96 protein-coding genes, 2 tRNA genes and 3 pseudogenes (2 of these 101 only partly in view) are annotated in these 114,007 nt (G+C 72.6%); 47 read left to right on the top strand and 54 right to left on the bottom strand.

Annotated features, from left to right (window positions below; genetic code table 11):
* Positions 1-725 carry the 3' portion of a hypothetical protein gene (locus ACQPXB_RS26455; RefSeq protein ID WP_432844808.1) on the top strand. The gene continues 145 nt to the left of window position 1, outside the view, so the window shows 725 of its 870 coding nt (coding positions 146-870); its start codon lies beyond the left edge, outside the window; its stop codon occupies positions 723-725.
* Positions 726-913: 188 nt separating this feature from the next.
* Here the strand turns inward: ACQPXB_RS26455 and ACQPXB_RS26450 are convergent, their stop codons facing one another.
* Both ACQPXB_RS26450 and ACQPXB_RS26445 read right to left on the bottom strand, forming a co-directional pair.
* Positions 914-1,501 carry a TIGR03086 family metal-binding protein gene (locus ACQPXB_RS26450; RefSeq protein WP_432844807.1) on the bottom strand — a complete coding sequence of 196 codons (588 nt, stop codon included), beginning with the start codon at positions 1,499-1,501 and terminating at the stop codon, positions 914-916.
* Positions 1,502-1,568: 67 nt separating this feature from the next.
* Positions 1,569-2,669, bottom strand: coding sequence for a calcium:proton antiporter (locus ACQPXB_RS26445; RefSeq protein WP_432844806.1), 1,101 nt, complete (start codon positions 2,667-2,669; stop codon positions 1,569-1,571).
* Between the two features lie 201 nt (positions 2,670-2,870).
* On the opposite strand from ACQPXB_RS26445, the gene ACQPXB_RS26440 reads away from it, so the two are divergent.
* On the top strand, positions 2,871-3,833 hold the full coding sequence (locus ACQPXB_RS26440; protein WP_432844805.1) for a TIGR03557 family F420-dependent LLM class oxidoreductase: 963 nt from the start codon (positions 2,871-2,873) through the stop codon (positions 3,831-3,833).
* Positions 3,834-3,888: 55 nt separating this feature from the next.
* Positions 3,889-5,010: an NAD(P)-dependent malic enzyme gene (locus tag ACQPXB_RS26435; RefSeq protein WP_432844804.1), complete on the top strand. Its 1,122-nt coding sequence runs from the start codon at positions 3,889-3,891 to the stop codon at positions 5,008-5,010.
* 108 nt (positions 5,011-5,118) lie between these two features.
* Here the strand turns inward: ACQPXB_RS26435 and ACQPXB_RS26430 are convergent, their stop codons facing one another.
* The 5 genes from ACQPXB_RS26430 to selD all read right to left on the bottom strand — a co-directional run bounded on the left by ACQPXB_RS26430 (position 5,119) and on the right by selD (position 9,970).
* Positions 5,119-6,213, bottom strand: a complete 1,095-nt coding sequence (locus ACQPXB_RS26430; protein ID WP_432844803.1) for a Vms1/Ankzf1 family peptidyl-tRNA hydrolase — start codon at positions 6,211-6,213, stop codon at positions 5,119-5,121.
* 26 nt (positions 6,214-6,239) lie between these two features.
* Complete coding sequence (locus ACQPXB_RS26425) at positions 6,240-8,030, bottom strand: thiamine pyrophosphate-requiring protein (protein ID WP_432844802.1); 1,791 nt, start codon at positions 8,028-8,030, stop codon at positions 6,240-6,242.
* Between the two features lie 67 nt (positions 8,031-8,097).
* Positions 8,098-8,412 carry a DUF3618 domain-containing protein gene (locus tag ACQPXB_RS26420; RefSeq protein ID WP_366576467.1) on the bottom strand — a complete coding sequence of 105 codons (315 nt, stop codon included), beginning with the start codon at positions 8,410-8,412 and terminating at the stop codon, positions 8,098-8,100.
* Positions 8,409-8,822, bottom strand: a complete 414-nt coding sequence (locus ACQPXB_RS26415; protein WP_366576465.1) for a phage holin family protein — start codon at positions 8,820-8,822, stop codon at positions 8,409-8,411. Before ACQPXB_RS26415 ends, ACQPXB_RS26420 begins: the two co-directional genes overlap by 4 nt.
* Positions 8,823-8,968: 146 nt before the next feature.
* Entirely contained in the window at positions 8,969-9,970 is a 1,002-nt protein-coding gene (gene selD, locus ACQPXB_RS26410; protein WP_432844801.1) for a selenide, water dikinase SelD, read from the bottom strand.
* Positions 9,971-10,024: 54 nt separating this feature from the next.
* Here selD and ACQPXB_RS26405 point away from each other — a divergent pair.
* The 7 genes from ACQPXB_RS26405 to ACQPXB_RS26375 all read left to right on the top strand — a co-directional run bounded on the left by ACQPXB_RS26405 (position 10,025) and on the right by ACQPXB_RS26375 (position 18,666).
* Positions 10,025-10,116 (top strand) — tRNA-Sec (locus ACQPXB_RS26405).
* Between the two features lie 15 nt (positions 10,117-10,131).
* Positions 10,132-11,421 (top strand): L-seryl-tRNA(Sec) selenium transferase, encoded by a 1,290-nt coding sequence (gene selA, locus ACQPXB_RS26400; RefSeq protein WP_386945245.1) that lies wholly within the window; start codon positions 10,132-10,134, stop codon positions 11,419-11,421.
* A gap of 4 nt (positions 11,422-11,425) precedes the next feature.
* Positions 11,426-13,147 (top strand): selenocysteine-specific translation elongation factor, encoded by a 1,722-nt coding sequence (gene selB, locus ACQPXB_RS26395; RefSeq protein ID WP_432844800.1) that lies wholly within the window; start codon positions 11,426-11,428, stop codon positions 13,145-13,147.
* 81 nt (positions 13,148-13,228) lie between these two features.
* Entirely contained in the window at positions 13,229-16,450 is a 3,222-nt protein-coding gene (gene fdh / locus ACQPXB_RS26390) for a formate dehydrogenase (protein WP_432844799.1), read from the top strand.
* On the top strand, positions 16,443-17,285 hold the full coding sequence (locus ACQPXB_RS26385) for a 4Fe-4S dicluster domain-containing protein (protein WP_432844798.1): 843 nt from the start codon (positions 16,443-16,445) through the stop codon (positions 17,283-17,285). The genes fdh and ACQPXB_RS26385 overlap by 8 nt, the downstream gene beginning before the upstream one ends.
* The gene (nrfD, locus tag ACQPXB_RS26380; protein ID WP_366576454.1) at positions 17,282-18,205 is read left to right on the top strand and encodes an NrfD/PsrC family molybdoenzyme membrane anchor subunit; all 924 of its coding nucleotides are present in this window, start codon (positions 17,282-17,284) and stop codon (positions 18,203-18,205) included. Before ACQPXB_RS26385 ends, nrfD begins: the two co-directional genes overlap by 4 nt.
* Before the next feature lie 53 nt (positions 18,206-18,258).
* Positions 18,259-18,666 (top strand): SRPBCC family protein, encoded by a 408-nt coding sequence (locus ACQPXB_RS26375; protein WP_432844797.1) that lies wholly within the window; start codon positions 18,259-18,261, stop codon positions 18,664-18,666.
* A 7-nt stretch (positions 18,667-18,673) separates the two neighbouring features.
* Here the strand turns inward: ACQPXB_RS26375 and ACQPXB_RS26370 are convergent, their stop codons facing one another.
* From ACQPXB_RS26370 to ACQPXB_RS26335, 8 genes are all read right to left on the bottom strand, one after another.
* Entirely contained in the window at positions 18,674-19,282 is a 609-nt protein-coding gene (locus ACQPXB_RS26370) for an endonuclease (protein WP_432844796.1), read from the bottom strand.
* A gap of 24 nt (positions 19,283-19,306) precedes the next feature.
* Complete coding sequence (locus ACQPXB_RS26365) at positions 19,307-19,801, bottom strand: hemerythrin domain-containing protein (RefSeq protein ID WP_432844795.1); 495 nt, start codon at positions 19,799-19,801, stop codon at positions 19,307-19,309.
* A gap of 75 nt (positions 19,802-19,876) precedes the next feature.
* Positions 19,877-20,350, bottom strand: coding sequence for a hypothetical protein (locus ACQPXB_RS26360; RefSeq protein WP_432844794.1), 474 nt, complete (start codon positions 20,348-20,350; stop codon positions 19,877-19,879).
* Between the two features lie 32 nt (positions 20,351-20,382).
* The gene (locus tag ACQPXB_RS26355) at positions 20,383-20,742 is read right to left on the bottom strand and encodes a VOC family protein (RefSeq protein ID WP_432844793.1); all 360 of its coding nucleotides are present in this window, start codon (positions 20,740-20,742) and stop codon (positions 20,383-20,385) included.
* Positions 20,743-20,834: 92 nt separating this feature from the next.
* Positions 20,835-21,167, bottom strand: a complete 333-nt coding sequence (locus ACQPXB_RS26350; protein WP_432844792.1) for a plasmid stabilization protein — start codon at positions 21,165-21,167, stop codon at positions 20,835-20,837.
* 58 nt (positions 21,168-21,225) lie between these two features.
* Positions 21,226-21,363, bottom strand: coding sequence for a hypothetical protein (locus tag ACQPXB_RS26345; protein ID WP_366576440.1), 138 nt, complete (start codon positions 21,361-21,363; stop codon positions 21,226-21,228).
* The gene (locus tag ACQPXB_RS26340) at positions 21,360-21,518 is read right to left on the bottom strand and encodes a hypothetical protein (protein WP_366576438.1); all 159 of its coding nucleotides are present in this window, start codon (positions 21,516-21,518) and stop codon (positions 21,360-21,362) included. Before ACQPXB_RS26340 ends, ACQPXB_RS26345 begins: the two co-directional genes overlap by 4 nt.
* A 55-nt stretch (positions 21,519-21,573) precedes the next feature.
* The gene (locus ACQPXB_RS26335) at positions 21,574-22,041 is read right to left on the bottom strand and encodes an SRPBCC family protein (RefSeq protein ID WP_366576436.1); all 468 of its coding nucleotides are present in this window, start codon (positions 22,039-22,041) and stop codon (positions 21,574-21,576) included.
* A 41-nt stretch (positions 22,042-22,082) separates the two neighbouring features.
* On the opposite strand from ACQPXB_RS26335, the gene ACQPXB_RS26330 reads away from it, so the two are divergent.
* Both ACQPXB_RS26330 and ACQPXB_RS26325 read left to right on the top strand, forming a co-directional pair.
* Positions 22,083-22,412 (top strand): RidA family protein, encoded by a 330-nt coding sequence (locus ACQPXB_RS26330; protein ID WP_432844791.1) that lies wholly within the window; start codon positions 22,083-22,085, stop codon positions 22,410-22,412.
* 148 nt (positions 22,413-22,560) lie between these two features.
* Positions 22,561-23,091, top strand: coding sequence for a hypothetical protein (locus ACQPXB_RS26325; protein WP_432844790.1), 531 nt, complete (start codon positions 22,561-22,563; stop codon positions 23,089-23,091).
* A gap of 4 nt (positions 23,092-23,095) precedes the next feature.
* On the opposite strand, the gene ACQPXB_RS26320 is transcribed toward ACQPXB_RS26325, so the two are convergent.
* From ACQPXB_RS26320 to ACQPXB_RS26310, 3 genes are read right to left on the bottom strand one after another with little or no spacing between them, the layout of a single operon-like run.
* On the bottom strand, positions 23,096-23,242 hold the full coding sequence (locus ACQPXB_RS26320) for an alpha/beta fold hydrolase (RefSeq protein WP_432844789.1): 147 nt from the start codon (positions 23,240-23,242) through the stop codon (positions 23,096-23,098).
* Positions 23,242-23,877 (bottom strand): alpha/beta fold hydrolase, encoded by a 636-nt coding sequence (locus tag ACQPXB_RS26315; protein ID WP_432844788.1) that lies wholly within the window; start codon positions 23,875-23,877, stop codon positions 23,242-23,244. Before ACQPXB_RS26315 ends, ACQPXB_RS26320 begins: the two co-directional genes overlap by 1 nt.
* Positions 23,878-23,911: 34 nt before the next feature.
* On the bottom strand, positions 23,912-24,268 hold the full coding sequence (locus ACQPXB_RS26310; protein WP_386945266.1) for an ArsR/SmtB family transcription factor: 357 nt from the start codon (positions 24,266-24,268) through the stop codon (positions 23,912-23,914).
* A gap of 100 nt (positions 24,269-24,368) precedes the next feature.
* On the opposite strand from ACQPXB_RS26310, the gene ACQPXB_RS26305 reads away from it, so the two are divergent.
* The gene (locus ACQPXB_RS26305; protein WP_432844787.1) at positions 24,369-25,133 is read left to right on the top strand and encodes an SDR family NAD(P)-dependent oxidoreductase; all 765 of its coding nucleotides are present in this window, start codon (positions 24,369-24,371) and stop codon (positions 25,131-25,133) included.
* 95 nt (positions 25,134-25,228) lie between these two features.
* Here the strand turns inward: ACQPXB_RS26305 and ACQPXB_RS26300 are convergent, their stop codons facing one another.
* From ACQPXB_RS26300 to ACQPXB_RS26270, 7 genes are all read right to left on the bottom strand, one after another.
* Positions 25,229-26,194 (bottom strand): IS481 family transposase, encoded by a 966-nt coding sequence (locus ACQPXB_RS26300; protein WP_432844786.1) that lies wholly within the window; start codon positions 26,192-26,194, stop codon positions 25,229-25,231.
* A gap of 104 nt (positions 26,195-26,298) precedes the next feature.
* Complete coding sequence (locus ACQPXB_RS26295; protein WP_432844785.1) at positions 26,299-27,459, bottom strand: serine hydrolase domain-containing protein; 1,161 nt, start codon at positions 27,457-27,459, stop codon at positions 26,299-26,301.
* Positions 27,456-28,673: a 2Fe-2S iron-sulfur cluster-binding protein gene (locus ACQPXB_RS26290; RefSeq protein ID WP_432844784.1), complete on the bottom strand. Its 1,218-nt coding sequence runs from the start codon at positions 28,671-28,673 to the stop codon at positions 27,456-27,458. The genes ACQPXB_RS26295 and ACQPXB_RS26290 overlap by 4 nt, the downstream gene beginning before the upstream one ends.
* Positions 28,670-29,503 carry an FAD binding domain-containing protein gene (locus ACQPXB_RS26285; RefSeq protein WP_432844783.1) on the bottom strand — a complete coding sequence of 278 codons (834 nt, stop codon included), beginning with the start codon at positions 29,501-29,503 and terminating at the stop codon, positions 28,670-28,672. Before ACQPXB_RS26285 ends, ACQPXB_RS26290 begins: the two co-directional genes overlap by 4 nt.
* Before the next feature lie 3 nt (positions 29,504-29,506).
* On the bottom strand, positions 29,507-30,286 hold the full coding sequence (locus tag ACQPXB_RS26280) for an enoyl-CoA hydratase/isomerase family protein (protein ID WP_432844782.1): 780 nt from the start codon (positions 30,284-30,286) through the stop codon (positions 29,507-29,509).
* A complete protein-coding gene (locus ACQPXB_RS26275) occupies positions 30,286-32,670 on the bottom strand; it encodes a xanthine dehydrogenase family protein molybdopterin-binding subunit (RefSeq protein WP_432844781.1) in 2,385 nt (794 codons plus the stop codon). Before ACQPXB_RS26275 ends, ACQPXB_RS26280 begins: the two co-directional genes overlap by 1 nt.
* Complete coding sequence (locus ACQPXB_RS26270) at positions 32,667-34,220, bottom strand: AMP-binding protein (RefSeq protein WP_432844780.1); 1,554 nt, start codon at positions 34,218-34,220, stop codon at positions 32,667-32,669. The genes ACQPXB_RS26275 and ACQPXB_RS26270 overlap by 4 nt, the downstream gene beginning before the upstream one ends.
* A gap of 80 nt (positions 34,221-34,300) precedes the next feature.
* Here ACQPXB_RS26270 and ACQPXB_RS26265 point away from each other — a divergent pair, with 80 nt between their 5' ends.
* The 3 genes from ACQPXB_RS26265 (at position 34,301) to ACQPXB_RS26255 (ending at position 38,071) form a co-directional block, all read left to right on the top strand.
* Positions 34,301-34,831, top strand: coding sequence for a PadR family transcriptional regulator (locus ACQPXB_RS26265; protein WP_366576414.1), 531 nt, complete (start codon positions 34,301-34,303; stop codon positions 34,829-34,831).
* A 54-nt stretch (positions 34,832-34,885) separates the two neighbouring features.
* Complete coding sequence (locus ACQPXB_RS26260) at positions 34,886-35,635, top strand: flavin reductase family protein (RefSeq protein ID WP_432844779.1); 750 nt, start codon at positions 34,886-34,888, stop codon at positions 35,633-35,635.
* A 738-nt stretch (positions 35,636-36,373) separates the two neighbouring features.
* Positions 36,374-38,071: an AMP-binding protein gene (locus ACQPXB_RS26255; RefSeq protein ID WP_432844778.1), complete on the top strand. Its 1,698-nt coding sequence runs from the start codon at positions 36,374-36,376 to the stop codon at positions 38,069-38,071.
* Here the strand turns inward: ACQPXB_RS26255 and ACQPXB_RS26250 are convergent.
* On the bottom strand, positions 38,061-38,444 hold the full coding sequence (locus tag ACQPXB_RS26250; RefSeq protein ID WP_432844777.1) for a DUF2255 family protein: 384 nt from the start codon (positions 38,442-38,444) through the stop codon (positions 38,061-38,063). The genes ACQPXB_RS26255 and ACQPXB_RS26250 overlap by 11 nt on opposite strands.
* Positions 38,441-39,301, bottom strand: coding sequence for a helix-turn-helix domain-containing protein (locus ACQPXB_RS26245; protein ID WP_432844776.1), 861 nt, complete (start codon positions 39,299-39,301; stop codon positions 38,441-38,443). Before ACQPXB_RS26245 ends, ACQPXB_RS26250 begins: the two co-directional genes overlap by 4 nt.
* A gap of 149 nt (positions 39,302-39,450) precedes the next feature.
* On the opposite strand from ACQPXB_RS26245, the gene ACQPXB_RS26240 reads away from it, so the two are divergent.
* The 3 genes from ACQPXB_RS26240 (at position 39,451) to ACQPXB_RS26230 (ending at position 41,208) form a co-directional block, all read left to right on the top strand.
* The gene (locus tag ACQPXB_RS26240; RefSeq protein WP_432844775.1) at positions 39,451-40,362 is read left to right on the top strand and encodes an alpha/beta hydrolase; all 912 of its coding nucleotides are present in this window, start codon (positions 39,451-39,453) and stop codon (positions 40,360-40,362) included.
* 205 nt (positions 40,363-40,567) lie between these two features.
* Entirely contained in the window at positions 40,568-40,945 is a 378-nt protein-coding gene (locus tag ACQPXB_RS26235) for a hypothetical protein (protein WP_432844774.1), read from the top strand.
* Entirely contained in the window at positions 40,942-41,208 is a 267-nt protein-coding gene (locus ACQPXB_RS26230) for a hypothetical protein (protein ID WP_432844773.1), read from the top strand. Before ACQPXB_RS26235 ends, ACQPXB_RS26230 begins: the two co-directional genes overlap by 4 nt.
* On the opposite strand, the gene ACQPXB_RS26225 is transcribed toward ACQPXB_RS26230, so the two are convergent.
* Genes ACQPXB_RS26225 through ACQPXB_RS26215 form a run of 3 tightly spaced genes read right to left on the bottom strand, consistent with a single transcriptional unit; the run spans position 41,186 to position 43,176 of the window.
* Positions 41,186-42,196, bottom strand: a complete 1,011-nt coding sequence (locus ACQPXB_RS26225; RefSeq protein ID WP_432844772.1) for an adenosine deaminase — start codon at positions 42,194-42,196, stop codon at positions 41,186-41,188. The two genes, ACQPXB_RS26230 and ACQPXB_RS26225, sit on opposite strands and share 23 nt — an antisense overlap.
* Before the next feature lie 59 nt (positions 42,197-42,255).
* Positions 42,256-42,819, bottom strand: coding sequence for a TetR/AcrR family transcriptional regulator (locus ACQPXB_RS26220; protein WP_432844771.1), 564 nt, complete (start codon positions 42,817-42,819; stop codon positions 42,256-42,258).
* A gap of 57 nt (positions 42,820-42,876) precedes the next feature.
* Positions 42,877-43,176 (bottom strand): hypothetical protein, encoded by a 300-nt coding sequence (locus ACQPXB_RS26215; protein ID WP_432844770.1) that lies wholly within the window; start codon positions 43,174-43,176, stop codon positions 42,877-42,879.
* A 411-nt stretch (positions 43,177-43,587) separates the two neighbouring features.
* On the opposite strand from ACQPXB_RS26215, the gene ACQPXB_RS26210 reads away from it, so the two are divergent.
* The 4 genes from ACQPXB_RS26210 to ACQPXB_RS26195 all read left to right on the top strand — a co-directional run bounded on the left by ACQPXB_RS26210 (position 43,588) and on the right by ACQPXB_RS26195 (position 45,988).
* A tRNA-Pro gene (locus tag ACQPXB_RS26210) sits at positions 43,588-43,661 on the top strand.
* Positions 43,662-43,972: 311 nt separating this feature from the next.
* Positions 43,973-44,491, top strand: coding sequence for an ATP-binding protein (locus ACQPXB_RS26205; RefSeq protein WP_432844769.1), 519 nt, complete (start codon positions 43,973-43,975; stop codon positions 44,489-44,491).
* A gap of 71 nt (positions 44,492-44,562) precedes the next feature.
* Complete coding sequence (locus ACQPXB_RS26200) at positions 44,563-45,135, top strand: RNA polymerase sigma factor (protein ID WP_432844768.1); 573 nt, start codon at positions 44,563-44,565, stop codon at positions 45,133-45,135.
* Positions 45,128-45,988 (top strand): CU044_5270 family protein, encoded by an 861-nt coding sequence (locus tag ACQPXB_RS26195; protein WP_432844767.1) that lies wholly within the window; start codon positions 45,128-45,130, stop codon positions 45,986-45,988. Before ACQPXB_RS26200 ends, ACQPXB_RS26195 begins: the two co-directional genes overlap by 8 nt.
* Before the next feature lie 4 nt (positions 45,989-45,992).
* On the opposite strand, the gene ACQPXB_RS26190 is transcribed toward ACQPXB_RS26195, so the two are convergent.
* The gene (locus ACQPXB_RS26190) at positions 45,993-46,763 is read right to left on the bottom strand and encodes an enoyl-CoA hydratase/isomerase family protein (RefSeq protein ID WP_432844766.1); all 771 of its coding nucleotides are present in this window, start codon (positions 46,761-46,763) and stop codon (positions 45,993-45,995) included.
* Entirely contained in the window at positions 46,760-47,671 is a 912-nt protein-coding gene (locus ACQPXB_RS26185; protein WP_432844765.1) for a PaaX family transcriptional regulator, read from the bottom strand. Before ACQPXB_RS26185 ends, ACQPXB_RS26190 begins: the two co-directional genes overlap by 4 nt.
* A 132-nt stretch (positions 47,672-47,803) precedes the next feature.
* On the opposite strand from ACQPXB_RS26185, the gene ACQPXB_RS26180 reads away from it, so the two are divergent.
* Positions 47,804-49,441 carry an ABC-F family ATP-binding cassette domain-containing protein gene (locus ACQPXB_RS26180; protein ID WP_432844764.1) on the top strand — a complete coding sequence of 546 codons (1,638 nt, stop codon included), beginning with the start codon at positions 47,804-47,806 and terminating at the stop codon, positions 49,439-49,441.
* A 427-nt stretch (positions 49,442-49,868) separates the two neighbouring features.
* On the opposite strand, the gene ACQPXB_RS26175 is transcribed toward ACQPXB_RS26180, so the two are convergent.
* Together ACQPXB_RS26175 and ACQPXB_RS26170 are read right to left on the bottom strand one after the other, a co-directional pair.
* Complete coding sequence (locus ACQPXB_RS26175) at positions 49,869-50,297, bottom strand: PPOX class F420-dependent oxidoreductase (protein WP_432844763.1); 429 nt, start codon at positions 50,295-50,297, stop codon at positions 49,869-49,871.
* Between the two features lie 125 nt (positions 50,298-50,422).
* Positions 50,423-51,370, bottom strand: a complete 948-nt coding sequence (locus ACQPXB_RS26170) for a methionyl-tRNA formyltransferase (protein ID WP_432844762.1) — start codon at positions 51,368-51,370, stop codon at positions 50,423-50,425.
* A 147-nt stretch (positions 51,371-51,517) separates the two neighbouring features.
* Here ACQPXB_RS26170 and ACQPXB_RS26165 point away from each other — a divergent pair, with 147 nt between their 5' ends.
* From ACQPXB_RS26165 to ACQPXB_RS26155, 3 genes are read left to right on the top strand one after another with little or no spacing between them, the layout of a single operon-like run.
* Positions 51,518-52,858, top strand: coding sequence for a lysine N(6)-hydroxylase/L-ornithine N(5)-oxygenase family protein (locus ACQPXB_RS26165; RefSeq protein ID WP_432844761.1), 1,341 nt, complete (start codon positions 51,518-51,520; stop codon positions 52,856-52,858).
* Between the two features lie 50 nt (positions 52,859-52,908).
* Positions 52,909-79,485, top strand: coding sequence for a non-ribosomal peptide synthase/polyketide synthase (locus ACQPXB_RS26160; protein ID WP_432844760.1), 26,577 nt, complete (start codon positions 52,909-52,911; stop codon positions 79,483-79,485).
* A gap of 14 nt (positions 79,486-79,499) precedes the next feature.
* Positions 79,500-79,709 carry an MbtH family protein gene (locus tag ACQPXB_RS26155; RefSeq protein WP_386945346.1) on the top strand — a complete coding sequence of 70 codons (210 nt, stop codon included), beginning with the start codon at positions 79,500-79,502 and terminating at the stop codon, positions 79,707-79,709.
* 250 nt (positions 79,710-79,959) lie between these two features.
* Here ACQPXB_RS26155 and ACQPXB_RS26150 read toward each other — a convergent pair whose 3' ends face one another.
* The 3 genes from ACQPXB_RS26150 to ACQPXB_RS26140 all read right to left on the bottom strand — a co-directional run bounded on the left by ACQPXB_RS26150 (position 79,960) and on the right by ACQPXB_RS26140 (position 84,695).
* Positions 79,960-81,036 carry an iron-siderophore ABC transporter substrate-binding protein gene (locus ACQPXB_RS26150; RefSeq protein WP_432844759.1) on the bottom strand — a complete coding sequence of 359 codons (1,077 nt, stop codon included), beginning with the start codon at positions 81,034-81,036 and terminating at the stop codon, positions 79,960-79,962.
* Positions 81,037-81,231: 195 nt separating this feature from the next.
* On the bottom strand, positions 81,232-83,007 hold the full coding sequence (locus ACQPXB_RS26145; protein WP_432844758.1) for an ABC transporter ATP-binding protein: 1,776 nt from the start codon (positions 83,005-83,007) through the stop codon (positions 81,232-81,234).
* Entirely contained in the window at positions 83,004-84,695 is a 1,692-nt protein-coding gene (locus ACQPXB_RS26140) for an ABC transporter ATP-binding protein (RefSeq protein ID WP_366576357.1), read from the bottom strand. The genes ACQPXB_RS26145 and ACQPXB_RS26140 overlap by 4 nt, the downstream gene beginning before the upstream one ends.
* A gap of 138 nt (positions 84,696-84,833) precedes the next feature.
* Here ACQPXB_RS26140 and ACQPXB_RS26135 point away from each other — a divergent pair, with 138 nt between their 5' ends.
* Positions 84,834-85,862 (top strand): FecCD family ABC transporter permease, encoded by a 1,029-nt coding sequence (locus ACQPXB_RS26135; RefSeq protein WP_432856790.1) that lies wholly within the window; start codon positions 84,834-84,836, stop codon positions 85,860-85,862.
* Complete coding sequence (locus tag ACQPXB_RS26130) at positions 85,859-86,899, top strand: FecCD family ABC transporter permease (protein WP_366576353.1); 1,041 nt, start codon at positions 85,859-85,861, stop codon at positions 86,897-86,899. Before ACQPXB_RS26135 ends, ACQPXB_RS26130 begins: the two co-directional genes overlap by 4 nt.
* Before the next feature lie 3 nt (positions 86,900-86,902).
* On the opposite strand, the gene ACQPXB_RS26125 is transcribed toward ACQPXB_RS26130, so the two are convergent.
* Positions 86,903-87,742, bottom strand: a complete 840-nt coding sequence (locus ACQPXB_RS26125) for a DMT family transporter (protein ID WP_366576351.1) — start codon at positions 87,740-87,742, stop codon at positions 86,903-86,905.
* A gap of 62 nt (positions 87,743-87,804) precedes the next feature.
* Positions 87,805-88,221: a barnase inhibitor gene (locus tag ACQPXB_RS26120; protein WP_432844757.1), complete on the bottom strand. Its 417-nt coding sequence runs from the start codon at positions 88,219-88,221 to the stop codon at positions 87,805-87,807.
* A 40-nt stretch (positions 88,222-88,261) separates the two neighbouring features.
* Between ACQPXB_RS26120 and ACQPXB_RS26115 the strand changes: the two genes are divergently transcribed.
* The 6 genes from ACQPXB_RS26115 (at position 88,262) to ACQPXB_RS26090 (ending at position 93,484) form a co-directional block, all read left to right on the top strand.
* Positions 88,262-88,774 carry a DinB family protein gene (locus tag ACQPXB_RS26115; RefSeq protein WP_432844756.1) on the top strand — a complete coding sequence of 171 codons (513 nt, stop codon included), beginning with the start codon at positions 88,262-88,264 and terminating at the stop codon, positions 88,772-88,774.
* 17 nt (positions 88,775-88,791) lie between these two features.
* Positions 88,792-89,502, top strand: coding sequence for an MBL fold metallo-hydrolase (locus tag ACQPXB_RS26110; protein ID WP_432844755.1), 711 nt, complete (start codon positions 88,792-88,794; stop codon positions 89,500-89,502).
* Positions 89,503-89,765: 263 nt separating this feature from the next.
* Positions 89,766-90,599: an ABC transporter permease gene (locus tag ACQPXB_RS26105; protein ID WP_432844754.1), complete on the top strand. Its 834-nt coding sequence runs from the start codon at positions 89,766-89,768 to the stop codon at positions 90,597-90,599.
* Entirely contained in the window at positions 90,584-91,312 is a 729-nt protein-coding gene (locus ACQPXB_RS26100; protein ID WP_432844753.1) for an ABC transporter ATP-binding protein, read from the top strand. Before ACQPXB_RS26105 ends, ACQPXB_RS26100 begins: the two co-directional genes overlap by 16 nt.
* Positions 91,299-92,324 (top strand): ABC transporter substrate-binding protein, encoded by a 1,026-nt coding sequence (locus tag ACQPXB_RS26095; RefSeq protein ID WP_432844752.1) that lies wholly within the window; start codon positions 91,299-91,301, stop codon positions 92,322-92,324. Before ACQPXB_RS26100 ends, ACQPXB_RS26095 begins: the two co-directional genes overlap by 14 nt.
* A complete protein-coding gene (locus ACQPXB_RS26090; protein WP_366576340.1) occupies positions 92,321-93,484 on the top strand; it encodes an LLM class flavin-dependent oxidoreductase in 1,164 nt (387 codons plus the stop codon). The genes ACQPXB_RS26095 and ACQPXB_RS26090 overlap by 4 nt, the downstream gene beginning before the upstream one ends.
* Position 93,485: 1 nt before the next feature.
* Here ACQPXB_RS26090 and ACQPXB_RS26085 read toward each other — a convergent pair whose 3' ends face one another.
* The 6 genes and pseudogenes from ACQPXB_RS26085 to ACQPXB_RS26060 form a co-directional block, all read right to left on the bottom strand.
* The gene (locus tag ACQPXB_RS26085; RefSeq protein WP_366576338.1) at positions 93,486-94,112 is read right to left on the bottom strand and encodes a class F sortase; all 627 of its coding nucleotides are present in this window, start codon (positions 94,110-94,112) and stop codon (positions 93,486-93,488) included.
* Positions 94,102-94,962, bottom strand: a complete 861-nt coding sequence (locus tag ACQPXB_RS26080; RefSeq protein WP_432844751.1) for a DUF4397 domain-containing protein — start codon at positions 94,960-94,962, stop codon at positions 94,102-94,104. Before ACQPXB_RS26080 ends, ACQPXB_RS26085 begins: the two co-directional genes overlap by 11 nt.
* 20 nt (positions 94,963-94,982) lie before the next feature.
* A complete protein-coding gene (locus ACQPXB_RS26075; protein ID WP_432844750.1) occupies positions 94,983-96,827 on the bottom strand; it encodes a glycosyl transferase in 1,845 nt (614 codons plus the stop codon).
* A 120-nt stretch (positions 96,828-96,947) separates the two neighbouring features.
* Positions 96,948-97,130 (bottom strand): annotated as a pseudogene (locus ACQPXB_RS26070) (IclR family transcriptional regulator domain-containing protein); the annotation flags it as partial.
* Positions 97,131-97,202: 72 nt separating this feature from the next.
* Positions 97,203-97,324, bottom strand: a pseudogene (locus ACQPXB_RS26065) (IclR family transcriptional regulator domain-containing protein); the annotation flags it as partial.
* 19 nt (positions 97,325-97,343) lie between these two features.
* Positions 97,344-97,706: pseudogene (locus ACQPXB_RS26060) on the bottom strand (helix-turn-helix domain-containing protein); the annotation flags it as partial.
* 41 nt (positions 97,707-97,747) lie between these two features.
* Between ACQPXB_RS26060 and ACQPXB_RS26055 the strand changes: the two are divergent.
* Together ACQPXB_RS26055 and dmpG are read left to right on the top strand one after the other, a co-directional pair.
* Positions 97,748-98,650, top strand: a complete 903-nt coding sequence (locus tag ACQPXB_RS26055; protein WP_432844749.1) for an acetaldehyde dehydrogenase (acetylating) — start codon at positions 97,748-97,750, stop codon at positions 98,648-98,650.
* The gene (dmpG, locus tag ACQPXB_RS26050; protein ID WP_432844748.1) at positions 98,647-99,693 is read left to right on the top strand and encodes a 4-hydroxy-2-oxovalerate aldolase; all 1,047 of its coding nucleotides are present in this window, start codon (positions 98,647-98,649) and stop codon (positions 99,691-99,693) included. The genes ACQPXB_RS26055 and dmpG overlap by 4 nt, the downstream gene beginning before the upstream one ends.
* A gap of 2 nt (positions 99,694-99,695) precedes the next feature.
* On the opposite strand, the gene ACQPXB_RS26045 is transcribed toward dmpG, so the two are convergent.
* Positions 99,696-100,292, bottom strand: coding sequence for a TetR/AcrR family transcriptional regulator (locus ACQPXB_RS26045; RefSeq protein WP_432844747.1), 597 nt, complete (start codon positions 100,290-100,292; stop codon positions 99,696-99,698).
* A 90-nt stretch (positions 100,293-100,382) separates the two neighbouring features.
* Between ACQPXB_RS26045 and ACQPXB_RS26040 the strand changes: the two genes are divergently transcribed.
* From ACQPXB_RS26040 to ACQPXB_RS26025, 4 genes are all read left to right on the top strand, one after another.
* Positions 100,383-101,309 (top strand): oxygenase MpaB family protein, encoded by a 927-nt coding sequence (locus ACQPXB_RS26040; RefSeq protein WP_432844746.1) that lies wholly within the window; start codon positions 100,383-100,385, stop codon positions 101,307-101,309.
* A 15-nt stretch (positions 101,310-101,324) separates the two neighbouring features.
* The gene (locus ACQPXB_RS26035) at positions 101,325-102,350 is read left to right on the top strand and encodes an LLM class F420-dependent oxidoreductase (protein WP_432844745.1); all 1,026 of its coding nucleotides are present in this window, start codon (positions 101,325-101,327) and stop codon (positions 102,348-102,350) included.
* Between the two features lie 134 nt (positions 102,351-102,484).
* On the top strand, positions 102,485-103,804 hold the full coding sequence (locus ACQPXB_RS26030; protein WP_432844744.1) for an MFS transporter: 1,320 nt from the start codon (positions 102,485-102,487) through the stop codon (positions 103,802-103,804).
* The gene (locus ACQPXB_RS26025; RefSeq protein WP_432844743.1) at positions 103,801-105,210 is read left to right on the top strand and encodes a pyridoxal phosphate-dependent decarboxylase family protein; all 1,410 of its coding nucleotides are present in this window, start codon (positions 103,801-103,803) and stop codon (positions 105,208-105,210) included. The genes ACQPXB_RS26030 and ACQPXB_RS26025 overlap by 4 nt, the downstream gene beginning before the upstream one ends.
* 40 nt (positions 105,211-105,250) lie before the next feature.
* Here the strand turns inward: ACQPXB_RS26025 and ACQPXB_RS26020 are convergent, their stop codons facing one another.
* From ACQPXB_RS26020 to mrf, 8 genes are all read right to left on the bottom strand, one after another.
* On the bottom strand, positions 105,251-105,523 hold the full coding sequence (locus tag ACQPXB_RS26020; protein ID WP_220240918.1) for a DUF6295 family protein: 273 nt from the start codon (positions 105,521-105,523) through the stop codon (positions 105,251-105,253).
* Positions 105,524-105,550: 27 nt separating this feature from the next.
* Positions 105,551-106,294: a dienelactone hydrolase family protein gene (locus tag ACQPXB_RS26015; protein WP_366576318.1), complete on the bottom strand. Its 744-nt coding sequence runs from the start codon at positions 106,292-106,294 to the stop codon at positions 105,551-105,553.
* Positions 106,291-108,018: an MFS transporter gene (locus tag ACQPXB_RS26010; protein WP_366576316.1), complete on the bottom strand. Its 1,728-nt coding sequence runs from the start codon at positions 108,016-108,018 to the stop codon at positions 106,291-106,293. Before ACQPXB_RS26010 ends, ACQPXB_RS26015 begins: the two co-directional genes overlap by 4 nt.
* The gene (locus ACQPXB_RS26005) at positions 108,015-108,458 is read right to left on the bottom strand and encodes a MarR family winged helix-turn-helix transcriptional regulator (protein WP_366576314.1); all 444 of its coding nucleotides are present in this window, start codon (positions 108,456-108,458) and stop codon (positions 108,015-108,017) included. Before ACQPXB_RS26005 ends, ACQPXB_RS26010 begins: the two co-directional genes overlap by 4 nt.
* 215 nt (positions 108,459-108,673) lie before the next feature.
* Entirely contained in the window at positions 108,674-109,768 is a 1,095-nt protein-coding gene (locus ACQPXB_RS26000; RefSeq protein WP_432844742.1) for a GTP-binding protein, read from the bottom strand.
* Positions 109,765-109,923: a 50S ribosomal protein L32 gene (rpmF, locus tag ACQPXB_RS25995; protein WP_220240910.1), complete on the bottom strand. Its 159-nt coding sequence runs from the start codon at positions 109,921-109,923 to the stop codon at positions 109,765-109,767. Before rpmF ends, ACQPXB_RS26000 begins: the two co-directional genes overlap by 4 nt.
* On the bottom strand, positions 109,923-110,186 hold the full coding sequence (locus ACQPXB_RS25990; RefSeq protein ID WP_366576310.1) for a type B 50S ribosomal protein L31: 264 nt from the start codon (positions 110,184-110,186) through the stop codon (positions 109,923-109,925). The genes rpmF and ACQPXB_RS25990 overlap by 1 nt, the downstream gene beginning before the upstream one ends.
* The gene (mrf, locus tag ACQPXB_RS25985) at positions 110,183-111,442 is read right to left on the bottom strand and encodes a ribosome hibernation factor-recruiting GTPase MRF (protein WP_432844741.1); all 1,260 of its coding nucleotides are present in this window, start codon (positions 111,440-111,442) and stop codon (positions 110,183-110,185) included. Before mrf ends, ACQPXB_RS25990 begins: the two co-directional genes overlap by 4 nt.
* Before the next feature lie 78 nt (positions 111,443-111,520).
* On the opposite strand from mrf, the gene rpmB reads away from it, so the two are divergent.
* The 6 genes in view from rpmB to cobA are tightly spaced (at most 40 nt apart) and all read left to right on the top strand, a layout consistent with a single transcriptional unit that may run on beyond the window.
* On the top strand, positions 111,521-111,757 hold the full coding sequence (rpmB, locus tag ACQPXB_RS25980) for a 50S ribosomal protein L28 (protein WP_432844740.1): 237 nt from the start codon (positions 111,521-111,523) through the stop codon (positions 111,755-111,757).
* Positions 111,758-111,925 (top strand): 50S ribosomal protein L33, encoded by a 168-nt coding sequence (gene rpmG / locus ACQPXB_RS25975; RefSeq protein ID WP_003091682.1) that lies wholly within the window; start codon positions 111,758-111,760, stop codon positions 111,923-111,925.
* A complete protein-coding gene (gene rpsN / locus ACQPXB_RS25970; protein WP_432844739.1) occupies positions 111,925-112,230 on the top strand; it encodes a 30S ribosomal protein S14 in 306 nt (101 codons plus the stop codon). Before rpmG ends, rpsN begins: the two co-directional genes overlap by 1 nt.
* Positions 112,231-112,235: 5 nt before the next feature.
* A complete protein-coding gene (gene rpsR / locus ACQPXB_RS25965; protein WP_364048880.1) occupies positions 112,236-112,472 on the top strand; it encodes a 30S ribosomal protein S18 in 237 nt (78 codons plus the stop codon).
* Positions 112,473-112,512: 40 nt separating this feature from the next.
* The gene (locus ACQPXB_RS25960; RefSeq protein ID WP_432844738.1) at positions 112,513-112,905 is read left to right on the top strand and encodes an ankyrin repeat domain-containing protein; all 393 of its coding nucleotides are present in this window, start codon (positions 112,513-112,515) and stop codon (positions 112,903-112,905) included.
* 28 nt (positions 112,906-112,933) lie between these two features.
* Positions 112,934-114,007, top strand: the 5' portion of a protein-coding gene (gene cobA, locus ACQPXB_RS25955; RefSeq protein WP_432844737.1) for a uroporphyrinogen-III C-methyltransferase. The gene runs 144 nt beyond the window's last position; only the first 1,074 of its 1,218 coding nucleotides appear in the window; its start codon is at positions 112,934-112,936; its stop codon lies off the right edge, out of view.

Below are 114,007 nucleotides of genomic sequence, written 5' to 3'. Positions count from 1 at the left end.
ACCACACGGCGCCGGCCATGCGCGGCCCGTCGTCGTGGACGGCCGGCGAGCGCGAGTACCTGGCGATGGGCACGGCGAAGCTGCACGAGTGCCCGTTCTGCATCGTCACCCACGCGGAGCTCACGCGCATCGCCGGCGACGGTGAGGTGGACCCGGACGAACCGGCGTCCGCCCGCCCGGAACTGCGGGCGGTGCGCGCCTTTCTCGACACCGTTTCGCGGCCGGGCGGCGAGCCCGACGCGTCGCTGGTAGCCGACGTGCCCGCGCCGGAGGTGCTGGAGGCGCTGCGCGTGAACCTCGTGTGGGACGTGGTCAACCGCCTGGCCAACGCGTTCGGCTTCGAGCTGCGCGACGGCCAATTGGAGAGCGGCACCCAGGCGCTGCACCGCTTCGGCTACCGCTTCCCCGGTTTCCTGCTCTCCGGCGGTCCGAAGACCGACCACGGCGACGTCGTCGAAAACCTCCGCCACGTGGTGGTCGAAGCGCGCGGTGTCACCGACCGGGCTCTGCGCGCGACGCTCGTCGCCGGCGACCCGGTGGCCGAGCCGTGGCAGACCTACGCCGACACCGTCCGCGCCGCGTCCTACCGCGTGACCGATGCCGACGTCGCCGCCCTGCTGGCCGCGGGCCACAGCGAGGACGAGGTCTTCGAGGTCACGGTCGCGGCCGCGGTCGGGGCCGCACTGGCGGCGTTCGACCGGGGCCGCAAGGCGCTCGGGACATGACCCCGGCACGACCTCGAGGACCGGGGTCGGGCCCGCCGCGTCAGGAGAGGGGAACCCAGAGCGCGGTGATCGGCGCGCTCGGTCCGGTCGTGCCCGCTTGCCGGCCGTTCCTGCCGGGTTACTGCCACCCGCCGGAATCGGACGAAGCCGGTGGGTGTGTCCACACCGGACACACCCACCGGCGCACGTCACGCGGCGACCGGCTCCCAGGCCGCCCGGCCGAGGAAGGCCAGCAGCCGCGTCTGGTCGTCCGAGCCGGCCGGCGGGGTGAGCTCCGGGCCGAAGAAGCCGGGGGCGCGCACGGCGTGCGCGCGGGCCCAGTCGAAGGCGACCGCGACCGTGGCCGGGTCGAGGTGCACGGCGGCGCCCAGGGCGTGGCCGATGTCCCACGTGTGGGCGACCAGGTCGGTGGTCAGCAGGCTCACCACCGCGGCGACCGGCACGTCGCCGAGGCCCGGGATCGTGGTGGTCCGCGTGAGCGCTTCGGGGGTCAGCGCGGCGAGGCAGGCCGTGCGGGCGGTCCGCCAGGTCGTGAGCGGGTCGTCGCCCGCGACCGGCGCGGGGTGGGGCGAACCCGGTGCACCCGAGCGGTCGGCGTAGTCCTCGCCGGCGGCCCAGGCGCGCAGCTGGTGCTGGCCCCAGACCGCGTGGCCCGCGAGGTCGCGCACCGACCACCCGGGGCACGTCGAGCGCGCGTCCCAGCGCTCGGCCGGCACCGCGGCGAGCACCGCGTCGAACCCGTCCTGCGCCTGCCGGTACAACGCCAAAGTGTCCATCGTCCGTCCTTTCCACGAGGTCCTTGCACCCCGAGGACGAACGGGCCTGGCCCGGCTCGACAGCGGTCTACGGACTGGCGGCGAGGAACACGAAAGCCGCGAGCAGCACGAGGTGGACGCCGCCCTGCAGGCGCGTCGCGCGGCCCGGCACCACGGTGAGGCCGCCGACCACGACGGTGATCACCAGCAGCACGATCTGCGTGGCGTCCAGGCCCAGCAGCAGCGGCCCGCTGAGCCAGATCGACGCGAGCGCGATCGCCGGGATCGTGAGGCCGATGCTGGCCATCGCCGAACCCAGCGCGAGGTTCAGGCTCACCTGCACGCGGTTGCGCCGCGCGGCGTTGGTGGCGGCAAGCGTCTCGGGCAGGAGCACGAGCAGCGCGATCACCACGCCGACGAACGGCTGCGGGAACCCCAGCGCCGCCACACCGGCCTCGATCGCCGGGGACTCCACTTTGGCCAGCCCGACCACCGCCACGAGCGCCACCAGCAGCAGCCCGAGACTGAACAACGCGGTGCGCGTGGTCGTCGGCTTCGCGTGCGAATCCTCCTCGACCACCGCGCCGGCGTCGTCGATCGGCAGGAAGAAGTCGCGGTGGCGCACGGTCTGCGTGACCACGAAAAGCCCGTAGAGGATCAGCGACGCGATCGCGGCGAACCCCAGCTGCGCGGGGGAGAACTCGGGGCCGCGGCGGGAAGTGGTGAACGTGGGCAGGACGAGGCTGAGGGTGGCGAGCGTCGCGACGGTGGCCAGCGCGGAGCCGGTGCCCTCGGCGTTGAACACCGTCGTCTTGCGCCGCCACGCGCCCACCAGCAGCGAGAGGCCGAGGATGCCGTTGCACGTGATCATCACGGCCGCGAACACCGTGTCCCGCGCGAGCGAAGCCGTTTTCGGGCCGCCCGAGACCATGAGCGTGACGATGAGCGCCACCTCGATCACCGTGACGGCCACCGCGAGCACGAGCGATCCGAACGGCTCGCCGACGCGGTGCGCCACCACTTCCGCGTGGTGCACCGCCGCCAGCACCGCGGCCGCCAGCACCACCGCGACGAGGATCACCGGCACCGTCCCGAGCACCCGCCCCCACGTCACCGCCAGCACCACCACCGCGACCGCCGGGGCGATCGTCGTCCAGCGCAACCAGGGAGAACCCGTCCGGGAAGCCATGCCCCGCAGCTTCGCAGATCAGACCGCCAAGCGCCCCCGGACCGCGCCGCGCCGGGTGACGGCGAACCGGGAGATCCGCTCCTGGCTGGAGCTGCCGAAGCCGTGACGGCCGGTTTCGCGCGGCGCGGGGTGGGCAACCCCGGCGGCGGAAGGGCGGACCGGCGGCGGTTCGCCACGACGCGACCGAGCGGGGGACACCGCATGCGCATCGGCTACACGTTGATGACCGAGCAGGCCGGGCCGAAGGAACTGGTCGCCCACGCGGCCGGGGCGGAGCGGGCGGGCTTCGACTTCGAGGTCTGCAGCGACCACTACTCGCCCTGGCTCGCGGAGCAGGGACACGCGCCGTATGCGTGGAGCGTGCTCGGCGCGGTGAGCCAGGTGACCGAACGGGTGGACCTGATGACGTTCGTGACCTGCCCGACGATGCGGTACCACCCGGCCGTCGTCGCGCAGAAGGCGGCGACGATCCAGCTGCTGTCCGACGACCGGTTCACCCTCGGCCTCGGCGCGGGGGAGAATCTCAACGAGCACGTCGCCGGGCAGGGCTGGCCGCCGGTGAACGTGCGCCACGACCTGCTCGCCGAGGCCGTGCAGATCATCGGCGGCCTGTTCGACGGCGGGTCGTTCAGCTACGAGGGCAAGCACTTCCGGGTGGACTCCGCGAAGCTCTGGGACCTCTCGCCGACGCGCGTGCCGATCGGGATCGCCGTGTCCGGCAAGCAGTCCGTGCACCGGTTCGCGCCGCAGGCGGACGTCATGATCGCGGTCGAGCCCGACCCGGCACTGTGCGGCGAGTGGGACGCCACCCACCTCGGCCCGCCGACGCGCAAGGTCGCCCAGCTGCCCGTGTGCTGGGATCCGGATCGCGGCGCGGCCGTGCGGCGGGCACACGACCAGTTCCGCTGGTTCAGCGGCGGGTGGAAGGTCAACTCGGAGCTGCCGGGGCCGGCCGGGTTCGCCGGTGCGACGCAGTTCGTGCGTCAGGACGACGTCGCCGCGGGGATCCCGTGCGGTCCGGAGGTGGGGCCGATCCGGGAAGCGGTGCGGCAGTTCGCGGATTCGGGGTTTACGGATCTGGCGCTGATCCAGATCGGGGGCGACCGGCAGGAGGAGTTCCTGGCGTTCTCGGAGAAGGAGCTGTTGCCGGCTCTGCGCGAGTAGGCGGCGGTGAAAAACCGGCCGATTTCCCGGTGGCCGCACGGGGTATCCGGCGCGCATGAGCCATAGCCGTGGAAAAGTGGAGGTCTCGGCCCGGGTCCGCCTCGACGGACCCGAGGACCTGGCGAAGGAGTACACGCCCGGGGTCGCCGAGGTGGCCGAGCGGGTGGCCGACGACCCGTCCGCGCTGATGCGCGAGACGGTGAAGGCCAACGCGGTCGCGATCGTGTCCGACGGCTCGGCGCTGCTCGGCCTCGGCGACCGCGGGCCGGCCGCCGCGCTGCCGGTGATGGAGGGCAAAGCGGCGCTGCTGAAGCGGTTCGCCGACGTCGACGCCTGGCCGATCTGCCCGGTCAGCCGGGACCCGGACGACCTGGTGCGCACCGTGAAGGACCTCGCGACCTCGTTCGGCGCGATCAACCTCGAGGACATCGCCGCGCCGAGGTGCTTCACCGTCGAGCGCCGCCTGCACGACGAGCTCGACATCCCCGTCTTCCACGACGACCAGCACGGCACCGCGGTCGTCGTGCTCGCGGCGCTGCACAACGCGATGAAGCTGACCGACCGCGAGGCCGCCGGCACGTCCGTGGTGATCTCCGGAGCGGGCGCGGCGGGCAGCGCCACGGCGCGGCTGCTGCGCGAGGCCGGCTACGAGCGCATCGTGGTGTGCGACAGCCAAGGCGTGCTGCACCCCGGCCGTGACCTCGTCGGCGAGAAACGCTGGCTCGCCGAGAACACCAACCGCGACGGGACCGTCGAAGGCAGCCTGCGCGACGCGCTCTCGGGCGCCGACGTCTTCATCGGCGTCAGCGCGGGCGGTCTGCTCGGCGAAGACGGCATAGCCGCGATGGCCGACCGCGCGATCGTGTTCGCGCTGGCCAACCCGGACCCCGAGATCGATCCGGACCTCGCGGGCAAACACGCGGAGATCGTCGCGACCGGGCGCAGCGACCACCCGAACCAGATCAACAACGTGCTGGTGTTCCCGGGCGTCTTCCGCGGCCTGCTGGACTCCGGCGCGCCCCGCGTCACGAGCCGCATGCTGCTCGCCGCGGCCCGCGCCCTCGCCGATGTCGTCGCCGACGACCTCACCCCGCAGCGGATCGTGCCCACGGTTTTCGACGACGGTGTGGTGGACGCCGTGGCGGGCGCGGTGATGGAGGCCGCGAAGGAGGATTGAGAGGAGGCCGGCCGGCACGTGGTGTCCGGCCGGCCCGTTGTGCTGCCCGGTGTCCGGGCGGTGCGGGCACACCCCGCCGCCTGCCCGCACCGCCCGGAGGTCAGGGGGTCACGGGTGCCGCAGCAGGGCGGCGAACCCGCCCGGCAGGTCGAGTCGTTCGTCCATCACCACGACGTCGGCGCCGACGGCTACAGCGGCGTACGGGAGGGCCTCGTCGGCGCGGTGTGGTGCGGGTTCGGTCGCGCCGAGAGCGGCCAGCCGCGGCGCGGCGACGCCGACCTGGGTGGGCTCGGGGCCGGTCAGGACCTCGGCGTCGCCGGGGTCGCCGACGAGCAGGGTGGCGACGTTGGACTCGGACAGCGCCGCGGTGACGGCCTCCAGGCCGCTGACGGCGAGGCCGGATCCGCGGCCGGTCTCGGCGCGGAAGCGGTCGGCGAGGTCGTCCAGCTCGCGAAGGTGGCGGCCGGCCAGCAGTTCGTGGACGTGCTCGTCCAGCTCGGCGCGGTCGGCGCCGGCCGCGCGGCCCCCGGCGTCGGTCTCCTCGGCGATCGCGCGCACGGGCTCCGGCAGCAGGCCCAGCAGCTCGGCGCGGGCCTGCACCTCGCCGGCCAGCACGACCAGGCGGGCATCGGTGCGTTCGACCGTCTTGGCCACGGCCGTCGCGACGTCCTCGAGGTTGTGCCGCACGGCTTCCTCCGTGCGGTGCTGCAGGTCCCGGTGCGCCGAGCCGCCGGTGCGGGCCTTGTGCACGTCGTCCTCGGCGCCCTGCACGGTGTCGTCGCGCACCGTGCCGCCGCGGTGGTGCACCTCGACGTCCGCGCCGTGGCGGTCGACGAGCACCACCACGTACTCGGGCGCGTCGTCGGCGTGGGTCACCACCGGCAGGAAGTACGGCAGGTCCGAATACCGCGCCTCCTGCGCGGTGGGCGGCGCGGCGAGCCGGCGGTCGGCCACGATCTCGCCGTGCGCGGCGATCAGGCTCCGGCCGGCCGGCCCGACGGGCGGGGGAGTGGCTTCGACCGCGGCGACGATCGCGTCGACCGTCTCCGGATCGGCGTCCTGTTCGGACAGCGCCGCCTTGATCTCCCTGAGCCGCAGCTCGAGCTGTTTCGCGGCGTCCTCCGTGTCGTGTGACTGGTCGAAGTGGACCGAGGCGAACGGTCCGGTCGTGGTCGTCAGGGGACGCAGGTCGTGGGTGTCCACAAGGGACTCCTTTCTGGTGCGCGGAATCAGGTGCGCGTCGGCAGGAGCTCCTGGACCTTCGTCTTGAGGCCCTGGGCGACGAGGTGCCACGCGTCCGGGTCACCCCTGAGCACCGCTTCGGTCATGGACTTGATCTGCTCGAACGTGGCGTGCGGCGGGATCGGCGGGACCTCCGGATCGCACCGCACGTCGAGCACGGTGGGGACGTCGGCGTCGAGCGCCGTCGTCCAGGCGTCGCCGAGCCGCTCGGGGTCGTCGACCGCGATGCCGCCCAGCCCGATGCCGCGGGCGAAGTCCGCATAGGACACTTCGGGCAGCGACTGCGAGGGCTCGAACTTGGGCGCGCCGCCCATCGCCCGCAGCTCCCAGGTGACCTGGTTGAGGTCACCGTTGTGGAAGACGCAGATCACGCAGCGCTGGTCGGGCCAGAGCTCGCGGTAGCGCGCGAGGGTGAGCAGCTCGGCCATGCCGTTCATCTGCATGGCCCCGTCGCCCACGAGCGCGACGACCGGGCGGTCGGGGTGTGCGAACTTGGCGCCGATCGCGTACGGCACGCTCGGGCCCATCGTCGCCAGCGTCCCCGAGAGCGAGCCGCGCATCCGGCCGCGCATGCGCAGGTTGCGGGCGTACCAGTTGGCGGTCGAGCCGGCGTCGGCGGTGACGATGGCGTCTTCCGGGATCCGCTCGGACAGCTCGTGGACGATCCGCATCGGGTTGATCGGGTCCGCCGCCAGCATGGCCTGGCGGGTGACGGTGTCCGTCCAGTCGGCCACGTTCTTCTCGATCCGCTCCCGCCACCCGCGTTCGGTCTTGCGTTCCAGCAACGGGATGAGCTGTGCCAACGTGGACTTGGCGTCGCCGAGGAGGGTGACCTCGGTGGGGTAGCGCAGGCCAAGGAACCGCGCGTCGAGGTCGATCTGCACGGCACGCGCCTGCTCGAACGGCGGCAGGAACTGGCTGTACGGGAAGCCGGAGCCGATGATCAGCAGCGTGTCGCAGTCGTTCATGAGCTCGTAGCTCGGACGCGTGCCCAAAAGGCCGATCGCGCCGGTGACGTACGGCAGGTCGTCGGGCAGCACGTCCTTGCCCAGCAATGCTTTCGCCACTCCGGCGCCCGTCAGCTCGGCGACCTCGCGGACCTCGGTCACGGCGTTGCGCGCACCCTGGCCGACCAGGATCGCGACCTTCTCACCGGCGTTGAGCACCTCCGCCGCCCGCGTCAGCTCCTCGGCCGGCGGCACGACCTTCGCGCGCGGGTGGCCGGGCGGGCTGGAGGGCACGTGCTTGAACGCGTGCTCGGGCGGCGAGTACGGCAGCTCCTGGACGTCCGCCGGGATGATCAGGGCCGTGGGGGCGCGCTGCGCGAGCGCGGTGCGGATGGCGCGGTCGAGCGCGTTGGGCAGCTGCTCGGGCACGTTGACCTCGACGAGGTACTCGCTCGCGACGTCCTTGAACAGCGACTGCAGGTCGACTTCCTGCTGGTAGCTGCCGCCCATCGCGCTGCGCGCGGTCTGGCCGACGATCGCCACCACGGGCACGTGGTCGAGCTTGGCGTCGTAGAGGCCGTTGAGCAGGTGGATCGCGCCGGGCCCGGAGGTCGCCGCGCACACGCCGACTCGTTCGCTGAACTTCGCGTAGCCGACGGCCTCGAACGCCGCCATCTCCTCGTGTCGTGCCTGCACGAACCGCGGCTCGTTCCCGGCGGTGCCGAACGCGGTGACGAGGCCGTTGATGCCGTCCCCGGGATAGCCGAACACCTGCTCGACGTCCCATTCGCGCAGCCTCTGCACCACGTAGTCCGCAACGGTTGTGGTCATGCCGCCCGGGTACCGCCGGGCGGCGGCGGGCAAACATCCGTGGCGCGCCTGAACGACAACGCGCCGGTCAGTGTTCGTCGTGCGAGCGCCGGCGCAGGATGAGCCGCAGCACGACGATCAGGCCGAGCACGCTCGCGAACACCGGCACCGGGTTGGCGCGCACGGTTTCGGCGCCCTGGCGGAACTTCTTGGCCGTCGGTTCGCCGACGACCGTGCCGACCTTCGCCTCGGCCTGGTCGAGCCGGTCGTCGAGGCCCTGCTTGATCTTCGGGCGCACGTCGAGCTTCTGCTCGAGGGTCTCCAGCGTCTGCGCCAGCTCGGCGCGCGTGGCGTCGCGGTCGATGCGGACCTCGTCCGGGGTCTCGGGGAACTCGCGGTTCACGAGCGCACCTCCTGCCGCACGACCTCGACGTCCTCGCGGACGCCTTCGATGGCTTCCCGCGGCACCGGCGGTGTCGCGTTCTTGATCTGCGTGCGCCCGACCAGCGCCGAAATGCCGGCGACCACGAACAACACACCCGCGACGACCAGCGCCGACGCCCATCCCGGCAGCACCAGCGCGAGCGCCATGATCGCGGCGGCCACCAGCGCCCCCGCACCGAACAACGCGACGAGCCCCGCGGCGCCGAACAACCCGGCACCCACACCCATCCTCGTGCTCTTCTGCTTCAGCTCCAGAACCCCGAGCCGGACCTCGTCGCGCACCAGCCGTTTCACCTGGTCGCCGAGGTCGGCGACGAGCTCGCCGAACGAGCGTTCCTTCGGTGGAATCGGCTGCACCTCTTCGGTCACCACCGCACCTCCATCGTCACGTCACGGTCCGGCGCGGGCCGCCGGGTGGTCCCCGGGTTCCCGCTCCCGCGTCCGCTCAACCTTCGGCGGGCGCGGTTCGCTTCGGCCACTGTCCACTTCGGCCGGTCGGCGGGGCGAGCGCCGGATCAGCCGACGACGACGGTGTGCTCGCCGGCCGCCACGAGCTCGCCGATCACCGGGTAGCCCGGGACCTCGCCGGCGATCAGGAGGCCGCCCGAGGTCTGGGCGTCGGCCAGGAGCAAGGCCTCGTCCTCGGGGATACGGGAAAGGTCGGTGTGGGGGCGGACCCAGTCGAGGTTGCGGCGCGTCCCGCCGCTGACGTGGCCGGCGGCGAGGGCCTCGCGGGCGCCGTCGAGGTACGGGACGGCGGCCGGGTCGAGGCGGGCGGTGACGTGGCTGGCGCGGGCGAGCTTGTGCAGGTGGCCGAGCAGTCCGAAGCCGGTGACGTCGGTCGCGCAGGTGACACCGGCGGCCAGGGCGGCGCGGGAGGCGTCGGCGTTGAGCGTGGTCATGGTGGCGATGGCGTGGTCGAAGCGTTCACCGGTGGCCTTGTGGCGCGAGTTGAGCACGCCGATGCCGAGCGGTTTCGTGAGGGTGAGGGGCACGCCCGGACGGCCGGAGTCGTTGCGCAGCAGGCGGTCCGGGTCGGCGATGCCGGTCACGGCGAGGCCGTACTTCGGCTCGGGGTCATCGACGCTGTGCCCGCCCGCGAGGTGGCAGCCGGCCGGTCCGCAGACGTCGAGGCCGCCGCGCAGGACCTCCGTGGCGAGCTCGAACGGCAGCACCCCGCGCGGCCAGCAGAGCAGGTTCACGGCGACCACGGGGGTGCCGCCCATCGCGTACACGTCGGACAGGGCGTTGGCGGCGGCGATGCGGCCCCAGTCGTACGGGTCGTCGACGACGGGGGTGAAAAAGTCGGTCGTGGCGATGAGGGCCGTGCCGCCGGAGATGCGCACGGCGGCCGCGTCGTCGCCGTCGTCGAGGCCGACCAGCAGCTCGCCGGGCGGGTCGGCGGGCGACTTGCCGGTCAGGCCGCGGACCACGTCCTCGAGCTCGCCGGGCGGGATCTTGCACGCACAACCGCCGCCGTGCGCGTACTGCGTCAGCCGGTGTTCCACGCGCCCCATCGTGCCCGGGCTGCGGACGCGGCGCGACCTTGGCAGGATGGCGGGATGCTCCAGGGAGGCGTCTCCGGCCTGGTGGCCGGCGCGGTCTTCAAAACCGTCGGGCGGCAGACGCTGTCGCCGGCGGGTTCGATTCCCGTCCGCCTCCGCCGGGAGCGCCGCGGGTGACCGATCCGCGCCGGGCCGTGCCCCGCACCGACGCGCTGCTCGCCGACCCCCGCATCGCGAAGGCCGCCGAGCCGCTCGGTCGTGAGCTGGTGAAGTCCGTCGTGACCGCCGCGCAACAACGGATCCGCGAAGGCCTGATCCCGCCCGAGACGATCGTGGACGACGTCCTCGCCCACTTGCCCGGGCACGCCACTTCGCTGCGGCCCGTCGTCAACGCCACCGGCGTTGTCGTGCACACCAACCTCGGCCGGGCGCCGTTGTCACCGGCGGCGGTGGACGCGGTCGCCGCGGCCGCGGGAGCCACGGACGTCGAGTTCGACCTCGCCACGGGCCGGCGCGCCCGCCGGGGCCGCGGTGCGCTCGCGGCCCTGGCCGACGCCGTCCCGGCCGCCGGCGGCGTGCACGTGGTGAACAACAACGCCGCCGCGCTGCTGCTGTGCGCCCTCGCGCTCGCGCCGGGCCGCGAGATCGTGGTCAGCCGCGGTGAGCTGGTCGAGATCGGCGACGGCTTCCGGATCCCCGACCTGCTGGCCTCGACCGGCTCGCGGCTGCGCGAGGTCGGGACGACGAACCGCACGCACCTCGCCGACTACGCCGCCGCGCTCGGCCCCGGAACCGGATTCGTGCTCAAGGTCCACCCGTCCAACTACCGCGTCACCGGCTTCACGGCGGAAGCCTCCGTGGCGGACCTGGCCGGGCTCGGGGTGCCGCTGGTCGTGGACATCGGCTCGGGGCTGCTCGCGCCGCACCCGCTGCTGCCGGACGAACCCGACGCGGCCACGGTCCTGGCCCAGGGCGCGCACCTGGTGACCGCGAGTGGCGACAAGCTCCTCGGCGGCCCGCAGGCCGGCCTCCTGCTCGGCGACGCGGCGCTGGTGGAGCGGCTGCGCCGGCACCCGGCGGCGCGGGCGCTGCGCGTGGACAAGCTGACGCTGGCGGCACTCGAGGCGACCTTGCGCGGCCCGCTGCCCCCGGTGCGGGAAGCGCTGCGGATCCCGCTGCCGGAGTTGCGCGGCCGTGCGGAGGAGCTGTGCGCGACGCTGCGTGCGGCCGGAGTCGACGCCGAGGTCGTCGAGTCGACCGTTGCCGTCGGGGGCGGGGGCGCGCCCGGGGTCGAGCTGCCGAGCGTGGCCGTCGCGTTGCCCGCGCCCTACGCCGAGGCGCTGCGGGCCGGGCAGCCACCCGTCGTCGGCCGCGTGGTCCGCGACCGCTGCCTGCTGGACCTGCGGACCGTCCCGCCCGGCGACGACGCCACGATCGCGGCCGCGGTGCTGGGGTCCGGGTGATCCGGTGCGGGTGATCGCCACCGCCGGCCACGTGGACCACGGCAAGTCCACGCTGGTGCGGCGGCTCACCGGGATGGAACCCGACCGCTGGGCCGAGGAACGCCGCCGCGGCCTCACGATCGACCTCGGCTTCGCGTGGACGCGCCTCGGCGAGGAGGACGTGGCGTTCGTCGACGTGCCCGGCCACGAGCGGTTCGTGCCCACCATGCTCGCGGGCGCCGGGCCGGCGCCCGCCGTGGCGTTCGTGGTCGCGGCCGACGAGGGCTGGAAACCGCAGTCGGCCGAGCACCTGGCCGCGCTCGACGCGTTCGGCGTGGACCGCGGGCTGCTCGTGGTGACCAAGGCGGACCGCGCCGACCCCGGGCCCGCCACGGCGTCCGCGCTGCACGAGATCTCCGCGACGTCGCTGGGTGCGGTGCCCTCGGTCGCGGTCAGCGGCACGACCGGCGCCGGGTTCGCCGAGCTGAGGGCCGCGCTGGGTGCGCTCGTCGCCGGGTTGCCCGCCCCGGACACCGGCGCGGACGTGCGCCTGTGGCTCGACCGGGCGTTCACGATCCGCGGCGCGGGCACCGTCGTGACCGGGACCCTCGCGGCGGGCACCATCACGACCGGTGACGAGCTGGACCTCGGAGGTGCCACCGTCACGATCAGGGGGATCGAAGCGCTGGGGGAGCCCCGCGACCGGGTCACCGGCGTCGCGCGGGTGGCGCTGAACCTCCGCGGGGTCGCCCGCGAACAGACCCGGCGCGGCCACCCCCTGCTCACCCCCGGGGCGTGGCTGACGACGAGCGAGGTGGACGTCCGCCTGCGCGGCACCCGGTCCGCGGACCTGCACCAGTCGCTGGTGCTGCACCTGGGCACCGCCGCCGTCGCGGCCCGGGTCCGTCCACTCGGGACGGACACCGCACGGCTGACGCTGCGGACTCCGCTGCCCCTGCGCGTCGGCGACCGGGGCCTGGTCCGCGACCCGGGCGCCCACCTCATCCCGGCCGGGGTCGAGGTGCTCGACGTCCGGCCGCCCGAGCTGAGGCGCCGGGGCGCCGCCCGCGCGCGAGGAGACGAGCTGACGCGCGAGCCGGCGCCGGCCCACCTGGCACGGCGCGGTTTCGTCAAGGCGGCGGAGTTCCGCGCGATGGGCTTCGCGCCGACCGGCGAGCACGTGGGCGAGTGGCTGGTGGATCTCGGCCGGTTCGCCCACCTCAAAGCGCTGGCCCGGGAGGAGGTCGCCGCCTGGACCCACGACCACCCCGTCGCCGCGGGTATGCCCGAAGAGACGCTCCGGCAAAGGCTGGAGCTGCCCGCGCCCGAGCTCCTGCCGCCACTGCTCACCGGTCTGGAAACCCGCGCCGGGCTGGTGCGGCTGCCCGGCACCGGCCTCGAACCGCGCGTCGCCGAGGCCGTCGCCGAACTGGACAAGGAGTTCGCCGAACACCCCTTCCGCGCCCCTGAGACCGATCACCTTCGTGAGCTGGGGCTGGGCCGGCGAGAACTGGCCGCCGCCGTCCGCCACGGCCGCCTCACGGTGCTGGCCGAGGGCGTCTACGTCGCCCCGGGCACCGAGGAACGGGCGGCGGAGGTCCTGGCCGGCGTCGCGCGGCCGTTCACGGTCGCCGACGCCCGCCGCGCCCTCGACACGACCCGCCGCGTGATGGTGCCGTTGCTCGAACACCTCGACGCGGCGGGCGTCACCGAGCCCCTCGGCGACGGCACCCGCCGGCTGCGGTGACCGGTCCGGCCGCCGGGAGCAGCGGCCCCCGCACGGGTGAGTGACCTGCGCCGGGCGCGCGAAGGCATTAGGTTGGCGGGCATGGGTGTCCGGCGGTGGATCGAGGGCTGGCCCGTGTACCGGCAGCTGACCGGTCCCGACCGGCTGGCTCGTGGTGCCGCGGCGAAGTCGAGCGGCTCCGAGGCCTGGCACGCGCGCACCCAGGACGCGGACCGCGTCGTGAAGTCGGTGTGCCCGTACTGCGCGGTCGGCTGCGGGCAGAAGGTCTACGTCAAGGACGAGCGCGTCACCCAGATCGAGGGCGACCCCGACTCACCCATCTCGCGGGGCCGGCTGTGCCCCAAGGGCTCGGCCAGCAAACAGCTCGTGACGAGCCCCAGCCGGGTCACCGAAGTGCTCTACCGGCGCCCGTACGGCACCGGCTGGGAGCGCCTGCCGCTCGACGAGGCGATGGAGATGATCGCCGAGCGGGTCCTGCGCACGCGCGCCGAGACGTGGGAGGAATCCGACGCAAAGGGGGTGCCGCTCAAGCGCACCCTCGGGTTGGCCAGCCTCGGCGGCGCGACGCTGGACAACGAAGAGAACTACCTGATGAAGAAGCTCTACACCGCGCTCGGCGCGATCCAGATCGAGAACCAGGCCCGTATTTGACACTCCGCCACGGTTCCCGGTCTGGGGACCTCCTTCGGTCGTGGAGGCGCCACGACGTTCCAGCAGGACCTGGTCAACGCCGACTGCATCGTGATCCAGGGCTCCAACATGGCGGAGGCCCACCCCGTGGGGTTCCAGTGGGTGATGGAGGCGAAGGCCCGCGGGGCGAAGATCATCCACGTCGACCCGCGCTTCACGCGCACTAGCGCGGTCGCGCACACCCACGCGGCGCTGCGCGCGGGCTCGGACATCGCGTTCCTCGGCGGCCTGATCAAGTACGTCCTGGACCACGAGCTCGACTTCCGCGAGTACGTGCTGGCGTACACCAACGCCGCCGCGATCCTGCGTGAGGACTTCCGCGACACCGAGGACCTCGATGGGGTCTTCTCCGGCTATGACCCCGAGGGCAAGCAGTACGACGTGTCCACCTGGGCCTACGAGGGTGTCGACACCCTCCCGGCTGCCGGCAGCGGCGAGGCCGAGCTGCCGGGCGAGCAGCACCACGGCGGGGAGGGCCACCAGAAGGCCGCGCGGGCCGAGTCCTACGGCAGCGGTGGCGCCGCGGTGGGCGGGAAACCGCACCTGGACGAGACACTGCAGCACCCGCGGTGCGTCTACCAGGTCCTCAAGCGCCACTTCTCGCGGTACACACCGGAGGTCGTGGCGGACATCTGCGGCATCCCGGTGCGGCAGTTCCTGGAGATCGCCGAAGCGGTCACGGAGAACTCCGGCCGCGAGCGCACCACGGCGTGGGTCTACTCGGTGGGCTGGACGCAGCACACGGTCGGCGCGCAGTACATCCGCACCGCGTCGATCCTGCAGACGCTGCTGGGCAACATCGGCCGACCCGGCGGCGGCATCCTGGCGCTGCGCGGGCACGCGAGCATCCAGGGCTCCACCGACATCCCGACGCTGTACAACATCCTGCCCGGCTACCTGCCGATGCCCCACGCGCACCAGCACTTCAGCCTCGACGACTACGTGGCCACCGACGCGGGCGCCACCGGCTTCTGGGGCAACATGGACGCCTACATGGTGAGCCTGCTCAAGGCGTACTGGGGCGACGCCGCCCAGCCGCACAACGACTTCCGCTTCGCCCACCTGCCGCGCCTGACCGGCGACCACGGCACGTACGCCACGGTGCGCAACCAGATCGAGGGCACGTGCAAGGGCTACTTCCTCGTCGGCGAGAACCCCGCCGTCGGTTCGGCCAACGGGAAGATGCAGCGCTTGGGGCTGGCGAACCTCGACTGGCTCGTGGTGCGCGACCTGCAGATGATCGAGTCGGCGACGTTCTGGAAGGACGGGCCGGAGATCGAGACGGGGGAGCTGGCGAGCACGGAGATCGGCACCGAGGTGTTCTTCCTGCCCGCCGCCGCCCACACCGAGAAGGACGGCAGCTTCACCAACACGCAGCGGCTGCTGCAGTGGCACCACAAAGCCGTGGAACCGCCGGGAGAAGCGCGCAGCGACCTGTGGTTCTACTACCACCTGGGCCGGCTCATCCGGGAGAAGCTGGCCGGCAGCACGGATCCGCGGGACCTGCCGGTGCAGGAGCTGACCTGGAGCTACCCGACCGAAGGGCCGCTCGACGACCCGTCGGCCGAGTCGGTGCTGGCCGAGATCAACGGCCACGGCCCCGAAGGCCCGCTGTCGGCGTACACGCAGCTCAAGGACGACGGGTCCACCTCCTGCGGCTGCTGGATCTACTGCGGCGTGCGCGCCGGCGGCCACAACCACGCCGCGAACCGGAAACCCGGGTCCGAACAGGACTGGGTGGCCGCCGAATGGGCGTGGGCGTGGCCGGCGAACCGGCGCATCCTCTACAACCGCGCGTCGGCCGATCCGGCCGGGAAACCGTGGAGCGAGCGCAAGAAGTACCTCTACTGGGACGAGGACCAGGGCCGCTGGGCCGGACCCGACGTCGCCGACTTCGAGCCGACGAAACGCCCGGACTACGTGCCGCCCGAGGGCGCCAAGAGGCAGGACGCCATCGGCGGTGCCGACCCGTTCATCATGCAGACCGACGGGCGCGCCTGGCTCTACGTGCCCGCCGGGCTCGCCGACGGTCCGCTGCCCACGCACTACGAGCCATTCGAGTCCCCTGTGGACAATCCGCTGTACGCCCAGCAGGACAACCCGGCGCGCCAGACGCTGGTCACGCCGTCGAACCCGTACAACCCCGCCCGCAGCACGGTGTTCCCCTACGTGTTCACGACCTACCGGCTCACCGAGCACCACACCGCGGGCGGGATGAGCCGCACGCTGCCGTACCTGGCGGAGCTGCAGCCGGAGTTCTTCTGCGAGGTCTCGCCGGAGCTCGCGGCCGAGCGCGGGCTGGAGAACGGGGGCTGGGCGACGATCGTCTCGGCCCGCACGGCGATCGAGGCGCGGGTGCTGGTCACGGCGCGGATGAAACCGCTCAAGGTGCGCGGCCGCACGATCCACCAGGTCGGACTGCCCTACCACTGGGGCCCGAACGGGCTTTCCCGTGGTGACGCGGCCAACGACCTGCTCAGCGTGGTGATGGACCCGAACGTGCACATCCAGGAGGCGAAGGCGGCCACGTGCGACATCGTGCCCGGCCGGCGCCCGCGAGGCCCGGCGTTGCCGGCCTTCGTGCAGGAATACCGCAGGAGGGCGGATGGCTGAGTACGGCACGCAACCGCGGATGGGATTTTTCACCGACACGTCGGTGTGCATCGGCTGCAAGGCGTGCGAGGTGGCGTGCAAGGAGTGGAACGACGTGCCCGGCCGGGACCTCGATCTGCTCGGCACGTCGTACGACAACACCGGCGATCTCGGGGCGAACGCGTGGCGGCACGTCGCTTTCGTGGAGCAGGTGGTGCCGGCGGCGCCGCCCGCGGTGGATCTCGGGATGCCGGCGGTGGGCGCGCCGGTGCAGGACGGCGAAGAACCCGGCGTGCGCTGGCTGATGTCGAGCGACGTGTGCAAGCACTGCACCCACGCCGGTTGCCTCGACGTCTGCCCTACCGGGGCGTTGTTCCGCACCGAGTTCGACACCGTCGTGGTGCAGCAGGACATCTGCAACGGCTGCGGCTACTGCGTGCCCGCCTGCCCGTACGGCGTGATCGAGCGGCGCGAGAGCGACGGCCGCGCGTTCAAGTGCACCCTCTGCTACGACCGTCTCGGCGCCGGCCTGGAGCCGGCGTGCGCCAAGGCGTGTCCCACGGACTCCATCCAGTTCGGCGTGCTCGACGAGCTGCGCGAACGCGCCGACGAGCGGGTGCGGGACCTGCACGGCTCCGGCGTGCCCGAGGCCCGGCTCTACGGCCGCGACCCGGACGACGGCGTCGGCGGCGACGGCGCGTTTTTCCTGCTGCTGGACGAACCGGAGGTCTACGGCTTCCCGCCCGACCCCGTCGTGCCGACGAAACACCTGCCGCAGATGTGGAAACGCACGGCGGCCGCGGCGCTCGGCGTGGCGGGCACGCTCGTCGTCTCGTTCCTGGGGCGGCGCCGATGAGCCCGCGCCGCGAACCGACGATGGTCGACCCGGTCGAGTTCACCTCGTACTACGGGCGGCCGATCCTCAAGGAACCGGCGTGGAAGCAGCCGGACGTGCCGCTGTACCTGTTCCTGGGCGGGGCCGCGGGCTCGTCCGCGACGATGGCGAGCCTGGCGACGCTCACCGGGCGGCCGGGCCTCGCGCGCGTCGGCCGCCTGGTCGCGGCGGCCGGCGCGAGCGCGAGTGTCGTCGCGCTGGTCCACGACCTCGGCCGGCCGGCGCGGTTCCTGCACATGCTCAGGGTGCTCAAGCCGACGTCGCCGCTTTCGGTGGGTTCGTGGATCCTGGCGCCGTTCTCGGGGCTGGCCGCGGTGTCGGCCGGCTCGGCGGAGACCGGCCTGCTGCGTCCGGTCGGCAAGCTCGCCGGCGCCGCGGCGGGTGTGCTGGGGCCGGCGATGTGCACCTACACCGCGGTGCTGCTCGCCGACACCGCCACGCCGTCGTGGCACGAGGCGCGGCGGCACCTGCCGGTGCTGTTCGCGGGCAGCGCGATGACGAGCGGCGCGGGGGCCGCGTTGCTGGCGGCACCCCGGGACGAGCTCGGGCCGGTGGTGCGCGCGGGTCTCGTCGGCGCGGCGGCCGAGCTCGCGGTGGCGCGGCACCTGGAACACGGCCTCGGGATCGTGTCGGAGCCGTACCGGACCGGCCGGGCGGGCAAGCTGATGAAGGCGGCCCGTGGCCTGACGGCCGCGGGTGCCGCGTTGTCCCTCGCGGCCCGGCGCAGCCGAGCGGCGGCGGTGGCGAGCGGTGCGGCCTACCTCGCGGCCGGCCTGTGCACGCGGTTCGGCGTCTACCAGGCCGGGGTCGCGTCGGCGCAGGACCCGAAGTACGTCGTGATCCCGCAACGCGAACGGCTGGCGGAGACGCGCGGCGACTGACCGGTGATTGGCACGCGGGCGCGCGGGTACCCGGCGGGCCAGGAGGTGTTCCCATGACCGACTACCGGCACAGCGCCACGGTGGAACTGCCCGCGGACGAGCTGTTCGCGTACCTGCGCGAACCACGCAACCTGCCGCACTACTTCTCGCAGATGCAGACGGCGCGCCCCGAAGGGGGCGACACCGTCCACGTCGAGGCCGAGGTCCACGGCGAGCACGTCGAAGGCGATGCCTGGCTCAAGGTAGACGAACGCACCCGCACCTTGTCCTGGGGCGCCGAAGGCCCCGACGACTACCACGGCACCCTCTCGATCGGCGAGGCCGGGCCCGCGGCCAGCCGCGTCGAAGTGACCTTGAGCAGCGTCCGCGAGGGCTCCGGCGACGAGATCCAGCGCGGCCTCGAGGAAACGGTCGCGGCCCTGGCCCACACCGCCGTCTCCGACTCCACTGTGGACCCGTGAGGTAGTCTCAGCTCTTCGTGTGGATGTTCACCTGCACGAGGGCGGCGGCGAGGCGGGCCACGTCGGCGCCGGCCACCAAGCCGGCGAGCTCTTCGGGATCGGCCGGCAGCCCGGCCTTCTTCGCGCCGGCCAGTGCTCGTTTGTCGAAGTACGGGCGTACCCACGGCCACACGGCCTGGACTTCCTCGCAGAAGATCTGTGCGCCGGTCGGGCCGATGCGGGGGAACTCCGTGAGGAGCTTCTCCAGGCGTTCCGGCGAACCGTCGGCGGCTTCGGCGAGGTGACGCAGGTCGTCGCGGTAGCGCTCGTGCAGGAAGTTCGCGCTGTCCACGAGGTAGCGGGCGGTGCTCTCGTCGTAGCGCACGTAGCGGCCGCGTCCCAGCGCGTGGACCCGGTCGAGCCACTCGGAGGCGCGCATGGCCTTCGGGGTCCGCCAGCCCGCCCGCCACAGTTCTTTCGCCGCGGCCACGGCGATGTCGGAGCCGATGCGAGCCGACATCAGCGTGGTGAGGACGAGCAGCTGGTAGAGCGGCTGCGGCCGGTCGGCGAGCTTGATGCCGGCCTGCTCGGCGTGGGTGGTGCCGTACTCGGCCAGGACGTCGTCCACAGTGGTCATTCGCGGGTCCCTCCGATGGTCGGCTCAGCGGACGGCGGTCAGCGCCCGCCCGGACGCGGTCGACGAACCCCGGTCCGGTCCGCACCAGCGCGTCCGGCGGTCGGCGATCGCCGGGTGCGGCAGTGAGTCCGCGGCCTTGCGAGCTTCGAGGAGCTCCCGGCCGAGCTGCGGCAACCGGTCGGCTGGGTAGCGGGTGCGCAGCCCGGTGACCACGGGCCCGGCCTCGCGCAAGTGCCGCCGGACGGTGTGGGTCAACGTCGCCGGCAAGCGCTCGAACCGCGCGTCCTGCGGGCCCAGGCCTTCCATCCGGCGCATCAGGTCGTCGGCACCTTGCAGGGCGGGACCGGGCGGCAGGTACGGCTCCTCGGCCACCTGGTGCCGCACGAGCTGCGCGATGAGGTGATCGGCCAGTTCCCGGCGGTTCTCCGGGCTGCGGTGGTCGGTTTCCAGTTCGGTGCAGATCCGGCTCAACACCACGTGGTCCTCGTCGAGGCCGGCGGTGAGGTCAGCGGTGCTCATGGTGGTGCTCCCAGCATGGTCGTCCCGTCGGGTACCCGCTCCGGGCCGGGTCAACCGCCCGGGTGAAGCGTTCCTTCACGTGGTGACGCTGCTTCCGTGGCCGGCGATGCGGTTGACCACCTCGGCGACGAGCTCCGGCTCGTCGACCGTCACGGTCAGGCCGGGGTGGCGGACCAGGCCCCACGGGTCGAGCCCGCGGACCGGCCCGCGGAAACTCAGGCAGACGCCGCGTTCCGTGGTCGTGCCGAGCGTGAGGCCGCGGTCGGCGAGGGACAGGTGCGGGCCGAGCGCGCGCCACGGGCGGTAGGGCCCGGTGACGGCCGCGCCGGCGAGGTTGTCCAGCGGCGTGGTGACGAGCCAGGGGCCGAGGCGCACGGACAGGCCGCCGGCGTCGAGGCGGAGCCCGTTGCGGTCGCCGAGGAGGCGGCGCAGCCACGCGGGGCCGGCGAAGCGGGCCCACATCCGGTAGTGCACCTCGGTGAGCCGCAGGGGTTCGCCGGACCGCCTCGGCCCGGTCGGTTCCCGGACCGGCTGTCGCTCGCGCTGCATGGACTCTCCTCGGTGCTCGGGTGGGGGACGGGTCAGCGCCGGGGCAGGACGCAGAACTCGTTGCCCTCGGGGTCGGCCAGGACGATCCAGTGCTCGTCGTCCGGGTCGTCGAGGATCTTCGCGCCGAGGGTGACGAGGCGTTCGACCTCGTCGCGCTGCTCGACGGTGCCGGGCGCGAGGTCGAGGTGCAGCCGGTTCTTGCCGGTCTTGCCCTCGGGCACGGGCTGGAACAGCAGCGACGCCCGGCCGGGCGCCTTGAGCTCGACGTAGGTGAGCCCGTGGTGGTCGGTCCAGCGTTCGGTGGCCGGGTAGTCCAGGGCCTCGCGCCAGAACTCGGCGAGTGCCTCGGCGTTGCGGCAGTCGATGGCGACGGCGATCAGCCGGCTGCTCACGGGTGGCCTCCCTCGTCAGGAGAACGGTCCACAGTGGACGCGCCGATCCCGTCGGCAGGGGGCTGCCGACGGGATCGGGCCCGGGCCGACAGTCAGCGGCCCAGCGCTTTCTGAAGTTCCTTCTTCGTCATGTTCGAGCGGCCCTTGATGTTGCGCTGCTTGGCCTCGTTGTAGAGCTGGTCCTTGGTCGGCCCGCCCGGCCCGAGGCCGCGGCCGCTGCGTTCCCCGCCGCGCTGCTGCGGGCTCTTGTCCCGGAGCGACGTCTTGCTGGCGGAGCGGGACTCGCCGGAACGGGCGCGGTTCTTGTTCACGGTGCGGGCGGCGATCTCCTGCGCCCGGGAGGTACTGGCGCCGCGGTCCTGCTGCGCCGACTTGATGTGCTCGTACTGACGCTCGCGTTTGTCGCTCCAGGTTTCCTGAGGCACGGCTCCTCCTCCTTCGCTCGTGAGCGGCGGATACCCGTTGCGGTGCGGGCCCAACCCGTCAGGAACCCGACTGCGGGTCGGTGTCGTCGTGCGGGTCCCCCGAGGTGCCCTGTTCGCCGCGGACGGTCTCGCGCTGCTCCTCGGCGGACTCGCCGTAGGGGTCGTCGCGTCCTTCGGGCTTGTCGGGGTCGCTCATGGTGAATCCTCCTCGCGCTCGCCGGAATCCGCCGCTCCGGAACCGCCGCCTCCCGGACGCGAGTCGCGGGCTTCCTGGGCGGCGTCCTTGGCCTCGCTGATCGCGTGGCGCACTTCTTCGAGCTGCTCGTCCATCTGCTTCTCGTCGGCAGTCATGGGTGACTCCCTTCCTGGGCGCCGGTTACCACCGCGGGCGGGTGGCGAAACCGGGTCAGCCCTGCGGCGGGGGAGCGACGTCACCGCGCCACGTGCCGGTTTCGCGGCCGTCGCGGTGCTCGATGAACGTCTTGAACCGCTGCATGTCCTCCTTGACCCGCCGGTCGAGGATGCCGAGCTTGTCGGCCGCGGTCTCGGCGAAACCGTCGGGGTCGAGCTCCATCTGGGCGGTCACCCGGGTGGTCCGGTCGTCGAGCCGGTGGAACGTGATCACGCCCGCGTGCGTCGGCCCGGAGTCCGACGCCCACGCCACGCGCTCGTCGGGGTGCTGCTCGGTGATCGTCGCGTCGAACTCCCGCGTGACCCCGCCCAGCGCGATCTTCCAGTGCGTGTGCGTGTCGTCGAGCTGGCGCACTTCCTCCACGCCGTCCATGAAGCGCGGGAACGACTCGAACTGCGTCCACTGGTTGTACGCCGCGGAAACCGGCGCGTGCACGTCGACGAACTCGGTGATGGTGCTCATGGGACTCCCTTCGTCTTGTTCGGTCCTTCGCGGCCTACCCGGTGCGCGAGGATCGAAACGAACGCGCGGGGCTGCTCCCGGACGGCACCCTCGCCGGCACCGACGCGGAAGCACAAGCGCGGCAGATCTTCGCGAACATCGAGGCGCTGCTCGCCGCGCACGGGGCGCGCCCCGAGCACCTGGTGAAGCTCCTGACGTTCGTCGCGGGCACCGAACACGTCGCCGGCTACCGGGCGGCCCAGGCAGAGGCCTTCGCGCACTGGTTCCCGGCGGGCGACTTCCCGGCCCAATCCCTGGTGGTCGTGGCGGCACTGGCCGGCCCGAACTACGCAGCCGAAGTGGAGGCGATCGCCGCTGTGCCCGTGGCCTAGGGCCGTGTCGTCGGAGTCGTTCAGGTGGGGGCCCGCCGGCTTCGTTGTTGGTTCACTCTTTCGAGTGTTACGTCGGAAGCCTGTGCGTCACAGTTCGATTTGTGGTCTGATGTGCCTCGCTATCCGGTATGACGCAGTGGGGGGACGGATGAAAAGCGTGGTTTGGTGGTCGATCGGGCTGCTGTTCGGGCTGGGGCTGGTGGCGCTCGGCCTGTTCGGCAGCGGGGAGCCGAGCACCAAGGTGGTGTGCGGCGGCGAGGAGATGCGGCCGGGGGAGACCTGTGAAACGACCCAGTACGGCCTGAAGTCCAGCAAGACCTACGAAGAGAAGCTGCAGGAGTCGGTCGACAGCGCGAAGTCCTTCGAGGGCGGTGGCCGGTGGGTCACGTTCGGGATCGGCGCGGGGATCGCGGCCTTGTGCGGCTGGCGGCTGGTGGTCGCGGTGCGGCGACGGGCCGGCCAGGGATCCGGCCCGGTTTCCGAGCCCGGGCACCAGCCGGGCTTCGCGCCGCCGCCGGGATTCCCTCCGGCGCCGGTGTTCCCGCGGGGATACCAGCAGCAGCCTGGATTCCACCAGCAGTCCGAGTACCACCAGCAGCCGGGATTCGAGTCACCGCAAGGGTTTCAGCAACCTCCGCCGCCGGGATATCAGCAGCCGCGTCCGCCGTATCAGCGGTAGCGGGTCAGGCCGTCGCGGGCAGGAAGTCCCGCAGGGCTTCGGCCAGGCGGTCCGGCTGGTCTTCCGGGACGAGGGTCCACGAGTCGGCGATTTCGACGAGCCGCCCGGCCGGGAAGAGTTCCGCCAGGCGGCGGCCGTGGGAGGTGGGCATCATGCGGTCCTCCGGGGCCCACACGACGAGGACCGGCCGGTGGAGACGGCGAACTTGGCGAGGTCGCGGCGGATGCCGCGGTCGCGGGTGGCCGGGGCGAACCAGTCGTCGAGCACGATGTCGGGGATGCCGTGCTTGGCGAGGCCGCCATACGTTTTTTCGTTGTGGCGGAAGAACTTCGTGCGCAGCAGGCGCATGAGGAGCCAGACGCCGCCGGGCAGTTTGGCCAGCCGGGCCAGTGGCCGGGCGGGTGGTGGCGGGAAGTTGTCGAACGCCTCGCACGCGACGAGCACCAGCCGGCCGACGCGGCCGGCGCGGCCTTCGGACACGAGGAACTGCGGGCCGCCCCAGTCGTTGAGGACGAGGGTGACGTCGGTGAGGCCGAGGCGCTCCAGGAACTCGCCGAGCAGCAGCGCCTGGCCGCGCTGCGAGAGGTCCGCGTCGCGGTGCATCGGAGTGCGGTGGGCGCCCAGGGGGAGCGTCGGCAGCACGCAGCGATAGCCGGTCAACCGGGGCATGACCTTGCGCCACTGCGTTTCGTTCATCGGAAAGCCGTGCGTGAACACGACCACCGGCCCGGGGCCGCCGGTGTCGACGTAGTCGATCGGCCCGGCGGACAGTTCGAGCGTCGGCATGGCACCTCCCGCTAGAGCGATCGCTCTAGTCAGGCTAGGGGCGCGCCGCGGTCCTGTCGAGCGCGGGCGCCTCGCCGATCTGCTCCTCGTCGGCCGCCTTCAGCACCGCGTCCAGGAGGCCGGGAAACCGCTGGTCCAGGGCCCCGCGACGGAGGGTGACGAAACAGCGGGTGCCGTCTTCGCGGGTTTCGGTGACGCCGGCGCCGCGGAGGGTCTTGAGGTGGTGGCTGAGCGTGGACTTGGCGACGGGCGCGCGCAGGTCGCCCCACTTGCGTTCGGCACCGTCGGCGAGCTGGCGCACCAGGCCTAGGCGGACGGAGTCGCTCAACGCGGTGAGCACCTCGGCCAGCTTCATGTCCTCGGGCGCCGGCGGGGGCGTCGGGTGCCTCATGCGGATCCGTTCGTCGGGGGCGGGCCGACCGTCATTCTACGACGGCCGAACAACGTGCTACGTTCGACGTTCGCAGAACATCGAACGAAGGAGCGAGCCCGTGAACCCGACGTCGAGCGACCTGTCCGGACGCGTCGTGATCGTCACCGGCGCCGGATCGGGCATCGGCCGGGCGAGTGCGGAGGCGTTCGCGGACGCGGGGGCGAAGGTCCTCGTCGTCGGCCGGCGCGCCGACGCCCTCGCCGAGACAGCCGCGCGGCACCCGGCGATCGAGGTCCACGCGGCCGACCTGGCGCGACCCGGGGCCGCGGAGTCCGTTGTGGACTCGGCGCTGCGGCACTGGGGCCGGCTCGACGTGCTGGTCAACAACGCCGGCATCTTCACCGGGATGCCGCTGGCCGACACCACCGCCGAGGGTGTCGAGCGCCTGTTCGCCGTCAACGTCGTCGCGCCGAGCCTGCTCGCGCGGGCCGCGCTGAAGCCGTTGCGGGAAAGCCGGGGCGCGATCGTCAACGTCTCCAGCACCTTCGGCCACCGCCCGCTGGCCGGCGCGGCCCACTACGGCGCTTCGAAAGCAGCCGTCGAATCCCTCACCCGCAGCTGGGCGCTCGAGCTGGCGCCCGAAGGAGTGCGCGTGAACGCCGTCGCCCCGGGACCGACGGAGAGCGAGGCGCTCGTGTCGGCGGGCCTGTCGCCGGAGGAAGTCGACCGCGTCAAGGCCGACGAGGCCCAGCGCATCCCGCTGGGCCGCCGCGGTCGTCCCGCCGACGTCGCCGCGTGGATCGTCCGGCTGGCCGACCCGCACGCGGCGTGGCTCACCGGCCAGGTCCTCGCCGTGGACGGCGGGCTGGCCCTGGCCGCCTGAGTTCACCCAGTCCGAAGAGCCCGACGGCTCCGGCCGGATGGTCGCGGCACCCGGCCGGGGACGTCGCCGCTTCAGGACCTAGCTGTATTCGGCCGTCAGGTTGGTGGCAGTCGACTGGTGGGTGGATGCCCGCCGAGTGCGCTGTGGCGGCGTTGAGTGTTGTAGTGCTGGAGCCAGGGTGCAAGGGCTGCGGTGCGGTCGGTGTTGCTGGTGAAGGCCTGGCGGTAGGCCCATTCGGTTTGCAGGGTCCGGTTGAGGCGTTCGACTTTGCCGTTCTGCCAGGGGCAGTGCGGTTTGATGAACTTTTGCCGGATGCCGTGGCGGGCGCAGATCTCGCGTAGGGACCAGCGGTAGGCCCAGGCGTTATCGGTCATCAGCCGCTCGATGCGGGTGATGCCGTGGTCGGCGAAGTAGGTGATCGCCCGGGCGAGGAAGCCGGCGCAGGTCGGGCCTTTCTCGTCCGCGAGGATTTCGGAGTAAGCCAGCCGGGAGTGGTCATCGACCAGGGAGTGGACGTAGTCGTATCCGATCTTGGTGCTGCGGTCGCGGGTGGCTTCCCGCTGGGCCCGGCCGTGGGCTCGCCAGCCGCCGCCGTCGGGGATGCGGCCGATCTTCTTGATGTCCATGTGGACCAGTTCGCCGGGCCGGTCGCGTTCGTAGCGCACGGCTGTGGTCTTGCTGGCCCGGATCACCAGTCCGGTGATCGGGTCCAATGCGGCCAGCCGCGGGATCTGGTGGCGGGCCAGCACCCGTGACACCGTCCGTGTCGGGACACCGAGTTCGTGGCCTAGCCAGGCCGGGCCGCGGCGTTCACGCTGCCGCAAGGTGATGATCTGCTGTTCGACCTCGCTGGAGGTTTGCCGGGGAGAGGTGTACGGGCGTGAGGATCGGTCCCGCAGCCCGGGTTCGCCTTCGGTGGCGTAACGCTCCAGCCAGGTCTTCACGCATTTACGGGAGATACCCATCGCGGCGGCGATGTGGGCTTGGGGCCAGCCCGCGTGGTGACGCTGGACGATCAGCAACCTGCCCAGGAACGTGGTCCGGGCGTTACGGTGAGACACGAGAGCCTCCGGTTGACGTGGGTCCTAGACAAGCCACACCTCAACCGGAGGTTCTCCCCACGTCAACCAGAACCTTCCGCTACCAACGTCCTGGCCAAATACACCTAGGGCGTCGCGTACAGGGCCCGCTCGAAGTTCTCGTAGAGCTTGATGAACGGCGGCGGCACGAACGGCAGCGACTGGCTGTAGATCGCGCCGGTCACGCGGTTCACCGGGTCGACCCAGAAGAACGAGTTGCACAGCCCGGCCCACGTCCCGCTGCCCGCCGCGCGCATGCCCGGCCGCTGCTCGCTGTTGAGCACCAGCCCCAGGCCCCACTTGTGACCCGGCCCCGCGGCGAAGTCGTACGACGACGTCGGGTCCGCGGTCGGGATGCGCGCCGGGAAGTCCAGGTCGCCGATCTGGTTCGTGAACGCGGCGTCCACAGTGGAGCGTTCCAGCACCTTCGTGCCGTCGAGCGTGCCGCCGCCCAGCAGCATCCGCTGGAACTTGAGGTAGTCGCGCGGCGTGGAGTACAGGCCGTGGCCGCCCGCCCAGTACTCGGGCTGCTCGGGGATGTTGATGTCGGTGGCCACCCATTTGCCGTCCTCGCCCAGGACGTGGATCGGGGCCAGGTTGTCGCGCTGCGAGCCGCTCGGGGCGAACGACGTCTCGGTCATCCCCAGCGGTCCGGTGATGTGCTCCTTGAAGAACACGTCGAGCGTCACGCCCGCGACGGCCTCGACCACCTGGCCCAGCCAGTCGGTGTTGGTGCCGTACTCGACCTTGGTCCCGGGGTCGGCGACCATCGGGGCGGTCAGCACGATCTTCTGGCCCGACAGCACGTTGGGGATGCCGGTGGCCTTCTCCCACTTCACGATGTCGTCGTTCCAGAACCAGTAGCTCAGGCCCGAGGTGTGCGTCATGAGCTGCCGCACGGTGGCCTGCGAGGCCGGCGCCCGCAGCTTCGGCTGGTCGCCGTCGAAGCCTTCGAGCACCTTCATCTCGGCGAACTCGGGCCGGTACCGCTCGACCGGGGCGTCGAGGTCGAGCTGCCCTTGGTCGGCCAGTTTCAACGCGGCGGTGGTCGTGACCATCTTGGTCATCGACATGATGCGGAAGTGCGTGTCCGCGGACGCCGGGCCGGCACTGCCGGCGGCGCGCGGGCCGGCGGCGCCTTCGTAGATGATGCCGTTGTCGTCGGCGGCGATGGCCACGACGTTGGGCACGTCGCCGGCGTCGACGGCGTCGCTCAGGATCTTGTCGATCGGGGCGGTCGAACTCATCGTTGAGTCCCTTTCGGATGTGTGGGTGGGTTGTGCTCGGCCCGGCGCAGGCGCCGGCCCCATTCCCGGGCTTTCGCCGCGAGAGTGGCTGCGAGGAGGGCCAGTGCGCCCGGCGGCTTCTTCGCCGTCGTGCGCACCCCGGACACCGCGGTCTCCTCCACGGCCGCGGCGAACTGTTCGAACATGCGCCGGCTGACGTCGCCGGCCAGCGCCCGGCCGAACTGCGCGATCCGGCCGGTCAGGTACACCTGCGCGGTCGCCCGCAGCCGCGTGCCGGCTTCGGTTTCCTCTGCGACGAGCAGGATATCGGCCTGGGTGCGCCCGCCGCCGGCGTCCTCGCCCTGGCCGATCACGCGCAGGCGGTGGGCCTCCGCGTCGCGTTCGGTGACCTGCGCGAGCCCCGCGAACGACAGCCGGATCGGCCCGACGGCGACCCGCGCCCGGCCGCGGTAGCGGTCTTCGCCGAGGTGCTCGGTGATCTCCGCCCCGGGCAGGCACGCGGCGACGAGGTCGATGTCGTCGAGCACGGCCCACGTCTTCTCCGGCGACGCGGCGAGCTCCTGGGTGACCTCGACGGTGAACGTCGGATCCCCTTGCGGCAGCTCGATCTCCCGGACACCTGCCGCTTCGGCCACGGCCTTGCCGCCCGGCTTGGCGGCGGTGTGGCCCATCAGCACGTGCTGCCCGCAGTTGCGCGGCTCGGGGATCCCGTCGCGGTGCGCACCGGCCACTTCGGACACCGCCGAGACGATGTTGCGGTAGCCGGTGCACCGGCACAGCACACCGGACAGCTCCACGGGCAGGTCCTCTTCGGCGACGTCCGGCTTGTGCGCCAGCAGGTCGTAGGAGCTGAGCAGGAACCCCGGCGTGCAGAACCCGCACTGCAGCGCGTGGTGCGCGCCGAACGCCTCCTGCAACGGGTGCAGGTCGTCCGGCCGGCCGAGACCCTCGACCGTCACGATGTCCGCGCCGTCGAGCTGGCAGGCGAACAGCAGGCACGCGCGGGCGGCGGAGCCGTCGACCAGCACCGTGCACATCCCGCACACGCCGTGCTCGCAGCCCAGGTGCGTGCCGGTGAGTCCGAGGTGGTCGCGCAGCGCGTCGGCGAGCGTCACGCGCGCGGGCAGCGACAGCGACACCTCCGTGCCGTTCACGGTCATCGTCACGTCGAGGGGCTCGCCGGCCTCCGCCCGAACCGGCCGTGGCAGCGTCATGCCGACCCTCCTTCCGCCGCTCGGCGGGCCCGGGCCAGCTCGCGCACGGCCAGCGCCGCCACGAGCCGCTGCCGGTACTCGCGCGAGCCGTGGGTGTCGCCCGCGGTGTCCACGAGACCGCAGGCCAGCTCGGCGACCTCGTCGTCGCCGAGGCCGGTGACGACGCGCGTGACCGGCCGGTCCGACACCCCGAACGCGGTCAGCACGGCTTCGCCGTCCCCGGCCCGGAACCGCGTGGCCACCCCGGCCAGCGCGAAATCCCCGTGCCGGCGCGCGATCTCGGCGAACCCGAAACCCTCGTCCGGGCGGGCCACGGGGAAGCGCACCGCGGCCAGCACGTCCTCGGCGCCGACCGAGGTGGCCATGGCGCCGTGGAAGAACTCGGCCGCGGGCACGGTGCGCCGGCCGCGCGGACCGGCGATCTCCAGCGACGCGTCCAGGCAGCAGGCCACGGCGGGCAGCTCGGCGGCGGGGTCGGCGTGCGCGATGCTGCCGCACACCGTGCCCCGGCTGCGCAGCTCGCGGTGCCCGATCCACGGCAGCGCCAGGCGCAGCAGGGGTACGGCCGAGGCGAGCGGGTGCCCTTCGAGCGTCCGCTGGCGCACCAGGGCCCCGATCACGAGCTCGTCGCCCTCGCGGCGCACGAAGTCCAGTTCGGACAGCGACCCGATGTCGACCACAGTGGACGGACGCGCCAGCCGCATCGCCAGGATCGGCACCAGCGACTGGCCGCCCGCGAGCACCTTGCCCTCACCGGCGCTGCGCACGAGCTCGGCGACGGCGTCGTCGAGCGTCGCGGGCCGGACGTAGGCGAACGGTGCGGCTTTCACGGCTCAGCGCCCCTGGAACTTCGCGGGCCGCTTCTCGGTGAACGCGGCCACGCCCTCGGCGAAGTCGTGGCTCGCGCGCAGCATCGCGTAGGCCTTGCGTTCCAGCTCGATGCCGGTGTACAGCGGCCCGTCGACGCCTTTGTCGAGCACCTCCTTCGCGGTGCGCGCGGCCATCGGCGAGTAGCCCAGCAGGGTCTCGACGACCTTGTCGGTCTCCGCGTACAGCTCGTCGCGGTCGGCCGCGAGGTTGGCCACCAGGCCCCAGTCCAGCGCCTGCTCGCCGGTGATCCGCTCGGCGGTGAGGATGTGGAACTTGGCGCGCGACAGGCCGATCAGCCGCGCGAGCCGCTGCGTGCCGCCGCTGCCGGGGATCATGCCGAGCTTCATCTCCGGCAGCGCGAACCGGCTGCGCGGCGTGGCCAGCCGGATGTCCGTGGACAGCACGAGCTCCAGGCCCACGCCGAAGCAGTAGCCGTCGACCGCCGCGACCACGATCTTCTTGCTCCGCGCGGGCGCGGTGACGTTGTGGCCGAGGTCGGTGAAGTCCACCGGCTCGACCTCCATGAAGCCGGGGATGTCGCCGCCCGAGGAGAAGTGCTCGCCGTCGGACTTCAGCACCACCACGCGCACGTCGTCATCGGCGTCGATCTCGGCGAACAGCTCCGCCATCCGCTGCCGCATCTCCCACGTGATGATCGTGAAGCGGCCGTGGGAGAGCGTCAGCTCGGCAACCTGCCCGTCGTGGGTGCGGCCGAGCCGGATCTCGCCTCCGGTGAGCGCCATCAGGCCTTCCTTTCCAGTATTTCGTGCACGACGTTGCCGTGCAGGGGCAGGGTCGTCACCTCGATGCCGAGCGCGTCGGTGACCGCGTTGGCGATCGCCACCGGCAGGCTCATGCTCGAACCCTCGCCGCAGCCTTTCGCGCCGAGCGTGGTGAACGGCGAGGGCGTCTCGAGGTGGTCGCTGATCAGCGAGTAGCCGGCCTCCGCGCTGGTGGGGCAGAGGTAGTCCATGAAGGTCGCCGACGTGGGCTGGCCCGAGTCGGCGTAGCGGAGCTCTTCGTACAGCGCGCCGCCGAGCGCGTGCGCGAGCGCCCCGTGCACCTGGCCCTCCAGCAGCTTCGGGTTCAGGATCGTCCCGGCGTCGTGCACCGTGGACACCAGCTCGATCTCCACGGCGAGGCTCACCGGGTCGATGCGCACGGCGACCAGCTCCGCGACGAAGCCGTAGCACAAGCTGGAGTTGATCTGGTCCCCTGTGGACGGTGCCTTGGCCTGCGGCGGGTTGAACGCGGCCTCCTCGTAGAGCCGCGCCGGCACCCCTTCGGGCAGCGACCCGGGGTCCCAGTGCACCAGCCCGGCGGCGTGCCGGAACGCCACACGCTCCTCGGGCGCGTCGCGTTTGCGCACGAACCCGTCGGCGAGCTCCAGCCCGGCGGGGTCCGTGTCGAGCAGCACCCCGGCCGCCGCCCGGATCGTCTCGGCGATCTTGTCGGCCGCGGCGACGAGCGCGCTGGTGAGCAGTGGCGCGAAGCGCGAGGAGTAGCTGCCGGAGGTGATGGTCCACGGTGTGGTGGCCGTGTCCATCTCGACCACCGGCCGCACGGATTCCTGCGGCAGCCCCAGCCGCCGCGCCACGAGCTGGCGCGCGACGGTGGCGTGTCCCTGACCCTGCGGCACGGTGCCCAGCAGCACCGACACGACCCCCTGCGGGTCGACGCTGATCCGGACGTGCTCCGTGCTGCCCGACTTGCCGCGTCCGGTCGCGCGCTGCTCGGCCGGCGTGGCGAGGCCGACGTAGCCGATGTTGGTCGCCGACGGGTCGACGATCGTCGCCATGCCGATGCCGAAGTACTCGCCGGCCTCGCGCGCCTGGCGCTGGCGCACGCGCAGCTTCTCGTAGTCGGCGTTGCGCAGGGCCAGCTCGAACGCCCTCGGGTAGTCGCCCGAGTCGTACACGCCGCCGCTGGGCGTGTGATACGGGAACGAGCCGGCCTGGATCAGGTTGCGCCGCCGGATCTCCGCCGGGTCGAGGTCGAGCTCACGGGCGACGCGGTCCATGATCCGCTCGAGCCCGAAGTAGAGCTGCTGGCCGCCGAAGCCGCGGTTGAGGCCGGTGGGCGTCTTGTTCGTGACCACCGCCCGGGCCCGGATCGCCACCGCGCCGATGCCGTACGCACCGGTGATGTTGCCGAAGCAGCGGTAGAGCGTGCTGGGCTCGGGCGGGCGCAGGTACGCGCCGACGTTGTCGACGAGGTCCGCGCGCAGGGCCTCGACCTTGCCGTCGGCGTCGACGGCGGCCTCGAACCGCATCCACCGGTCCGAGCCGGCCGAGCTCGACAGTAGGTGCTCCACACGGTCCTCGGTCCAGCGCACCGGCCGGCCGCAATGCTTGCTGGCCAAGGCCATCAACGCGACGTAGGGGTAGATGCCGGACTTGATGCCGAAGCTGCCGCCGATGTCCGCGGGCACGCGCAGCCGCACCCGCGACGTCGGCAGCCCGAGGCCTGCCGCGAGCACCGGCACCATGGAGAACGGCCCGTGGAAGTTGGCCCACGCGGTGACGCCCGGCCCGTCGACGTCCTCCAGCCACTCCGCGACGACCGAGTAGCACTCCATGGGCGCAGAGGTGTAGCGCGGGAACCGGTATTCGCCGGTCACCACGTGCGCGGCGCCGGCGAAGAGCTCGTCGACGGGGCCGAAGCTGAACGTGCGGTCGGTGGCGACGTTGCTGCCGAGCTCCTCGTGCAGCAGCGGGGCGTCCTCGGCGATCGCGCGCGTGGAGTCGACCACGGGCGGCAGCGGCTCGTAGTCCACTTCGACCAGTTCCGCCGCGTCCTCGGCCGTGTAGCGGTCCGTCGCGACGACGACGGCCACGGGCTCGCCGACGAACCGCACCTTGTCGGTCCCGGTGGGGTAGTAGCGGATCGGCGTCTTGAGCGAGAGCGGGAACGGCTTCAGGGCCGCGAGCACGTCGTCCGGCCCTAGGACCGCCGCGACGCCGGGGTGGGCGCGGGCGCGGGACAGCTCGACGGACCGGATGCGCGCGTGCGGGTGCGGGCTGCGCACGACCGCCGCGACCAGCGAGCCGCGCATCGGGTCGAGGTCGTCGAGGAACTTCCCCTTGCCGCACAGCAAGGGGACGTCTTCGATGCGGGCCGCCGTCATGCGTGCTCCTTGCCCGGCACGAGCTGTGCCAGCCGGCGGTAGTGGCCCGCGGTCAGCTCACGGCGCAGGATCTTGCCGACGGCCGACTTGGGGATGCCGGCCACGGCCAGGTAGCGCTTGGGCCGTTTCAGCGACGGCAGTCCCGAGTGCTCTCGCGCGTAGGACTCCAGCTGTGCCAGCGTGTCCTCGGGCCGGTGCCCGGCCGAAGGCACGACGAAGGCGGTCACCGCGCTGCCCCAGCGGTCGTCGGGGAGCCCTGCGACCACGATCTCGGCGACGGCCGGGCAGCGCACGAGGGCGTCTTCGATGTCCTCGGGGTAGATGTTCTCGCCACCGGAGTTGATCATGTCGTCGACGCGGCCCGCGACCCACAGGTCGCCGTCCTCGTCCTCGGTCGCGAGGTCACCGGTGAAGTACCAGCCGGCGCGCAACGACTTCGCGTCGGCGTCGGGCCGGTGCCAGTACCCGCGGAACGCCTCCGGGCTCTCCAGCGACACCGCGACCTGGCCCGGTTCGCCCGGCGCCACGACGTCGTCCGGGGTCGCGCCCTCGGCCGGGCTGACCAGGCGGACGCGGGAGAAGACCCCGGCGCGCCCGGCACAGCCCGGTTTGCGGCGCACGTCGGGCCCGATCGTGAAGGTGTAGATCTCCGTGCTGCCGAAGTGGTTGACGAACACCTCCGGGTGCAGCTCGGCGTCGAGCCGCTCGGCGAGCGCCGGTGTCATCGACGCGCCCGCGTAGGCCAGCCGGCGCACGGACTTCGCCTCGGCCAGCCGTCCTGTGTGGACCAGCGACCAGTACGCGGTGGGCACCAGGTAGAGCGCGCTCACCTCCTCCTCGGTGATGAGCTCCAGCGACTCCTCGGCGTCGAACTTCACCTGCGGCACCCAGGTACCCGCCGCGACGATGCTCGCCAGCAGCGCCCGCATGCCCATCGTGTGGAACATCGGCATCACGCCGAGGGCGACCTCACCGGTGCGGTGCTGCGTCTGGATCAGGTGCGCCACCGCGGCCGCGTGCTCGGCGGAGTGCCGGCGCGGCACGCCTTTCGGCCGGCCCGTGGTGCCGGACGTGTAGAGCATGACGCTCGTGTCGTCCTCGGCCGGCTGGTGCTTCGGTGCGGGCGAGTCCAGCAGCCGCGCCAGCGGCGTCACCCGCTCGGGTGCATCCAGCGCCGCTCCGGAGTGCGCGCGGGCCGGCAGTTCGGCGATGCCGGCGACGGTCGGGTCGGTGGTGCTGTCGGTGATCAGGAGCGTCGGGGAGCAGTCGCGCAGGCAGTAGGCCACGTCGTCGGCGCTGAAGCGCGTGGACAGCGGAACGGAGATCGCGCCGGTCTTCTGCACGGCCAGGTGCAGGCTCGCCAGGGGCTCACCACCGGCGAGCAGGAGGGCGACGTGGTCGCCCGGGCGCACGCCCAGCCGGGTCAGCGCGCCGGCCAGCCGGTCGGTGCGTTCGTCCCACTGCGCGTAGGTCATCGGGTGCCGGCCGCCCACGGCCCGGCGATGCGGATAGCGCTCCGCCGTCCAGCGGAACGATCTCACCAAGTCCATCGTCGCACTCCCGGAGATCGATAGTCCGATTCGAATGATCTGTTTCGGACCATGGGCGAAATTACGGTAGGGTCGAGGGCATGTCAAGCGGACGGTTGAGCACGACTTCGTACGTCGTGCTGGGGACGATCGGGCTGCGTGGCCCGTCCACGCCGTACGACCTCAAGCGCGCCGTCGGGCACTCGGTGGGGTACTTCTGGTCCTTCCCCCACGCGCAGCTGTACTCCGAGCCGGAGCGGCTGGAGCGCATGGGGCTGCTGGAGGTCGAGACCGAGCAGACCGGGCGGCGCCGCAAGGTCTACAGCATCACCGACGAAGGCCGCGATGCCGTGCGCGCCTGGCTGGCCGCGCCCACGCACGAGCACTTCGAGATGCGCGACATCGCCGAGATGAAGCTGTTTTTCAACGAGCTGGGCGACACCGGCAACATCGTGAACCTGGCGCGCGAGCAGATCAAGCAGCACGAGGAACGCATCTCGGTGTACGAGGACATGCAGCGCCGCTTCGGTGCCGAGCCGAAGTACGCGCGCCGCATGATCCCGCTGCGGCTGGGGCTGGAGATGGAACGGGCGGCGCTGCGGTTCTGGTCGTCGATCGCCGAGGAGTTCTGAGCCGCCCGTCGGTTCGGCCGGGACCGAAGCGCGGCGACCCTAGCGTGGGCGCTCGTGAACGATCATGTCGCGATAACCCCCAGCATCCTCTACTTCGGCACGCCGGTCGCCTTGCTGACGACGGAAAACGCCGACGGCTCCCCGAACATCACGCCGATGTCCTCGGCCTGGGCGCTCGGTGAGGTCGTGGTGCTCGGCCTGGCCCGCAGCGGCCACGGCGCGCGCAACCTCACCTCGCGTCCCGACCTCGTGGTCAACCTGCCCGGCCCCGGCCAGTGGGCGGCGGTGGAGCGGCTCGCCCCGCTGACGGGAGCGGACCCGGTGCCCGAGCACAAACGGGACCGCTTCCGGTACCAGCCGGACAAGTTCGCCGCGGGCGGGCTGCGGCCGCAGCCGGCCGAGCTGGTCCGGCCGCCGCGCATCGCCGAATGCCCGCTGCAGCTGGAAGCGCGCGCGGCGGCCGTCCGCGAGCGCGCCGGGTTCCTCGTCATCGAGGCCGACGTGCTGCGGGTGCACTGCGCGCCGGAGCTGGTCGTGCCCGGCACGCAGCACGTGGATCCCGCGAAGTGGAGCCCGCTGATCTACAACTTCCGCCACTACTTCGGCCTCGGCGAGCAGCTCGGGCACAGCTTCCGGTCCGAGACGCCCGCCGTCGCCTCAGGCAGCCGCGGGCAGCGCCCGGCGCCGGTGCCGGACCAGCCCGGCCGCCTGCGCGCCGACGGCGAGGACGACGTACGCGATCAGCCACGGCGCGAAGCCGGGCGGCTGACGGTTGGTCGTGGCGAGGTCGGCGAGTACCGGTAGCGCGTAGAACGCCGGCAACGCCAGGACGGGCTCGGTGCGGCGCAGGATCCCGTCGACGGAGCGGGAGAGCTCGTCGTCGGCGAGCACCGGGCGGGTCAGCACGCCGAGCAGCACCGCCGCCACCACGACCGCGCCCAGCGCCAGCAGCCCGAGCCACAGCAGCGCCCAGACGCTGACGGACGACACGACCATCGTCACGGCCAAGGCTGCGCCGCCACCGAAGGTGACCACGAGGGCCGCGACGGACCACCCGTTCAGCACCCCGCGCCACGGAGGTCGCTGCGCGGGTGCCGTCGGGCCGAGCCAGGCCGCGGTGCGCCGGTCGGCCCACCGCACGGGCAACCAGAGGACGAGCTGCAGCCCGGCGAAGAGGCAGAAGAAGGAGCGGCCCTCGGGCAGGTCGTCGTGGTCCACTCCGGGCAGCAGCGACAGGAACTGCACCGCGAACGAGCCGAACGCGATCAGCAGCAGACCGGCGAGCATTCCGGTCCACGTCGGCCCGGGTCGCGCGCCCGCGCGCACGCCGAGCCGCCGGACGAGCAGCGGCGTGAGCCGGCTCGCCGGGACGTCGTGTTTTTCCAGCCATCGGCCGGCCGCCTTGAACTCGGCTTCGGTCGGGTCGGTCATCGGTTCCCCCTCGGTTCGAGAGGTATACGTGCGCAGGGCGATTCGCGTTGCCCGGTCGGCCGGGGAATTCTGCCCGGCGGAGCCTCGGCCGGGCGGGGGTGCGGTCGTAGCGTGGTCGTGCCGTTCACCGCCCGCCAGAGCCGAAGGGGGCCGGCCATCACCGACGTGTTCACGCCAGGACCGGGACGGACGGTGTTCAGCCTCCGGCCGCCACCGTCCGTTGTGGACCGGTTTCGCGCGGAAGGCTTCTGGCGGGACGGAAATCCGCTGCGGGATCTCGCGCGGTGGCGTGCCGAGACACCGGACGCGACCGCGCTCATCGCGCTTCGGACGGCGACCGGCGAGACGACCCGGCTGACCTATCGCGAGTACGCGCGGTGCGCCGAGCGCTACGCCGGGGCGCTGACCGAGCTGGGCGTGGGGCCGGGGCAGGTCGTGGCCGTGCAGCTGCCGAACGTGTGGCAGGTCGATCCGCTGCTGCTGGCCTGTTTCCGGGTCGGCGCGCTGGTGGCGCCCGTGATGCCGACGATCCGGTCACGCGAGCTGGAGCGCGTGCTCGCCCGAGTGGGGGCGTCGGTGTGCGTGACGGCCGACGTCTGGGACGGCCACGACCACGCGGCGGCTCTGGCCGAGATGGCCCCGAGGCTGCCGAAGCTGCGGCACCGGGTCGTGCTGGGCTCGCGGGTGTCGGCGGACGAGGTCGATTTCACGCGGCACTTCGAGCAACCGTGGGAAACGCGGCACGCCGTCGCCCTCGACGACGCCCGACCGGACCCCGACCAGGTCAGCCTGGTGCTGTTCACCTCCGGCACGACCGGCCGGCCGAAAGGCGCGCTGCACACACTGAACACCGAGTACGCCACCGCCGCCGCGCACATCACGGCCGACGACCAGGGGCCGGCCGAGCGGTTCTTCACCCCGCACTCCCTCACGCACACCGGCGGCATCTTCCACTGCCTCATGCGCCCGTTGCTCACGGGCGGCTGCGCGGTCGTCGCGGACCGCTGGGAACCCGAGGTCGTCGGCGCGTACCTCGAAGAGACGGCCGTGACACAGCTGCTGATCGCGCCTGCGTTCCTGGCCGGGCTGCTGCCGTACGCGCGGCCCGGCCGGTTGCGGACCGTGACCACGCTCGGCACCGCGACTCCCGCCGCGCTCGTCGCCGACGTCGCCCGCGTGCTGGGTGTGCCGCTGCGCACGTGCTGGGGCATGACCGAGTGCGGCGGCACCCTCATGCGCGCCGACGACCCGCCGGACTGGGCGCTGCACAGCGTCGGCCGGATCTCCCGCGGCAGTGACCTCGATCTGCGGTCCGACCTGGGCGAAATCACCGCCGAACGGCCCGGCCGGCTCTACATCCGGGGCGCCACCGTCTGCCTGGCCACCGTCGACCGCGACACCGGTGAGCTCACCGTGGCGGCCGACCACGACGACGGCTGGTACGACACCGGTGACCTCGCGATCCCCGACGGCCGCGGCGGCATCCGCCTCCTGGGCCGCGACGCCGACCGCATCGGCGGCGTCCTGATGATCCCGGCCGCCGACGTGGAGTCCGCGTTGCTCGACCACCCGGCCGTCCGCGACGTCGCGCTCGTCGGCTACCCCGACGCCACGGACGGCGAGCTGCCCGCGGCCGTCGTCGTGCCCGCCGCCGAGCCGCCGACGCTCGCCGGCCTGCGTGAGCACCTCGCCGCGCTCGGCATGACCGAGTGGTACTGGCCCACCCGCTTGGAGCTGGTACCGGAGCTGCCGCGCAACGCGATGGGCAAGGTGCGCAAGGACGTCCTCGCCCGCGGCCTCACGTGCTGACGCGCGGGCCGCGTCCGTCCACAGTGGAGTGATCCGCCGGGCTGATCCGGAGCGTCGCGGCTCGTGCCTCGGCGTTGGTGACGAGCGAAGCGGCTCCGTACTTGGCCCGGTACGCCTCGTCGATCTCGGCCGAGCGTTCGCCGTCGGCGGCGAACGCGACGGCACGGCTCAGCGAGCCGACCCGCACGCGGCCCCGGCGGTGGTTCGCGGCGGACTGGAACCACCGCGACCCCGGACCCCGGAACGCACGCACGAACAGCGTCCCGTCGACGAGGACGAAACCGACTTCCACCCAGGTGTCGCCGGGTCCGGCGCTGAGCTCCAGCGACGCCGAAGCCGAAAGTGCCGCCAGTTCCGGAGCGGTCCACGTCATCGCTTGGCCGCCGAGTGCTCGGCGTGCCAGGACAACAGGATGTCCAGCGCTTCGCGCGAAGGCGTGCCGGGCTCGGCGGTGAGGACCATCAGGCGCTGGCCGGAGTCGTCGGGGCTCAGCCACGTGTCGCAGTCCAGCGTGAGGTCGCCGACGAGCGGGTGCCGGTAGTTCTTGGTGCCGAACCCCGCGCTGGTGACCCGGTGTTCGGCCCACCACGTGCGGAAGTCCCCGTCCTGCACGGAAAGCTCGCCGACGAGGCGCGCCAGGTCCGGGTCCTCGGGATCGCCGGCCGCCTCCATGCGCAGCGCGGACACGGCCACGCGCGCGTCCTGCTGCCAGTGCGGGTGCAGGGCGCGGAACGCCGGCTCGGTGAACATGAGGTGCACGTAGTTGCGCCGCGCGGGCGTGACCTGCGCGAAGTCGACGTACAGCGCGGTCGCAGCGGTGTTCCAGCCGAGGATGTCGAGGCGTTTGCCCAGCACGATCGCCGGGGTCTCGGTGAGCTGGTCGAGCAGCCGGCGGATGGCGGGCCGCACGCGCTGCACGGCGCGACGGCGGCGCGGGCGCGCGTCGGCCTTGCCGGCGAGGTCGTAGAGGTAGGTCTGCTGGTCGTCGTCCAGCCGCAGGGCGCGCGCGAGCGTGGCCAGGATCGTCGCCGACGCCTGCACGCGGCCCTGTTCGAGCCGCGTGTAGTACTCGACGCTGATGGCCGCCAGCTGGGCGACCTCGGTGCGGCGCAGTCCCGCGACCTTGCGGCGGGTGCCGGTCTCGGGCAGGCCGACGTCGCGAGGGGTCAGCTGGGCGCGGCGCGCCTTGAGGAAGTCGCCGAGCCGCGCGGAGCCGGACGGAGTGGTCATGGGTTCATTCTGCGCCCGGCCGGGCGCGCGCAAGAGGGCCAGGATCCTGACCACCCCGAAACCCGGCTCTGGTGGTGTCGCGGCTGCGGCCGGATCGTGGAGTCAGGGCCCGGTATCCTGCCGGGTGCAAGATCATCGAGGAGTATCCCGTGCCGAAGATCGACGTCACCTTCGACAGCGCCGGCGTCCGGCTCGCCGGCCACCTCTACGTCCCGGACGGGGCCGCCGGCCCGGGCCCGGCCGTGGTCGTCGGCCACCCCGGCAGTGGCGTGAAGGAGCAGGCCGCCGGCCTCTACGCGGCGCGGCTGGCCGAACGCGGGTTCGTGACGCTCGCGTTCGACGCCGCCTACCAGGGCGAGAGCGGCGGCGAGCCGCGTGGCCTCGAAGACCCCGCCCAGCGCGTGGAGGACTTCAAGGCGGCCGTGTCGTTCCTGACCACCCGTTCCGAAGTGGACGCGGGCCGCATCGGCGAGCTCGGCATCTGCGCGTCGGGCGGCTACGTGCTGTCGGCCACGGGCGGCGACCGCCGCGTGAACGCCGTCGCCACGGTCAGCGGCGCCGACATCGCCCGTCAATTCCGCTTCGGCGCCGACGGCACGCAGGACCCGGCCGTGTTCGAAGGCATGCTCGACGCCGCAGCCCACGCCCGCACCGCGGCGGCGGCCGGTGAGAAGCCCGCGCCGCTCACCCTGTTCCCCGAGACCGTCGAACAGGCGCGTGCCCTCGGCGGGGAGCACGGCGCGGAGGGATTCGAGTACTACCGCACCGAGCGCGGGCACCACCCGCGCTCGGCCGAGGCCTTCGACTGGACGAGCGTCGACAGGTTCGCCACGTTCGACGCCTTCACCGCGGTCCCGCTGATCGGCTCGCGGCCGCTGCTGATGATCGTCGGGACGCGCGCGATCACCGCGTGGATGAGCGTCGAGGCGTTCCAGAAGGCCACCGGTCCCAAGGAACTGCACCACGTGGAAGGCGCCAGTCACGTCGACCTCTACGACAAGGAGCAGTACGTGGGCCCGGCGGTGGACAAGCTGGCGGGGTTCTTCGGCCGGAACCTCTGAGCGAAGCGTCCACAGTGGATGATCAGTGTTGGCGTGAGGTCAAATACCGTGAAGTCAAGAACATCACCTGAACGTTCTGCTGTGGACAGTAAAATCGACTGCGCGGTGAAACAATCACGCGATACAGGGGGAGAGGGTTGCCCCGCGCGGCTTCTTCAATCGGCCGCAGCCGTTTCTCGGTTGTCCACGGCCAGCCGGGTAGGGCATGCTCGACCGGGTGAAGATCGATCCGCCGAGACCGCTCACCGTGCAGGAACGGGCGATCCTCGCCCTCGTCCTTTCGCCCGACTTCGCCGGCGCGGCGGAACTTCGACAGCAGTCGACGTCCGCCGTCGTCGACGGGTGCTGCGGCTGTGGTTGCCCCTCGGTCAGCTTGCGGACGGACGACTCCGCGCCGATGGCCTCTCTGAGTTCGAGACTTGTGCCGATCGAGCTCGAAGTCCTGGCCTCCGATGACGAGTCCCCGGGTCAAGTCCTCCTCTTCGCCAACGAAGGCAGGCTGAGTTACCTGGAGTATGTGTGCTTCGGCGAGCCGTCCACCGACTGGCCCGATCTGAGCCGGGTGCGGGTGGTCGGCCCGTGACCGCCGAACGGCAGCCGAACTCGGCCGAGATCGAGGCACACTTCCTCGCTCTCCTGGACGGGCGCATGACCCGCGACGCGGTCGATCGGTGGGCCGGCCGGTGGCTGACGGACGACGCCCTCTCGTGGGACGAGCTGAGCCTGTGGGCCTTGGGGCTGCTCTACGGCATCGACCTCCGCGACGGCCCCGGCGGCGCCTACCTGCACGACGACGAGCAGGTGCAGGGCCGGCTGACCGAGCTCAGGAGCCGACGCAACGACTGACGTCACTCGCCTTTGGACAGAGTTCCTCGAACACATCCCGCAGCTCCTCGGCGTGCGCGAACGAGCCGCTGAAACTGTTGCGCACCAGGGTGGTCACCTCGGCTTCGGTTAGGTCGAGCGCATCGGTGACTGCCTGGTAGTTCTCGTTGACGTAGCCGCCGAAATACGCCGGATCGTCGGAGTTGACGGTCACCGGGACGCCGGCGTCCAGCAGCCGCCTCAGCGGGTACGTCGTGAGGTCGTCCGTCACGTGCAGGCGCAGGTTCGAGAGCGGGCACATCGTCAGCGTGACCTGCTCGTCGGCCAGCCGCGCGACGAGGTCGGGATTCTCGGCCGCCGCGTAACCGTGGTCGATGCGCTCGACGTGACACGCGTCCAGCGCCTCGGTGACGTAGGCGGCCGGCCCCTCCTCCCCGGCGTGGCACGTGGTGCGGTAACCCTCCGCACACGCCGCATCGAAGTAACGCGCGAACTTCGCCGGCGGGTTCCCCCGCTCGGCTCCACCGAGGCCGATCCCGAGCACCCGCTCCCGCCACGGCCGGACCAGCTCGAGCAGCTCCAGCGCGTCGCCCTCACTGCGGTGGCGGTGCGCGCTGACCAGGAGCGCGCCGTCGATGCCATGTGTTTCGCGGACTTCGTCGATGCCGTCGACGATCCCGCCGACCTGCTCGCCGATCGGGATGCCGCGGTCGAGGAACGCCTGCGGCCCGAACAACATCTCCGCCCGCCGCACGCCCTGGCCGGCGGCGCGCTGCAGATACGCGACCGTCAGCTCGCGGAAATCCTCGCGCGTGCACAGCACCCGGCAGCCCTGGAAGTACACCGACAGGAAGTTCTCCAGCCCGGTGAACGCGTACGCGGCCCGCAGCTCCTCCGGGCTGCGCCACGGCAGCCCCACGCCGTTGCGGGCGGCGAACCGAACCATGTCCTCGGGCTCGAGCGTGCCCTCGAGGTGAACGTGCAGCTCAGCCTTCGGCAGCGCGGTCAAGAGTTCCTCCCGGGTCCCGTAGAAGTGAACTGATCGATTCACTTCCGTGAGGAGTCTACCTACCCGGGCAACAGCGCCGCGACGGCCCGCTCATGCGCCGCCTCAACCTCGGCCGGCGGCGTCCCGCAGATGAGCAGCATCTGCAGCCCCCGCCACAACGCCACGATCGCCATCGCGGTGTCGTCAGGCCGCACGACGGTTGCGTCCCCCCGAAGCGCCCCCGCCACGACCTCGACCCACCGCTCGCGCGTCTGCGCGAGAAACTCCGGATGCCGGCCCGGCACGTCGGCCGCCATGCCGAACCGTGCGAAGAACAGCTGCAGATGCGGCCGCCGCGCCGGGTCCGCAATGTGCCGCCACGCCGCCGCGACCCGCTCGGCCGTCGTCCCCTCGCCGGTGAGCACCGCACCGAGCCGATCGAGCAGCGCGGTCCCGCCGAGAATCTCGTCCACCGCGGCCGCGAGCAACCCGTCGAGCGACCCGAAATGGTAGAGCAACATCCGATTGTTGGACCCGATGCCCCGAGCGAGCTCACTCAGGGACAGATCGACCACCCCACGGCCGAGCACGAACTCGCACGTCTCACGCAGAAGCCTCGCGCGCTCGACCGGTCCACTCGCCACGCCGCGATCGTAGGGCAACGCCCTGACCAGCCCACTCCGAGTAACCGCCCGGCCTGCTCACCCCACCACTGTGTTTCCGACGGCCCGCAGCAGATCGCTGAGCCAGACCAGGTGGTAGGCAACCGGAGGCTGCTCGCCCTCCACCAGCTGCCGAACATGCTGTTCACACTCCGACAACTGGCCGATGGTGAGCCCTGGGGGCTCTCGTGAGACGTCGTAGAGCGCGTCGGGCGGGATGGCCCAGAAGTAGTCTGCATCCACCTCCACAGTGTCCCCGTGGACCTCCCTCACATGCTCGAACAGCCTCTCGGCCGCCGCGGCCAACTGGTCAAGCCGGATGACGTTTGCAGTGGTCACTCGATCTGCCTTCCTGGGGGACGCATCCGCTTGATCGTATTGGTCTCTTCGCGTTACCTCACTTCGTTTTCCTTTGCGGCACGACCAAAGGCGTCCGCTGGCGGCAGTTCTTCCTTCTTGTCGGCCCTGGCGCAACCGTCGGCCGGGCGGGCGAGGTGCTACAAGCGAACCGGCTCGATCCAGTCGTCTCCTCGCGACCAGCGTCAGCGCGGAGGCGAGGGCCGTCCGGCAGGTACTGACCCCCGTCGACGCTAGGCATCCCCGGCCCATGTCCTTCTCGCTGCGTCACCCTCCGTTGCCGAAGTTCCCGCAGGTCAGAACATAAATGTGGGCCTTCCTGCAACCCCCCGATCGCGACCCGCTACAGTACTCACATCGCGCTTCACGGAGCACCTCCGGGGAGCACGGGTCCGGGCTGTGGCGCAGTTTGGTAGCGCACTTGACTGGGGGTCAAGGGGTCGCAGGTTCGAATCCTGTCAGCCCGACCGGATCGGCCACGTTCACGCAGGTGGACGTGGCTTTTTTCATGCCCGGCCATGATCCAGTCGTCCGCGTCGGCGGTGATCGCCATGGCCAGTGATGTGTGGCGCGGTTACGCGGCCTCCTGTCCGACGAGCGGTGATTCCGTTGTGGACGGACCAGGCCGGCTCTCCGTGTGACCGATGAACATGTCAGTCACGTCGGGCCATCGAAGAGATGGCCGTCCGTAGGCAGGCGCTGTCAAGGCTGGGCCTCGGGTTGCTTGCCGCGTCGGCCATGCCCGGCTCGGGCGCGGCTCGCGCTAGGGTCCCGTTCCGTGATCGTCTGGTTGAACGGCACCCACGGCGCGGGCAAGACCACGACCAGCGCGCTCCTGCAGCCGCTGTTGGCTGATGCGCGGGTGTTCGACGCGGAGAAGGTCGGCGAGACGTTGATGGACATCAGGCCGGGGCTGCCCGAGACGGACAACTTCCAGCACTGGCCACCGTGGCGGCTGCTGGTCGTCGAGACCGCCGCGCGTGTTCTGGAGTACGCCGGCGGCACGCTGGTGATGCCCATGACCGTCTTGGTCGAGCGGTACTGGCGTGAGATCAGCGCCGGCCTTGCGCAGCGCGCCATTCCCGTGCGGCATTTCGTCCTGCACGCCGACCAGGAGACGCTGCGCGGGCGCATCGAGGGCGAGCACGTCATCCCGTCCCCGTTCCGGCTCAAGTACCTGGAGCCCTACGCCGAGGCGGCCCGCACGTGGTTGCACGCCGAGGCGGAAGTCGTCGACACCACGCACCTCACCGCTGCCGAGGCGGCCGAGCGGATTGCCGAGGCCGTCAAGAGCTGAACCCCCGGAATGAACTCGGATGGCGGTTTCTGCGGATAACCCGTGACACTGCATCCGAGAAGGGGTGATCGATGGACGACGCGGGGGTGATCGGCCGGTCCGTGGCCGAGCCCGACCTGTTCGCCGCCATCTTCGACCGGCACGCGCCGCACATCCACCGCTACCTCGTGCGGCGGCTGGGGCGGGACGTGGCCGACGACGCGCTGGCGGACACGTTCCTGGTCGCGTTCGGCAAGCGAGCCCGCTACGACGGCAGCCGGCCCGACGCGCGGCCGTGGCTCTACGGGATCGCGACCAACATCGTGAGCCGCCACCGCCGTGACGAGGTGCGCCAGTACCGCCTGCTGCACGCCGTGGGGCCGCAGGCCGCGGTCGACGGGCACGCCGACCGCGTGGCCGCCCAGGTCAGCGCCCAGGCGCGCGGGCCGGAGCTCGGGGCGGCGCTGGCCGCCCTCAGCGCCAAGGACCGCGACGTCGTGCTGCTCATCGCGGCCGAGCAGCTGGCCTACGACGAGGTGGCCCAGGCGCTGGGAATCCCCGTCGGCACCGTGCGGTCCCGGCTCAACCGTGCCCGCCGCCAGTTGCGCGCCGCGCTCGGCGGCGCCGGACACCCCGACGTGAAGGAGGTTCCGTCCCATGGATGAGCTGCAGCTGGTCCGCGACCGCGCGGAGGACGTCCCGCTGCCCGACCTGGTCGAGCTGGGCGCGGCCCGCGCCCGCCTGCTCGCGGCCGTCGCGAGCGAGCGCAGCCGCAAGACCGGGAAACGCCTGTGGCAGGCCGGCGCCGCGACAGTGGGGCTCGCCGCGGCCATCACCGCCGTCGTCTCGTTCGCGCCCACCGGCGACGGCCCGCTGACGCCGCCGCGAGCGGCCGCCGACCCCGTGCGCGTGCTGCACGGCGCCGCGGCCGAGGCGCTCAAGCTGCCCGATGCCCCACCGCGGCCCGACCAGTTCGTGTACGTCAAGACCCAGTACGCGTACAGCGACCGCGAAGCCTGGATCTCCGCCGACGGCAAGCACGACGGCTACGTCAAGCAGGACGGCCAGGCCTTCCCGTTGCCGGCGTGCGTCGACGGCAAGTACCGCGTCGAGGGCGCGAACAATCCGGCCGCCAACGGCACCGAAGAGCCGTGCGTCGTGATGCCGGCCTACCGCACCGACCTGCCGACCACCACCGACGCGATGTTCAGCTACCTGAACAAGAACACCAGCGGCGACGCGAACGCCATGGGCAAGGACGTGCAGATGCTCGTCGGCGAGGCCTACCTGCCGCCGCGGACCAAGGCCGCGCTGTTCGACGCCGCCGCGAAAGTGCCGGGCCTGCAGGCCGTGGACCACGTGAGCGACGCGGCGGGCCGTCCGGGCGTCGGCATCACCTGGCCCGGCCACGGCGTGACCCTGATCTTCGACGCCAAGACCTACACCTACCTCGGCACCACGCAGGGCGCCGTCGTCGGCTACGGGATCGTCGACCGCGTGGGGCAACTGCCGCGCTGAGGGCTCAGCGGCCGGTGAAGCTCGCCTTGCCGGGGCCGTCGGCGAGGAACGACTTCACCGCGCCGCGCAGGTCCTCGGTGTCGAACAGCTCGGCGGCGATCGAGGTGACGTGGGCGTTGGCCTCGGGCACACCGCCGTGCTCGAAGTGGGCCAGCACGCGCTTGGTGGCCGCGTGCGCCTGCGTGGGGCCGGCGGCGAGGCGTGCGGTGAATTCGCGCGCCGCGGCGTCGAAGCCCTCGTCGGGCAGCACGCGGTTCACCACGTTCCAGCGTTCGAGCGTCTCGGCCGGGTAGGTGTCGCCGGTGAACACGAACTCCTTGGCCCGCGCCACTCCGGCGCGGGCGGCGAGGCGCTGGGTGCCGCCCATCGTCGGCGTCAGGCCCACCACCTTCTCCACGAGCCCGAACTTCGCGCGCGAAGCGGCCAGGAGCAGGTCGCACGCCACGGCCACCTCGAACGCCCACGTGAGGCACAGGCCGTGCGCGGCGAACACCGTGGGGAACGGCAGTGCGGCGATGCGGTCGGGCACTGTGAGCAGCTCGTCGAAGAACACCTTCGCCTCGGCCGGCGAGCCCTGGGCGTCGAAGAGCGCGACGTCCACACCGCCGCTGACCACGCGGCCCTCCGCTCGGATGAGCAACGCCCGCGCCGGCCGGGCTTCGAGATCGGTGATGGCTTCGAGCAGGTCGCGTTGCAGCGAAGCGGTGTAGAGGTTGAGCGGCGGGGCGTCGATCGTCAGCACCGCCAGGCCGTCTTCGCGGTCGAGCCGGGTCACGCGTTCTCCTCGTTGTCGAGCAGCTTGTCCCAGTACGCCTGGGCCGTGGGCCGCCATTCCACGTGCTTGCGGTGGAACAGCTCGCTCGCCTTGCGGCCGCTCCACTCGGCGGGCAGCAGCTCGGCCGGCAGCCGCGGGTCGAGGAACGGGAAGCGCCGCCATTCGTGCACCAGCTCGGTCTGCGCGCGCAGCACGGCCGGGTCGCCCGCGGGGCGCAGGCCGGTGAAGCGGTCGATGAAGTCCTCGTAGCGGTCGGTCAGCTCCGAGAGGTCCCACGACCGCTCGACCATGCTCTCCTGCTCGCCGACCTCGCCGTACGCGGCCGTGAACGACATCGCCTGGGCGTCGAGCTGCAGCTCCGCCACGATCTGCTGCGCTTCGTGCTGCCGGCTCGGGTCGGGGCTCACCCACACGCCCGCGACGGGCGAGCCGAACCCGGCCCACGTCAGGCGCGTGCGCAGGCGGTGGCGCAGGTCGCGTTTGGCCTCGGGCACCGACACGATCAGCATCAGCCAGCGGCCTTCCCACGCGACGGCCTCGCGCCCGAACGCGTAGATCCGGTCCGCGCCTTCGGTGAGCAGGCGGCGGCCCGGCGGCGTGAGCGACCAGCGCACGCGCCGCCCGACGCGTTCGGACACCAGCCAGCCCTCGGCGGCCGAGCGCGCGAGGGCCTGGCGCGCCGACTTCTCCTCGATGTCCAGCATGCCCAGTGCTTCGACGAGCATGGACGTCCACACGGGACGGTCGCGGGGCAGCACGTACTCGCCCAGCACGGTCATCAACAGGGACCGGGCACTCGTGTGGCTCACCTCGCGGCGCCTGCTGACCGTCGGCCGCGGCGCCGCCGAGCGGGGTTCCCGCTGCTTCGCGCGCTGGCCGAGCGTGACCGACGTGGCGGGTTCCGCCATCGCTTTCACCGACCTCACTGCTTCGTGGTACGTAACCCGCCCAGGCTACCCACGTTCAGTGACCGGGACGACACTCGACACACTGGGAGTGCGTCGGCGGCCGGGAGCGCCACCCGTAGAATCGGCGGGGAAATGAGCGCAACACTCGTCGCGAAGGGCCTGGCCTCCGGCCACGGCGACCGTATCCTGTTCTCCGGCCTCGACCTGGTCGTCGCTCCCGGCGACGTCGTCGGGCTGGTCGGCGTCAACGGCGCCGGCAAGTCCACGCTGCTGCGCACCCTCGCGGGCCTGCAGCCGCCCGAGTCGGGGGAGGTCCGGCTTAATCCGCCGACGGCCACCGTCGGTCACCTCCCGCAGGAGCCCGAGCGGCGGCCGGGGGAGTCGGTGCGGCAGTTCCTCGCGCGCCGCACCGGAGTCGCGGAAGCGCAGCGTGAGCTCGACGCCGCCACCGAAGCGTTGACGGAAGGCTTGGCGGGTGCCGATGACACGTACGGCACGGCGCTCGACCGGTGGCTCGCCCTCGGCGGCGCCGACCTCGACGACCGCGCCGGCGAGGTGGCGGCGGAGCTGGGGCTGGCCGTCGACCTCGACCAGCCGATGGTCTCGCTCTCCGGTGGGCAGGCCGCGCGGGCCGGGCTCGCGTCGCTGCTGCTGAGCCGGTACGACATCTTCCTGCTCGACGAGCCCACCAACGACCTCGACCTCGACGGCCTCACTCGCCTCGAGCGGTTCGTCACCGGCCTGCGCGCCGGCACGGTGCTCGTGAGCCACGACCGCGAGTTCCTCGCGCGCACCGTGGACCGCGTCGTGGAGCTGGATCTCGCGCAGCAGCAGGTGAACACGTTCGGCGGCGGCTACGAGTCCTATTTGGAGGAACGCGCCGTCGCGCGGCGCCACGCGCGCGAGGACTACGAGGAGTACGCCGCCACCCGCTCGGCGCTGGAGGCGCGCGGGCAGATGCAGCGCTCGTGGATGGAGAAGGGCGTCAAGAACGCGCGGCGCAAGCAGACCGACAACGACAAGGTCGGCCGCAAGTTCCGCAGTGAGGCCACGGAGAAGCAGGCGTCGAAGGCGCGCCAGACCGAGCGCATGATCGAGCGCCTGGAGGTGGTGGACGAGCCGCGCAAGGAGTGGGAGCTGCGCATGGAGATCGCGGCGGCCCCCCGCGCGGGTGCGGTCGTCGCCACGCTCCGCGGTGCCGTCGTGCACCGCGGGCCGTTCACGCTCGGTCCTGTCGACCTGAAGGTGGACTGGGCGGACAAGGTCGCCATCACCGGCGCCAACGGATCGGGCAAGTCCACTTTGCTGGCTGCGCTGCTCGGCCGGCTGCCGCTCGACGAGGGCAGTGCCGCGCTCGGCTCCGGCGTCGTCGTCGGCGAGGTCGACCAGGCCCGCCGGCTGTTCCTCGACGACGTCCCGCTGGCCGACGCGTTCGCGCGCGAGGTCCCGGAGCTGCCCGACGCCGAGGTCCGCACGCTGCTCGCCAAGTTCGGCCTCAAAGCCGCGCACGTGCTGCGCCCCGCAGCCACGCTCTCCCCGGGCGAGCGCACCCGCGCGGCGCTGGCGTTGCTGCAGGCGCGCGGGGTGAACCTGCTCGTACTCGACGAACCCACCAACCACCTCGACCTGCCCGCGATCGAACAGCTCGAGTCCGCTTTGGACCGCTACCCCGGCACGCTGCTGCTCGTCACGCACGACCGCCGCATGCTCGACGCCGTCTCGGTCACGCGGCGCTTCGAAGTGGCGGACGGGAAGGTCACCGAGTCCTGACGCGTCAGCCGGCCACGGCGTCGACGCCCGGCGGGCGCTTGCCGGGCCTTGCGAGAACCGAGCGCGGTGCGGTGGCCATCGTGAGCGGTGCCTGGCACGGCGGCGGGTCGGCGGGGCGCGGGCGTGGGGTCCGGTGGAAGGGGCAGTGGGTTCCGCGATCGGCGGGCTCTTGCCACACGAGACAAAACGCTTGACGTTCCGGTGATCGAGACGCGTCAACCGGCCACGGCCTCGACGCCCGGCGGACGCTTCCCGGGCGATGCGAGAACCGAGCGCAGCCCGGTCTGCCGTCGTGACCCGTGCCCGGCATGGCGGCGGGTCGGCCGGCCGCGTGCGTGGAGTCCGGTGGCGGCGGCAGGTGAGTTCCCGTTCGGCGGATTCTTGCCGCGCAAGGCGAAACGCCTGGTGTTCCAGTGAGCGGGATCCGTCAGCCGGCCACGGCGTCGACGCCTGTGGTGTGCGTGGGGTGGACCGCGATGAGGACCTTGCCCGGCGAGGTGGCGTAGCCGACGAACTGGTCCACGCCTTCGGCGGGCAGGTAGCGGCGCGCGATGAGCTCCGAGCCGCTGCGGACGCGGGTGGGGTCGGTGACGATCTCGGCCGTGCCGTTGACCGAGACGAAGCTGTAGGGCGCCACGTCGTCGTGCACGGTGAGCGCGACTTCGGCCGAGGCGGCGATCGCGCGGCCTTTCACGCTGTCCTGGGTGATGTTGACCAGCAGGTCGTCGCCGTCGGTGGCGAACCAGACGGGGACGGCGTGCGGGCGGCCGTCGGCACGGACGGTGACGAAGATGGCGCTGCGGTTGCCTTCCGCGAGGTAGGCGCGGGCGCGCTCGGCGGACATCGGGGTGGCCATGGTGCGTTCCTCCAGTGGTCGGGCCCGGCACACCGGGTCACGGTTGCGGCCACCGTAACCCGGCGCACCGACAATCTCGGCTCACCGGAAGTTTCAGCCGATCGGCGAAATCCCGATCCGCACATTCAAGGCCGATCGGTGAGGTACCCGCCCATCGTCGTGAAGTAGTCGGCCGCCGCCAGGTCCGTGCCGTCCTCCGTGCGCACGCGTTCGACCAGCAGCCCGGGGGAGTGGCCGCGGCGCGCTTCGGGACCGGCGACGATCACCACGCCGTCGCCCTCCTTGATGAAGATGCGGCCCGGCGTGCCGCCGTAGTGCCCGGCCGACACCGACGCGCGCACGATCCGCAGCGGAAGACCGCGGTGGTAGGCGAACGCGTTGGGATACGGGTCGGACTGCGCGCGCACCAGCCGTTCGATGTCCGGCGCGGGCCACGTCCAGTCGATGAGACTGTCGCGCGGCGCGCGTTTGTGGAAGAAGCTCGCCTTCGACCGGTCCTGGGCGATCGGCACCACGGTGCCCGTCCCGATGAGCGAGAGCGCCTCGGTGACGATCGGCTCGATGAGATCCACCGTGCGGTGGAACAGGTCCGTGGTCGTGTCCTTCGGGCCGACCGGCACGGCCCGTTGCACCACGATGTCGCCGGCGTCGAGCTCCGCGTTCATCAGGTGGGCGGTCACGCCGACCTCGGGTTCGCCGTTGACCAGCGCCCAGATCAGCGGCGAGAACCCGGCGTACGCGGGCAGCAGCGAGTCGTGGACGTTGAGCGTGCCGTGCGGCGGCAGGGTGAAGATCTCGGGCGGCAGCCAGGCCCGCCAGTTGTTCGCGACGATCAGCTCCGGCTCCGCGGCCTTCAGCTCGGCCAGCAGTTCGGGATCGTCGGGCCGGTTGCGCAGCAGGGCGCGGATTCCGTGGGCCTCGGCCAGTTCGGCCACCGAATCGTCCCAGATCTTCTCGTACGCGTGGTCGCTCTTCGGGTGCGTGACCACGAGGACGACCTCGTGACCGGCGTCGATGAGGGCCCGCAAGGTGCGGTGCCCCCAGGTCTGGTAGCCGAACATGGCCACGCGCATCGGCGAATCCCTTTCGCGGTCGAGGGGACGAACATCACCCACACGGTACTAGCTGAGCCTGTCCTAAGTTAGGTTAGGGTTTCCTGAGCTTTTTGAGTGGGAGCTGAGCCGAACCGAGATGCGGCAGTGCCGCGCTAGGGGACTTTCATGTCACGAGCAGTGGTCGATGGCCAGGTGCCGGTGTACGACGTGGTCGGGGTGGGGTTCGGACCATCGAACCTCGCCCTCGCGATCGCGCTGACCGAGCACAACGCCGCGCCCGGGTCCGGTGACACGGTCACCGCGCACTTCCTCGAGCGCCAGCCGCGGTTCGGCTGGCACCGCGGGATGCTGATCGACACCGCGACGATGCAGGTCTCGTTCCTCAAGGACCTCGCGACCATGCGCAATCCGACGAGCGAGTTCAGCTTCCTGAAATACCTGCACGCCAGGGGCCGGCTGGTCGACTTCATCAACCACAAGAACCTCTTCCCGCTGCGCATCGAGTTCCACGACTACTTCGAGTGGGCGGCGGCCAAGGTCGACGACGTCGTGTCCTACGGCAGCGAGGTCCTGTCGGTCGAGTCGGTGCGCGACGGCGACGAGGTGGTCTTCTTCGACGTCCGCGCGAAGTCCGGCGACGAGATCGTGGAACTGCGCGCCCGCAACCTCGTGCTGGGCACGGGACTGCGGCCCAACCTGCCCGAAGGCGTCAGCGGAAGTGAGCGGATCTGGCACAACAGCCAGCTGCTGCCGCGCGTCGAACGGTTGCGCGGCAGCGAACCGAAGCGGTTCGTGGTGGTCGGCGCCGGCCAGAGCGCGGCCGAGGTCGCGGCACTGCTGCACGACGAGTTCCCGCACGCCGAGGTCTGCGCGGTCTTCGCGCGCTACGGCTACAGCCCGGCCGACGACAGCTCGTTCGCCAACCGCATCTTCGACCCGGATGCGGTCGACCACTTCTACAGCGCCAGCGAGCCCGTGAAGGACCGGCTGATGCGCTACCACGGCGCCACGAACTACTCCGCGGTCGACCTCGACCTGATCGACGAGCTCTACCGCCGCGTCTACCAGGAGAAGGTGCTCGGCATGGAGCGGCTGCGGCTGTTCAACGTCTCCCGGCCCGTGGACGTGACCGACCACGGCACCCACGTGCGCGCGACCGTCGAATCGCTGACCACCGGTGAGCGCGCGGTGCTCGACGCCGACGCCGTCGTCTACGCCACCGGCTACCTGCCCGCGGACCCGACGCCGCTGCTCGGGGAGCTCGCCGCGGGCTGCCGTCGGGACGCGGAAGGCCGGCTGCGCGTTGAGCGCGACTACCGCATCACCACCGACGCCGCCGTGCGCGGCGGGCTCTACCTGCAGGGCGGCACCGAGCACACGCACGGCATCACGTCGTCGCTGCTGTCCAACACCGCGGTGCGCGTCGGCGAGATCCTGCAGTCCATTGTGGATCGCCGAGCCGCCGTGGCCCACCTGCCCGAGTACGCGGTGAGCGGCACGCGCTGACGGCGCTGCGCCCAGTCAGTCCAGCTTCAGTCAACGGTGGAGGTTCCCGGATGACCGGCGTCGTGCCCGGTTCCCCTTTGACCGCGGCACAGGCCGGGGTCTTCTTCGCGCAGTCGCTCGCTCCCGCGGACCCGGCGTACCGCATCGGCTGGTACGCCGACGTGCGCGGCCGCCTCGACCCGGCGCGGCTCGCGGACGCGGTACGGCGGGCGGTCGGCGAAGCCGAGGGACTGCACGTGACAGTCGAGGCCGACGAGACCGGCGTGCCGCGGCAGGACCCGGCGCCGTGCGCGGCCGAGGTGCCCGTGGTGGATCTGTCCGGCGAGCCGGACCCCGAGGCTGCGGCGCACGCGTGGATGCGGGCGGCGCTGGCGGAGCCGGTCGACCTCGCGCGCGGGCCGTTGACCGCGCACGCGGTGCTGGTGCTGGGACCGGACCGCGTGTGGTGGGCGCAGACGTTCCACCACCTGGTGACCGACGCCTACGGCCAGGCAGTGCTCACCCGCCGGGCCGCGGAACTCTACGACGGCGGCACGTCCACTGTGGATTGGAGTGTGGCACCGCTGCTGGAGGCCGACCGCGAGTACCGGGAATCGGCCGCCCGGAAAGCCGATCGCGAGTACTGGCGCGAAAAGCTCGCCGGCCGGCCCGATCCGGTGCGGCTGGCCGGGGGCGAGGGAGAGGTGGTCCGGCGGTCGGTCACGCTGCCGGCCGCCCGCGCCGACGCGCTGCGGAAGTTCGCCGGGAACCACGGCACCCGCCTGTCGCGCGTGGCGATCGCGGCGCTCGCCGCCTACGCGCACCGCGTGACCGGCGCCGAGGACCTCGTGCTCGGCCTGCCCGTCGCGGCGCGGACCGACGCCGCGCTGCGCGACCGGCCCGGGATGCTGTCGAACCTCTTGCCGCTGCGGGTTTCCGCGCGGCCCTCGACGACGCCGGCCGAGCTGGTCGCCGCGGTCACCCGTGAGGTCGCGGACGTGCTCGACCACAGCCGCTACCGCGGCGAGGATCTCGCGCGCGAGCAGAACCTGACCGGCGGGATGCACGAGCTCACCGGGCTGAGCCTCAATTTCCTGCCGGAGGTCTCGGTCGCGTTCGGCGAAGCCACGGCCACGGTGCGCAGCGTCGCGCTCGGCCCCGTGACCGACCTCGCCGTGACCGCCCACGACGCCGGCGCGGGCGGCGGCCTGCGGCTCGAGTTCGCCGCCGCCGGCACACCCGAGACGCTCGCCGAGCACGAACGCCGGTTCCTCGCCGTCCTCGATGCCATGGCCGCGAGCACCGACCGTCCGATCGCGGCGATCGACCTGCTCACCGAGCGCGAACGGCAGCTCGTGCTGACCGACTTCGCGACGGCGCCCGCCGAGGCGCCGGAGCTGACCTGGCCCGAGGCGTTCGCCCGCGTCGTCGCGCGGCAGCCGGACGCCGTCGCCGTGGTCTGCGAGGGCGAGCAGCTCACGTACGCCGAGCTGGACGCCGCCGCGAACCGCTTGGCGCGCCTGCTCACCGCGCACGGGGTGGGGGCTGAAGACGTGGTGGCGGTGGCGCTGCCGCGCTCGGCCGACCTGGTCGTGGGCCTGCTGGGTGTGCTCAAGTCCGGTGCCGCGTACCTGCCGCTGGACCTCGATCTGCCCGAGGACCGCCTGCGGTACCTGCTGAGGGACTCGGGCGCGTGCGCCGTCCTGTCGGTCACGGAATCCGCGGACCAGCTGCCCGCCGTGGACGAGGTCGTGCTGCTGGACGACCCTGCCGTGCGCGCGGAGCTCGCCGCGCTCGACGGCGGGCCCGTCGACCTCGGCGGGTTGCGGCTGGACCGCGCCGCCTACGTCATCTACACCTCCGGCTCCACCGGCAAGCCCAAGGGCGTGGTGCTCCCGCACGACGGCATCGGCAGCCTGATCGTCACCGCCACCGAGCGCATCGGGATCACGGCCGAGAGCCGGGTCGTGCAGTTCGCGTCGGCCGGGTTCGACGTGACGGTGTGGGACCTCGTGATGTCGCTGTGCGTGGGCGGGCGCGTGATCGTGGTGCCGGCGCACCGCCGCGTCGCGGGCGTCGAGCTCACCGGCTACATCGCCGATCACGCCGCGACGCACATGATCCTGCCGCCCTCGTTGGTGGCCGCGCTGCCGGCCGACTGCGAACTGCCGAAGGGCGCGGTGCTCATCGTCGGCACCGAAACCGTGCCGCCCGAGCTGATCGCACGCTGGGCGAAGGATCTGCGCGTGGTCGCCGCGTACGGGCTCACCGAGGCGACGGTGAACTCCACGCTGTGGCCCGCGGAAGCGGACTGGACCGGGCCGATCCCGATCGGACGCCCCGACCCGAACACCCGCTGCTACGTGCTGGACACCGCGCTCAACCCGGTGCCACCGGGCGTGGAGGGCGAGCTGTACGTCGGCGGCCGCGGCCTAGCGCGCGGGTACGTCGGACGCGCCGCGCTCACGGCGGAGCGGTTCGTGGCCGACCCGTTCGCCGGGCCGGGCGAACGCATGTACCGCACGGGCGACCGCGTGCGCTGGCGCGCCGACGGGAACCTCGACTTCCTCGGCCGCGCCGACCACCAGGTCAAGATCCGCGGTTTCCGCGTCGAACCCGGTGAGATCGAGTCGGTGATCGCGGCGCACGACGGCGTCGCGCGGGTGGCCGTGGTGCCGCGCGAAGTGAAGCCGGGTGACCGGCGGCTGGTGGCGTACGTGGTGCCGGAGCAGGCGCCGGGCGCCGACCGGGACGCGGCGGGGGAGGCCGCGCAGGTCGGCCGCTGGAAGGACGTGCACGAACTGCTCTACTCGGTCGCCGACCGCGACCCGTTCGACGAGGGCTTCACCGGCTGGAACTCCAGCTACGACGGCGAGCCGCTGCCGTTGCGCGACATGCGTGCGTGGCGTGAGTCCACTGTGGACTCGATTCGGGCATTGCGGCCGCGCCGCGTGCTGGAGCTCGGCGTGGGCAGCGGGCTGCTGCTGTCGAAGCTCGCGCCGGGCACCGTCGAGTACTGGGCGCTGGACCTGTCCGAGGAAGTGGTGCGGTTGCTGGAAAGCCGCGTCGCCGACCGGCCGGAGCTGGCGGGCAAGGTGCACCTTCGGGCGCGGCCGGCGCACGAGCTGGGCGACCTGCCGGCCGGCCATTTTGACACCGTGGTGATCAACTCCGTGGTGCAGTACTTCCCCGGCGCCGAGTACCTCCTCAATGTATTGCGGCAGGTCACGGGTCTGCTCGCCCCCGGTGGCTCGGTGTTCGTGGGTGACGTGCGGAACCTGAGCCTCCAGCGCGTGCTGCGAGCGGGTGTCGCGGCCGCGCAAGGGGACGCGACACCGGCGGCGGTCGACGCGGCCGTGGCCCGCGAGGACGAGCTGGTGCTCGATCCGGGCTTCTTCGCCGCGCTGCCCGAACGGATCGCCGCGTTCACGGAGGCCGACATCCGGCTGAAGCGCGCGACGTACGAGAACGAGCTGAGCCGCTACCGCTACGACGTTGTGCTGCGGACGGAAGCCGCGGCCCCGCGCGAAGTCCCGGCGGTGCCGTGGGCCGAGGTGGGCTCGTCCGGCGCGTTCGCGGCCCACCTCGGCCGACGACGGCTCGAGGCACTGCGCGTCACGGGAATCCCGAACGAGCGGCTCATCCCGGACCTCACGGCCTTGCGGGCGCTGGACGGCGAACCGGTGAACGCTCCCGGCGCGGCCATGGACCCGGACGTGCTGGTCGAGCTGGCCGGCGCGGCCGGTTACCAGGCGGCGGCGACCTGGTCGGGGGAGACGGCGACGGCGTTCGACCTCGTGCTGTCGCGCGAGGAGCCGGTCGCGACGTACACCGGCCCGACCGGCGGGCGGCTGGCCAACGTGCCGGTGGTCTACCGCGACCCGGCGTCGCTGATGAAGGACCTGCGCGGCCGCGTCGAAGAGGCGTTGCCGCACTACCTCGTGCCCTCGGCGTTCGTGCCGCTGGACCGCCTGCCGATCATGACCAACGGCAAGCTCGACCGCGCCGCGCTGCCCCTGCCCGACTTCGGGGCGCTGGCGCAGGGCCGCTCGCCGCGGACGCCGCGCGAGGTCGCGTTGTGCACGGTGATGGCGGACGTCCTCGGCGTGCCGTCGGCCGGCGCCGACGACGACTTCTTCGCGCTCGGCGGCGACAGCATCTCGTCGATCCGGCTCGTGCTCGGCGCCGCGCAGCACGGTCTCGCCATCACACCCCGGCAGGTGTTCAAGCACCGCACCGCGGAGGCGCTCGCCGCGTGCGCCGGCGAAGTGATCACCGCCGAGGACACGGCGGAGCCGCTGCTGGAGCTGTCCGAAGCGGACTCGGCCGCGCTCGACTCGCACGCCGAGGTGCTGCCGGTGACCCCGTTGCAGCAAGGGTTCTTCTTCCACGCCGCGTTCGAGGACGACGACGTCTACGCCGTCCAGGAGATCTTCGACCTCGCCGGGCCGGTGGACCCGCCCACGCTGCGCCGCGCCGTGCAGAACCTCCTCGATCGCTTTTCGTCGCTGCGGTCCGGTTTCCGCCAGCTCGACGACGGCCGGGTCGTCCAGGTCGTGGCGGCGCACGCGGAGCTGCCGTGGCGGGAGGTCTCGCCCGAGGCCGCCGCCGACGCGCTGGCCGCCGACCGCGAGCGCCGCTTCGCCCTCGACCGGCCGCCGCTGCTGCGCGCCACGCTCGTCGGGCGCGAGCGGCTCGCCCTGACCTTCCACCACAGCGTGGCCGACGGCTGGTCGGTCGCGGTGATGGTGCGCGAGATCCTCGCCCGCTACGGCGCCACCGAACCGCTTCGGCCCGAGCCCGCCTCGCGCACGGCGCACCTGCGTCGGCTGGCGGCGCGGGACCACGATGCGGCACGGCAGGCGTGGCGGACGGCGCTCGCGGGCATCGAGGAACCGACCCGGCTCGTGACCACCCCGGCCGGGCTGGCACCACGGCGTCCGTCGCGGGTGCATTTCGCCGTCGACGCGGCAACCACCGCCCGCGTCGGCGCGTTCGCGCGCGAGCACGGGCTGACGCTCGGCACCGTGCTGCACGGCGCGTGGGGCCTGCTGCTCGGCCGCCTGACCGGCCGTGGGGACGTGGTCTTCGGCAGCACCGTGTCTGGCCGCGACCCCGGCGTCGCGGGCATCGAGGACGCCGTGGGCCTGTACATCAACACCTTGCCCGTGCGGGTCCGCTGGACCGGCGGCGACACCGTCGCCGGGCTCCTGCGCCGGCTGCAGGACGAGCAGGCCGCGCTGCTGGACCACCAGCACCTCGGGCTCGCCGAGCTGCAGCGAATCGCCGGCGTGGGCCAGGAGGAGCTCTTCGACACGCTCGTCGTGGTCGAGAACTACCCGCGCGACAACGGCGACGCCGGCGCGGTGCGCGTGACCGGCGTCGAGGTCGTCGACGCGGTGCACTACCCGGTCGCGCTCATCGCCACGCCGGGCGACACGCTGGAGTTCGGCCTGAAGTTCGACGCGTCGCGCCTCGACGCGCGGGCGGCCGAGCAGCTCGCGGAACGGTTCGTGCGAGTGCTCGAAGCGTTCGCCGCGGCCCCGGACGCGCCGGTGGCACACGTGGACCGCGTCTCGGCGGCGGAGCTGGAACGGCTGGGGGAGCTGAACGCGACCGCCGTCTCAGTGCCGGAGCAGACGCTGCTCACGGCGTTCGAGCGGCACGTGGCCGAGACCCCGGACGCGCCGGCGGTGCTGTTCGAGGACGAGCGGCTGTCCTATGCGGACCTGGACGCCCGCGCGGCGGTGCTGGCCCGGCGCCTGCGGGCTCGCGGCGCGCGGCCCGGGGCGGTGGTCGCGGTGGCCGTGCCACGCTCGGCCGAGCTGATGGTGGCGCTGCTGGGCGTGCTGAAGTCCGGCGCGGCCTATCTGCCGCTCGATCTCGACTACCCGGCCGAGAGGCTGGAGTACATGCTCGTGTCCTCCGGGGCCGCGCTGGTGGTCATCGAACCGGGTACGGCCGCGCAGGTGCCGGCGGGCCCGGAGCAGGTGCCGGTCGACGGTCCGGACGTCGCCGACCGGCCCGGCCCGGTGGCGAGCCCCGACGACGCCGCGTACCTGATCTACACGTCCGGTTCGACCGGCCGGCCCAAGGGCGTCGTGGTCTCGCACCGCGCGATCGTCAACCGGCTCGCGTGGATGCAGCACGAGTACCGGCTGGGTGCCGACGACCGCGTGCTGCAGAAGACGCCGTCGAGCTTCGACGTGTCCGTGTGGGAGTTCTTCTGGGCGCTGCGCGAAGGCGCGGCCGTGGTGTTCGCGCGGCCGGACGGCCACCGTGACCCGGCGTACCTCGCCGACGTGATCCGCAGCCACGGCGTGACGACGCTGCACTTCGTGCCGTCGATGCTGGCCGCGTTCCTCTCCGCCGAGGAGGTCGCCGGCGACCCGCGCTGGGCCGCGTCGCTGCGGCGCGTGTTCACCAGCGGCGAAGCGCTGCCCGGCGAGGCCGCGGCGCGCTGGCGGCGGCTGACCGGTGTGCCATTGCACAATCTCTACGGCCCCACCGAGGCGGCTGTGGACGTGTCGTACTTCCCGTTCCGCGACGGTCCGGAAGCGACTGTCCCCATCGGACGTCCGGTGTGGAACACGCGCCTGCTCGTGCTGGACACGTGCCTGCGCCCGGTGCCCGACGGCGTGGCCGGGGAGCTGTACCTCGCGGGCGTGCAGCTCGCGCGGGGCTACCACGGGCAGCCCGCGCTGACGGCCGAACGGTTCGTGGCCGACCCCTTCGGCGAGCCGGGTGCGCGGATGTACCGCACCGGCGACCTGGTGCAGCGCCGCGCCGACGGTGAGCTCGAGTACCTGGGCCGCACCGACCGGCAGGTGAAGATCCGCGGCAACCGCATCGAGCTCGGCGAGATCGAGGCCGTGCTCACGGCGCAACCCGGCGTCCGCGCGGCCGCGGTCGTGGTGCGCGACGGTGCCCTGGTCGGGTACGCAGCCGGTTCCGCGGACACCGACGAACTGCGAGCCGCGCTGACCGCGGCGTTGCCCGCGACGATGGTGCCGAACGCCCTCGTGGTGCTCGACGAGTTCCCGCTGACCCCGAGCGGCAAGCTCGACACCCGTGCCCTGCCCGTGCCGGTCGTCGCCGCGCCGGTGGCGACCGGGCAGCGCGGCGACGACCGCGAGTCGGCCCTGGCGGCGATCTTCGCCGACGTGCTCGGGCTGGCCGAGGTCGGCGCCGACGGCGACTTCTTCCTGCTGGGCGGCGACAGCATCACGTCGATCAGCGTGTCGAGCCGCGCTCGCCGGGCCGGGTTCGACCTGAGCCCGGCGGACGTGTTCACCCACCGCACGCCCGCCGCGCTGGCGGCCCTCGGCGGCGCGCCCGTGACGCAGGGGCCGGTGCCCGATCCGGACGGGGTCGGCGACGTGCCGCTGCTGCCCGAGGTGCACCGCCTGCGCGAACTCGGCGACAGCGGCACCGAGTCGATCCGGCTGCGCCTGCCCGCCCACGCGGACACCGAGAGCCTCGCGGCCGCGCTGCAGGCGGTGCTCGACCACCACGACGGGCTGCGGCTCAAGCGCAGCCGCGTCGCGTCCGTGCTGTGGTCGCTCGAGACGCGCCCGGCCGGCGCGGTCGACGCCGCCGAAGTGCTGCTCGCCGAGGACACCACTGCCGAGAACACCATTGCCGAGAACACCATTGCCGAGAATGTCACTGCCGATAACGGCACCACCGAGTTCGATCCTGACGCCGGGATCCTGCTGCGGGCGGTGCGGTCCGGCGACCAGTTGCTGCTCACGGCCCACCCGCTGCTGGTCGACGCCCCGTCGTGGCCCACGATCGCCGCCGACCTCGCCGCGGCCTGGACGGCGGTCCAGGCCGGGCACTCCCCGGTGTTCGCCGCGGTGGAAACCTCGCTGCGCACCCACGCCCGCGCCGTCACCGAGCGGGCGCAGGCACCGGAGCTGCTGGCGGACCTGGAGTACTGGGCCGCGACGCTCGCGCCGGGCGCCGCGACGGTCCCCGGGTCCGGGACGCAGACTGAACGCACCGTGCGGTTCCCGCCGGGCCAGAGCCGGGCCCTCGTCGAGCAGCTGCCCGCGTCGGTGCGCGGCGACGTGACCGACGTCCTGCTCACCGCCCTCGCGCAAGCCGGCGGCGAGCTGATCGTCGACGTGCTCGACCGTCCTGAAGGGACACCCGCCGCGGTGGGCGCGCTGCACACCGCGGCTCCGGTGCGGCTGACCGCGACGGACCTCAAACAGGTCAAGGACCTCGTCCGCGCGGCTCCGGACGCGCTCGGCTACGGCCTGCTGCGGTACCTCAACCCGCAGGCCGCACCCTTGTTCGCCCAGCTCGCCCGCGCCGACGTGCTGCTGCGGTACGCGGGCCGCGTGCCGTCGGGCACCCAGGACTGGGACTTCGCGGCGGGCCCGGGCGCGCCCGCCGGGGCGCACGCGTCGCGCATCGGTGCGGTCTGCGAGGACACGCCGGACGGACCGGTCCTCGCGCTCACCTTCGCCGGTGCCACGCCGGACTTCGTCGACGGCGTGGTCGCCGCACTGGCCGACCTCGCCGCGACGGACGTGGCCGCGGCCGGGCTGACCACGTCCGACCTCACGCTGATCGAGCTGGCGCAAGACGAGATCGAACACGTCGAACGGCTGAGCCCGCTGCCACTGTCGGACATCTGGCCGCTCTCGCCGCTGCAGGAAGGCCTGTTCTTCCACTCCAGCTACGACCAGTCGCGCATCGACATCTACACGATCCAGGAGGCCATCGACCTCGACCGGCACCTCGACGCCGGCCGCCTGCGCGCCGCGTGCGCCGCGCTGACGGATCGCACACCCAGCCTGCGTGCAGGGTTCACCAGCGAAGGACTGCACGGCCCGGTGCAGTTCGTCACGGCCGGCTTCGCGCCCCCGGTGACCGAAGTGGACCTGCGCGACCTGTCCGAAGCGGACCGTGAGCGGCGGCTGGCCGAGCTGATGGAGCGCGACCGGACGACCCGGTTCGACCTCGGCCACCCGCCGCTGTTCCGGATCACGCTCGTGCGCCTCGGCGCCGAACGCGACCGCGTGGTGCTCAACCGGCACCTGCTGCTGTGGGACGGTTGGTCCGCGTGGTTGTTCATCGAGCAGCTCTTCGCGCACTACGAGGGCGGCGAGCCCCCGGCCGGTGGGTCCTATGTGGACTACCTGGAGTGGTTGTCGCGCCAGGACGTCGAGGAGGCCGCGGCGGCGTGGCGATCGGCGTTGACCGGGCTGAGCGAGCCGACGCTGATCGGTCCCGACACCCAGGGCCTCGAGCCCGTCACCCCGGTCAATCTCGACGCGCACCTGACGCCCGAGCTGACCGATCGGCTGCGTGCCGAGGCCCGCCGCCACGGGCTCACCGTGAACTCGGTGCTCAACGCCGCGTGGGCGCTCGTGCTGTCCACGATGGTCGGCCGCCAGGACGTGGTGTTCGGCGCCGCCGTCGCCGGGCGCCCCGCCGCCGTGGCGGACATCGAGACCACGATCGGCCTGTTCCTCAACACCGTGCCCACGCGGGTGCGGCTCGTGCCGGACGAGCCGGTGCTCGACCTGCTGCGCCGCATCCAGGCCGAGCGGATGGACCTCACGCCGTACGAGTTCATGAGCCTCGGCGTGGTGCAGCGCGAGGCCGGGCACCGCGTGCTGTTCGACACGCTGTTCGTGCTCCGCGGCGCCGACGGCGACGAACGCTACGCCGGCCTGCGACACCGGCACGGCATCACGAGCCTCGTGAACGTCGACGCCACGCACTACCCGTTGACGCTCGTGGTCACGCCCGGGCAGTCGATGCGCGTGACGCTGTCCTACCGCGACGACGTGATCGCGGCCGACGAGGCCGCGGTGCTGCTGAGCCGGTTCACCGGGCTCGTCGAGCAGATCGTCGTCGACCTGACCGCACCTGTCGGCGCGTTGGAGACGGTTTCGGCCGGCCGGCGTGGGGAGCTGGCGGAGATCTGGTCGGCCACCGAGCACCCGGTGGTGGGGGACACCATCGCCGACCTGCTCGCCGCCCAGGCCACCCGCACGCCCGGCGCGACCGCGCTCGTGTTCGGCGAGCAGACGCTGACCTACGTGGAGCTGGACGAAGCCGTGAACCGGATGGCGCGGCTGCTGCTTTCGCGCGGCGCCGAGCCGGAACGTGTGATCGCGCTCGGGCTGCCGCGGTCGATCGACATGGTCGTGGCGCTGTTCGCGGTGCTGCGCACCGGAGCCGCGTACCTGCCGCTCGAACTCGACTACCCGGCCGACCGCCTCGCGCTGATGCTCGACGACGCCGGTCCGCTGTGCCTGGTCACGACCACGGCCGTCGCGCAGGATCTGCCGCAGGACCTGCCGCGGGTGCTGCTCGACAGCACCGAAACGAAAGCCGAACTCGCCGCGTTGTCCGGCGGTGACGTCGTGGACGCCGAGCGCCCGCTGTTCGGCCGCGACCGCGCCGACCGGATGGACCACCCCGCGTACGTCATCTACACCTCCGGTTCCACGGGGAAGCCGAAGGGCGTGGTCACGCCGTACCGCGGCCTGACGAACATGCAGCTCAACCACCAGGAGGCGATCTTCGGGCCGGCCATCGCGTCGGCGGGTGGGCGGCGCCTGCGGATCGCGCACACCGTGTCGTTCGCGTTCGACATGTCGTGGGAAGAGCTGCTGTGGCTCGTGGAGGGCCACGAGGTGCACGTGTGCGACGAGGAGCTGCGCCGCGACGCCCGCGCGCTCGTGGCGTACTGCGACCGGCACCGCGTCGACGTGGTGAACGTGACGCCGACCTACGCGCACCTGCTCATCGAGGAAGGCCTGCTCGACGGCGACGACGCGGCGAGTCACCGACCGGCGCTGGTGCTGCTCGGCGGCGAAGCGGTGTCCGAATCGGTCTGGAACCGCCTGCGCGACACCGAAGGCGTCTACGGCTACAACCTCTACGGCCCCACCGAGTACACGATCAACACCCTCGGCGGCGGCACGACCGACAGCGCCACCCCGACCGTCGGCAAGCCCATCTGGAACACCCGCGCGTACCTCGTGGACAACTGGCTGCGGCCGGTGCCCGACGGCGTGCCCGGCGAGCTCTACATCGCGGGCACCGGCCTGGCCCGGGGGTACCTCGGGCGGCCCGGGCTCACGGCGGAGCGGTTCGTCGCGGATCCCTTCGGCGAGCCCGGCGCGCGCATGTACCGCACGGGTGACCTCGTGCGCCGCCGGCCCGACGGGAACCTCGACTTCCTCGGCCGCACCGACGACCAGGTGAAAATCCGCGGCTACCGCGTGGAGCTGGGCGAGATCGAGACGGCGCTGGCCCGGCACCCGCAGGTCGCGCAGGCGGCCGTGATCGCGCGGCCGGACCCGTCGGCGCCGGGGCTGCAGCGGCTCGTCGGCTACGTCGTGCCGGCCGAGCTGAGCGGCGACGAGCGCGACGCCGCCGAAGCCGACCAGGTCGGCGAGTGGCAGCAGATCTACTCCGACGAGTACACCGAGATCCCGACCGCGCTGGTCACCGAGGACTTCGCCGGCTGGGACTCCAGCTACGACGGCACGCCGATCCCGTTGGCGCACATGCGGGAGTGGCGCGCGGCGACCGTGTCGCGCATCGGGGAGCTGGCGCCGCGGCGGATCCTGGAGATCGGCGTCGGCACCGGGCTGCTGATGGGGCAGCTGGCGCCGCACGCCGAGGAGTACTGGGGCACCGACCTCGCCGCGCCGGTGATCGGGAAGCTCACCCGCGAGCTGGAAGCAGACCCGGAGCTGGCCGCGAAGGTGACGCTGCGGGCGCAGCCGGCGCACGAGTTCGGCGGCCTGCCGCGCGGGCACTTCGACACTGTCGTGATCAACTCCGTGATCCAGTACTTCCCGAGCGTCGACTACCTCACCCAGGTGCTGAGCACGGCGCTGGACCTGCTCGCGCCCGGCGGTTCGCTGTTCGTCGGCGACGTGCGGAACCTGCGCCTGGCGCGGTCGTTCCACACCGCCATCCAGCTCACGCGCGCCGACGCGACGTCCGACGTCGCCCAGTTGCGCCGCGCGATCGAACGCGGTGCCGCACTGGAGAAGGAGCTGCTGCTCGACCCGGACTACTTCACGGCACTCGCGCACACGCTGCCCGGCGTCGGCGCGCGGATCCGCGTGAAGCGGGCCGAGCTGCACAACGAGCTGAGCCGGTATCGCTACGACGTGGTGCTGACCAAGGACGCCACCGGTGAGGTGCCGGTGGCGCAGGCCCCGCGCGTGCTGTGGGACGAGGTCGGCTCGCTCGCCCAGCTGAAGGGCCGGCTGACCGGTGACGAGCTGCGCGTCAGCCGGATTCCGGACGCGCGGCTCGCTGCGGAGTTCGCCGCCATGCGGGCGCTCGACGCGGGCGCGCCGCTGCTCGACGTGCTGGATCGCTTCCACGGCACCGGCGACGGCGTCGAACCCGAAGCCGTGCACCGCCTCGGCGAGCGTCTGGGCTACGCCGTGCACACGACGTGGTCGACCGGCGTCGACGGGGTGTTCGATGCCGTGTTCGTCCGGGCGGAAGTGCCGGTCTCGGGCCTCTACGTGCCCGCGGCGACCGGCACGAACCTCACGCGGTTCGCGAACAGCCCGACCGCCGCGCGCGGCAGCGCCGAGCTGGTGCAGGTGCTGCGCGACGAGCTGAAGCGGCAGCTGCCCGACTACATGGTGCCGGCCGCGTTCGTGACACTCGGCAGCCTGCCGCTGACCGACAACGGCAAGCTCAACGTCCGCGCCCTGCCCGACGCCGAACCCGCCGTGTCGCTGGCCGAGAGCCGGCCGGCGGCCTCGCGCGAGGAAGAGGTGCTCTGCGAGCTGTTCGCCGAGGTCCTCGGCCTCGAGCGCGTGGGTGTGGAGGACTCGTTCTTCGACCTCGGCGGGCATTCGCTGCTGGCCACGCGCCTGATCAGCCGCGCGCGGGCCGAGCTCGGCGCCGAGCTGGCGATCAAGGACCTGTTCGAGGCGCCGACCGCCGCGGAGCTGGCCGCCCGGGCGGGCACGGGTGCGCCGGCGAGGCCGGCCGTCGTCGCGCGCGAGCGGCCGGAGCGGATCCCGTTGTCGTTCGCGCAGCAGCGGATGTGGGTGCTCGACCGCATGGACACCACGGCGGCGGCGTACACGTACCCGCTGTTCGTGCGGCTGCGCGGGCCGCTGGAGGTCGAGGCGCTGCGGCTGGCGCTCGGGGACGTGCTGGTACGGCACGAGGTGCTGCGCACGGTGCTGGCCGAGCACGAGGGTGAGCCGTACCAATCCGTTCTGGACTCGCCGGAGATCCCGTTTTCGGTGCTGGCGTGCACCGAGGCCGAGGTGGACGCGCGCGTCGCGGAGCTGGCGGAGCGGCGCTTCGACCTGGCGCGCGAGCTGCCGGTGCGGGTGGACGTGCTGCGACTCGGCGACGACGACCACGTCGTGGCCATGCTGCTGCACCACGGCGCGACGGACGAATGGTCCGACCGGCCGTTCCTCACCGACCTGGGCACCGCGTACGAGGCCCGGCGGTGGGGCGACGCTCCCGAGTGGACTCCGCTGCCCGTGCAGTACGCGGACTTCGCCTTGTGGCAGCGGGACTTCCTCGCCGACGCGGAGCCCGAACAGCTGGAGTACTGGACCGGCGTGCTGCGCGGGCTGCCCGACGAAGTCCCGTTGCCGGCGGATCGGCCGCGTCCCGCGCAGCCGAGCGGCCGCGGCGGGAAGGTCCGGCTGCCGCTCGACGGTGCGCTCGCCGAAGCCGTGCGCTCGTTGTCGGCGGACGCCGGGGCGAGCTTGTTCATGGTGCTGCAGTCGGCCGTCGCCGCGCTGCTGCGCCGGGTCGGCGCGGGCGACGACGTGCCGCTCGGCGCGCCCATCGCCGGCCGCACCGACGCGGCCGTCGACGACCTGGTCGGGTTCTTCGTCAACACGCTGGTGCTGCGCACGGACCTCAGCGGCGAGCCCACGTTCTGTGAGCTGCTGGACCGGGTCAAGGCCGCGGACCTGGTCGCGTTCTCGCACCAGGACGTGCCCTTCGAACGCGTGGTGGAGACGCTGAACCCGCCGCGCGTGCCCGGCCGGAACCCGCTGTTCCAGGTCATGGTCGGCTACCACTACCGGCCCGGCGGTGACCCCGACGTGCTCGGGCTGCCCACCACGTGGCTCGAACCCGGGCACGCGACGGCCAAGTTCGACCTGCACTTCACCCTCGTCGACGAGGCCGGCGCAGCGCCGCTCACCCTCATGCTCGAATACGCGGCGGACCGCTGGACGGCGGAGTCGGCGTGGCGGCTGCTCGCCCGGCTGGGCTCGTTGCTGGCGCAGGCCGCGGCAGAGCCTTCGGTCGCGGTGGCGGCGCTCGACGTGGTGGCCGACGGGGAGCTGGCGCGCCTGGAGTCCTGGAACGCGACCGCCCACGACGTGCCGGCGGTGACGCTGCCCGAGTTGTTCGAGGCTCAGGTGGCGCGGACGCCGGATGCCCCGGCCTTGGTGTTCGAAGACGCCTCGCTGACGTACGCGGAGCTGAACGAGCGGGCGAACCGGCTCGCGCGGTGGCTGCGCGAGCAGGGCGCCGGACCCGAAACGGTGGTGGCGGTGTCGTTGCCGCGGTCGCTGGAGCTGGTGGTGGCGTTGTACGCGATTCACAAGGCGGGTGCGGCGTATCTGCCGTTGGACCCGGACTATCCGGCGGAGCGGCGGGAGTTCATGCTTGCCGACGCGGCTCCGGCCGTGGTGCTGGACGGCCCGGTCGACGCGTCGGGCTACGACTCGGCGGATCTCGGTGTCCGGGTGGCGCCGGGTGCGCCGGCGTATGTGATTTACACGTCGGGTTCGACGGGGCGGCCGAAGGGGGTGGTGGTTCCGCATCGAGGGATTGTGAACCGGTTGCTGTGGATGCAGGACGAGTACGGTTTGTCGGCGGATGATCGGGTGTTGCAGAAGACGCCGTCGAGTTTCGATGTGTCGGTGTGGGAGTTCTTCTGGCCGCTGCTTGCCGGTGCGACGCTGGTGGTTGCGAAGCCGGAAGGGCACAAGGATCCCGCCTACCTCGCGGGCCTGATTCGGCGGGAAGGCGTGACGACTGTCCACTTCGTCCCGTCGATGCTGCGGCTGTTCCTGGAGGAAGCCGCGGGGTGCACCGGGCTGCGGCGGGTGTTGTGCAGCGGTGAGGGGTTGCCGTCCGACGTCGCGACGCGGTTCGCCGAGCTGCTCCCGGCCGAGCTGCACAACCTGTACGGGCCGACGGAAGCATCGGTCGACGTGACGGCGTTCCCGGCGACCGGCCCGTTCGACGGCCCGGGTGTCCCGCTGGGCCGCCCGATCTGGAACACCGGCACCCACGTGCTCGACGCCCGGCTGCGGCCGGTGCCTCCGGGCGTGCCGGGTGAGCTGTACCTGTCCGGCGTGCAGCTCGCGCGGGGGTACCTCGCGCGGCCGGGGCTGACGGCGGAACGGTTCGTGGCGAGCCCGTTCGGCGCGCCGGGGGACCGCATGTACCGCACGGGCGATCTCGCACGGTGGACCGAAGGCGGGGTGCTGGAGTTCCTCGGCCGCGTCGACCACCAGGTGAAGGTCCGCGGCTTCCGCGTCGAGCTGGGCGAGATCGAGGCGGCTCTCACCGCGCTCGACGGCGTCACCGGCGCCGTGGTGGTGGCCCGGGACGAGCGGCTCGTCGCCTACCTCACCGGTACGCCGGGTGACGTGCGGGCGGAGCTGGCGAAGACCCTGCCGGAACACCTGGTCCCGGCGGTGGTCGTGCCCCTCGGCGAGTTCCCTGTGACCCCCAACGGCAAGCTGGACCGCGCCGCCCTGCCGGATCCGGAGTTCACGACGGCCGGCGGTCGCGAGCCGCGGACCGAGCGGGAACGCGAGCTGCGGGAGCTCTTCGCGGCGGTGCTCGCCGTGCCGGCACCGTCGATCGACGACGACTTCTTCGCCCTCGGCGGCCATTCGCTGCTGGTCATGCGGCTGGTGTCGCGGATCCGCGCGGCGGGCGCCGAGATCAGCGTGCGGGACGTCTTCGAGGCACCGACGGTGGCGTCGCTGGCCGAGCGGCTGACCGCGCCGACCGGGGACCGGCCCGAACTGGTGGCGGCGAACCGGCCGGAGGTGCTGCCGCTTTCGGCGGCGCAGCAACGGCTCTGGTTCCTCTACCGCCTGGACGGCCCGACGTCGACGTACTCCGTGCCGCACGCGTGGCGGCTGCGGGGCGCGCTGGACCTCGACGCGCTGCGGGCGGCGTTCGCCGACGTCGTCACCCGCCATGAAGTGCTGCGCACGGTCTTCGAGGAGCACGACGGAGTGCCGGCGCAGCGGATCCTCGCAGCTGTGCCCCTCGACGCCGTGCCACTCGACTTCGCGGTCGAGCGCGTGACCGACGTGGCCGCGCGGATCCGGTCCGAAGTGGACATTCCGTTCCGGCTCGACGAGGCCCCGCCGGTGCGCGTGCGGGTGTTCGCCGTGGCCGAGGACGAGCACGTGCTGCTGGTGCTGTTGCACCACGTGGTCACCGACGAGTGGTCCGAAGGGCCGCTGTTCGCCGACCTCGCGACGGCCTATCGCGCCCGGCTCGACGGCGTCGCTCCCGAGTGGACACCGCTGCCGGTGCAGTACGCGGACTATGCGTTGTGGCACCAGGCCATGCTCGACGGCGAGCAGGAGAGCCAGACGTCGTTCTGGAGCGAGGTGCTCGCCGGGTTGCCGGACGAGCTGGACCTGCCCGCCGACCGGCCGCGGCCGGCGGAGTCGAGCCACCGCGGCGCCACGGTCACGTTCGAGGTGCCGGCCGGGCTCACGGCGGCGCTGCGCGCGGTGGCGATCGAGCACGACACCAGCATGTTCATGCTCGGCCAGGCCGCCGTCGCCACACTGCTGCACCGCCTGGGCGCCGGCACCGACATCCCGCTGGGCGCGCCGGTGTCCGGCCGCACGGACGAGCGGCTCACGGACCTGGTCGGGTTCCTCGTGAACTCGCTGGTCCTGCGCACGGACCTCGCCGGCGATCCCGCGTTCGGCGAGTTGCTGCGCCGGGTCCGGGCGACCGATCTGGCCGCGTTCTCCCACCAGGACTTGCCGTTCGACCGGGTGGTCGAGCTGGCGGAACCGGAGCGTTCGCTGGCGCGGCACCCGCTGTTCCAGACCATGGTCGTGTACCTGCCGGAGGGCGCGGACACGCCGCAGTTACCGGGTCTGGAGGTCGTGCGCGAGGACGTGGCGCAGGACGTCGCGAAGTTCGACCTGGAGTTCGGGTTCCTGGAGCAGCCGGGCGGTGCGATCGCCGGAGCGATCGAATACAGCGCGGACCTGTTCGACCGCGCGACCGCGGAGTCGTTCGCGACCCGGCTGGTGCGGGTGCTGGAGCAGGTGGCCGCCGATCCGTCGGTGCCGGTCGGGTCGCTCGACGTGCTGTCGGACGCGGAATCGGCGCTGCAGAAGAGGTGGAACGCCACGGATCACGACGTGGCCGGGGCGACACTGTCGGAGCTGTTCGAGGAGCAGGTCACCCGGACGCCGGAAGCGCCGGCCGTGGTGTTCGAGGGCGCGGCTCTGTCCTATGTGGAGCTGAACGAGCGGGCGAACCGGCTCGCGCGGTGGCTGCGCGAGCAGGGCGCCGGACCCGAAACGGTGGTGGCGGTGTCGTTGCCGCGGTCGCTGGAGCTGGTGGTGGCGTTGTACGCGATTCACAAGGCGGGTGCGGCGTATCTGCCGTTGGACCCGGACTATCCGGCGGAGCGGCGGGAGTTCATGCTTGCCGACGCGGCTCCGGCCGTGGTGCTGGACGGCCCGGTCGACGCGTCGGGCTACGACTCGGCGGATCTCGGTGTCCGGGTGGCGCCGGGTGCGCCGGCGTATGTGATTTACACGTCGGGTTCGACGGGGCGGCCGAAGGGGGTGGTGGTTCCGCATCGAGGGATTGTGAACCGGTTGCTGTGGATGCAGGACGAGTACGGTTTGTCGGCGGATGATCGGGTGTTGCAGAAGACGCCGTCGAGTTTCGATGTGTCGGTGTGGGAGTTCTTCTGGCCGCTGCTTGCCGGTGCGACGCTGGTGGTTGCGAAGCCGGAAGGGCACAAGGATCCCGCCTACCTCGCGGGCCTGATTCGGCGGGAAGGCGTGACGACTGTCCACTTCGTCCCGTCGATGCTGCGGCTGTTCCTGGAGGAAGCCGCGGGGTGCACCGGGCTGCGGCGGGTGTTGTGCAGCGGTGAGGGGTTGCCGTCCGACGTCGCGACGCGGTTCGCCGAGCTGCTCCCGGCCGAGCTGCACAACCTGTACGGGCCGACGGAAGCATCGGTCGACGTGACGGCGTTCCCGGCGACCGGCCCGTTCGACGGCCCGGGTGTCCCGCTGGGCCGCCCGATCTGGAACACCGGCACCCACGTGCTCGACGCCCGGCTGCGGCCGGTGCCTCCGGGCGTGCCGGGTGAGCTGTACCTGTCCGGCGTGCAGCTCGCGCGGGGGTACCTCGCGCGGCCGGGGCTGACGGCGGAACGGTTCGTGGCGAGCCCGTTCGGCGCGCCGGGGGACCGCATGTACCGCACGGGCGATCTCGCACGGTGGACCGAAGGCGGGGTGCTGGAGTTCCTCGGCCGCGTCGACCACCAGGTGAAGGTCCGCGGCTTCCGCGTCGAGCTGGGCGAGATCGAGGCGGCTCTCACCGCGCTCGACGGCGTCACCGGCGCCGTGGTGGTGGCCCGGGACGAGCGGCTCGTCGCCTACCTCACCGGTACGCCGGGTGACGTGCGGGCGGAGCTGGCGAAGACCCTGCCGGAACACCTGGTCCCGGCGGTGGTCGTGCCCCTCGGCGAGTTCCCTGTGACCCCCAACGGCAAGCTGGACCGCGCCGCCCTGCCGGATCCGGAGTTCACGACGGCCGGCGGTCGCGAGCCGCGGACCGAGCGGGAACGCGAGCTGCGGGAGCTCTTCGCGGCGGTGCTCGCCGTGCCGGCACCGTCGATCGACGACGACTTCTTCGCCCTCGGCGGCCATTCGCTGCTGGTCATGCGGCTGGTGTCGCGGATCCGCGCGGCGGGCGCCGAGATCAGCGTGCGGGACGTCTTCGAGGCACCGACGGTGGCGTCGCTGGCCGAGCGGCTGACCGCGCCGACCGGGGACCGGCCCGAACTGGTGGCGGCGAACCGGCCGGAGGTGCTGCCGCTTTCGGCGGCGCAGCAACGGCTCTGGTTCCTCTACCGCCTGGACGGCCCGACGTCGACGTACTCCGTGCCGCACGCGTGGCGGCTGCGGGGCGCGCTGGACCTCGACGCGCTGCGGGCGGCGTTCGCCGACGTCGTCACCCGCCATGAAGTGCTGCGCACGGTCTTCGAGGAGCACGACGGAGTGCCGGCGCAGCGGATCCTCGCAGCTGTGCCCCTCGACGCCGTGCCACTCGACTTCGCGGTCGAGCGCGTGACCGACGTGGCCGCGCGGATCCGGTCCGAAGTGGACATTCCGTTCCGGCTCGACGAGGCCCCGCCGGTGCGCGTGCGGGTGTTCGCCGTGGCCGAGGACGAGCACGTGCTGCTGGTGCTGTTGCACCACGTGGTCACCGACGAGTGGTCCGAAGGGCCGCTGTTCGCCGACCTCGCGACGGCCTATCGCGCCCGGCTCGACGGCGTCGCTCCCGAGTGGACACCGCTGCCGGTGCAGTACGCGGACTATGCGTTGTGGCACCAGGCCATGCTCGACGGCGAGCAGGAGAGCCAGACGTCGTTCTGGAGCGAGGTGCTCGCCGGGTTGCCGGACGAGCTGGACCTGCCCGCCGACCGGCCGCGGCCGGCGGAGTCGAGCCACCGCGGCGCCACGGTCACGTTCGAGGTGCCGGCCGGGCTCACGGCGGCGCTGCGCGCGGTGGCGATCGAGCACGACACCAGCATGTTCATGCTCGGCCAGGCCGCCGTCGCCACACTGCTGCACCGCCTGGGCGCCGGCACCGACATCCCGCTGGGCGCGCCGGTGTCCGGCCGCACGGACGAGCGGCTCACGGACCTGGTCGGGTTCCTCGTGAACTCGCTGGTCCTGCGCACGGACCTCGCCGGCGATCCCGCGTTCGGCGAGTTGCTGCGCCGGGTCCGGGCGACCGATCTGGCCGCGTTCTCCCACCAGGACTTGCCGTTCGACCGGGTGGTCGAGCTGGCGGAACCGGAGCGTTCGCTGGCGCGGCACCCGCTGTTCCAGACCATGGTCGTGTACCTGCCGGAGGGCGCGGACACGCCGCAGTTACCGGGTCTGGAGGTCGTGCGCGAGGACGTGGCGCAGGACGTCGCGAAGTTCGACCTGGAGTTCGGGTTCCTGGAGCAGCCGGGCGGTGCGATCGCCGGAGCGATCGAATACAGCGCGGACCTGTTCGACCGCGCGACCGCGGAGTCGTTCGCGACCCGGCTGGTGCGGGTGCTGGAGCAGGTGGCCGCCGATCCGTCGGTGCCGGTCGGGTCGCTCGACGTGCTGTCGGACGCGGAATCGGCGCTGCAGAAGAGGTGGAACGCCACGGATCACGACGTGGCCGGGGCGACACTGTCGGAGCTGTTCGAGGAGCAGGTCACCCGGACGCCGGAAGCGCCGGCCGTGGTGTTCGAGGGCGCGGCTCTGTCCTATGTGGAGCTGAACGAGCGGGCGAACCGGCTCGCGCGGTGGCTGCGCGAGCAGGGCGCCGGACCCGAAACGGTGGTGGCGGTGTCGTTGCCGCGGTCGCTGGAGCTGGTGGTGGCGTTGTACGCGATTCACAAGGCGGGTGCGGCGTATCTGCCGTTGGACCCGGACTATCCGGCGGAGCGGCGGGAGTTCATGCTTGCCGACGCGGCTCCGGCCGTGGTGCTGGACGGCCCGGTCGACGCGTCGGGCTACGACTCGGCGGATCTCGGTGTCCGGGTGGCGCCGGGTGCGCCGGCGTATGTGATTTACACGTCGGGTTCGACGGGGCGGCCGAAGGGGGTGGTGGTTCCGCATCGAGGGATTGTGAACCGGTTGCTGTGGATGCAGGACGAGTACGGTTTGTCGGCGGATGATCGGGTGTTGCAGAAGACGCCGTCGAGTTTCGATGTGTCGGTGTGGGAGTTCTTCTGGCCGCTGCTTGCCGGTGCGACGCTGGTGGTTGCGAAGCCGGAAGGGCACAAGGATCCCGCCTACCTCGCGGGCCTGATTCGGCGGGAAGGCGTGACGACTGTCCACTTCGTCCCGTCGATGCTGGAGGTGTTCCTCGGCGAGCCGGGTGCCCGCGCGTGCCCGAGCCTGCGGCGCGTGCTGTGCAGCGGTGAGGCCCTGCCCGCCGACCTCGTCGCGAGGTTCGACCTCGACGCCGAGCTGCACAACCTCTACGGGCCCACCGAGGCGTCGGTCGACGTCACCGCGGCGCCCGCGCGGGTGGCGCCCTCGGGCCGCGTCCCGATCGGACGTCCGGTGTGGAACACCCGAACCCACGTCCTCGACGCCCACCTGGGGCCGGTGCCACCGGGTGTGGCGGCGGAGTTGTACCTGTCCGGAGTGCAGCTGGCGCGCGGTTACCACGCGCGCCCGGGCCTGACGGCCGAACGGTTCGTCGCGAACCCGTTCGGCGCGCCCGGCGAGCGGATGTACCGGACCGGCGACCTCGCGCGCTGGACGGCGGACGGGGAGCTCGAGTTCCTCGGCCGCGCCGACGACCAGGTGAAGATCCGCGGCTTCCGCGTTGAGCTCGGCGAGATCGAGGCCGCGCTGGCCACGCACCCGGCCGTCGCGCAGGCGCGCGTGATCGTCCACGAAGGACGGCAGCTCGTCGCCTACGTCGTCGCGAGCGGGGCCACGGACGATCTCCTCGACCACGTCGGGAAGACGCTGCCCGAGCACATGGTCCCGGCCGCCGTCGTGCCGCTGGCCGAGCTGCCGCTCACCCCCAGCGGCAAGCTGGACCGCCGGGCACTGCCCGCGCCCGAGTTCGAGACCGGCGACGACGCTCCGGCCACGGCCCGCGAGGAAGTGCTCGCGGAGCTGGTGGCCGGCGTGCTCGGGCTGCCGCGCGTCGGCGTGCGCGACGACTTCTTCCGCCTCGGCGGCGACAGCATCGTCGCGATGCAGCTCGTGGCCCGCGCGCGGACCGCCGGTCTGCGGCTCGGCGCGCGGGACGTGTTCCGCCATCGCACGGTGGCCGGGCTGGCCGAGGTCGCGGGGGAGGTGCCGGCCACGCCGTCGTCGGACGACGGCCGGCCGCTGTTCGACCTCACCGACGCGGAACGCGGCGAGTTGCAGGCGACCGCACCCGACGCGGCAGAGGTCTGGCCGCTCACTCCGTTGCAGTCGGGATTGCTGTTCCTGGCCACGGCCGACACCGAGGGCCCGGATGTCTACACGGTGCAGTTCGGGTTCGACCTCGCCGGCCCGCTCGAAGCGTCCCGGTTGCGGCAGGCGGTGCGCGATCTGCTGGAGCGGCACCCGAACCTCCGCACGAGCTACCGGTACCTCGCCTCCGGGCGGCCGGTCGCGCTCGTCGCGCGCTCGGCCGAGCCCGAGTGGCGGGAGGTCTCGGACGACGCGCTGGAAGCGCAGCTCGCACACGAGCGCCGCCGGTTCGACGTCACCGCCGGGCCGCTGCTGCGGTTCCTGCTCGTGCGCTTCGCCGACGGCCACCACCGGCTGGTGGTGTCGCACCAGCACCTGCTGCTCGACGGCTGGTCGGTCCCGCAGCTGCTGGCCGAGCTGTCCGCGCTCTACGCCGGACGCGCGCTGCCGCCCGCGTTGCCGTACCGCGGTTACCTGGGCTGGCTGCGGGACCAGGACGAGGCCACGGCCCGGGTGGCGTGGCGCGACTCTCTCGCCGGGCTGGCCGAGCCGACCCGGCTCGCGCCCGCGGACCCGGATCGGGCCCCCGCGTTGCCGAAGCAGCGGACGCTCGAATTGCCCCGCGAAGCGACCGCCGAGCTGACGGAGCTGGCACGCGAGCGCGGGCTCACGGTGAACACGCTGGTCCAGACGGCGTGGGGCCTGCTGCTCGCGTCGCTGACCGGGCGCACCGACGTGGTGTTCGGCGCCACGGTCGCGGGCCGGCCGCCGGAGCTGCCGGGCGTGGAGCGGATGCTCGGGCTGTTCATCAACACCGTGCCGGTACGCGTGCGCCACGATCCGGCCGAGCCGCTGTCGGCCCTGCTGGAGCGTGTGCAGGAGGAGCAGTCCGCGCTCCTGCCGCACCAGCACGTCGGCCTGCCCGACATCCAGCGCGAGGCCGGGCTGGGCGAGCTGTTCGACACGCTCGTGGTGTTCGAGAGCTATCCCGGTGCCGAGGACGACCCGGACGACGGGCTGCGGGCGACGATCGTGGACCACCGCGACTCCACGCACTACCCGCTGACGTGGGCGGTCGAACCGGCCGAACGGCTCCGGCTCACCGCCGAGTACCGCACGGACCTGTTCACCGACGAGGACGCCGAGCGCCTGCTCGCCGGCATGGAGCTGCTGCTGGGCGAGATGGTGTCCGCAGTGGACCGTCCGGCCGGGACGGTCGACGTCCTGCCGGCCGAGCTGTCGCGGCGGATCCTGCGTGCCTGGAACGCCACCGCGCTCGCCGTGGAGCCGTCGACCGTGGCGGGGCTGTTCGAGGCCCAGGTGCGGCGCTCGCCCGATGCCGTCGCGGTCGTCGGCGGGGCGACGTGGACGTATGCGGAGCTGAACGCGCACGCCAACCGGCTCGCTCGGGCTCTGGTCGAACGCGGCGCCGGGCCGGAGACGCTGGTGGCGCTGGCGTTGCCCAGGTCGGCCGACGTGCTGGCGGCGATCCTCGCCGTGCACAAGGCCGGCGCGGGCTACCTGCCGCTCGACCCGGACTACCCGGCCGAACGGCTCGCCGCGATGCTGGCCGACGCCCGGCCCGGGCTGCTGGTCACCGTCGCGGACGTCCGCGGGGTCCTGCCCGAGTTCGGCAACACTGTGCTGCTGCCGGATCTTCTGGCGACAGAGGTGTCCGAAGAGGACTTGACGGATGCCGACCGGCTGCGTCCGCTGCGGCCCGAGAACCCGGCGTACGTGATCTACACATCCGGCTCGACGGGCACGCCGAAGGGTGTCGTGGTGCCGCACGCGGGGCTGGTGAACCTGTTCCACAGCCACCGGGCGATGCTGCACCGGCCGGCCGTGGCGCGCACCGGGCGCGAGCACCTGCGGGTGGGGCACGCGTGGTCGTTCTCGTTCGACGCGTCGTGGCAGCCGCAGCTGTGGTTGCTCGACGGCCACGCCGTGCACGTCGTGCCCGACGAGGTGCGCCGCGACCCGGAACAGCTCGCCGAGCTGATCCGGCGCGAAGGACTCGACTTCATCGAGGTCACGCCGTCGCTGTTCACGCAGCTGGCCGACGCTGGACTCGTCGAGGGCGACCGCTGTCCGCTGGCCCTGGTCGGCGTCGGCGGCGAGGCGGTGCCGGACGCGCTCTGGCGGCGGCTGGCCGAGCTGGACGGGACCGAGGCGGTCAACCTCTACGGGCCGACGGAGTCCACAGTGGACGCGCTCGTCGCGCGGATCGCCGACAGCGAACGGCCGCTCGTGGGCCGGCCGGTGGCCAACACCCGCGCGTACGTGCTCGACGGCTCGCTGCGGCCCGTGCCGCCGGGGGTGACCGGGGAGCTGTACCTCGCCGGCGGCGGCCTGGCGCGCGGGTATCTCGGCCGGTCGGCCCTCACGGCGGAGCGGTTCGTGGCCGACCCGTACGGCGAACCGGGCACGCGCATGTACCGCACGGGCGACCTCGCGCGCTGGACGCCCGACGGCCGGCTCGACTTCGGCGGCCGAGCCGACGACCAGGTGAAGATCCGCGGCTTCCGCGTGGAGCCCGCGGAGATCGAGGCGGCGCTCGACCGGCACCCGGCCGTGGCGCAATCGGTGGTCGTGGTGCGCGAGGCGCGGGTGAAGCAGCTGGTGGCGTACGTGGTGCCGGCCGCGCTGGTGGACGCGGCCGCGCTGCGCGAGTACGCGGTGTCGGCGCTGCCGGAGCACCTGGTCCCGGCGGCGTTCGTGGTGCTGGAGCGGCTTCCGGTGCTGGCCAACGGGAAGCTCGACCGCGCGGCCCTGCCCGCGCCGGACTTCTCGGCCCAGGCCGGCGGCCGCGCGCCGTCGACCGACCGGGAGCGCGAGCTGTGCGCGCTGGTCGGCGAGGTGCTCGGCGTGCCGGGCCTCGGCGTCGACGACGACTTCTTCGCACTGGGCGGCGACAGCATCGTGGCGATGCAGCTGGTGGCCCGCGTCCGCGCCGGTGGGCTGCGGATCTCGCCGCGCGACATCTTCCGGCACCGGACGGTCGCGGGGCTCGCGACGGTGGCCACCGAAGCCGGCGTGGCGAAGTCCGTGTCCGACGACGGCACCGGCACCGTCGGGCTGACCCCGATCATGCACGCGATGCGGGAGCTGGGCGGACCGATCGCCGGGTACCACCAGGCGGCGTTGCTGATCACGCCGGCGGAGGTGACGAGCGAGAGCCTCACGGCCGTGCTGCAAGCGGTGGTCGACCGGCACCCGATGCTGCGGGCGCGGTTGGACCGAGAGCCTGCGCGGTGGGCGCTGCGGGTGCCCGAGCAGACAGACGTGCGCGGCTGGGTGTCGCGAGTGGACGTTCGCGGGCTCGCGGGCGCGCAGCTGGAACGCGTGATCGCGGCGGAAGCCCTGGCCACGCGAGCGCGGCTCGACCCGGACGCCGGCGCGATGCTGCGGGCGACCTGGTTCGACGCGGGTCCGGAGCGGGGCCGCCTGCTGGTGCTGGTGCACCACCTCGTGATCGACGGGGTGTCGTGGCGGGTCCTGCTGCCCGACTTCGCGGCGGCGTGGGAGGCCGTGGCCGCCGGGCGGAAGCCGGAGCTGCCGCCGGTGGACGTGTCGTTCCGGCGGTGGTCGGAGGCGCTCGCGGCGCGCGCGGTGGAGCCGGCTCGCGCGGCGGAGCTGGACCGGTGGCGGTCGGTGCTCGCGGGTGGCGATCCGTTGCCGCTGCTGCGTTCGCGGGATCCGGAACTGGACGTCGAGTCCGGACTGGCGGCACTGTCACTGACCTTGCCGGCGGCGGTGACGGGCCCACTGCTGGGCCGCGTGCCGGCGGCTTTGCGGGCGACCGTGAACGACGTCCTGCTCACCGGCCTCGCCCTCGCGGTGGCCGACTGGCGCCGCCGCCACGGCGTGGGCGAGGGCACGGCGACGCTCGTCGACCTCGAGGGCCACGGCCGCGAGGACGAGCTCGCCGGCGGTGGCGACTTGTCGCGCACGGTCGGCTGGTTCACCAGCGTCGTGCCCGTCCGCGTCGACCTGGGAGAGCTCGACCTCGCCGACGCGCTGGCGGGCGGCCCGGCGGCGCGCACCGCACTGGAGCGCGTGCGGGCCGAACTGGACGCCGCACCCCTCGCGGGCATGGGCTTCGGGCTGCTGCGGCACCTGAACCCCGTGACCGGGCCCGAGCTCGCGGCGCTGCCCGCGCCGGAGATCGAGTTCAACTACATGGGCCGCTTCGGCCACGCCGGCGAGGGCGACTGGGAGTACGCCCCCGAGGGCGACGCCGCCGACCTCGGCGCCGACCCGGGCAAGCGTGTCTCCCATGCGCTGACCGTCAACGCCCTCGCCGAAGACCGGCCCGAGGGCCCCGCATTGGCGGCCTACTGGTCGTGGCCCGCGGCCCTCGCACCCCAAGCGCGGGTGCGCGACCTGGCCGAAACGTGGTTCCGCGCGCTGGGCGCCCTGGTGCGCCACGCCTCCGACGACTCTCAGTGAGAAAGGAAAACACCATGACCAACCCCTTCGAGAACCCCGACGGCACCTACCTCGTGCTCGTCAACGACGAGGGCCAGCACAGCCTGTGGCCCCAGTTCGTCGCCGTTCCGGCCGGCTGGACCACCGCCTTCGGCCCCGACGCCCGCCGGCCGTGCCTCGACTACGTCGAACAGAATTGGACCGACCTGCGCCCGAAGTCCCTCATCGAGGCCATGGAATCCTGACGCGGCAACGCGAAACCGCCCGGCCGGAGACGTTCCGGCCGGGCGGTTCGGCGTTTCAGGTCGGCGGCTCCCGCTCGGCCAGGCGCCGGGGTGGCCGGGACTTCGCGCCACCGACGGGAGCCTTCTCAGCGCGGCGCGGAGGTTGGGCTGCGAGGTGCCGTGCTTGCCGCGGCGCCGGATTCCCTTGCGCCAAACGACAACGCCCGGCCGGAGGACGTCTCCCGGCCGGGCGTTGTGCGTGCGTGGGGGATCAGGCGGCGGGCTTCACGTCCGTGGCCGGGTTGCCGTCGACGGCGGCGGTGAGCTGGGGGACGATCCGCTCGAGCGTGTAGGGCAGGCTGAGCACGCTGACGAACGACGTGGCGCTGCCGTAGGTGCTCGGGTCCTCGATGAAGACCTCGCGCTTCTGCTTCGCGACGTTCAGGCCCGAGTACAGCTTGTCCTTCGCCAGGGTCGCCTGGCCGCCCGGGATGGTGTCGACGATCCAGACCAGGGCGTCGACGTTGAGCAGGTCGGTGCGTTCCGCGCTGATGTTCGCGCCGAACTTGTCGCCGATGAGCCGGTCGAGGTTCGGGGGCAGCTTGAAGCCCAGCGACGTGAGGATGCGCGAGCGCGGGTCCTCGCTGCCGTAGACGAAGTAGCCGTCGTACTGGGTGGCCATCAGCGCGGTCTTGCCGGCGAACTCCGGGTGCGCGGCGCGGGCCTTGGCGAACTGGTCTTCGACGCCGGCGACGAGCGTGTCGGCTTCCTTGGCCTTGCCCACTGCCTTGCCGACCGTCTTGGTCGTCTCCTGCCACGGGATGCCGTAGTCGTTGTACTGCTTGGGCTGCGCGATCGTCGGCGCGATCTTCGACAGGGTGGTGTACTGCTCCTGCGTGAGCGCGGAGTACAGGCCGATGATGAGGTCCGGCTTCAGCGCGGCGATCTTCTCGAACTGCGGCCCGTCGGCGTCCTTGAGCACGGTCGGCAGGGGAGCGTTGCCGAGCTTCGCCCTGGCCCACGGCGCGATGGCGCCGGGGAAGTTGCCGAGCCAGTCGGTGGTGCCGACGGGCACGACGCCGAGCGCGAGCAGCGAGTCCTGCTCGGTCAGGCCGACGGTGACGACGCGCTGCGGCGCCTTCTCGATCGTCGTGGAGCCGTACTTGTGCTCGATGGTGACCGGGAACGCGCCGGGGTCCGTGGCGCCGGACGCGCCGGTCGAGCCCGGCGCGGCGGGGGTGTCGGAGCCGCACGCCGTGAGCGTGCCGGCGAGCACGAGCGCCGCGGCGAGCGCGCCGGCGGTCCGGGCGCGCCCGCGCGCGGCGGACAGGAGGGAGAAGCGGGCCATCGTCGGTCCTTTGCGGTCGCTCTCGATACGGTGTCGATCAGTTCCAATCCGACCACCGTCACCGCCGAATGGCTTCGTAGCAACGGTTGCGTGCTGCTTGGGGTGCGGCCTGCTTTTGGTCGGATCAGTAATCAGGTTTGCCTAACCTAAGTCAGACCGCCTGGCTGATGCAACCACCGTCCACTGCGGCGAGCCTCACTCCGTTACGGAGTCGCCCACCCGGCGCGTCCCCGACCACGCGGCCCACAACGTCGCGTACCGGCCGCCCGCGGCGACCAGCTCGTCGTGCGTGCCCGTCTCGACGACCGTGCCCGCGTCGAGCACCACGATCCGGTCCGACGCCGCCGCCTGCGTGAGCCGGTGGGCGACCACGAGCCCGGTCCGTCCCTGCAGCGCCGCCGCGGCGGCTGCTTCCAGCGTTTTCGCGCCCGCGCTGCCCGCTTCGGCCGTGGCCTCGTCGAGGATCGCCACCGGCGGATCGGCCAGCACGAGCCGCACGAGCGCGAGCTGCTGCGCCTGCGTGACCGTGAGCTGGTGCCCGCCGTCACCGACGACCGTGTCCAGACCGTCGGGCAGCGCCTCGGCCCACTCCAGCGCGCCGACCGTCGCGAGCGCCGCACGCAGGTCCTCTTCGGACGCTTCGGGCCGCGCCAGCCGCAGGTCGTCGGCCAGCGTGCCGCTGAAGACGTGCACCTCCTGGCTGATCAGCGCCACGGTCCGCCGCGTCTGGGCCGGGCCGAGCTCGATGAGCGGCACGCCGCCGAGCGACACCGAACCCGAGCCCGGCTGGTGGATCCCGGCGATGAGCTTCGCCAGCGTGGTCTTGCCCGCGCCGCTCGCGCCGACCAGCGCGACGCGTTCACCGGGCGCCAGGTCGAGGTCCACCTCGCGCAGCACCGGGTGACCGTCCACATAGGAGTGCCGCAGCGCGCCGGCCTTCACCGACGAGTCGACCGGCCGCGCCGGCTGCCGCGGTTCGACCGGTGCGGGCAGATCGGCCACGCCGATCAGCCGCGCGAGGCCGGCCGTGGCCGCCTGGGCGTCGTCGACGAGCGCGAGTGCGGTGTTGATCGGGCCGAACAGGCTGTGGAAGTACAGCGCCGCCGCGGTGGCGACGCCGACCGTCGCGAGGTTCGCGCCCACGAGCAGGTACCCGGCCGCGAGCACGGCCGAGAGCCCGACGAACTCCGCGAGGTTCAGCCGGCCGAAGAACCGGGTCACCAGGCGGATTCCGCGCAACGCCAGCTCGACCGCGCCGTCCGAACGTTGCCGCACGCGCTCCACGTGCTCGTCGGCCAGCCGGAACGCGCGCACGGTCTTGGCGCCGCCGATCGTGTCGAGCAGCTGCTGTTGCTGTGCACCGACCGCGGCCCGTTGCGCCGCGTAGAGCGGCTTCGCCTGCCGGACGTACCAGCGCACGGTGTGGAGCTGGATCGGCACGGCGAGCAGGGCTGCGAGGAGGAACCGCCAGTCGAGCACGGCCATGGCCACGAGCGTCAGCACGATCGTGAGCACCGACCGGCCCAGCTCCGGCAAGGCCTCGCGCACGGCCTCCGCGACGACCGACACGTCGTTGGTCACCCGGGTGGTGAGGTCGCCGGAACCGGCCTTCTCCACCTGTTCCAGCGGCAGCCCCAGCGCGCGGTCCACGAACCGTTCCCGCAGATCCGCCAGCATCGTCTCGCCGAGGCGGGCGAGCATCGAGGTCCCGATGGCCGTGGCGATCGCCGAGGCCACCGCCACGAGGACGAGCTCCACGACCGGCGTCACGAGGTCCGTGGCCGGGCGGTGCTGCGCGACGATGTCGACGACGCGGCCCAGCAGCGGCGCGGTGAGCAGGCCGACGGCCGTGGCGGCCACGACGAAGGCGAAGGACCCGGCGGCGCGCGCCTTCGAGCGGCGCAGCAGTTCGCCCAGTACCGCGCGGATGCAGTGCCCGTCCGCGGTCGGGAGCAGTTCGCGGGTGGTCACGAAAGCACCGCCGCGCGGTAGTCGGCGCGCTCGCGCACGAGGCCGGCGTGCTCACCTTCGGCGACCACCCGCCCCTCGTCGAGCAGTACCACGCGCTCGGTGGCCGCGAGCAGCGCCGGGCTGGTCGTGACCACGATCGTGGTGCGGCCGCGGCGCAGCCGGGCGATGCCGTCGGCGATCCGGGCTTCGGTGACCGTGTCGACGGCGGTGGTCGGGTCGTGCAGCACGAGCACCGGTGTGTCCGCCGCCAGCGCCCGTGCGAGCGCGACCCGTTGCCGTTGCCCGCCCGAGAGCGAGCGCCCCCGTTCGGTGACGGCCGTGGCCGCGCCGGACGGCAGCGTGCTCGCCACCTCGTCGGCGGCCGCGGCCGCCAGCACTCCGTCCGGCACCGCCGGACCACCCGCTCGCACGTTCTCCTCCAGGGTTCCTTCGAACAGATCGGCGTCGTGGGCGGCCACGAGTACCACCTCCCGGACGCGGTCCGGGTCCACAGTGGACAGGTCGACCGCGTCGACGCGCACCGTGCCGGTGCCGGGATCGGCGAAGCGGCCCAGGCAGTCGAGCAGGTCGGTGGCCATCGCCGGGTCTGCGGTGACGATCCCCAGCAGCTGTCCGCCGGGCACGGCCAGGTCCAGCTCCCGCAGCTTTCCGTGTGTCACGCGGGAAAGCTCGATCCCGCCCGCGGCCGGCGCCGGCAGGGAAGCGGTGCCCTCGGGCACGGCGAGCGGCGAGTTGAGCACGGTCGCGACGCGCCCGGCGGACGCGCGGCCCTGGGCGAACTGGCCGTTGACCCACGCGAAGATCGAGAACGGGGTCTGCAGGAACTGCGCGAGCCCGACCGCCGCGACCAGGTCGCCGACGCTGATGTCACCGTTGGCCGCGAGGTTCCCGCCGACGAGCGCCACCAGCGCGATGAAGATGCCCGTCAACGCGAGCAGCGCGCCGTTGTGCCACGCCTGCGCGCGGGCGGCGCGGACGGTGGCCAGCAGCGAATCCCGGCTGGTGCGGCGATACCGATCGACGGCGGCCGGTTCCGCGCCGATGCCCTTGAGCACGCGCAGCCCCGCCACCAGGTCGGCCGCGACACCCGACGCGTGCGCCGCGCGCTCCTGCTCGACCTCGCTGCGCTTCTCCAGCGGCTTGCCGATCAGGTGCGCGAGCAACAGCAACGGGGGAGTGCCGAGCAGAACCAGCAGGCCGAGGGGCACGGACATCCGCAGCAGCACGACCGCGCTGACCACGAGGCCCGCCAGCGCCGAGACCCCGAACGGCAGCGTTGCGTTGATCATCCCGACGCGCCGCGCGTCCGAGGTCCCGATGCTGGCCAGCTCACCCGCGAGCGCGCCGGTTTCGGTGCCACCGCGCGAATGCAGCACGCGCCGGGAGAGCGAGAGCCGGATGTCGTGCGCGGCGCGCTCGGCCGCGCGTTCCGCGGCCCGCGCGCCGAAGCGGTAGCTGGAGGACAGCACCAGGAACACCACCGCGAGCACCCCGAGCCAGGTGATCAGGGTGAGCACGGAGCTGTCGGCCACGGCACGGTCGATGACCACACCGATCACCACGGGTACCAGGGCTTCGCCGCCCTGGTGCGCGGCGGCGAGGATCGAGGAGAGCGTCACGGCCCCCCGCTGTCCGGAGATCGCGCGCCGCAGCACGTCCCGCCCGGTCGTCGCTGCAGCCGTCGTCACCGGCGCCCTCCCTTTCGCTCGACCTGCCCAGCGTGCCGCCTGCACCGCGTCTTGATAGGTAAGGCTAGTCTAAGAACCGCCCGCGAAGGAGTGCCCGGTCCGCAGGAGGTGTCGGTGGTCGTCAGCGTCAGCCCACCCGTGGCGGCGGGGCCACCCGCGCACCGGGGGCGGGGCCGAACCCTGCGCGGCGGCGGCCTGGTGGGTGCTGTCGCGCTGCTCGTGCTGGTCATGCTGGTGAGCCTCTGGGTGGGCTCGAAGAGCATCCCGTTCGGCTCGACCTGGTCGGTGCTCTGGCACAACGACGGCAGCGCCGACGCGGTCATCATCCACGACCAGCGGCTGCCGCGGACCTTGCTCGGCGCCCTCGTCGGCGCAGCTCTCGGCCTTGCGGGAGCGGTGATGCAGGCGCTCACGCGCAACCCGCTCGCCGACCCGGGCCTGCTCGGCGTGAACAACGGCGCGGCCGCCGCGGTGGTCTCGGCCATCGCGTTCACCGGCGTCACGACCGTGCTCGGCTACGTGTGGTTCGCGTTCCTCGGCGCCGCCGTCGCCTCGGTGGTGGTCTACCTGCTCGGCACCGCGGGTCGCGGCGGCGCGACGCCCGACCGGCTCGTGATGTCGGGCGCGGCGCTCACCGCCGTGCTGCAGGCCTACATCGGCGCGGTGCTGCTCATCGACCCCGACACGTTCAACCAGTTCCGGTTCTGGAACGTCGGCTCGCTCAGCGGCCGGCGCGCGGACGTGCTGGTGCAGGTGTCGCCGTTCATCGCGATCGGCATCGTGCTGGCGCTGCTGCTCGCGCGGCCGCTCAACGTGCTCGCGCTGGGCGAGCAGACCGGCAAGGCGCTCGGCGCGCACATCGGCCGCACACGAGTCCTGGGCGCGATCGCGGTCACCCTGCTGTGCGGGGCTTCGACGGCGGCCATCGGGCCGATCGCGTTCATCGGGCTGGCGGTGCCGCAGGCCGTGCGGATCCTGGTGGGTCCGGACCAGCGGTGGGTGCTGCCGTACTCGATGATCCTCTCGCCGGTGCTGCTGATCGGGTCCGACGTGATCGGCCGCATCCTCAACCCGCCGGAGGAACTGCAGGTGGGCATCGTGACCGCGTTCCTCGGCGCGCCGGTGTTCATCGCGCTGTGCCGGCGCCGGAAGCTGGCGCGCCTGTGACCGCGATCGAGGACCGTCCCGTCCGGACGCGGCGGGTTTCGCTGCGCGTGACACCACGCGCGTGGGTGGTGGGCATCGTGCTCGCCGTGGTGCTGTTCGGGCTGAGCGCCGTGAGCATGACGACCGGCGACTACCCGCTGTCGGTGCTCGACGTCGTGAAGACGCTCTTCGGCTTCGGCGACGCGGGCACGGAGTTCATCGTGACCACGCTGCGGCTGCCGCGGCTGCTGCTCGCGGTCCTGGTCGGCGCGGCGCTCGCGGTGAGCGGTGGTGTGCTGCAGAGCCTGTCCGGAAACCCGCTGGGCAGCCCGGACGTCATCGGGTTCACCGAGGGCTCGGCGACCGGCGCGCTGCTCGTGATCGTGCTGGCGCACGGCGGTTCCGGCGAGGTGGCGCTCGGCGCGCTCGCCGGTGGCGTGCTCACGGCGCTGGCCGTCGGGCTGCTCGCCTACCGGCGCGGGCTGCAGGGGTTCCGGATGATCCTGGTCGGCATCGGGGTCGCGGCCATGCTCACGGCCGCCAACTCGTACCTCATCACGCGGGCTTCGCTGCAGGACGCGTACGCGGCGCAGGCGTGGCTGGTCGGCGGCCTCAACGGCCGCGGCTGGGACGAGATCTGGCCGGTCGCGATCGCCGTCGCGGTGCTGCTGCCGCTCGCGTTCGGCTACGGCCGGCGGCTCGCGCTGCTGGAGATGGGCGACGACTCGGCCAAGGGGCTCGGGGTGCCGGTGGAGCGCAGCCGCGCGGTGCTGCTCGCGGTGGCCGTGACGCTGTGCGCGATCGCCACTGCCGCGACGGGACCCATCGCGTTCGTCGCGCTCGCCGCGCCGCAGCTGGCGAAACGGCTGGCGCGCTCGGCGAAACCGGCGCTGGTGTCCTCGGCATTGATGGGCGCGCTGCTGCTCGTGGCCAGTGACCTGGTGACGCGCCTGGTGTTCGGCGAGGAAGGCCTGCCGGTCGGCATCGCGACCGGCGCGATCGGCGGGCTCTACCTGATGTGGCTGCTGTCGAACCAGTGGCGGCGCAACCGCGGCTGAGCCTCAGACGGGCTGCTCGATCGGCGCCGGCTCGCCGAAGCGGGCCAGCGCGAGCGCCGCGGTGACCGCGAGCACGAACCCGGCGATCGCCACGACGACGAAGCCGGGCCGCGTGCGGTCGCCGAGCAGCACGACGCCGATGAGCGAGGGCAGCACGGTCTCGCCGAGCACCATCATCGCGGTCGACGTGGTCACGCTGCCGCGCTGCAACGCCGTGGCGTAGAACAGCATCGCCAGGCCGCCGGACACCGCGAGGATGTACAGCGCGGGGTCGGTCAGCAGGTCGAGCGGGGCGAGACTCGGGATGACCCGGCCCGCCACCGCGACCAGCCCGAAGCACAGCCCGGCGATCAGCCCCAGCGCCGGCGTGCGGACGCGGCGCCCGGCCTTGCCCGCCGCGATCCCCGCCAGCCCGAGCACCACCACGGCGCCCGCGAGCGCCAGCCGGAAGCCCAGGCCCACCTGGTCCGAACCTTCGCTCTGCGCCGCCGAACCCAGCAACGCCAGGCCCGCGCACACCACGGCGACGGCCGCCCACTCGCGCGCCCCGAGCCGCACGCCGAACACCCGCGCGGCCACGGCGGTCACCGCCAGGCTCGCCGCCTGCGTGGCCTGGACGACGAACAACGGCAACACGTGCAGGGCGGCGATCTGCGCGACGAACCCGAGCACGTCCAGCCCCAGGCCGGCCACGTACTTCCACTGCCGCAGCACCCGCAGCAGCAACCGCGGGTCGACCCCCGCGCCCGCGTCGGGCGTCGCCTTCGCCGCCACGGCCTGCATCACCGAAGCGACGCCGTACGCCACGGCCGAGAGCAGCGCACACAGCAGTCCCCACACCATGACCGTCACCCTATTCCGGGCGGGGTGGCGGAGGTCAGGCCGTTCCCCCGGCGGAGGCGCCCTCAGGCCAGCTCGAGGAGGACGCGGTCCTCGGCTTCGCGACCGCCCGGCCCGTGGTTGCGGATGATGTCGACGATCTCGTCGAACAGGGTCGGGCCCGCACCTCGCCGCGCGGCGGCGATCCTGGCCTCGATCGAGGGCCGGTTCGACGGGTGGCAGGTCCGGAGCAGCTCGGTCAGCCGGAGGATCGTCGCCTCGTGACCGAGCGCGGCCCGAGACGTCCGTGAGTCGAGCCAGCGCAGGACCCAGCCGCCGTCCGGGGTGCCGAAGCCGCCCCGGAGCACGTCGTTGAACGCGTCGAGACTCCCTCGCCAGCGGTAGCCGTCGAGCAGCCCGGAGAACTCGCGGGTGAAGCCCGCGAAGTCGGAGAACCGGGACCCGTCGATGACCAGGACCGGAAGGTCGTCGTGGCCGGTCATGGTGCCAGCATGCCATGCCCCGCGTTGTAGGCTGCCGGCCATGTCGAACACGAGTTCGAAGGTCGAGCGGGCCTGGCCCGACCCGTTGAGCGGCGACGAGCTGACCGTCCAGCTGCGGTTCCTGGACTTCCTGCGGGCGACCGCGGTGAACAAGGTCGCGGGCCTGAGCCGGGAGCAGGCGGCCGCGGCACCGCTGCCGAGCTCGCCGCGGATGAGTGCGCTCGGCGTGGTGAAGCACCTGACGGCCGTCGAGCGGTGGTGGCTCTCGATCGAGGCCGGTGGGGCCGACGCGCCGTCGTTGTGGGCCGGTTCGCCGGACCCGAGCTGGGACCTGGCCGGCGAGGACGACCCGGCGTCGGTGGTCGCCGCTTACCGCGCGGAGTGGGAGCAGTCGGCGGCGGCGCTGGCGGGGCTCACGCCCGGGGACCGGACGCGCCGGGGTGGGGAGTTCACGGTGCGGTGGGTGCTGGCCCACGTCGTGCAGGAGACCGCCCGCCACGTCGGGCACCTCGACGCGCTGCGCGAGCTGGCCGACGGTGAGGTGGGGGAGTGAGCCGATAGGCTGCGCCCATGGCAGACCAGCTGTACTTCCGCCAACTGCTCGCCGGCCGGGATTTCGCGGTCGGGGACCCGGTCGCGACGCAGATGGTCAACTTCGCCTACCTGATCGGCGACCGCGAGTCGGGTGAGGCCGTGATCGTGGATCCGGCCTACGCGGTGGGCGACCTGGTGCAGGTGCTCCACGACGACGGCATGCGCCTGACCGGCGTGCTCGCCACGCACCACCACCCCGACCACGTCGGCGGCGACATGATGGGCTTCTCGCTGCCCGGCATCGCCGAGCTGCTCGCGATCGAGCAGGTGCCGATCCACGTCAACACCGAAGAGACCGAGTGGGTCCGCCGCGTGACCGGCGTGTCCGGCACCGACCTGCGCGCGCACGACCACGACGACGTGCTCGGCGTCGGTGCGATCGACATCCGGCTGCTGCACACCCCCGGCCACACGCCGGGCAGCCAGTGCTTCCTCGTCGGCGACCGGCTCGTCTCGGGCGACACGCTGTTCCTCGAGGGCTGCGGCCGCACCGACTTCCCGGGCGGTGACGCCGACGCGATCTACCGCAGCCTCCAGTGGCTCGCGACGCTGCCCGGCGACCCCGTCGTCTACCCGGGCCACCAGTACTCGGCCGAGCCGTCGGCCGCGCTGTCCCACGTGAAGGACACCAACTTCGTGTTCCGGCCGCGTTCGCTCGACGAGTGGCACCGGATGTTCGGCGCCTGACGCCGTCCCACTCCTCGGATCGCCGGCGCCGTTCCGGGCGTGCACAGGCGGCACAAGCGCCGTGCCGGTTCCAGTGCCTGGGAGCCGGCGTGGGCTTTGTTGACGCGGTCCGCCGGATCGGGTGAAGCTCGGGTCATGAACCTCGGCGCGCTGCTCGTGAGCCGCCTGCACGTCGACCTCCGGCACCAGGCGAGCGCGATCTGCCGTTCCTGCTGAGCGTTTCCCCTTTCCCCGTAGCAAAAACCCGTACCCGGGAGAAATCCGTGTCGATTTCCACCACGGGTGTGCTGACGCGCGCCCGAAAACCCGAAGCCACCGGGCCGCCCAGGCCCGCGCAACGACCCGCCAGGCGCCGGATTTCCCTGCGGCGCTGGATCAGCCCGGTCGTGCTCGTGGCCGCGTGGCAGCTGGCGAGCTCCACCGGCGTGCTGCCACCGGAGAAGCTCGGCGCCCCGTGGACGGTGCTGACCAGCGCGGTCGACCTCGCCCGCACCGGCGAGCTGGGCAACGCGTTCGTCGTGTCTCTCGGCCGGGTCGGAGCGGGGTTCGCGCTCGGCGCCGTCGTCGGCGTGCTGCTCGGGATCGTCGCCGGGCTGTCGCGCTGGGGCGAGGCACTGGTCGACCCACCCGTGCAGATGCTGCGGACGCTGCCGTTCCTCGGGCTGATCCCGTTGTTCATCCTGTGGTTCGGGATCGGCGAGGAGACGAAGATCGTGCTCGTGGCCCTCGGGGTCGCGTTCCCGCTCTACCTGAACGTCCACTCGGGAATCCGCACGGCCGACGCCCGGCTGGTGGAAGCGGCGCGGGCACTGGGTTTCACGCGCGGTGAACGGCTGTGGCACGTGATCCTGCCCGGCGCGCTGCCGCAGGCACTGGTGGGCTTGCGGCAGTCGCTCGGGCTGGCGTGGCTCGCGCTGATCGTCGGCGAGACCGTGAACGCCGACGCCGGCCTGGGCTACCTCATCAACAACGCCCGCGAATTCCTCCGCACCGACGTCGTGGTCGTCGGCCTGATCGTCTACGCGATCCTCGGCCTCGTGACCGACGCGCTGGTGCGGCTCCTGGAACGGAGGGCGCTGCGATGGCTGGCCCCGTGACGCCGGTGGTCGCGGTGCGCGACCTGACGAAACGGTTCGGCGAGCGGACCGTCCTCGACGGACTGGAGCTCGAGATCGGCCGTGGCGAGTTCGTCGCGCTGCTCGGCCGGAGCGGCTCGGGCAAGTCGACGCTGCTGCGCGTGCTCGCCGGGCTCGACAGGGAGATCGACGGCACCGCGCACGTCGAGGGCACCGTGTCGGTCGCGTTCCAGCAGCCGCGCCTGCTGCCGTGGCGCAAGGTCTGGCGCAACGTCGTGCTCGGCCTGCGCCGCGACGACGGGAACCACTCGCGCGATCGCCGCGTCGCCGAGCAGGCGCTCGAGGAAGTGCGCCTGTCCGGGCACGAGGACGACTGGCCGCTGACGCTGTCCGGCGGTGAGGCACAACGGGTTTCGCTCGCCCGCGCGCTCGTGCGCGAGCCGGACCTGCTGCTGCTCGACGAACCGTTCGGCGCGCTCGACGCCTTGACCCGCCTGGCGATGCACCGGCTCGTCGAACGGCTGTGGCGCACGCACGAACCCGCGGTGCTGCTCGTGACCCACGACGTCGACGAGGCCCTGCTGCTCGCCGACCGCGTGCTGGTCCTCGACGAGGGCCGCATCGTCTCCGAACACGTCCTCGGCCACCCGCGGCCGCGGACGGCCACCGACCACGCCGACGTGCGCTCACGCGTGCTGGCCGACCTGGGAGTGACCGAAGGTGCACCTGCGTAACACCGTCCGCGCCGCCGCAGCCGCGGTGCTGTTGTTCGGCGGGCTCACCGCTTGCTCCTCGTCCGGAGCGGGGACCGGCCCCGCGCCTGTGCCCGCCCCCGTTTCGGCGGCCGACCTGGCGAAGGTGACGCTGCGCGTCGGCGACCAGAAAGGCGGGGTGAAGTCGCTGCTCACGGCGGCGAACCTGCTGTCCGACGTGCCCTACCGCATCGAGTGGTCCACGTTCACGTCCGGACCGCCGCTGCTGGAAGCGGCCTCGGCCGGCGCGATCGACATCGGCCGGGTCGGCAACACGCCGCCCATCTTCGCGGCCGCGGCCAAGGCGAAGATCTCGGTGGTCAGCGTCGCCAAGAGCAACGTCGAGCGCGAGGCCATCCTGGTGCCGCCGGACTCGCCGCTGAAGGACGTGGCTTCCCTGCGGGGCAAGACGATCGCGGTGTCGAAGGGCAGCTCCGCCCACGGGCAGCTGCTGAACACGCTCAAGCGCGCCGGGATGTCCACGAAGGACGTGAAGCTGTCGTTCCTGCAGCCGTCCGAGGCCTACGCGGCCTTCACCCAGCACCAGGTGGACGCGTGGGCGATCTGGGACCCCTACACGGCTCAGGCGCAGCTCGACGCCCACGCCCGCGTGCTCTCCGACGGCCGCGGCAGCTCCAACGGGCTCGCGTTCGAGACCGCGAGCACCGCCGCACTCGCCGATCCGGGCCGCAACTCCGCCATCCAGGACTTCGTGAAGCGCGTGGTCAAGGCGCAGCTGTGGGCCAACACCCACCGCGACGCGTGGGCGAAGGCGTGGGCCGCCGAGACCGGCCTGGAACCCGCGGTGGCGGAGAAGGCCGTGTCCGCCGGCCGCGACGAGCCGATCCCGCTCGACGACTCGGTCGTCGCCTCGGAGCAGCAGCTGGCCGACGCCTTCACCGAAGACGGCACCCTGCCCGGGAAGGTCGACTTCGCGGCGTTCGCCGACCGCCGCTACGGGCCCGACATCGAAGCCGTGAGGAGCAACGGATGAGCCTGAAACTGCACTGGTTCCTGCCGACGAGCGGCGACGGCCGCACGATCGTGGAACGCTTCCACGCCAACAAGTCCCTGGGCCGGGCCGCGCAGCGACCGGCCGACCTCGACTACCTCGCCCAGATCGCCCGGGCGGCCGAGCAGCTCGGGTTCGAAGGCGTGCTCACGCCCACCGGCACGTGGTGCGAGGACGCGTGGCTCACCACGGCCGCGCTGATCCGCGAGACGCGCCGGCTGAAGTTCCTCGTCGCGTTCCGGCCCGGCGTCATCTCGCCGACGCTGGCCGCGCAGATGGCCGGCACGTTCCAGCGCCTGTCGTCGGGCCGGGTGCTGCTCAACATCGTGACCGGCGGCGACGCGGTGGAGCAGCGCCGCTTCGGCGACTGGCACGACCACGACGCCCGCTACGCCCGCACCGACGAGTTCCTCACGATCGTGCGCGGCGTGTGGTCGGGCCGTCCGTTCGACTTCTCCGGCGAGCACCTCGAAGTCGCGGGCGCGACGACGCTGGCCGCGCCCGATCCGGTGCCACCGCTGTACTTCGGCGGCTCGTCGCCCGCCGCGCTGCCGGTGGCCGCGCGTCACGCCGACGTCTACCTGACGTGGGGCGAGCCGCCCGCGCAGGTCGCGGAGAAGATCGGGAAGGTGCGCGCGCTGGCTGAGGCCGAGGGCCGGACCGTCCGGTTCGGCGTCCGCCTGCACACCATCGCGCGCGACACGTCGGCGGAGGCGTGGGCCGAAGCGCAGCGCCTGCTCGACGCGCTCGACCCGGCGCAGGTCGCGCAGGCGCAGGCGCAACTCGCGGCGAGTGAGTCCGAGGGCCAGCGCCGCATGGTCGCGTTGCACGGCGGCCGCCTCGACGCGGGCGCGCGCGGGCTCGAGATCCACCCGCACCTGTGGGCCGGCATCGGCCTCGTGCGCGGCGGCGCGGGTACGGCGCTGGTCGGCAGCCACGAGGAGATCGCCGACCTCATCGAGGAGTACCACGCGGTCGGCGTCTCGGAGTTCGTGCTGTCCGGCTACCCGCACCTGGAGGAGGCGTACTGGTTCGGCGAGGGCGTGCGGCCGGCGCTGGCCCGGCGCGGTCTCCTGGCCGGCGAGCCCGTGCTGCGGTTCCGGGAAGAGCTTGCGCAGCGGAGCGCGACGGCGGCCCAGTAGGTCAGGTCCAGCGGGTCGAGGCGTAGACCACCACGTTGTCGCGATAGGACCGCGCGGCGGCGTCGAACGCGCCGCCGCAGGTGATCAGGCGCAACGCGGCGCCCGGGGCGGGACCGTAGACGGCGTCGGTCGGGAAAGCGTCCTTCGGGTAGCGCTGCACGGCGTCGACGACGAAGCGGGCGGCGGCGCCGTCGGAGCGCTCGACGCGGATCTCGTCACCGGGCCGAAGCTCGCGCAGGCGGAAGAACGGCGCCGGCCCGGACCGGGAGTCCACGTGGGCGGCGATCACCGCCGGCCCGGGATCACCCGGTGCCGGGCCGGCGGCGTACCAGCCGACGTCGGCGAAGCTTGCCGGCGCCCGCAGCTCGTGCGCCGGGCCGAGGGCGAGCGGGACCAGCCCGCGCACGTCGATCGCGATCGCCGGGATCGTCAGGCGGACCGGGCGCACGTCCGCCGAAGGAAGCAGCGGTCCGACACTGCCCGCGGTCGGAACGGGCGAGGTCGGCACAGTGGCGGTGGGCTGAGCGGAGGCCGGCGTCACGGCCGGGACCACTGTGGACGGTGCCGGCGTGCACGCGGCGCAGACCAGCGTGACCGCGCAGCACACCCGGATCAGGTCAGCGCGCACGGCCTTCCCGAATCCGCCGGACCAGCGGCGTGAGCACCAGCACGAGCAGGAACAGCCCGACGCCGCCCGCGAACCACCGTTCGGAGTGGTCGCCGCCGGACGCGGTGGCGCCGCCTCCGGTCTCGACGCCGAGCTTCGGCGGGTTGGGCAGGCCGGCGCCGTCGGAGATCGGGGTCGCCCTCAGCGCGCCGTTGTCCTGCGTCACCAGCAAGGTGGTCGACGAACCGGCCGCCACGGGGACGTCGGCGTTCGCCTTGACGCTGCCGCTCGTCAGCTGCACCGGGACGGTGCCTTCCGGCACCTCGGCGTACGGCGTCGTGTCGCCGTAGGCCGCGTTCGTGGCGAGTGCCATGCCGCCCGCCGCGCCGACGGTCACCGGGGCGGGTGCCGCCGACCCCTCGACCACGCGCACACGGCCCTTGCCCGCACCGGGCGCGGTGAGGTCGTCGGTCACGAGGCTGCCGTGCAGCGTCCCGTCCGGACCGTTCTCGAACACCAGCAGCGAGTAGGCGTTCTGCTGCTCCACGGAGATCGTGGCGCTGAGCGCGGGCGCGGTCGTCGGCGCGGCGTCGGCGGGCCGCATCGAGAGCGTGTACTGACCCGGGTCCAGCGACGAGTACGGCGTGACGGCGCCGTAGCCCGCCTTGCGGATCACCACCTTCTCGGGTTGCCCGAACGGCGCGAAGTAGATGTCGACCGGCGGCACCCCCGGCGACAGGTGCCCCACGCGGATCCAGCCGACGCCGGGTCCGGGGCCGGTGGCGGCGCCCGCGGCGGGAGCGATCGTGCCCAGCAGCAGCCCGGCGGCCGCGAGGAGACCGGCGGGTCTCAGGAAGGTTCGAAGACGCATCGGAGGGACCTTTCGGAGGATCAGGGTGCGGTGAACGAGGTGAGCAGGCCGGGCGGGGCGAACGGCGGGTAGGTGACGAGCACGCCGCCGGCCGTCCGCACGACCGAGGCCGGGCGGAACACGGCGCGCTGCCCGGCGTAGAAGCGAGTGGCCGTGTCGTCGGCGCCGGTGACGAGCACCTGCCGGCGCGGCTGCCCCGCCGCGTCTTCCCCGGGCACGGGCGGGAACGCCGCCACCCGCACCGGCTGCTGCGACGCGAACGCCGCCAGCGTCGAGATCAGCCGGGGATCGAGATCGCCCCGGCTGAGCACGGCCCGCGTTTCCGGCACGCAGTTCACGCGTCCGGACCTGGTGAGCGCGGCGCCCGCGAGGGCCCGCGCGGTCTTCTCGCCGTTCTGCTCCGGCGCGAGCACGGGCGGCCCGAGCCGGGCGACGGTGACCTGTCCCGCGCCGTTGCCGAACACCGCCGCCGCGTCAGGAGAGTCCACTGTGGACGTCCGGGCGAGCGCCGATGGGGTGAGCGCGGCCCAGTCGGGCGGCGGGTTCGCGCCGGCCGCCGTGACGAGCAGCCCGGTCGGCCAGCCGCCGGCCGCCAGCGTGGTCCAGGTGGTGTCGTCGACGAGCACGCGGGAGCCCGCGGCGTTGGCCTGCAACCAGGTCCGGGCCTCGACGGCCGGGTCCGCGCCGGCGGGCCCGGGGCGCAGCGCGGTGAACCCGCGGGCCCAGCTCAGCCCGAACGCCGCCGTCAGGACCACCACGCCCACGGCGACGCCGGCCGCGGGCCGTGCGGGCGCGCGCCGGTGCTCCGGTTCGTGGTGCGCCGCGACCACGGCGTGCGCCACCCCGGCCGCGACCAGCGGCGTGAGGGGCAGCAGCAGGGCCAGCACCGCAGTGGCCGGCAGATCCGGGACCGTGAGCAGACCGGCCACGAGCAAACCCGACACCGCGAGCGGCCGTACCGTCGCCACGAACAGACCGGCGATCAACGCGAGCACCGACACCGCCGTGAGCGCCGGGTCGAACACCAGCCACCGGGGCAGGGCCGGCTCGCCGCCCGTGGCGAGGACAGGGCGTAACCACGCCGCCAGCGGGCCGAAGGCGACGCCGAGGCCGAGGTTCACCACCACCGCGACCAGCCCGGCCCGTGCCGGGGCACGGCGCAGCAGCAGCCAGCCCGCGGCGGGCAGGAGGAGCAACGCCGGCGGTGAGGTCAGCACGGCGGCCAACAGGCAGCCCGCGCCCAGCACGTCCTCGCCGGGCGAGCGGGGCGCCGGTCCACTGTGGTCGCCGGTTTCGTTCGCGGCACGGAGCGGAGCGGCGACGAGGCACAGGCCGGCCAGCGCCCACATCACCGCCAGGTGCTCGACGACCACCACGTGCTGCAGCCCGATCGCCAGCGGCGACCCGGCGAACAGCACCGCGGCGAGCAGGCCCGCCCAGCGCGGCAGGCCGAGCCGACGGGCGAGCAGCCACAGCAGCACCGTCGTCACCACCGCGGCGACGACCATCGCCTCGCGCACCGCGGCGGCCGGGGTCGCCGCGCGGTCGAAGGCGTGGGAAAGCATCGTGTACCCGGCGAGCTGGAGTTGCCCGAACGGGCTCACGCCGGCCGTGGTCGAACCACCGAACGCCGTGAGGTGGCCGAGGGCGTAGGCGCGGGCGACAGTCGTGGCTTCCCCGGGCAGCGCCGGCGTGGTCGCGGCGAGGTAGACCACGCGCAGACCGCCCGCGAGGGCGAGCAGGCCCAGGAGGAGATCGAGCGACAGCAGGCGGGTTCCGTCCGCCGCGGCGGGATCGCCGCGGCCTCGGGAAATCGGCGCGGGGGACCGGCCCGGGAACGTGATCCCCCAGCTCTGCTGGGCCATCCGGACGATCGTAGTTACGGAGAATCACGAGACCAGACCTGTGCGCCGGAGGTCATCCGAACGGCCTAACCCCGGCGTAACTCGTTGTGCAGCACGAATTTTTCCGACTGCTCAGGCCATTCAGGTCTGGACAAACGACCGCGACAACGCGAGCGCGACCGTGCGCACCGCCGGGGCGACACGCTCCGTGCGCATCCTCGTCGCCCAGCCGGTGATGGAGATCGCCGCGACCGCCGTGCCCGCGGCGTCGAGCAGCGGACTCGCGGCACAGACCACTCCGACGCCGGACTCCTGCGTTCGAACGCGACGCCCTCGGCGCGGACGCGCGCGAGCTGGCGGCGCAGCAACCCCGGTGCGGTGATGGTGCGCCGGCTGATGCGGGGGAGACCGGCGTCGATCACCTGTGCCACCGACGGTTCCGGCGAGAACGCGAGGATGGCCTTGCCGACGCCGGTGGCGTGGGCCGGGAAGCGGCCGCCGATGCGCGACGGGCACATCCGGGGCGTCCGGACCCCGCAGCACGTCGAGGTAGACCACCTCGGTGCCCTCCAGCATGGCGAGGTGCACGGTGTTGCGCGTGGCCTCGCGCAGGTCGGCCAGCGACGGCCGCGCGGCCTCGACCAGACCGCGGCGGCGGATCGCGAGCTGGCCGATCTCGAACAGCCGCAGCCCGAGCCGCAGCGCGCTGCCGTCGGGTTCGAGCAGGCTGGTGTCGCAGAGGTGGCGGGTCAGGCGGTGCACGGTCGTCTTCGCGAGCCCCGTCCGCCGCGCCAGCTCCGACACGCCGACGGTGTCGTCGCCCGGGCGGAAGGCACCCAGGATCGCCGCGACGCGCGAGGCGACGAGGCCTTCGGCGCCGTTCCGTCCAGTGGTACGCACGGGTTGAGTGTGCACCGCCGCGGCGAGGACCGTCGGAAAACATGGCGGAACGCAAGGTGACGGCAGCGATCGTCGGCCCCGGCAACATCGGCACGGACCTGCTCGCGAAGCTGCGGCGCAGCGAGAAGATCGACGTGCGGTACATGGTCGGCGTCGACCCGGCGTCCGACGGGCTCGCCCGCGCGGCGAAGCTCGGCCTGGAGACGTCGGCGGACGGGGTCGACTGGCTCCTGCGCCAAGGCGAACTGCCGCAGCTCGTTTTCGAGGCGACGTCGGCGAAAGCGCACCTCGCGCACGCGCCGCGTTACGCCGAGGCCGGCATCCGCTCGATCGACCTGACGCCCGCGGCCGTCGGCCCGTTCACCTGCCCCGCCGTGACTCCGCCGGAGCGACTCGACGTGCCCGACCTCAACCTCATCACCTGCGGCGGCCAGGCGACGATCCCGATCGTGCACGCCGTCGCCCGCGTGACGCCGGTGCCGTACGCGGAGATCGTCGCGTCCGTGTCCTCGCGCTCGGCCGGACCGGGCACGCGCGCGAACATCGACGAGTTCACCGAAACCACCGCGCGCGGGCTCGAACAGGTCGGCGGCGCCGTCAAGGGCAAGGCAATCATCGTCATCAACCCGATGGACCCGCCCATGATCATGCGCGACACCGTGTTCTGCGCGGTCGGCCCCGACGCGGACTTCGCGGCGATCACGGACTCGATCCACCGGATGGTCAACGAGGTCCGCCGGTACGTGCCCGGCTACACGCTCAAAGCCGATCCGCAGTTCGATCCGCCGCGTCCCGAGTGGAACGGCGTCGCGCGCGTCGGCGTATTCCTCGAAGTCGCGGGCAACGGCGACTACCTGCCGACCTACGCCGGCAACCTCGACATCATGACGGCCGCCGCGGCCCGCGTCGGCGACCTGGTGGCCGCGGAACTGGTGACGGCATGAGCGCGCCCCTCGGGAACCAGCCCGCCAGGAACCCGCCGGTGCGACTGGTCGACACCACCTTGCGCGACGGCAGCCACGCCATGGCCCACCGCTTCACCGAACGCCAGGTGCGCGACACCGTCCGCGCGCTCGACGACGCCGGGATCCCGCTCATCGAGGTGACCCACGGCGACGGCCTCGGTGGTTCGACCTTCACCTACGGCTTCTCCGGCACCGACGAACGCGAGCTGATCGCCGCGGCCGTCGACGAGGCGAAGCACGCGAAGATCGCCGTGCTCCTGTTGCCCGGCCTCGGCACCGTCACCGACCTGCGTGCCGCGGCGGACCTCGGCGCCGGCGCCGCCCGCATCGCGACCCACTGCACGGAAGCCGACGTGTCCGTGCAGCACTTCGGTGCAGCCCGTGACCTCGGCCTGGAAACCGTGGGATTCCTGATGCTGGCGCACCGGTCGGCCCCGGACGACCTCGCGAAGCAGGCCCGGATCATGGCCGACGCCGGCTGCCAGTGCGTGTACGTGGTCGACTCCGCGGGCGCGCTCATCCTCGAAGAAGCGGCCGATCGCGTCGCCGCCCTCGTCGCGGAGCTGGGCGACGACGCGCAGGTCGGCTACCACGGGCACCAGAACCTCAGCTTCGGCGTCGCCAACTCCGTGCTCGCCCACCGGGCCGGCGCGCGGCAGATCGACGGCTCGCTCGCCGCCCTCGGCGCGGGCGCAGGGAACTCGCCGACGGAGGTGCTCGCGGCGACGTTCGAGCGGCTCGTGATTCCGACCGGCGTCGACAAGGACGTGCTGATGGCCGCGGCCGAGAACGTCGTGAAGAAGTACCTGACCCGGCTGCCGGTGATGGACCGCTCGTCGATCGTGCAGGGCTTCGCCGGTGTGTACTCGAGTTTCCTGCTCCACGCCGAACGCGCGGCGGAGCGCTACGGCGTGCCGGCGCACGAGATCCTCTACCGCGTGGGCGCGGAGCGGTACGTCGGCGGCCAGGAGGACCTGATCATCGACATCGCGTTGCGGCTGCGGGCGGAACGAGCCACATGAGCTCAAAGGCCGAACTCGTCCGCCCCGAGCACCAGCCGGACGCAGTGGGCCACGAGCCGGTCCCGGCTCACCCGCAGCGTGCCGTCGAGGTAGGCGATGAACACGTTGCTCAGTGCGCCGACCAGCCCGATCGACACGAGCTGCCGGTCGGTCTCGTCGCCGTGCGAGAGCTGTTCGCCGACGAGCGCCGCGAACGCCGGCAGCAGGTGCAGGCCGCGGCGGGTCAGCGCGGGATCGGTCAGGGGCGCGAGCAGCAGCACGCGGCCCTGGCGCGGGTCGTCGACCATGAGGGCCACGAACGCCCGCACCGCGCGTTCCGCCCGCTGCCGCGGATCGGGTGCGTCGCGGATCGCGTCGACCAAAGCTTCCCGCGCCCGCTCGCCGACGTGCTCGTACACGGCCGCGACGAGCTCCTCGCGGTCGGTGAAGCTCTCGTAGAAGTAGCGCTCGGTCAGGTGGGCCTGGCGGCAGACCGCGCGCACGCTGACCGCGGCGGAGCCCTCGGTGCCGAGCAGGTCGAGGCCCGCGGCGACCAGCTGGTCCCGCCGCGCCGCCTTCCGATCGTCCAGCGTCGTGCCCGCCCACGTGCGGCCCGGCATACCCACTCCCGTAGTTGACCACGCCTGTTGTCACATCCTAACCTGACAACAGGCGTAGTCAGTTCATCGGCACGATCGCAGGGAGCCGCCATGCCGGGGGAGGAACCCGAACCGCTGGGACCGGACTCGCTCACGTGGCGCTACTTCGGCGACTGGCGCGGGCTGCTGATCGCCCTGTGGGCCGGGTCGATGCAGAACATGCACCCGGGTCTCGGCGCCGGCGTCGAGCAGCACTCGCGGTTCTTCGAGGAACGCTGGCAGCGGCTGTTCCGCTCGCTCTACCCGATCGGCGGCGTGGTCTACGACGGCCCGCGCGCCCACCGGACGGCGCTCGAAGTGCGCGGCTACCACAACCGGATCAAAGGCGTCGACGCGCAAGGCCGCCGCTACCACGCGCTCGACCCGGACACCTTCTACTGGGCCCACGCCACGTTCTTCGTCAGCACGATCCTCATCGCCGAGAACTTCATGGGCGGCATCGGCGAGGAGGACAAGCGCAGGCTGTTCGACGAACACGTGCGCTGGTGGCGCATGTACGACCTGACGATGCGTCCGGTCCCCGAGTCCTGGGAGGACTTCCGGCGGTACTGGAAGCACATGTGCGCCGAGGTGCTGGAGGACAACAAGGCCACCCGCGACGTCCTGGATCTGCGCGGCATCGCGAAACCGCCGTTCCTGCCGTGGCTGCCCGGCGTGCTGTGGCGGCCGGTCTCGGCGGTGATCGCGAAGCAGTTCGTGTGGCTCACGGTCGGGCTGTACGACCCGGAGATCCGCGACCTTCTCGGCTTCACTTGGACCGCTCGCGACGAACGCCGGCACCGCTTCGCCGGGCGCGCGATCAACGCGGTGTTCTCCCTCGTGCCGCACGACCGCCGCTACCACCCGCGGGCGCGCGCCGGCTGGCGGCGGGCGAGGGGTGCGGTGGCCGCGGACGCGCCCGTGGTCGACACTCCACGGAGGAACCTGCCGCCCGTCGGGGAGCGCGGGAATCCCGAGCACTACTCGCCGAACATCTGAAGCACGGAGGGCTGCATGAAGCTGGGTTACCACCTCGGGTACTGGGGGAGCGGCCCGACGCCGGGCGCGCTGGAGGCCGTGCTCGAGGCCGAGCGCCTCGGGTTCGACTCGGTGTGGTCGGCGGAGGCCTACGGCTCCGACGCGTTCACCCCGCTCGCCTGGGCCGGCGCGTCGACCAGCCGCGTGAAGCTCGGCACCAACATCGTGCAGATGTCCGCGCGCACGCCCACAGCCACCGCGATGACGGCGCTGACGCTCGACTACCTCTCCGGCGGCCGGTTCGTGCTCGGGCTCGGCGCATCGGGCCCGCAGGTGGTGGAGGGCTGGTACGGCCAGCCGTACCCGAAGCCGCTCGCCCGCACGCGCGAGTACGTGGGGATCATCCGGCAGGTGCTGGCGCGCGAGGCGCCCGTGACGCTGGACGGGCAGTTCTACCAGCTGCCGCTGCAGGGTGGTGCCGGGCTGGGCAAGGCGCTCAAGCCGACCGTGCACCCGCTGCGCGCCGACCTCCCGATCTACCTCGCGGCCGAGGGACCCAAGAACGTCGCGCTGTCGGCCGAGATCTGCGACGGCTGGCTGCCGTTGTTCTTCTCGCCCAAGGCCGACGCGTTCTACCGCAAGGCTCTCGCCGAGGGGTTCGCCCGGCCGGGTGCCCGGCGCAAACCCGAGGACTTCGAGGTGCCCGCGTCGGTGCCGGTGATCGTCCACGACGACGTGGAGGAGGCGGCGAGCTGGATCAAGCCGGCGCTCGCGTTGTACATCGGCGGCATGGGCGCCAAGGCCGTGAACTTCCACCACGACGTGTTCGCACGCCTGGGTTACGAGGAGGTGGCCGACAAGGTGCAGGAGCTCTACCTCGCGGGGCGCAAGGACGAGGCCGTCGCCGCGATCCCGACGTCGCTCGTCGAGGACACCTCGCTCGTCGGCCCGGCCGCGAAGATCCGCGAGGAGCTCGCTGCCTGGGAGGACACAGTGGTCACGACGCTGCTGCTGCGCGGCGACGCGGGATCGCTGACGAAGGTGGCCGAAGCTCTGTCGTGAGCAGGGCACGGGGCGAGGTCGGCCCGGTACTCGCGGTGCATTACGACGGTGGCACGATTCCCCCCGACCACTACCGGGGAACGGCGAAGATCCACTAGGCATTGCGTTCGTCGGACCGCCCTCGAGGAGGACCCTTGGCGCCGCTGCCCCGCCGGACGCGTTTCCGCTACTCGCTCGGCTCGTTCGTCACCGGATCTTTCGGCACCGTGCCGGGTCTGCTGCTCCTGCCCTACCTCACGGACACGATGGCGGTGCCCGCCGCGGCGGCCGGCGTGATCGTGTTCGTGCCGAAAGCCTGGGACGTGATCTTCAACCCGATCGCGGGCCGCATGTCCGACGCGGACGTCGTGCGCACCGGCAGCCGGCGGCGGTTCCTGCTGGGCGGGGGCGTCGGGGTCGCGGTGCTGTTCTTCGCGCTGTTCGCGCACCCCGGGTTCGGCAAGCCCGCGATCGACGCGACCTACGTGGTGATCGTGTTCTTCCTGTGTGCCACCGCGTACGCGTTCTTCCAGGTGCCGTTCAACGCGCTGCCGGCGGAGCTCACGGACTCGGCCGAGGAACGCACGAAGCTCACCAGCGTGCGCATCGGCGTGCTGGCCGTGGCGATCCTCGTGTCCGGCGGCGCGGCCCCGGCGATCACCGACATCCTCGAAGGTGTGGCCGGTTACCGGGTGATGGGCCTGGTGATGGCCGTGATCATCCTGCTCGCCACCCTGGGTGTCTACTTCGGTCTGCGCGGCGCGCCCGTCGGCTCACTGCGGCCGAACGCCGTGAGCTTCAAGCAGCTGATCCGCACGATCGCGCAGTGGCGCCCGTTCTGCTGGCTGATGGGCTCGTACTTCATCCAGGCGCTGGGCATCGGCACGGTGCTCGCCGCGATCCCGTACTTCGCCGAGCACGTGCTGGGCGACCCCAGCTATCGCACGGTGCTGTTCGTGGGCTTCGTCGGCCCGGCACTGATCACGATGCCGCTGTGGCCGCGGCTGGGCAAGCGCTGGGGCAAGCTCGTGGGCTTCCGCATCGCGACGGTCTCCTTCACCGTCGGTCTCCTCGGGATCCTCTTCGCCAAGGACATCCCGTTCGCGGTGACGATGGTGTTCGTGGCGCTGGCGGGCATCGGGTACGCCGGGATCTCCGTGTTCCCGCTGGCGATCCTGCCCGACCTCATCAGCGCCGAAGAGGAACGCACCGGAGAGACCCGCGCGGGCATCACGGCCGGCGTGTGGACGGCCTCGGAGACGTTGGGGCTGGCGCTCGGCCCGGGCCTGTTCGGATTGGTGCTGCAGGCCGGTGGCTACGTGTCGAGCACCGACGCGACGACCGCGCAGCCGTCGTCGGCGATCACGGCCATCACCGTGGGCTCCTCGGTGCTGCCCGCCGTGCTCATCGCGCTGGCGATCCCGCTGCTGCGCCGCAAGGTGCTCGAGCCGCGGCCGGTGGAGCCGCAGCGGTGACCGACGTCCTGGCCGAGCTGCGGGAGCTGCGCGCGGGCGACCTGCCGACGCACGGCGGGCACACGCTCGCCTACGTCTACGACAGCGGTCTGTCCGAAGTGGACGAGATCGCGGCGGCCGCGCACGCGCTCGCGTCGTCGGCCAACGGGCTGGACCCCACGGCGTTCCCGAGCCTGCTGCGCCTGGAGAACGACCTCGTCGGACGCGCGGCCGGGCTCCTGGGCGGCACGGCGGAAACCGTCGGCACGGTGACGTCCGGCGGGACGGAGTCGTGCCTGCTCGCGGTGCTGGCCGCGCGCGACGCCCGGCCGGAGATCACCGCGCCGAGCATCGTGCTGCCCGACACCGCGCACGCCGCGTTCCACAAGGCGGCGCACCTGTTCGGGCTGCGCAAGATCGTGGTGCCGGTGGACCCGGAGACCTTCCGGGCGGTGCCTTCCGTGATGGCGGCGGCGATCGACGAGTCCACCGTGCTCGTCGTGGCGAGCGCGCCGTCCTACGCCCACGGTGTGGTCGACCCGATCCCGGAGATCGCGGCCGCCGCGGCTTCGCGCGGGGTGCGCATGCACGTGGACGCGTGCATCGGCGGCTGGGTGCTGCCGTACTTCGCTCGCCTGGGTGCCGACGTGCCGCCGTTCGACTTCCGCGTGCCGGGGGTCACGAGCATCTCCGTGGACCTGCACAAGTACGCCTACTGCGCCAAGGGCGTCTCCGTGCTGCTGCACGCCAACGCCGAGCTGCGCCGAACGCACTACTTCGCCAGCGCGGCCTGGCCGGGCTACACGATGCTCAACCCGACGTTGCAGAGCACGCGCTCGGGCGGCCCGCTCGCGGCCGCGTGGGCCGTGGTGAACCACCTGGGCGAAGACGGCTACCTGCGTCTCGCGGAGGTGACGCGCTCGGCGGTCGCGCGCATCCGCGCCGGCGTCTCGGCCGTCGCGGGCCTGCGCATCCTGGGCGACCCGGACTCGACGCTGATCGCCTTCACGGCCGCGGACGACGGCTTCGACCTGTTCACCGTCGCGGACGAGATGAAGGTGCGCGGCTGGTACGTGCAGCCGCAGTTCGCCCACGGCCACTCGCCGCTGAACCTGCACCTCACGATCACGGCCGCGAACCACGGCAGCGAGGCCGAGTTCCTCGCCGACCTGACCACCTCGGTCGCCGCGGCCCGCGAAACCGGCCCGACCCCGGTGGACCCGGCCGTGGCCGCCTTCGTGGCGGCCCTCGACCCGCAAACCCTGACGGCCGACCAGTTCGCGGGCCTGCTCACCGCCGCCGGCCTCGTCGGCGACGCCGGCCTGCCCGAGCGGATGGCCCCGATCAACGCGCTCCTGGCCACCGCGGCGGAACCCCTGCGGGAGCGCCTGCTGCTGGAATTCCTGGGCGCGCTGTACACACCCTGACCGGCTGCCCCGGGCATCGACCCGGGACAGCCGGTGCGACCTACTGGTTGCGGGAAGCCAAGCCGGCCGGCGCCGAGGCCAGGGCGGTGTGGATCGCGTCGGCGAGGGCGAGGGCGTCCTCTTCGGTCAGCTCCAGCGCGACGCGTGCGGCCGGGCCCATCGCCGGGTTGCGGAAGTCGATGTTCACGGTGTGGGCGAAGCGGGCGTGCGTCGGGTGGTCGACGTAGACGGTGGCTTCGTTGACGCTGTGCCAGCCGGTCGCGCTCTTGCCGCTGCCCTCCACGGCGAACTTCTCGGTGAGGTAGGTGCACATGGGAAACGTCCTTCCTGAAGGGCGGGGTCAGGCCGCGAGGTGCCGGCCGTAGAAGTCGAGGATCTTGGCCCAGCCGTCCACGGCGGCCTCCGGCCGGTAGCTCGGGCGGTCGACGGCGAAGAACGCGTGGCCGGCGCCGTCGTAGGTGTGGAACTCGTGTTCCTTGCCGAGGCGGTCGAGCTCGGCGGCGAGCTTCGCGGTCTCCTCGGGCCCGGGATACTGGTCGTCGGCGCCGAAGAGGCCGAGCAGCGGGGCCGACAGCTGCGGCGCGAGGCCCAGCAGCGGCTTCATCGACGCGGGCATGCCGGCCGGCGGCTCGTTGACCACGAAGGCGCCGTAGCAGTCCACGGCCGCGTCGACCTGGGTCGAGCACGCGACGAGGAACGTCTGGCGGCCGCCGGAGCAGTGGCCGATCACGCCGATCTTGCCGTTGGCGTTGTCCAGGTTCTTGAGGTACGCGGCCGCGCCCTCGACGTCGCCGACCAGGCGCTCGTCGGGCACGCCGCCGTTGGCGCGGACGGTCGCGGCCGCGTCGTCCGGGCTCGCGCCCGGCGCCTCGCGCGAGTACAGGTTCGGGCACAGCGCCGAGAACCCCTCGGCGGCGAAGCGGCGCACGATCTCCTTGGTGGCCGGGTCGTAGCCGGGCATGTGGTGGATCACCACGACGCCGCCGCGCGGAGCGGGGTCGAGCGGGCGCGCCAGGTACGCCTCGATCTCGTCACCGCCGTGGCCGGTGATCGTGACGGTGCCGGCGGTGAGCGTGTCGTTCATCCGTTCTCCTTGTCCGGGGTGCTGCGTTGCTCGCCCGCGCGCGGGGCGAGGTCGGGGTGGAAGTAGCGCTTGCCGCGCGACACCGAGGCGAGGGCCGCGACGAGCGCCATCACGGCGGCCGCCGTGAAGACGGTGACCAGTCCGTTGTGGAACGGGCCGGAGATCAGCTGCGGGAAGAACTCCTTGCCGGTCAGCGCCGCCGAGTCGCTCGGCGACAGTCCGGAAAGGACACCCGGGCCGAGCAGGTGCGCCACCGGGTTGCTGCCGAGGAACGCCGCGAACAGCGTGCTCACGGGCGGCAGCTGGGCGACGGTCGCCGCGACGTCGGCGGGTACACCGTGGGCCTGCAGCCCGCCGGTGAGCGTGGCCGGCAGCGAACCGGCCAGCCCCGCGATCATCAGTGAGAAGAACACGCCGATCGACAGCGCCGTGCCGGAGTTCTGGAACGTCGAGCGCATGCCGGAGGCGACCCCGCGCTGGTGGTCGGGGACGCTGCTCATGATCGCCGAGGTGTTGGGCGCCGAGAACATGCCCTGCCCGATCCCGCTGAGCACCAGCAGCGCCGCGAACACGGGGTAGGAGAAGTCCACGGGCAGCGCCAGCAGACCGAGGAACGCCGCCGCGACGAGCACGAGCCCGCCGGTCGAGAACAGCCGCGCGCCGAACCGGTCGGACAGGTAGCCCGACACCGGGCCCGCGATGAGGAACCCGACGGTGAGCGGCAGCAGGTAGATCCCCGCCCACAGCGGCGTCTTCTCGTACTCGTAGCCGTGCAGGGGCAGCCAGATGCCCTGCAGCCAGATGATGAGCATGAACTGCATGCCGCCGCGCGCGATCGCCGTGAGCAGCGCCGCGAGGTTGCCCGCGCTGAACGCCCGGATCCGGAACAGCGAGAGCTTGAACATCGGGTCCTTCACCCGCGACTCGATCACGCCGAACACCACGAGCAGCAGCACGCCGGCGCCGATGCCGCCGAGCACCCACGGGTTGCCCCAGCCGGTGGCCGCGTTTCCGTAGGGCTGGATGCCGTAGGTGATCGCCGCGAGCAGCACACCGGTGCCGAGCGCGAAGGTGATGTTGCCGCCCCAGTCGACGCGCGCCCGCCGCGGCTTGCCGATCTCGCGCAGGCTGCGGATCGACCACACCGTGCCGAGGATGCCGAACGGCACGCTCACCCAGAACACCGCGCGCCAGTCGATCTCGGCGAGCAGACCACCCACGACGAGGCCGAGGAACTGCCCGGCCAGCGCGGTGATCTGGTTGATGCCCAGTGCCATGCCGCGCTGTTCGCGCGGGAACGCGTCGGTGAGGATCGCGGCCGAGTTGGCCGTGAGCATCGACCCGCCGACGGCTTGGACGATGCGCCAGCCGATCAGCCACAGCGCGCCCTGGCCGCCGTGGAACGGGTCGAACGACAGCGCCACCGAGGCGACGCTGAAGATCACGAACCCGACGTTGTACATCTTCACGCGGCCGAACATGTCGCCGAGGCGCCCGAGGGTGACCACGAGGACCGCGGACACCAGCAGGTAGCCCAGGATCATCCAGAGCAGGTAGCCGATGTTGGCCGGCGCGAGCGGGTCGAGCCCGATGCCGCGGAAGATGGCGGGCAGCGAGATGATCACGATCGACCCGTCGAGGGTCGACATGAGCACGCCGAGAGTGGTGTTGGAGAGGGCGACCCACTTGTACCGGTCGCCGCGGCTGGTGGCCGTGGTCGTCACAGTTCGTCCGCCAGGCGTTCGAGCAACGGGATCACCTCGAGCAGTCGGTGGCGTTCCTCGGCGCTGAAGCCGCCGGCCAGGGCCTGGGCGACGCGCTGGGTGCTGAGGGAACGCCGGTCGGTCAGGAGTTTTCGGCCGGTGGCCGTCACGGACATCAGGACGCGGCGGCCGTCGGCGGCGTCGGGGCTGCGGCTCACGAGCCCGCGTTCGACGAGCCCGGCCAGGGTGACGCCCATGGCCTGCGGCTTCACCCGCTCCTGCTCGGCCAGGTAGCCGGGCGTCGAGGGCCCGTCGCGGTCGAGCCGCGAGAGCACGGAGCTCTCCGAAAGCGTGGCCTCGCCGGCCACGTAGCCCTGCCGCATCCGCCGCACGAGCCGCCCGAGCGCGACCCTCAGGTCGGCGGCGGCCTCCACGAGATCCTTGCTGATCCGATCCGGCACATTAATCAACCTAGACTGATAAACCTGGGTTGATCAACCTTCGCGAAACACCCCTAACCGCACCGAATCGCCCAGTTCAGACGGGGGTGTGTCCGGCGTGGACCCGGCCCGAACAGCATGATCACGCCGGGTGGTGAACGATCAAGGAACTCCCGGGAACACGAAGGCCGCGCGACCTGTGACGCGGGTCGCGCGGCCTTCGAAACCGTCTGTCCTCAGTGGACGTGCACGGGCTCCCACTCGGGGAAGGGGTCCGCTGCCACCGGTTCGTCGGTGAGGCAGGCCTCGAGCGCGGCCAGCAGCGGGTCGCCGGCGAGCCCGACGCCGATGAAGACCAGCTCCTGCTGCGGCGCTTCGGCCACGCCCTGTGGTTCGAACCGCGCCACCGCGCCCGCCTGCGACCACAGGCCGAGCACGCCCGGTCGCGACGCGAGCGTGAAGAACCCCTTGGAGCGCAGCACGGTGCCGAACTCGCCCGAGTCGAGGCGGGTCGTGACGAAGTCCCACAGCGCCACCGGGTCGAACGCCCGCCCGGCGCGGAACACGACGCTGGAGATCCCGTACTCCTCGGTCTCCGGCACGTGGTCGCCGTTGAGCTCCGCGACCCAGCCCGGAGCCTGCTGCGCGCGCAGCGGGTCGTGGCGGCCGGTGCCGAACACGCGCCCGAGCGGCACCCGCCCGAACTCCGCGGTCACGACGTCGGCGCCCGGGTTGAGCCGGCGCAGCGCCGCCGCGAGCCGGCCGGCCTCGGCGGGGGAGACGGGGTCGGTCTTGTTGAGCAGCAGCACATCCGCGAACTCGACCTGGTCCACGAGCAGGTCGCTGACCGTGCGCTCGTCGCCCTCGTACTGGTCCAGGCGGCGTTCGGCCAGCGAGTCGCCGCCGGCCAGCTCGCGGCCGAAGTTCACGGCGTCGACGACGGTCACCATCGTGTCCAGCCGCGCGCCGGACAGTGCCGGCGTGCCGTCGTCGCCGGGGAAGGAGAACGTGGCGGCGACCGGCATCGGCTCGGAGATGCCGCTCGACTCGATGAGCACGTGGTCGAACCGCCCGTCGGCGGTCAAGCGCGCGACCTCGTCGAGCAGGTCCTCGCGCAGGGTGCAGCAGATGCAGCCGTTGGTCAGCTCGACCAGGCGCTCCTCGGTGCGGGAGACGCTGTCGCGCACGAGCGCGGCGTCGATGTTGACCTCGCTCATGTCGTTCACGATCACCGCCACCCGCAGGCCTTCGCGGTTGGCGAGGATGTGGTTGAGCAGCGTGGTCTTGCCCGCGCCGAGGAAGCCCGACAGGACGGTGACGGGCACGCTCACCGGTCGAGCCGCTGGAAGTGCTTGATCAGGCGGCGCGGCACGAGCTTGCGCTCGCCGTCCACCGTGATCGGCACCAGGTCGGGCACCGCCGCCTTCCACTGCGCCCGGCGCGCGCGGGTGTTGCTGCGGGACTTCTTCCGCTTCGGCACGGCCATCAGCGCGCACCGCCCTTCTCGCGACGGCCGTAGCGGCGGTGGAACTTCTCGACCTGGCCCGCGGAGTCGACGATCCGCTGGTTGCCCGTCCAGAACGGGTGCGACCACGAGCTGATGTCCACGACCACGAGCGGGTAGGTGTTGCCGTCGCTCCACTCGATCGTCCGGTCGGACGTGACGGTGGAGCGGGTGAGGAACGCGTCGCCCGTGGCCGAGTCGCGGAACACCACGGGGTGGTAGTCGGGGTGGATGCCGGGTTTCACTGCGGGTCTTCCTTCCGGTTCGCGGCGTTGACGTGCCGCTCTTCGTCTTCTTCGTCGGTTTCGGTCGCCTCGCACGGGTCCTCGTGCCACTCGCCGAACGGGTCGGGGTAGCTGCGCCAGGCAGCTTCTCCCCCCGCCAGCTCGGCGTCGGTGAGCAGCGCGGCGTGCAGTGCCTCCTCGATTTCCCGGGGTGGCACCAGGTCCGTGACCACCACGAGCTCCTGCGCGCGGTCGCCGTGCACCGGGTGCCAGCGCAGCGACGCGAGCGTGCGGCGTTCCGCGGAGACGTCGGCCCAGTCGGGGCCGTCGGGCGAGGCGAGCCACGGGCCGGCGTGCCCGATCGCGAGGCCGCCGCCGGCCGACTCGAGCCAGAACGCGATGTCGGGCTGGCTCGCGACCCACGCGCGGCCGCGGGTGCGGATCACGCCGCCCAGCAGCGTGTCGATCGCCTCGTGGAGGCGCTCGGGGTGGAACGGCCGCTGCGAGGTGAACGTGAGGACCTCGATCCCGCAGTCGGCGTGCAGCGGCGGCTGGCCCCGCAGGAGCGCGCCGTGCAGGTCGACGACCTCGCCGCGCCGCGAGTCCGCGGGCACGGCGGCGAACAGCAGCCCGGCGTTCGCGCCCTTCAGGACGACGCGGGGGACCGAGGGTGCGACGCGGTCGAGCACGGCGGCGGTCTTCGCGGCGCACCACGCGTCGGGCACCTCGCCCGCCAGCACCAGCACGTCGGCGAACTCCACCTGCGCGAGCGCGACCTGCGCGACGCTCCGCTCGTCCTCGGGGGAGCCGAGCAGGCCGCGTTCCAGGAGCAGCTCGTCGCCGGACGCGTCGGTGAGCCAAGTGGCGCGGTCGACGGTGGTGAACACGGCCTCGATCTCGACGTCGTCGCTCACGGGCCGGTCGCCGACCAGCACGTTGGCGATCGCCCAGCTCACCGGCTCCGGCTCCATCGCCTCGTCGAGGCGCAGCACGATCCGGTCCACCTCCGGCCGCCGGGCGAGGCGGCGAAGCAGCGGCAGGAGGTCTTCGCGCAGCGTGCAGTTCACGCAGCCGTGGGCGAGCTCCAGCGCGGTGAGCTGGTCTCGGGGGCCGAGGCGGATCCGCCTGCGGACGATGCCGCTGCCGATCTGCCGCAGGTCGTGGTGGACCACGGCGACGCCGGGGCCGGCGCGGCGCAGCAGTTCGGCGAGCTCGTCGTTGCCTTCGGCGGCGAGCCCGCTGACGAGCACGAGCGGGACACGCGGGTGTGGGGTCACTGAAGCTCCAGTCGACGGGACGGGGTACGGTGGCCAGCGTAATTGAAAACGAATATCACTATCAACTCGGGAGGGTCCGTGTCAGCCGTGTGCCAGGTCACCGGCCGCAAGCCGGGCTACGGCAAGCAGGTCTCGCACTCGCACCGCCGCACCTCACGGCGCTGGGAGCCGAACCTGCAGACCCGCCGTTACTTCGTGCCGAGCCTCGGCCGGACGGTGCGGCTCAAGGTGTCGGCGAAGGACATGAAGACGATCGACAAGCGCGGGATCGACGCGGTTGTCGCGGAGCTGGCCGCGAAGGGGGTGAAGCTCTAGATGGCGAAGAGCACCGACGTCCGGCCGATCATCAAGCTGCGGTCCACCGCGGGCACCGGCTACACGTACGTGACGAAGAAGAACCGGCGCAACGACCCCGACCGGATGGTCCTGCGCAAGTACGACCCCGTGGCGCGCAAGCACGTCGAGTTCAAGGAAGAGCGCTGATGGCGAAGAAGTCGAAGATCGCGAAGAACGAGCAGCGGAAGGTGATCGCCGCCCGCTACGTCGAGAAGCGGCGGGCGCTCAAGGCCGTGATCGCCTCGCCGCACTCGTCGGCGCGGGACAAGGCCGACGCCGTGGTGGCGCTGCAGCTGATGCCGCGCGACGCGAGCGCCACGCGCCTCCGCAACCGCGACACCGCCGACGGCCGCCCGCGCGGCTACCTGCGCAAGTTCGGCCTCTCGCGCGTGCGCATGCGGCAGATGGCGCACAACGGCGAGCTGCCCGGCGTCTCGAAGTCGAGCTGGTGAGCCGGATGCCGAAGCACGAACGCGCGCCCCGCAAGCGGGCGAACCCGTTGCACACCCGGGGGATCACCGAAGTCGACTGGAAGGACGTCGACCTGCTGCGGATCTTCATCTCCGACCGCGGCAAGATCCGCGCCCGCCGCGTGACGGGGCTGACGCCGAAGCAGCAGAAGCAGGTGGCCTCGGCCATCAAGAACGCGCGGGAGATGGCGCTGCTGCCGTACCCCAACTCGGCGCGCGGCTGACGAACCGGCGTCCCGGGAGCCGGCGTGCCAGACTCGGCGCATGGCTTCCGGGACGCCGTCGGACGAGGAGCTCGACCTGTGGGCCCGCGTGTTCACCATGGCGCGCGAGGGCGACACGGAACGCCTCGTCGCGTACGTCGACGCCGGCATCCCCGCGAACCTCGCCAACGACCGCGGCGACACCCTGGTGATGCTCGCCTCGTACCACGGGCACGCGGACACGGTGGCCGTGCTGCTGGCGCGCGGTGCGGATCCGAACCGGGTCAACGACCGGGGCCAGAGCCCGCTCGCCGGCGCCGTGTTCAAGGATGAGCCCGACGTCGTGAAGGCGCTGGTGGCGGGTGGTGCCGATCCGCACGCGGGCACGCCGTCGGCGGTCGAGGCGGCGACGATGTTCGGCAACACCGGGCTGCTGGCCCTGCTGCAGCGCTGAGCGAGCGCGGCAGGCAGACTTTCCGGCTATGGACGACCCGCACTACCTCTCCGGACTCCAGCTCGCCGGCCGCCGCGTCGTGATGGTCGGGGGCGGCTCGGTCGCCCAGCGCCGCCTCCCGAGGCTCATCCGCGCGGGCGCGCGGGTGGAGCTGGTCTCGCCGCACACCACGCCGTCGGTGAGTGCCATGGCCGACGCGGGCGAGCTGGTCTGGCACGAGCGCCGCTACGCCGAGGGCGACCTCGCCGACGCCTGGTACGCGCTCGCCTGCACCGACGACCCCGAGGTCAACGCCGCCGTGTGCGCCGAGGCCGAACGCGAGCGCGTGTTCTGCGTGCGCGCCGACGAGGGGGAGTCCGGCAGCGCCGTGACCCCGGCTTCGGGCCGCCACGGCGGGCTGCTGTTCGGTGTCCTGTCCGGCGGTGAGCCGCTGCGTTCGGCCGCCGTGCGCGACAGCATCCTCGACGCCCTGCACGCCGGCACCGTCATCGACGGCCGCGCGCCGCGGGACACCGACACCGAGCTGCCGGGCGTCGCCCTGGTCGGGGGCGGCCCGGGTGACCCGGACCTGATCACCGTCCGCGGGCGCCGGCTGCTCTCGCGCGCCGACGTGGTGGTCGTCGACCGCCTCGCCCCGCGTGAGCTGCTCGACGAGCTCGCGCCGGAGGTCGAGGTCGTCGACGCCGCGAAGATCCCGTACGGCCGCGCCGCGAGCCAGGACGTGATCAACAGCACGCTGATCGAGAAGGCCAAGGAGGGCAAGTTCGTCGTCCGGCTCAAGGGCGGCGACCCCTACCTGTTCGGCCGCGGGTTCGAAGAGGTCCTGGCCTGCGCCGAAGCGGGCGTGCCGGTCACCATGGTCCCGGGCATCACGAGTGCGTTCGCGGTCCCCGCCGTCGCCGACGTGCCGGTGACCCACCGCGGGGTCGCCCACGAGGTCGTGGTCGTTTCGGGTCACGTCGCCCCCGGCGACCCGCGCTCGCTGGTCGACTGGTCGCTGCTGGCCGGCCTGCGCGGCACGATCGTGCTGATGATGGGCGTCGAACGCCTGCCCCAGTTCGCCTCGGCGCTGCTCGACGGCGGCCGTCCCGCCGACACGCCG

Origin of the sequence: Amycolatopsis sp. CA-161197 (assembly GCF_050942255.1) — a bacterium.
Taxonomy (GTDB): Bacteria; Actinomycetota; Actinomycetes; order Mycobacteriales; family Pseudonocardiaceae; genus Amycolatopsis.
This window is presented reverse-complemented; position numbering and strand designations above follow the sequence as displayed.

Excerpts from the sequence above, each read along its gene's own strand:
- ACQPXB_RS26450 (WP_432844807.1), bottom strand. The coding sequence starts at position 1,501 with ATGGACACTTTGGCGTTGTACCGGCAGGCGCAGGACGGGTTCGACGCG.
- ACQPXB_RS26445 (WP_432844806.1), bottom strand. The coding sequence starts at position 2,669 with ATGGCTTCCCGGACGGGTTCTCCCTGGTTGCGCTGGACGACGATCGCC.
- ACQPXB_RS26440 (WP_432844805.1), top strand. The coding sequence starts at position 2,871 with ATGCGCATCGGCTACACGTTGATGACCGAGCAGGCCGGGCCGAAGGAA.
- ACQPXB_RS26435 (WP_432844804.1), top strand. The coding sequence starts at position 3,889 with ATGAGCCATAGCCGTGGAAAAGTGGAGGTCTCGGCCCGGGTCCGCCTC.
- ACQPXB_RS26425 (WP_432844802.1), bottom strand. The coding sequence starts at position 8,030 with ATGACCACAACCGTTGCGGACTACGTGGTGCAGAGGCTGCGCGAATGG.
- selD (WP_432844801.1), bottom strand. The coding sequence starts at position 9,970 with ATGGGGCGCGTGGAACACCGGCTGACGCAGTACGCGCACGGCGGCGGT.
- ACQPXB_RS26385 (WP_432844798.1), top strand. The coding sequence starts at position 16,443 with ATGGCTGAGTACGGCACGCAACCGCGGATGGGATTTTTCACCGACACG.
- nrfD (WP_366576454.1), top strand. The coding sequence starts at position 17,282 with ATGAGCCCGCGCCGCGAACCGACGATGGTCGACCCGGTCGAGTTCACC.
- ACQPXB_RS26375 (WP_432844797.1), top strand. The coding sequence starts at position 18,259 with ATGACCGACTACCGGCACAGCGCCACGGTGGAACTGCCCGCGGACGAG.
- ACQPXB_RS26370 (WP_432844796.1), bottom strand. The coding sequence starts at position 19,282 with ATGACCACTGTGGACGACGTCCTGGCCGAGTACGGCACCACCCACGCC.
- ACQPXB_RS26365 (WP_432844795.1), bottom strand. The coding sequence starts at position 19,801 with ATGAGCACCGCTGACCTCACCGCCGGCCTCGACGAGGACCACGTGGTG.
- ACQPXB_RS26360 (WP_432844794.1), bottom strand. The coding sequence starts at position 20,350 with ATGCAGCGCGAGCGACAGCCGGTCCGGGAACCGACCGGGCCGAGGCGG.
- ACQPXB_RS26345 (WP_366576440.1), bottom strand. The coding sequence starts at position 21,363 with ATGAGCGACCCCGACAAGCCCGAAGGACGCGACGACCCCTACGGCGAG.
- ACQPXB_RS26340 (WP_366576438.1), bottom strand. The coding sequence starts at position 21,518 with ATGACTGCCGACGAGAAGCAGATGGACGAGCAGCTCGAAGAAGTGCGC.
- ACQPXB_RS26335 (WP_366576436.1), bottom strand. The coding sequence starts at position 22,041 with ATGAGCACCATCACCGAGTTCGTCGACGTGCACGCGCCGGTTTCCGCG.
- ACQPXB_RS26325 (WP_432844790.1), top strand. The coding sequence starts at position 22,561 with ATGAAAAGCGTGGTTTGGTGGTCGATCGGGCTGCTGTTCGGGCTGGGG.
- ACQPXB_RS26320 (WP_432844789.1), bottom strand. The coding sequence starts at position 23,242 with ATGCCCACCTCCCACGGCCGCCGCCTGGCGGAACTCTTCCCGGCCGGG.
- ACQPXB_RS26315 (WP_432844788.1), bottom strand. The coding sequence starts at position 23,877 with ATGCCGACGCTCGAACTGTCCGCCGGGCCGATCGACTACGTCGACACC.
- ACQPXB_RS26310 (WP_386945266.1), bottom strand. The coding sequence starts at position 24,268 with ATGAGGCACCCGACGCCCCCGCCGGCGCCCGAGGACATGAAGCTGGCC.
- ACQPXB_RS26295 (WP_432844785.1), bottom strand. The coding sequence starts at position 27,459 with ATGAGTTCGACCGCCCCGATCGACAAGATCCTGAGCGACGCCGTCGAC.
- ACQPXB_RS26290 (WP_432844784.1), bottom strand. The coding sequence starts at position 28,673 with ATGACGCTGCCACGGCCGGTTCGGGCGGAGGCCGGCGAGCCCCTCGAC.
- ACQPXB_RS26280 (WP_432844782.1), bottom strand. The coding sequence starts at position 30,286 with ATGGCGCTCACCGGAGGCGAGATCCGGCTCGGCCGCACCCACGACGGG.
- ACQPXB_RS26275 (WP_432844781.1), bottom strand. The coding sequence starts at position 32,670 with ATGACGGCGGCCCGCATCGAAGACGTCCCCTTGCTGTGCGGCAAGGGG.
- ACQPXB_RS26270 (WP_432844780.1), bottom strand. The coding sequence starts at position 34,220 with ATGGACTTGGTGAGATCGTTCCGCTGGACGGCGGAGCGCTATCCGCAT.
- ACQPXB_RS26265 (WP_366576414.1), top strand. The coding sequence starts at position 34,301 with ATGTCAAGCGGACGGTTGAGCACGACTTCGTACGTCGTGCTGGGGACG.
- ACQPXB_RS26250 (WP_432844777.1), bottom strand. The coding sequence starts at position 38,444 with ATGACGTGGACCGCTCCGGAACTGGCGGCACTTTCGGCTTCGGCGTCG.
- ACQPXB_RS26245 (WP_432844776.1), bottom strand. The coding sequence starts at position 39,301 with ATGACCACTCCGTCCGGCTCCGCGCGGCTCGGCGACTTCCTCAAGGCG.
- ACQPXB_RS26235 (WP_432844774.1), top strand. The coding sequence starts at position 40,568 with ATGCTCGACCGGGTGAAGATCGATCCGCCGAGACCGCTCACCGTGCAG.
- ACQPXB_RS26200 (WP_432844768.1), top strand. The coding sequence starts at position 44,563 with ATGGACGACGCGGGGGTGATCGGCCGGTCCGTGGCCGAGCCCGACCTG.
- ACQPXB_RS26195 (WP_432844767.1), top strand. The coding sequence starts at position 45,128 with ATGGATGAGCTGCAGCTGGTCCGCGACCGCGCGGAGGACGTCCCGCTG.
- ACQPXB_RS26185 (WP_432844765.1), bottom strand. The coding sequence starts at position 47,671 with ATGGCGGAACCCGCCACGTCGGTCACGCTCGGCCAGCGCGCGAAGCAG.
- ACQPXB_RS26180 (WP_432844764.1), top strand. The coding sequence starts at position 47,804 with ATGAGCGCAACACTCGTCGCGAAGGGCCTGGCCTCCGGCCACGGCGAC.
- ACQPXB_RS26175 (WP_432844763.1), bottom strand. The coding sequence starts at position 50,297 with ATGGCCACCCCGATGTCCGCCGAGCGCGCCCGCGCCTACCTCGCGGAA.
- ACQPXB_RS26170 (WP_432844762.1), bottom strand. The coding sequence starts at position 51,370 with ATGCGCGTGGCCATGTTCGGCTACCAGACCTGGGGGCACCGCACCTTG.
- ACQPXB_RS26165 (WP_432844761.1), top strand. The coding sequence starts at position 51,518 with ATGTCACGAGCAGTGGTCGATGGCCAGGTGCCGGTGTACGACGTGGTC.
- ACQPXB_RS26160 (WP_432844760.1), top strand. The coding sequence starts at position 52,909 with ATGACCGGCGTCGTGCCCGGTTCCCCTTTGACCGCGGCACAGGCCGGG.
- ACQPXB_RS26155 (WP_386945346.1), top strand. The coding sequence starts at position 79,500 with ATGACCAACCCCTTCGAGAACCCCGACGGCACCTACCTCGTGCTCGTC.
- ACQPXB_RS26150 (WP_432844759.1), bottom strand. The coding sequence starts at position 81,036 with ATGGCCCGCTTCTCCCTCCTGTCCGCCGCGCGCGGGCGCGCCCGGACC.
- ACQPXB_RS26125 (WP_366576351.1), bottom strand. The coding sequence starts at position 87,742 with ATGGTGTGGGGACTGCTGTGTGCGCTGCTCTCGGCCGTGGCGTACGGC.
- ACQPXB_RS26120 (WP_432844757.1), bottom strand. The coding sequence starts at position 88,221 with ATGACCGGCCACGACGACCTTCCGGTCCTGGTCATCGACGGGTCCCGG.
- ACQPXB_RS26115 (WP_432844756.1), top strand. The coding sequence starts at position 88,262 with ATGTCGAACACGAGTTCGAAGGTCGAGCGGGCCTGGCCCGACCCGTTG.
- ACQPXB_RS26110 (WP_432844755.1), top strand. The coding sequence starts at position 88,792 with ATGGCAGACCAGCTGTACTTCCGCCAACTGCTCGCCGGCCGGGATTTC.
- ACQPXB_RS26100 (WP_432844753.1), top strand. The coding sequence starts at position 90,584 with ATGGCTGGCCCCGTGACGCCGGTGGTCGCGGTGCGCGACCTGACGAAA.
- ACQPXB_RS26090 (WP_366576340.1), top strand. The coding sequence starts at position 92,321 with ATGAGCCTGAAACTGCACTGGTTCCTGCCGACGAGCGGCGACGGCCGC.
- ACQPXB_RS26080 (WP_432844751.1), bottom strand. The coding sequence starts at position 94,962 with ATGCGTCTTCGAACCTTCCTGAGACCCGCCGGTCTCCTCGCGGCCGCC.
- ACQPXB_RS26075 (WP_432844750.1), bottom strand. The coding sequence starts at position 96,827 with ATGGCCCAGCAGAGCTGGGGGATCACGTTCCCGGGCCGGTCCCCCGCG.
- ACQPXB_RS26055 (WP_432844749.1), top strand. The coding sequence starts at position 97,748 with ATGGCGGAACGCAAGGTGACGGCAGCGATCGTCGGCCCCGGCAACATC.
- dmpG (WP_432844748.1), top strand. The coding sequence starts at position 98,647 with ATGAGCGCGCCCCTCGGGAACCAGCCCGCCAGGAACCCGCCGGTGCGA.
- ACQPXB_RS26045 (WP_432844747.1), bottom strand. The coding sequence starts at position 100,292 with ATGCCGGGCCGCACGTGGGCGGGCACGACGCTGGACGATCGGAAGGCG.
- ACQPXB_RS26040 (WP_432844746.1), top strand. The coding sequence starts at position 100,383 with ATGCCGGGGGAGGAACCCGAACCGCTGGGACCGGACTCGCTCACGTGG.
- ACQPXB_RS26035 (WP_432844745.1), top strand. The coding sequence starts at position 101,325 with ATGAAGCTGGGTTACCACCTCGGGTACTGGGGGAGCGGCCCGACGCCG.
- ACQPXB_RS26020 (WP_220240918.1), bottom strand. The coding sequence starts at position 105,523 with ATGTGCACCTACCTCACCGAGAAGTTCGCCGTGGAGGGCAGCGGCAAG.
- ACQPXB_RS26015 (WP_366576318.1), bottom strand. The coding sequence starts at position 106,294 with ATGAACGACACGCTCACCGCCGGCACCGTCACGATCACCGGCCACGGC.
- rpmF (WP_220240910.1), bottom strand. The coding sequence starts at position 109,923 with ATGGCCGTGCCGAAGCGGAAGAAGTCCCGCAGCAACACCCGCGCGCGC.
- rpmG (WP_003091682.1), top strand. The coding sequence starts at position 111,758 with ATGGCGAAGAGCACCGACGTCCGGCCGATCATCAAGCTGCGGTCCACC.
- rpsN (WP_432844739.1), top strand. The coding sequence starts at position 111,925 with ATGGCGAAGAAGTCGAAGATCGCGAAGAACGAGCAGCGGAAGGTGATC.
- rpsR (WP_364048880.1), top strand. The coding sequence starts at position 112,236 with ATGCCGAAGCACGAACGCGCGCCCCGCAAGCGGGCGAACCCGTTGCAC.
- ACQPXB_RS25960 (WP_432844738.1), top strand. The coding sequence starts at position 112,513 with ATGGCTTCCGGGACGCCGTCGGACGAGGAGCTCGACCTGTGGGCCCGC.